General features: G+C 60.2%; 102 protein-coding genes and 4 pseudogenes (2 of these 106 cut by a window edge). 59 read left to right on the plus strand and 47 right to left on the minus strand.

Annotated elements, in window-relative coordinates; all coding sequences use genetic code 11:
- The 3 genes in view from gatB to gatC are tightly spaced (at most 16 nt apart) and all read right to left on the minus strand, a layout consistent with a single transcriptional unit that may run on beyond the window.
- Positions 1-1,308 carry the 5' portion of an Asp-tRNA(Asn)/Glu-tRNA(Gln) amidotransferase subunit GatB gene (gene gatB, locus AB4N73_RS25825; protein WP_016771702.1) on the minus strand. It extends 138 nt beyond the left edge of the window, so the window shows 1,308 of its 1,446 coding nt (coding positions 1-1,308); its start codon is at positions 1,306-1,308; its stop codon lies off the left edge, out of view.
- Positions 1,309-1,318: 10 nt separating this feature from the next.
- A complete protein-coding gene (gene gatA / locus AB4N73_RS25830; protein ID WP_041477968.1) occupies positions 1,319-2,770 on the minus strand; it encodes an Asp-tRNA(Asn)/Glu-tRNA(Gln) amidotransferase subunit GatA in 1,452 nt (483 codons plus the stop codon).
- A 16-nt stretch (positions 2,771-2,786) separates the two neighbouring features.
- Complete coding sequence (gene gatC, locus AB4N73_RS25835) at positions 2,787-3,074, minus strand: Asp-tRNA(Asn)/Glu-tRNA(Gln) amidotransferase subunit GatC (RefSeq protein ID WP_024011606.1); 288 nt, start codon at positions 3,072-3,074, stop codon at positions 2,787-2,789.
- Positions 3,075-3,285: 211 nt separating this feature from the next.
- On the opposite strand from gatC, the gene mreB reads away from it, so the two are divergent.
- From mreB to AB4N73_RS25865, 6 genes are all read left to right on the plus strand, one after another.
- Positions 3,286-4,323 carry a rod shape-determining protein MreB gene (gene mreB / locus AB4N73_RS25840; RefSeq protein WP_002555108.1) on the plus strand — a complete coding sequence of 346 codons (1,038 nt, stop codon included), beginning with the start codon at positions 3,286-3,288 and terminating at the stop codon, positions 4,321-4,323.
- A 140-nt stretch (positions 4,324-4,463) separates the two neighbouring features.
- On the plus strand, positions 4,464-5,567 hold the full coding sequence (mreC, locus tag AB4N73_RS25845) for a rod shape-determining protein MreC (protein ID WP_076565845.1): 1,104 nt from the start codon (positions 4,464-4,466) through the stop codon (positions 5,565-5,567).
- Positions 5,567-6,058, plus strand: a complete 492-nt coding sequence (gene mreD / locus AB4N73_RS25850) for a rod shape-determining protein MreD (protein ID WP_024011608.1) — start codon at positions 5,567-5,569, stop codon at positions 6,056-6,058. Before mreC ends, mreD begins: the two co-directional genes overlap by 1 nt.
- A gap of 37 nt (positions 6,059-6,095) precedes the next feature.
- Complete coding sequence (locus tag AB4N73_RS25855; protein WP_073473801.1) at positions 6,096-6,692, plus strand: Maf family protein; 597 nt, start codon at positions 6,096-6,098, stop codon at positions 6,690-6,692.
- Positions 6,693-6,750: 58 nt separating this feature from the next.
- A complete protein-coding gene (rng, locus tag AB4N73_RS25860) occupies positions 6,751-8,208 on the plus strand; it encodes a ribonuclease G (protein WP_016771696.1) in 1,458 nt (485 codons plus the stop codon).
- A gap of 75 nt (positions 8,209-8,283) precedes the next feature.
- The gene (locus tag AB4N73_RS25865; protein ID WP_460142724.1) at positions 8,284-12,087 is read left to right on the plus strand and encodes a YhdP family protein; all 3,804 of its coding nucleotides are present in this window, start codon (positions 8,284-8,286) and stop codon (positions 12,085-12,087) included.
- Positions 12,088-12,124: 37 nt separating this feature from the next.
- Here AB4N73_RS25865 and AB4N73_RS25870 read toward each other — a convergent pair whose 3' ends face one another.
- Positions 12,125-13,096 (minus strand): IS110 family RNA-guided transposase, encoded by a 972-nt coding sequence (locus AB4N73_RS25870; RefSeq protein ID WP_056786210.1) that lies wholly within the window; start codon positions 13,094-13,096, stop codon positions 12,125-12,127.
- A gap of 347 nt (positions 13,097-13,443) precedes the next feature.
- Between AB4N73_RS25870 and AB4N73_RS25875 the strand changes: the two genes are divergently transcribed.
- Both AB4N73_RS25875 and tldD read left to right on the plus strand, forming a co-directional pair.
- Complete coding sequence (locus AB4N73_RS25875) at positions 13,444-14,304, plus strand: carbon-nitrogen hydrolase family protein (RefSeq protein WP_056782936.1); 861 nt, start codon at positions 13,444-13,446, stop codon at positions 14,302-14,304.
- Positions 14,305-14,308: 4 nt separating this feature from the next.
- Complete coding sequence (gene tldD, locus AB4N73_RS25880; RefSeq protein WP_460142725.1) at positions 14,309-15,751, plus strand: metalloprotease TldD; 1,443 nt, start codon at positions 14,309-14,311, stop codon at positions 15,749-15,751.
- A 51-nt stretch (positions 15,752-15,802) separates the two neighbouring features.
- On the opposite strand, the gene yjgA is transcribed toward tldD, so the two are convergent.
- Positions 15,803-16,327, minus strand: a complete 525-nt coding sequence (gene yjgA / locus AB4N73_RS25885) for a ribosome biogenesis factor YjgA (RefSeq protein ID WP_016771692.1) — start codon at positions 16,325-16,327, stop codon at positions 15,803-15,805.
- A 108-nt stretch (positions 16,328-16,435) separates the two neighbouring features.
- Here yjgA and pmbA point away from each other — a divergent pair, with 108 nt between their 5' ends.
- From pmbA to AB4N73_RS25910, 5 genes and pseudogenes are all read left to right on the plus strand, one after another.
- Entirely contained in the window at positions 16,436-17,782 is a 1,347-nt protein-coding gene (gene pmbA, locus AB4N73_RS25890; RefSeq protein ID WP_024011613.1) for a metalloprotease PmbA, read from the plus strand.
- 252 nt (positions 17,783-18,034) lie between these two features.
- Positions 18,035-18,115: pseudogene (locus AB4N73_RS25895) on the plus strand (FagA protein); the annotation flags it as partial.
- 137 nt (positions 18,116-18,252) lie between these two features.
- Complete coding sequence (locus AB4N73_RS25900; RefSeq protein WP_042608764.1) at positions 18,253-18,693, plus strand: hypothetical protein; 441 nt, start codon at positions 18,253-18,255, stop codon at positions 18,691-18,693.
- Between the two features lies 1 nt (position 18,694).
- Positions 18,695-19,306: a superoxide dismutase gene (locus AB4N73_RS25905; protein WP_133334726.1), complete on the plus strand. Its 612-nt coding sequence runs from the start codon at positions 18,695-18,697 to the stop codon at positions 19,304-19,306.
- Positions 19,307-19,335: 29 nt separating this feature from the next.
- Entirely contained in the window at positions 19,336-20,229 is an 894-nt protein-coding gene (locus tag AB4N73_RS25910; RefSeq protein ID WP_460142726.1) for a ZIP family metal transporter, read from the plus strand.
- Between the two features lie 34 nt (positions 20,230-20,263).
- Here the strand turns inward: AB4N73_RS25910 and AB4N73_RS25915 are convergent, their stop codons facing one another.
- The 10 genes from AB4N73_RS25915 to AB4N73_RS25960 all read right to left on the minus strand — a co-directional run bounded on the left by AB4N73_RS25915 (position 20,264) and on the right by AB4N73_RS25960 (position 27,266).
- Positions 20,264-20,539, minus strand: a complete 276-nt coding sequence (locus AB4N73_RS25915) for an HPr family phosphocarrier protein (RefSeq protein WP_016771685.1) — start codon at positions 20,537-20,539, stop codon at positions 20,264-20,266.
- A 15-nt stretch (positions 20,540-20,554) separates the two neighbouring features.
- The gene (gene rapZ / locus AB4N73_RS25920) at positions 20,555-21,412 is read right to left on the minus strand and encodes an RNase adapter RapZ (protein ID WP_041477977.1); all 858 of its coding nucleotides are present in this window, start codon (positions 21,410-21,412) and stop codon (positions 20,555-20,557) included.
- 2 nt (positions 21,413-21,414) lie between these two features.
- On the minus strand, positions 21,415-21,879 hold the full coding sequence (gene ptsN / locus AB4N73_RS25925) for a PTS IIA-like nitrogen regulatory protein PtsN (protein WP_041477978.1): 465 nt from the start codon (positions 21,877-21,879) through the stop codon (positions 21,415-21,417).
- An 11-nt stretch (positions 21,880-21,890) separates the two neighbouring features.
- Complete coding sequence (gene hpf, locus AB4N73_RS25930; RefSeq protein ID WP_007912419.1) at positions 21,891-22,199, minus strand: ribosome hibernation-promoting factor, HPF/YfiA family; 309 nt, start codon at positions 22,197-22,199, stop codon at positions 21,891-21,893.
- A gap of 73 nt (positions 22,200-22,272) precedes the next feature.
- Positions 22,273-23,763: an RNA polymerase factor sigma-54 gene (locus AB4N73_RS25935; protein ID WP_041477979.1), complete on the minus strand. Its 1,491-nt coding sequence runs from the start codon at positions 23,761-23,763 to the stop codon at positions 22,273-22,275.
- A gap of 166 nt (positions 23,764-23,929) precedes the next feature.
- Positions 23,930-24,655, minus strand: a complete 726-nt coding sequence (gene lptB, locus AB4N73_RS25940) for an LPS export ABC transporter ATP-binding protein (protein WP_024011621.1) — start codon at positions 24,653-24,655, stop codon at positions 23,930-23,932.
- Positions 24,655-25,200, minus strand: a complete 546-nt coding sequence (lptA, locus tag AB4N73_RS25945) for a lipopolysaccharide transport periplasmic protein LptA (protein WP_016771679.1) — start codon at positions 25,198-25,200, stop codon at positions 24,655-24,657. Before lptA ends, lptB begins: the two co-directional genes overlap by 1 nt.
- Positions 25,187-25,759, minus strand: a complete 573-nt coding sequence (lptC, locus tag AB4N73_RS25950) for an LPS export ABC transporter periplasmic protein LptC (protein WP_024011622.1) — start codon at positions 25,757-25,759, stop codon at positions 25,187-25,189. Before lptC ends, lptA begins: the two co-directional genes overlap by 14 nt.
- Before the next feature lie 8 nt (positions 25,760-25,767).
- The gene (locus AB4N73_RS25955) at positions 25,768-26,292 is read right to left on the minus strand and encodes a KdsC family phosphatase (protein WP_016771677.1); all 525 of its coding nucleotides are present in this window, start codon (positions 26,290-26,292) and stop codon (positions 25,768-25,770) included.
- Complete coding sequence (locus AB4N73_RS25960; RefSeq protein ID WP_024011623.1) at positions 26,292-27,266, minus strand: KpsF/GutQ family sugar-phosphate isomerase; 975 nt, start codon at positions 27,264-27,266, stop codon at positions 26,292-26,294. Before AB4N73_RS25960 ends, AB4N73_RS25955 begins: the two co-directional genes overlap by 1 nt.
- Before the next feature lie 272 nt (positions 27,267-27,538).
- Between AB4N73_RS25960 and AB4N73_RS25965 the strand changes: the two genes are divergently transcribed.
- From AB4N73_RS25965 to hisC, 10 genes are all read left to right on the plus strand, one after another.
- Positions 27,539-28,348 (plus strand): ATP-binding cassette domain-containing protein, encoded by an 810-nt coding sequence (locus AB4N73_RS25965; protein WP_056782943.1) that lies wholly within the window; start codon positions 27,539-27,541, stop codon positions 28,346-28,348.
- Positions 28,348-29,145, plus strand: coding sequence for a lipid asymmetry maintenance ABC transporter permease subunit MlaE (mlaE, locus tag AB4N73_RS25970; RefSeq protein ID WP_016771674.1), 798 nt, complete (start codon positions 28,348-28,350; stop codon positions 29,143-29,145). Before AB4N73_RS25965 ends, mlaE begins: the two co-directional genes overlap by 1 nt.
- A complete protein-coding gene (gene mlaD, locus AB4N73_RS25975; protein WP_016771673.1) occupies positions 29,145-29,612 on the plus strand; it encodes an outer membrane lipid asymmetry maintenance protein MlaD in 468 nt (155 codons plus the stop codon). The genes mlaE and mlaD overlap by 1 nt, the downstream gene beginning before the upstream one ends.
- Before the next feature lie 11 nt (positions 29,613-29,623).
- Entirely contained in the window at positions 29,624-30,277 is a 654-nt protein-coding gene (locus AB4N73_RS25980; RefSeq protein ID WP_056782946.1) for an MlaC/ttg2D family ABC transporter substrate-binding protein, read from the plus strand.
- Positions 30,274-30,579 carry an STAS domain-containing protein gene (locus AB4N73_RS25985; RefSeq protein ID WP_056782947.1) on the plus strand — a complete coding sequence of 102 codons (306 nt, stop codon included), beginning with the start codon at positions 30,274-30,276 and terminating at the stop codon, positions 30,577-30,579. Before AB4N73_RS25980 ends, AB4N73_RS25985 begins: the two co-directional genes overlap by 4 nt.
- Before the next feature lie 115 nt (positions 30,580-30,694).
- A complete protein-coding gene (locus AB4N73_RS25990) occupies positions 30,695-30,934 on the plus strand; it encodes a BolA family protein (protein ID WP_016771670.1) in 240 nt (79 codons plus the stop codon).
- A 22-nt stretch (positions 30,935-30,956) separates the two neighbouring features.
- Positions 30,957-32,222 carry a UDP-N-acetylglucosamine 1-carboxyvinyltransferase gene (gene murA, locus AB4N73_RS25995; RefSeq protein ID WP_016771669.1) on the plus strand — a complete coding sequence of 422 codons (1,266 nt, stop codon included), beginning with the start codon at positions 30,957-30,959 and terminating at the stop codon, positions 32,220-32,222.
- Between the two features lie 128 nt (positions 32,223-32,350).
- Positions 32,351-32,986: an ATP phosphoribosyltransferase gene (hisG, locus tag AB4N73_RS26000; protein WP_095180378.1), complete on the plus strand. Its 636-nt coding sequence runs from the start codon at positions 32,351-32,353 to the stop codon at positions 32,984-32,986.
- A gap of 126 nt (positions 32,987-33,112) precedes the next feature.
- A complete protein-coding gene (gene hisD / locus AB4N73_RS26005; protein WP_460142727.1) occupies positions 33,113-34,450 on the plus strand; it encodes a histidinol dehydrogenase in 1,338 nt (445 codons plus the stop codon).
- A 3-nt stretch (positions 34,451-34,453) separates the two neighbouring features.
- Positions 34,454-35,506, plus strand: a complete 1,053-nt coding sequence (hisC, locus tag AB4N73_RS26010) for a histidinol-phosphate transaminase (RefSeq protein WP_457264356.1) — start codon at positions 34,454-34,456, stop codon at positions 35,504-35,506.
- A gap of 978 nt (positions 35,507-36,484) precedes the next feature.
- Here the strand turns inward: hisC and AB4N73_RS26015 are convergent.
- From AB4N73_RS26015 to algW, 3 genes are all read right to left on the minus strand, one after another.
- Entirely contained in the window at positions 36,485-37,204 is a 720-nt protein-coding gene (locus AB4N73_RS26015; protein WP_460142728.1) for a DUF4198 domain-containing protein, read from the minus strand.
- Between the two features lie 12 nt (positions 37,205-37,216).
- A complete protein-coding gene (locus AB4N73_RS26020; protein ID WP_460142729.1) occupies positions 37,217-39,322 on the minus strand; it encodes a TonB-dependent siderophore receptor in 2,106 nt (701 codons plus the stop codon).
- An 88-nt stretch (positions 39,323-39,410) separates the two neighbouring features.
- Positions 39,411-40,568, minus strand: a complete 1,158-nt coding sequence (gene algW, locus AB4N73_RS26025; RefSeq protein ID WP_016770590.1) for a Do family serine endopeptidase AlgW — start codon at positions 40,566-40,568, stop codon at positions 39,411-39,413.
- Between the two features lie 104 nt (positions 40,569-40,672).
- Here algW and AB4N73_RS26030 point away from each other — a divergent pair, with 104 nt between their 5' ends.
- The 3 genes from AB4N73_RS26030 (at position 40,673) to cysN (ending at position 44,506) form a co-directional block, all read left to right on the plus strand.
- The gene (locus AB4N73_RS26030) at positions 40,673-41,431 is read left to right on the plus strand and encodes a Nif3-like dinuclear metal center hexameric protein (RefSeq protein ID WP_024011629.1); all 759 of its coding nucleotides are present in this window, start codon (positions 40,673-40,675) and stop codon (positions 41,429-41,431) included.
- 249 nt (positions 41,432-41,680) lie between these two features.
- On the plus strand, positions 41,681-42,598 hold the full coding sequence (gene cysD, locus AB4N73_RS26035; RefSeq protein WP_016771664.1) for a sulfate adenylyltransferase subunit CysD: 918 nt from the start codon (positions 41,681-41,683) through the stop codon (positions 42,596-42,598).
- A 9-nt stretch (positions 42,599-42,607) separates the two neighbouring features.
- Complete coding sequence (gene cysN, locus AB4N73_RS26040) at positions 42,608-44,506, plus strand: sulfate adenylyltransferase subunit CysN (protein WP_323621674.1); 1,899 nt, start codon at positions 42,608-42,610, stop codon at positions 44,504-44,506.
- 269 nt (positions 44,507-44,775) lie between these two features.
- Here the strand turns inward: cysN and AB4N73_RS26045 are convergent, their stop codons facing one another.
- Genes AB4N73_RS26045 through AB4N73_RS26055 form a run of 3 tightly spaced genes read right to left on the minus strand, consistent with a single transcriptional unit; the run spans position 44,776 to position 48,159 of the window.
- A complete protein-coding gene (locus AB4N73_RS26045) occupies positions 44,776-45,681 on the minus strand; it encodes an acyltransferase (RefSeq protein ID WP_056782964.1) in 906 nt (301 codons plus the stop codon).
- Positions 45,682-47,781 (minus strand): phosphate acetyltransferase, encoded by a 2,100-nt coding sequence (pta, locus tag AB4N73_RS26050; RefSeq protein WP_460142730.1) that lies wholly within the window; start codon positions 47,779-47,781, stop codon positions 45,682-45,684.
- Between the two features lie 51 nt (positions 47,782-47,832).
- Positions 47,833-48,159, minus strand: coding sequence for a DUF3565 domain-containing protein (locus AB4N73_RS26055; protein ID WP_082530248.1), 327 nt, complete (start codon positions 48,157-48,159; stop codon positions 47,833-47,835).
- On the opposite strand from AB4N73_RS26055, the gene AB4N73_RS26060 reads away from it, so the two are divergent.
- The 3 genes from AB4N73_RS26060 (at position 48,128) to AB4N73_RS26070 (ending at position 50,535) form a co-directional block, all read left to right on the plus strand.
- Positions 48,128-48,613 (plus strand): FKBP-type peptidyl-prolyl cis-trans isomerase, encoded by a 486-nt coding sequence (locus AB4N73_RS26060; RefSeq protein ID WP_056782966.1) that lies wholly within the window; start codon positions 48,128-48,130, stop codon positions 48,611-48,613. The two genes, AB4N73_RS26055 and AB4N73_RS26060, sit on opposite strands and share 32 nt — an antisense overlap.
- 123 nt (positions 48,614-48,736) lie before the next feature.
- Positions 48,737-49,219, plus strand: a complete 483-nt coding sequence (locus tag AB4N73_RS26065) for a glutathione peroxidase (protein ID WP_236169716.1) — start codon at positions 48,737-48,739, stop codon at positions 49,217-49,219.
- A 212-nt stretch (positions 49,220-49,431) separates the two neighbouring features.
- Entirely contained in the window at positions 49,432-50,535 is a 1,104-nt protein-coding gene (locus tag AB4N73_RS26070; RefSeq protein WP_460142731.1) for an NADH:flavin oxidoreductase, read from the plus strand.
- Between the two features lie 127 nt (positions 50,536-50,662).
- Here the strand turns inward: AB4N73_RS26070 and AB4N73_RS26075 are convergent, their stop codons facing one another.
- Positions 50,663-51,862, minus strand: coding sequence for a glycosyltransferase family 4 protein (locus AB4N73_RS26075; protein ID WP_095180386.1), 1,200 nt, complete (start codon positions 51,860-51,862; stop codon positions 50,663-50,665).
- A gap of 40 nt (positions 51,863-51,902) precedes the next feature.
- A complete protein-coding gene (gene cysZ, locus AB4N73_RS26080; RefSeq protein WP_038861129.1) occupies positions 51,903-52,655 on the minus strand; it encodes a sulfate transporter CysZ in 753 nt (250 codons plus the stop codon).
- A 312-nt stretch (positions 52,656-52,967) separates the two neighbouring features.
- Between cysZ and trxB the strand changes: the two genes are divergently transcribed.
- Complete coding sequence (trxB, locus tag AB4N73_RS26085; RefSeq protein ID WP_016771656.1) at positions 52,968-53,930, plus strand: thioredoxin-disulfide reductase; 963 nt, start codon at positions 52,968-52,970, stop codon at positions 53,928-53,930.
- 190 nt (positions 53,931-54,120) lie between these two features.
- Here the strand turns inward: trxB and AB4N73_RS26090 are convergent, their stop codons facing one another.
- The 5 genes from AB4N73_RS26090 to AB4N73_RS26110 form a co-directional block, all read right to left on the minus strand.
- Entirely contained in the window at positions 54,121-54,459 is a 339-nt protein-coding gene (locus AB4N73_RS26090; protein ID WP_460142732.1) for a HopJ type III effector protein, read from the minus strand.
- Positions 54,452-54,748: a DUF1244 domain-containing protein gene (locus AB4N73_RS26095; protein ID WP_039759325.1), complete on the minus strand. Its 297-nt coding sequence runs from the start codon at positions 54,746-54,748 to the stop codon at positions 54,452-54,454. The genes AB4N73_RS26090 and AB4N73_RS26095 overlap by 8 nt, the downstream gene beginning before the upstream one ends.
- Before the next feature lie 97 nt (positions 54,749-54,845).
- The gene (gene folX / locus AB4N73_RS26100; protein WP_016771653.1) at positions 54,846-55,217 is read right to left on the minus strand and encodes a dihydroneopterin triphosphate 2'-epimerase; all 372 of its coding nucleotides are present in this window, start codon (positions 55,215-55,217) and stop codon (positions 54,846-54,848) included.
- A 72-nt stretch (positions 55,218-55,289) separates the two neighbouring features.
- Complete coding sequence (folM, locus tag AB4N73_RS26105) at positions 55,290-56,000, minus strand: dihydromonapterin reductase (RefSeq protein WP_353188443.1); 711 nt, start codon at positions 55,998-56,000, stop codon at positions 55,290-55,292.
- A gap of 58 nt (positions 56,001-56,058) precedes the next feature.
- Positions 56,059-56,628 carry an antibiotic biosynthesis monooxygenase gene (locus AB4N73_RS26110; RefSeq protein ID WP_041477999.1) on the minus strand — a complete coding sequence of 190 codons (570 nt, stop codon included), beginning with the start codon at positions 56,626-56,628 and terminating at the stop codon, positions 56,059-56,061.
- Between the two features lie 211 nt (positions 56,629-56,839).
- Between AB4N73_RS26110 and AB4N73_RS26115 the strand changes: the two genes are divergently transcribed.
- Positions 56,840-57,799, plus strand: coding sequence for a MerR family transcriptional regulator (locus AB4N73_RS26115; protein ID WP_095180389.1), 960 nt, complete (start codon positions 56,840-56,842; stop codon positions 57,797-57,799).
- A 3-nt stretch (positions 57,800-57,802) separates the two neighbouring features.
- Here the strand turns inward: AB4N73_RS26115 and AB4N73_RS26120 are convergent, their stop codons facing one another.
- Together AB4N73_RS26120 and AB4N73_RS26125 are read right to left on the minus strand one after the other, a co-directional pair.
- Complete coding sequence (locus AB4N73_RS26120; RefSeq protein WP_024011639.1) at positions 57,803-58,408, minus strand: hypothetical protein; 606 nt, start codon at positions 58,406-58,408, stop codon at positions 57,803-57,805.
- 54 nt (positions 58,409-58,462) lie between these two features.
- On the minus strand, positions 58,463-58,939 hold the full coding sequence (locus AB4N73_RS26125; protein WP_236169714.1) for a PAS domain-containing protein: 477 nt from the start codon (positions 58,937-58,939) through the stop codon (positions 58,463-58,465).
- Between the two features lie 153 nt (positions 58,940-59,092).
- On the opposite strand from AB4N73_RS26125, the gene AB4N73_RS26130 reads away from it, so the two are divergent.
- From AB4N73_RS26130 to AB4N73_RS26145, 4 genes are all read left to right on the plus strand, one after another.
- The gene (locus AB4N73_RS26130; protein WP_236169713.1) at positions 59,093-59,548 is read left to right on the plus strand and encodes a flavodoxin; all 456 of its coding nucleotides are present in this window, start codon (positions 59,093-59,095) and stop codon (positions 59,546-59,548) included.
- 175 nt (positions 59,549-59,723) lie between these two features.
- Positions 59,724-60,506 carry a class II aldolase/adducin family protein gene (locus AB4N73_RS26135; protein WP_041478002.1) on the plus strand — a complete coding sequence of 261 codons (783 nt, stop codon included), beginning with the start codon at positions 59,724-59,726 and terminating at the stop codon, positions 60,504-60,506.
- On the plus strand, positions 60,506-61,408 hold the full coding sequence (locus AB4N73_RS26140) for an alpha/beta fold hydrolase (protein WP_236169712.1): 903 nt from the start codon (positions 60,506-60,508) through the stop codon (positions 61,406-61,408). The genes AB4N73_RS26135 and AB4N73_RS26140 overlap by 1 nt, the downstream gene beginning before the upstream one ends.
- Before the next feature lie 152 nt (positions 61,409-61,560).
- Entirely contained in the window at positions 61,561-62,472 is a 912-nt protein-coding gene (locus AB4N73_RS26145; RefSeq protein ID WP_460142733.1) for an SDR family oxidoreductase, read from the plus strand.
- Positions 62,473-62,728: 256 nt separating this feature from the next.
- Here the strand turns inward: AB4N73_RS26145 and AB4N73_RS26150 are convergent, their stop codons facing one another.
- On the minus strand, positions 62,729-63,865 hold the full coding sequence (locus AB4N73_RS26150; RefSeq protein WP_252887337.1) for an S-type pyocin domain-containing protein: 1,137 nt from the start codon (positions 63,863-63,865) through the stop codon (positions 62,729-62,731).
- Between the two features lie 647 nt (positions 63,866-64,512).
- Here AB4N73_RS26150 and AB4N73_RS26155 point away from each other — a divergent pair.
- The 4 genes from AB4N73_RS26155 (at position 64,513) to AB4N73_RS26170 (ending at position 74,006) form a co-directional block, all read left to right on the plus strand.
- Positions 64,513-66,306, plus strand: a complete 1,794-nt coding sequence (locus AB4N73_RS26155; RefSeq protein WP_315435554.1) for a DUF1302 domain-containing protein — start codon at positions 64,513-64,515, stop codon at positions 66,304-66,306.
- A 23-nt stretch (positions 66,307-66,329) separates the two neighbouring features.
- On the plus strand, positions 66,330-67,697 hold the full coding sequence (locus AB4N73_RS26160; protein WP_039759308.1) for a DUF1329 domain-containing protein: 1,368 nt from the start codon (positions 66,330-66,332) through the stop codon (positions 67,695-67,697).
- Positions 67,698-67,835: 138 nt separating this feature from the next.
- Entirely contained in the window at positions 67,836-70,388 is a 2,553-nt protein-coding gene (locus AB4N73_RS26165; protein ID WP_460142735.1) for a LuxR C-terminal-related transcriptional regulator, read from the plus strand.
- A gap of 153 nt (positions 70,389-70,541) precedes the next feature.
- Entirely contained in the window at positions 70,542-74,006 is a 3,465-nt protein-coding gene (locus AB4N73_RS26170; protein WP_460142736.1) for a dermonecrotic toxin domain-containing protein, read from the plus strand.
- A gap of 26 nt (positions 74,007-74,032) precedes the next feature.
- Here the strand turns inward: AB4N73_RS26170 and AB4N73_RS26175 are convergent, their stop codons facing one another.
- Complete coding sequence (locus AB4N73_RS26175) at positions 74,033-74,812, minus strand: IclR family transcriptional regulator (protein WP_056782991.1); 780 nt, start codon at positions 74,810-74,812, stop codon at positions 74,033-74,035.
- A gap of 163 nt (positions 74,813-74,975) precedes the next feature.
- On the opposite strand from AB4N73_RS26175, the gene hmgA reads away from it, so the two are divergent.
- From hmgA to maiA, 3 genes are read left to right on the plus strand one after another with little or no spacing between them, the layout of a single operon-like run.
- Complete coding sequence (gene hmgA, locus AB4N73_RS26180; protein ID WP_323621681.1) at positions 74,976-76,280, plus strand: homogentisate 1,2-dioxygenase; 1,305 nt, start codon at positions 74,976-74,978, stop codon at positions 76,278-76,280.
- A gap of 3 nt (positions 76,281-76,283) precedes the next feature.
- Complete coding sequence (gene fahA, locus AB4N73_RS26185; protein ID WP_041479662.1) at positions 76,284-77,588, plus strand: fumarylacetoacetase; 1,305 nt, start codon at positions 76,284-76,286, stop codon at positions 77,586-77,588.
- 12 nt (positions 77,589-77,600) lie between these two features.
- On the plus strand, positions 77,601-78,236 hold the full coding sequence (gene maiA / locus AB4N73_RS26190; protein ID WP_056782996.1) for a maleylacetoacetate isomerase: 636 nt from the start codon (positions 77,601-77,603) through the stop codon (positions 78,234-78,236).
- Between the two features lie 139 nt (positions 78,237-78,375).
- Here the strand turns inward: maiA and AB4N73_RS26195 are convergent, their stop codons facing one another.
- Positions 78,376-79,176 carry a transglutaminase family protein gene (locus tag AB4N73_RS26195; RefSeq protein WP_460142737.1) on the minus strand — a complete coding sequence of 267 codons (801 nt, stop codon included), beginning with the start codon at positions 79,174-79,176 and terminating at the stop codon, positions 78,376-78,378.
- Positions 79,177-79,360: 184 nt separating this feature from the next.
- Between AB4N73_RS26195 and AB4N73_RS26200 the strand changes: the two genes are divergently transcribed.
- Together AB4N73_RS26200 and AB4N73_RS26205 are read left to right on the plus strand one after the other, a co-directional pair.
- Positions 79,361-80,380, plus strand: a complete 1,020-nt coding sequence (locus AB4N73_RS26200) for a Glu/Leu/Phe/Val dehydrogenase family protein (RefSeq protein ID WP_041479665.1) — start codon at positions 79,361-79,363, stop codon at positions 80,378-80,380.
- Positions 80,381-80,680: 300 nt separating this feature from the next.
- Positions 80,681-81,676: an IS110 family RNA-guided transposase gene (locus AB4N73_RS26205; protein ID WP_150638880.1), complete on the plus strand. Its 996-nt coding sequence runs from the start codon at positions 80,681-80,683 to the stop codon at positions 81,674-81,676.
- 141 nt (positions 81,677-81,817) lie between these two features.
- Here the strand turns inward: AB4N73_RS26205 and AB4N73_RS26210 are convergent.
- Positions 81,818-82,072: pseudogene (locus tag AB4N73_RS26210) on the minus strand (YebG family protein); the annotation flags it as partial.
- A 347-nt stretch (positions 82,073-82,419) separates the two neighbouring features.
- On the opposite strand from AB4N73_RS26210, the gene AB4N73_RS26215 reads away from it, so the two are divergent.
- On the plus strand, positions 82,420-82,920 hold the full coding sequence (locus AB4N73_RS26215) for a phosphate-starvation-inducible protein PsiE (RefSeq protein WP_039759287.1): 501 nt from the start codon (positions 82,420-82,422) through the stop codon (positions 82,918-82,920).
- Here AB4N73_RS26215 and AB4N73_RS26220 read toward each other — a convergent pair.
- A complete protein-coding gene (locus AB4N73_RS26220; protein ID WP_016771632.1) occupies positions 82,917-83,234 on the minus strand; it encodes a DUF3509 domain-containing protein in 318 nt (105 codons plus the stop codon). The two genes, AB4N73_RS26215 and AB4N73_RS26220, sit on opposite strands and share 4 nt — an antisense overlap.
- Before the next feature lie 263 nt (positions 83,235-83,497).
- On the minus strand, positions 83,498-84,874 hold the full coding sequence (locus tag AB4N73_RS26225; protein WP_460142738.1) for an L-serine ammonia-lyase: 1,377 nt from the start codon (positions 84,872-84,874) through the stop codon (positions 83,498-83,500).
- Between the two features lie 135 nt (positions 84,875-85,009).
- On the opposite strand from AB4N73_RS26225, the gene AB4N73_RS26230 reads away from it, so the two are divergent.
- Positions 85,010-85,957, plus strand: a complete 948-nt coding sequence (locus AB4N73_RS26230) for a LysR substrate-binding domain-containing protein (RefSeq protein WP_016771630.1) — start codon at positions 85,010-85,012, stop codon at positions 85,955-85,957.
- A gap of 200 nt (positions 85,958-86,157) precedes the next feature.
- A complete protein-coding gene (locus tag AB4N73_RS26235; protein ID WP_016771629.1) occupies positions 86,158-86,565 on the plus strand; it encodes an HPF/RaiA family ribosome-associated protein in 408 nt (135 codons plus the stop codon).
- A 681-nt stretch (positions 86,566-87,246) separates the two neighbouring features.
- Here AB4N73_RS26235 and fecA read toward each other — a convergent pair.
- The 3 genes from fecA to AB4N73_RS26250 all read right to left on the minus strand — a co-directional run bounded on the left by fecA (position 87,247) and on the right by AB4N73_RS26250 (position 91,218).
- Positions 87,247-89,580 carry a TonB-dependent Fe(3+) dicitrate receptor FecA gene (gene fecA / locus AB4N73_RS26240; protein ID WP_460142739.1) on the minus strand — a complete coding sequence of 778 codons (2,334 nt, stop codon included), beginning with the start codon at positions 89,578-89,580 and terminating at the stop codon, positions 87,247-87,249.
- Positions 89,581-89,758: 178 nt separating this feature from the next.
- Entirely contained in the window at positions 89,759-90,691 is a 933-nt protein-coding gene (locus tag AB4N73_RS26245; protein ID WP_460142740.1) for a DUF4880 domain-containing protein, read from the minus strand.
- Positions 90,688-91,218 carry a sigma-70 family RNA polymerase sigma factor gene (locus AB4N73_RS26250; protein ID WP_460142741.1) on the minus strand — a complete coding sequence of 177 codons (531 nt, stop codon included), beginning with the start codon at positions 91,216-91,218 and terminating at the stop codon, positions 90,688-90,690. Before AB4N73_RS26250 ends, AB4N73_RS26245 begins: the two co-directional genes overlap by 4 nt.
- 146 nt (positions 91,219-91,364) lie before the next feature.
- Here AB4N73_RS26250 and AB4N73_RS26255 point away from each other — a divergent pair, with 146 nt between their 5' ends.
- The 6 genes and pseudogenes from AB4N73_RS26255 to AB4N73_RS26280 all read left to right on the plus strand — a co-directional run bounded on the left by AB4N73_RS26255 (position 91,365) and on the right by AB4N73_RS26280 (position 97,771).
- A complete protein-coding gene (locus AB4N73_RS26255; RefSeq protein WP_041479671.1) occupies positions 91,365-91,670 on the plus strand; it encodes a DUF3649 domain-containing protein in 306 nt (101 codons plus the stop codon).
- The gene (locus AB4N73_RS26260; protein WP_460142742.1) at positions 91,667-93,250 is read left to right on the plus strand and encodes a PepSY-associated TM helix domain-containing protein; all 1,584 of its coding nucleotides are present in this window, start codon (positions 91,667-91,669) and stop codon (positions 93,248-93,250) included. Before AB4N73_RS26255 ends, AB4N73_RS26260 begins: the two co-directional genes overlap by 4 nt.
- Positions 93,250-93,576, plus strand: coding sequence for a DUF3325 domain-containing protein (locus AB4N73_RS26265; RefSeq protein WP_125927138.1), 327 nt, complete (start codon positions 93,250-93,252; stop codon positions 93,574-93,576). Before AB4N73_RS26260 ends, AB4N73_RS26265 begins: the two co-directional genes overlap by 1 nt.
- A 1-nt stretch (position 93,577) precedes the next feature.
- Positions 93,578-94,144 carry an RNA polymerase sigma factor gene (locus AB4N73_RS26270; protein WP_016771621.1) on the plus strand — a complete coding sequence of 189 codons (567 nt, stop codon included), beginning with the start codon at positions 93,578-93,580 and terminating at the stop codon, positions 94,142-94,144.
- Positions 94,141-95,129 (plus strand): annotated as a pseudogene (locus tag AB4N73_RS26275) (FecR family protein). Before AB4N73_RS26270 ends, AB4N73_RS26275 begins: the two are co-directional and overlap by 4 nt.
- A 212-nt stretch (positions 95,130-95,341) precedes the next feature.
- Positions 95,342-97,771, plus strand: coding sequence for a TonB-dependent siderophore receptor (locus tag AB4N73_RS26280; RefSeq protein WP_460142743.1), 2,430 nt, complete (start codon positions 95,342-95,344; stop codon positions 97,769-97,771).
- Positions 97,772-98,233: 462 nt separating this feature from the next.
- On the opposite strand, the gene AB4N73_RS26285 is transcribed toward AB4N73_RS26280, so the two are convergent.
- Entirely contained in the window at positions 98,234-99,109 is an 876-nt protein-coding gene (locus tag AB4N73_RS26285; protein WP_460142744.1) for a helix-turn-helix domain-containing protein, read from the minus strand.
- A 140-nt stretch (positions 99,110-99,249) separates the two neighbouring features.
- Here AB4N73_RS26285 and AB4N73_RS26290 point away from each other — a divergent pair, with 140 nt between their 5' ends.
- On the plus strand, positions 99,250-100,152 hold the full coding sequence (locus AB4N73_RS26290) for a DMT family transporter (RefSeq protein WP_460059956.1): 903 nt from the start codon (positions 99,250-99,252) through the stop codon (positions 100,150-100,152).
- Positions 100,153-100,170: 18 nt separating this feature from the next.
- On the opposite strand, the gene AB4N73_RS26295 is transcribed toward AB4N73_RS26290, so the two are convergent.
- The 4 genes and pseudogenes from AB4N73_RS26295 to AB4N73_RS26310 all read right to left on the minus strand — a co-directional run bounded on the left by AB4N73_RS26295 (position 100,171) and on the right by AB4N73_RS26310 (position 104,546).
- Complete coding sequence (locus AB4N73_RS26295) at positions 100,171-100,680, minus strand: DUF2165 family protein (protein ID WP_460142745.1); 510 nt, start codon at positions 100,678-100,680, stop codon at positions 100,171-100,173.
- Between the two features lie 140 nt (positions 100,681-100,820).
- Complete coding sequence (locus tag AB4N73_RS26300) at positions 100,821-101,795, minus strand: 2-hydroxyacid dehydrogenase (protein ID WP_095180411.1); 975 nt, start codon at positions 101,793-101,795, stop codon at positions 100,821-100,823.
- A 995-nt stretch (positions 101,796-102,790) separates the two neighbouring features.
- Positions 102,791-103,164 (minus strand): annotated as a pseudogene (locus tag AB4N73_RS26305) (DUF6124 family protein).
- A 413-nt stretch (positions 103,165-103,577) separates the two neighbouring features.
- Positions 103,578-104,546: a LysR family transcriptional regulator gene (locus AB4N73_RS26310; protein WP_024011667.1), complete on the minus strand. Its 969-nt coding sequence runs from the start codon at positions 104,544-104,546 to the stop codon at positions 103,578-103,580.
- 272 nt (positions 104,547-104,818) lie between these two features.
- On the opposite strand from AB4N73_RS26310, the gene AB4N73_RS26315 reads away from it, so the two are divergent.
- The 4 genes from AB4N73_RS26315 (at position 104,819) to AB4N73_RS26330 (ending at position 109,717) form a co-directional block, all read left to right on the plus strand.
- Positions 104,819-106,318, plus strand: a complete 1,500-nt coding sequence (locus tag AB4N73_RS26315; RefSeq protein ID WP_252887354.1) for an efflux transporter outer membrane subunit — start codon at positions 104,819-104,821, stop codon at positions 106,316-106,318.
- 139 nt (positions 106,319-106,457) lie between these two features.
- Positions 106,458-108,650, plus strand: coding sequence for an FUSC family protein (locus tag AB4N73_RS26320; RefSeq protein ID WP_236168113.1), 2,193 nt, complete (start codon positions 106,458-106,460; stop codon positions 108,648-108,650).
- On the plus strand, positions 108,640-108,840 hold the full coding sequence (locus tag AB4N73_RS26325; protein ID WP_016771611.1) for a DUF1656 domain-containing protein: 201 nt from the start codon (positions 108,640-108,642) through the stop codon (positions 108,838-108,840). Before AB4N73_RS26320 ends, AB4N73_RS26325 begins: the two co-directional genes overlap by 11 nt.
- Before the next feature lie 10 nt (positions 108,841-108,850).
- The gene (locus AB4N73_RS26330) at positions 108,851-109,717 is read left to right on the plus strand and encodes an efflux RND transporter periplasmic adaptor subunit (protein WP_460142746.1); all 867 of its coding nucleotides are present in this window, start codon (positions 108,851-108,853) and stop codon (positions 109,715-109,717) included.
- A gap of 45 nt (positions 109,718-109,762) precedes the next feature.
- Here AB4N73_RS26330 and AB4N73_RS26335 read toward each other — a convergent pair whose 3' ends face one another.
- From AB4N73_RS26335 to AB4N73_RS26345, 3 genes are all read right to left on the minus strand, one after another.
- Positions 109,763-111,058, minus strand: coding sequence for a hypothetical protein (locus AB4N73_RS26335; RefSeq protein ID WP_460142747.1), 1,296 nt, complete (start codon positions 111,056-111,058; stop codon positions 109,763-109,765).
- Positions 111,059-111,219: 161 nt separating this feature from the next.
- Positions 111,220-112,044, minus strand: coding sequence for an SDR family oxidoreductase (locus AB4N73_RS26340; RefSeq protein WP_460142748.1), 825 nt, complete (start codon positions 112,042-112,044; stop codon positions 111,220-111,222).
- A gap of 35 nt (positions 112,045-112,079) precedes the next feature.
- Entirely contained in the window at positions 112,080-112,544 is a 465-nt protein-coding gene (locus AB4N73_RS26345) for a multidrug transporter (RefSeq protein ID WP_460142749.1), read from the minus strand.
- A gap of 170 nt (positions 112,545-112,714) precedes the next feature.
- On the opposite strand from AB4N73_RS26345, the gene AB4N73_RS26350 reads away from it, so the two are divergent.
- Positions 112,715-113,174, plus strand: the beginning of a protein-coding gene (locus tag AB4N73_RS26350; protein ID WP_460142750.1) for an RHS repeat domain-containing protein. Its footprint extends 2,288 nt past the window's final position; only the first 460 of its 2,748 coding nucleotides appear in the window; its start codon is at positions 112,715-112,717; its stop codon lies beyond the right edge, outside the window.

Raw genomic sequence — 113,174 nt, forward strand, 5'->3', positions numbered from 1 at the left:
GACCTGTTCGGCGTTGGCCGCGAGCATTTCGTCGAGCACAGCCGAGATCGCGCCGGTGTCGGTGACTTGCTTGAGGCCGCGCTTCTCGATGATCTCGTCAGCACTGCCTTCACCATTGGCCATCGCTTCGAACACTACCTTGGCGATCTTGCCGGAGATGGTGTTGTCCTTGATGCGCTGCAGCATGCCGCCCAGTTGCTCGGCGGAGACTGGCGAGTCTTCGATGTCCAGGCCCTGCTTGTTGAGCAGGCTGCCCAACTCGACCATCACCCAGTTCGCCGCCAGTTTCGCGTCGCCACCGATGGCTGCGACTTTCTCGAAGTAATCCGCCTGTTCACGGCTGGTGGCCAGCACGTTGGCGTCGTAGGCCGACAGACCGAACTGGCTCTGGAAGCGTTCGCGCTTTTGCGGTGGCAGTTCCGGCAGGGTGGCACGCACTTCACCGAGGAACGACTCTTCGATGACCACCGGCAGCAGGTCCGGATCGGGGAAGTAACGGTAGTCGTTGGCTTCCTCTTTCGAACGCATCGGACGGGTCTCGTCCTTGTTCGGATCGTACAGACGGGTCTGCTGGATCACTTTGCCGCCGTCTTCGATCAGCTCGATCTGGCGCTGGATCTCGGAGTTGATCGCTTTCTCGATGAAACGGAACGAGTTGACGTTCTTGATCTCGCAGCGAGTGCCGAACTCGACCTGGCCTTTCGGCCGTACCGAGACGTTGCAGTCGCAACGCAGCGAGCCTTCGGCCATGTTGCCGTCGCAGATGCCCAGGTAACGCACCAGCGCGTGGATCGCCTTGACGTAAGCCACGGCTTCCTTGGCGCTGCGCATGTCCGGTTCGGAAACGATTTCCAGCAGCGGCGTGCCGGCACGGTTCAGGTCGATGCCGGTGGCACCGTTGAATTCTTCGTGCAGGCTCTTGCCGGCGTCTTCTTCCAGGTGCGCACGGGTGATGCCGACGCGTTTGACCGTGCCGTCTTCCAGGGCGATGTCCAGGTGGCCTTTGCCAACGATCGGCAATTCCATCTGGCTGATCTGGTAGCCCTTCGGCAGATCCGGGTAGAAATAGTTTTTCCGGGCGAACACGTTGTGCTGGCCGATCTCGGCGTCAATTGCCAGACCGAACATCACCGCCATGCGCACCGCTTCCTGGTTGAGCACCGGCAGCACGCCGGGCATGCCCAGGTCGATCAGGCTGGCCTGGGTGTTCGGCTCGGAACCGAATGTGGTGGAACTACCGGAAAAGATTTTCGACCGGGTGGTGAGCTGAGTGTGAATCTCCAGCCCGATCACGACTTCCCATTGCATGTGTGTCTCCTCAGAAGCCGGTTGGGGTGCGGGTGTGCCAGTCAGTGTTCAACTGATACTGGTGCGCAACGTTGAGCAAACGGCCTTCCTGGAAGTACGGCGCGAGCAACTGCACGCCCACCGGCAGACCGTCGACAAAACCGGCCGGCATCGACAGGCCCGGCAGGCCGGCGAGGTTGGCGGTGATGGTGTAGACGTCTTCCAGGTATGCAGCGACCGGGTCGCTGTTCTTCGCGCCAAGCTTCCAGGCCGGGTTCGGCGTGGTCGGGCCGAGGATGATGTCGACTTCATTGAAGGCAGCCATGAAATCGTTCTTCACCAGACGACGAATCTTCTGCGCTTTCAGGTAGTAGGCATCGTAGTAACCGGCGGACAGCGCGTAGGCACCGACCATGATCCGGCGCTGTACTTCCGCGCCGAAGCCTTCGCCACGGGAGCGCTTGTACAGGTCGATGAGGTTTTCCGGGTTTTCGCAGCGGTGGCCGAAACGTACGCCGTCGAAACGCGACAGGTTGGAAGACGCTTCTGCCGGGGCGATCACGTAGTACGCAGGAATGGCGTGCTGCATGTTCGGCAGGCTGATTTCCTTGATCACCGCACCGAGCTTCTGCAACTGCTGGATGCTGTTCTGGATCAGCTCGGCGATGCGCGGGTCGAGACCGGCGCTGAAGTATTCCTTCGGCACGCCGATGCGCAGGCCTTGCAGCGAATCGCCCAGGCTGGCGGAGTAATCCGGAACCGGCTCATCGATGCTGGTGGAGTCGTTCGGGTCGAAGCCGGCCATGCCTTGCAGCAGAATCGCGCAGTCTTCGGCCGTGCGTGCCAACGGGCCGCCCTGATCAAGGCTGGAAGCGTAGGCAATCATGCCCCAGCGCGAAACGCGACCGTAGGTCGGCTTCAGGCCGGTGAGGTTGGTGAACGCCGCCGGCTGACGGATCGAGCCGCCGGTGTCAGTGGCCGTGGCCGCTGGCAACAGACGAGCAGCTACTGCCGCAGCCGAGCCACCGGACGAACCGCCCGGCACATGTTCCAGGTTCCACGGGTTTTTCACCGCGCCGTACCAGCTCGACTCGTTGGCCGAACCCATGGCGAATTCGTCCATGTTGGTCTTGCCCAGGGTCACGGCGCCGGCAGCGGCCAGTTTCGCAACGACAGTGGCGTCATACGGGGCTTTGAAGTTGTCGAGCATCTTCGAGCCGCAGCTGGTGCGGATGCCCAGGGTGCAGAACAGGTCCTTGTGGGCGATCGGCGCGCCGAGCAGGGCGCCGCTCTCACCATTGGCCCGGCGTGCATCGGCGGCTTTCGCCTGCTCGATGGCCAGATCCTCGGTGAGGCTGATGAAACTGTTGAGCTGCGGATCGAGCTGGGTAATACGCGCCAGCAGGACTTTGGTCAGCTCTTCGGAGGAAAACTTTTTATCGGCGAGACCGCGGGCGATCTCGGCCAGAGTCATTTGATGCATTGCAGGCTCTTTCCCTTTAGTCGATGACTTTCGGAACCAGATACAGGCCGTTTTCGACCGCTGGTGCGATGGACTGGTAGGCCTCGCGATTATTCGTCTCGGTCACCACGTCGGCGCGCAGGCGCTGACTGGCTTCCAGGGGGTGGGCCAGCGGCTCGATACCGTCGGTATCAACGGCCTGCATTTCGTCGACCAGCCCGAGAATGCTGTTGAGGGCGGAAGTAATGTGCGGAAGATCGGCATCGTTGAGGCCAAGGCAGGCCAGATGCGCGATTTTTTCCACGTCGGAGCGTTCTAGCGCCATCGGGATTCTCCAGTGGAAAACAGAACGGACGGCGTCCGTGTGTTAGATTGTCGGAACACTACCGCACTTCTACGGTCATAAGGCCGCGATTGTGGGGCTTGGTGCACAGAAAAGCGGCCAATTTAACATATTGGCGCCTTGCCCAAAATCCCTGTCGTTGTTAGAGTTTGCCGCACTTTTTTACCCACGCGTTGCCTAGGGTCCCTTTCCCATGTTCAAGAAACTGCGTGGCATGTTTTCCAGCGATCTTTCCATTGACCTGGGCACTGCCAACACCCTTATTTACGTGCGCGAGCGCGGTATCGTCCTGAATGAGCCATCGGTTGTGGCCATTCGGACACACGGTAACCAGAAAAGTGTCGTCGCTGTCGGCACCGAGGCCAAGCGCATGCTCGGCCGTACGCCGGGCAACATTGCTGCCATTCGTCCGATGAAGGACGGCGTGATCGCCGACTTCAGCGTCTGCGAAAAGATGCTGCAGTACTTTATCAACAAGGTTCACGAAAACAGTTTCCTGCAGCCCAGCCCTCGTGTGCTGATCTGCGTTCCATGCAAGTCCACCCAGGTTGAGCGTCGCGCCATCCGTGAATCGGCCCTTGGCGCCGGTGCCCGTGAAGTGTTCCTGATCGAAGAGCCGATGGCTGCTGCGATCGGTGCCGGTCTGCCGGTTGAAGAAGCGCGCGGTTCGATGGTCGTGGACATCGGTGGTGGTACCACTGAGATCGCCCTGATCTCCCTTAACGGTGTGGTTTACGCCGAATCCGTACGTGTCGGCGGCGACCGTTTCGACGAAGCGATCATCACCTACGTGCGTCGCAACTACGGCAGCCTGATCGGTGAATCCACCGCCGAGCGCATCAAGCAGGAAATCGGTACGGCCTACCCGGGCGGCGAAGTACGCGAAGTCGATGTTCGCGGTCGCAACCTGGCCGAAGGCGTTCCACGCGCATTCACCCTGAACTCCAACGAAGTGCTCGAGGCTCTGCAAGAGTCGCTGGCAACCATCGTTCAGGCGGTGAAAAGCGCGCTGGAGCAATCGCCGCCGGAACTGGCTTCCGATATCGCCGAGCGTGGCCTGGTGCTGACCGGTGGTGGCGCGCTGCTGCGTGACCTCGACAAGTTGCTGGCCCAGGAAACCGGTCTGCCGGTGATCGTTGCCGAAGATCCGCTGACTTGCGTTGCTCGCGGCGGTGGCCGTGCGCTGGAAATGATGGATAAGCACACCATGGATCTGCTTTCGAGCGAATAAGCTTCGAATGCAATACGTGGGTGAGCGCACAGGCAGCACTTTGCAGTGCTGCCTGTTGGCGTTTATCTTCTGTCAGTCTTCATCCAGGCCGGTTTGATGCCGTATGAATAAACAGAACATTTGCCTGGGAGGAGCGGCTTATTAAACCGCTTTTCACCAAAGGCCCTTCGTTGGGCGTGCGCCTGTTGGTGCTGGCCGTGCTCGCGGTCGCACTGATGGTGGTCGATGCACGTTTCGACCTGCTCAAGCCCGCGCGCAAGCAAGCGTCGCTGGTGCTCATGGATGCCTACTGGATCACGGACCTGCCCGGCCGCTTGTGGGAAGGGGTCGCCAGTCAGTTCGGCAGCCGCACCGAGCTCGTCGCCGAAAACGAAAAACTCAAGACCGAAAACCTGCTGTTGCAGGGACGCATGCAAAAGCTCGCGGCCCTGACCGAGCAGAACGTTCGGCTGCGCGAGTTGCTCAATTCCTCCGCACTGGTCAATGAAAAGGTCGAAGTGGCCGAGTTGATCGGCATGGACCCCAACCCCTTCACCCATCGCATCATCATCAACAAAGGTGAGCGCGACGGCGTGGTGCTCGGTCAACCGGTGCTCGATGCGCGCGGGCTGATGGGCCAGGTGGTTGAATTGATGCCGTACACCTCGCGGGTCCTGCTGCTGACCGACACCACCCATAGCATTCCCGTGCAGGTGAACCGTAACGGTCTGCGCGCGATTGCCAGTGGCACCGGCAACCCTGAGCGCCTGGAATTGCGTCATGTCGCCGACACGGCGGACATCAAAGAGGGCGACCTGCTGGTCAGCTCCGGCCTCGGCCAGCGATTCCCCGCTGGTTATCCGGTGGCCACGGTCAAGGAAGTCATCCACGATTCCGGCCAACCGTTTGCCATTGTCCGCGCCGTGCCGACTGCCGCCCTGAACCGCAGCCGCTATCTGCTGCTGGTGTTCAGCGACAGCCGCACTGCCGAGGAACGCGCCAATGACGCGGCCCAGGCGCAGGAACAGCTTGATGCCCACGGCGGCGGCCCGATGTTGCCGGCCAGCGTGCCGAAACCGTTGATCATGCCTGCCACGCCGTCGACCGCTACAGCAGCGCCGGCCGCTGAAGCAGCGGCGCCTGCCACCACGCCTGCCAAGCCTGCCGCGAGCAAACCGCCCGCTGCCGCTCCGGCCGCGGCCAAACCGCCCGCCGCGAGCAAACCACCGGCGAAACCGCCAGCGACTACCGGGGGACGAGAATAATGGTCGGCGCGAAAAAATCCGGAAACGGCTGGATGATCTGGTTGACGTTCTTCGTCGGCATCCTGCTCAGCGTTTCACCGTTGCCGATCTTCATGGAAATCCTTCGCCCGCTGTGGCTTGCCTTGCTCGTGACTTTTTGGGCGCTGTACATGCCGCACACCGTCGGCATGGTCACCGCCTTCTGTCTGGGACTGGCCGAAGATGTCCTGCAGGGCGACCTGCTCGGGCAGAACGCGCTGATCCTGACCCTGATTACTTTCCTCGTGTTGTCGTTGCAGCAGCGCCTGCGCATGTTCCCGATGTGGCAGCAGTGCCTGGTGATCCTCGTGATCTTCGGCCTCGCACAGTTGGCGCAACTGTGGCTCAGCGCTCTGACCGGCAACCGTCAGCCAACCCTGGCGCTGGTCTTGCCGGCGCTGGTCAGTGCCTTGCTCTGGCCGTGGGTCAGCTTCGCCCTTCGCGGGATGTGCCGACGCTACAGAATCTATTGAGCCGGTGAAGCAGGGCACTGAACAGGGAGATGTTTTGATGAAACTGCTTTACCTCGCCTCCGGCTCACCGCGTCGCCGTGAATTGCTCACGCAGATCGGCGTGCAGTTCTCCGCCATCAGCGCGGACATCGACGAAACCCCGCTTCCTGAAGAATCCCCTTCGGCCTATGTCGAACGCCTTGCGCGTGGCAAGGCTGAGGCCGGTCGCCGTTCGGTCGTCTCTGATCAGCCGTTCTGCGTGCTTGGCGCCGACACCGCAGTGGTGCTCGACGGCAAAATACTTGGCAAACCGGTGGACGAAGCCGACGCATGCGCCATGCTGATGATGTTGTCCGGCAACGAACACGAAGTGCTGACCGCCATCGCCGTGCTTGAAGGTGAGCGCTGCGAGTCGCGGGTGGTGCGCAGTCGGGTACGTTTCCGCAGCATCAGCCGCGATGAGGCCGGCGCCTACTGGGCCAGTGGCGAACCGCGCGACAAGGCCGGCGGCTATGGCATTCAGGGCCTGGGTGCGGTGTTTGTCGCCGGGCTCGAAGGCAGCTACTCGGCGGTGGTCGGCTTGCCGTTGTGCGAAACCTGCGAGGTGTTGGGCCATTTCGGCATACCCTGTTGGCAAAACCTGAACACGCCCTGAGCGTCGTACGAATCCAGATGCGGCCACTATCGTGAACATGCCTGAACGAGATCCTGCCATGAGTGAAGAGATTCTGATCAACATCACGCCGATGGAATCGCGCGTGGCGGTGGTCGAAAACGGTGTGCTGCAAGAAGTCCACGTCGAGCGCACGCAGAAACGCGGGATCGTCGGCAACATCTATAAAGGCAAGATCGTTCGTGTCCTGCCGGGCATGCAGGCGGCATTTGTTGACATTGGCCTTGATCGTGCGGCTTTCATTCACGCCGCCGAAATCTCCCTGCGTGAAGGCCCGGCGGTGGAAAGCATCAGTTCGCTGGTGCACGAAGGCCAAAGTCTGGTGGTGCAAGTCACCAAAGACCCGATCGGCTCCAAAGGTGCACGCCTGACCACACAACTGTCGATTCCTTCGCGTTATCTGGTGTACATGCCGCGAACCGCCCACGTCGGCATTTCCCTGAAGATCGAAGACGAAGCCGAGCGCGAGCGTCTCAAGCAGGTGGTCAGCGATTGCGTGGCCAAAGAAGGCATCAAGGAGGCCGGCGGCTTCATTCTGCGCACAGCCGCTGAAGGTGCCGGGGCTGATGAAATCCTCATGGACATCCGCTACCTGCGGCGCCTCTGGGACCAGATCAACGAGCAGATCAAGACCATCGCCGCGCCGAGCGTGATCTACGAAGACCTCGGCCTGGCCCTGCGTACCCTGCGTGACCTGGTCAATCCGAAGATCGAGAAGATCCGCATCGATTCCCGGGAAACCTTCCAGAAAACCACGCAGTTCGTCGCCGAACTGATGCCGGAAATCGCCGATCGTCTGGAACACTATCCGGGCGAGCGGCCGATCTTCGATCTGTACGGTGTCGAAGACGAAATCCAGCGCGCGCTGGAGCGCAAGGTGCCGTTGAAGTCTGGCGGCTATCTGGTGATCGATCCGGCGGAAGCCATGACCACCATTGACGTCAACACCGGGGCGTTCGTCGGTCATCGCAACCTCGAAGAAACCATTTTCAAGACCAATCTCGAAGCGGCCACGGCGATTGCCCGGCAGATGCGCCTGCGCAACCTCGGCGGGATCATCATCATCGACTTCATCGACATGGAAGATGAAGAGCACCAGCGTCAGGTCCTGCGCACTCTGGAAAAACAGCTGGAGCGCGACCACGCCAAGACCAACATCATCGGCATCACCGAATTGGGCCTGGTGCAGATGACCCGCAAGCGCACCCGCGAAAGCCTTGAGCAGGTGCTGTGCGAACCGTGCAGCAGTTGTCAGGGACGCGGCAAGCTGAAGACCGCCGAAACCATCTGTTACGAGATCTTCCGCGAGATTCTGCGCGAGGCCCGCGCTTATCAGGCCGAGGGTTACCGGGTGCTGGCCAACCAGAAGGTGGTCGATCGTCTGCTCGATGAAGAGTCCGGTAACGTCGCCGAGCTTGAAGGCTTCATCGGTCGCACCATACGCTTCCAGGTGGAAACCATGTATTCCCAGGAACAATATGACGTGGTGCTGCTCTGAAACCCTGCATCACCCTTCATTCAACGCGGCTGGCCTCAGCTTTTCGCAGTTTTTTTGCCATGGGAGCCAACTGACATGGAGCGTCTGACACGCATTCTGGCCGCACTCACCCGCTGGGGGCTGGGCCTGTGCGCGTTGGTTCTGGTGTTGATGGCGTTGTACGTCAGCCTCGGCCGCGAGCTGACGCCACTGGTGGCCGAATACCGCGCCGACATCGAAGACAAGGCCAGCGCCGCCCTCGGCATGCCCTTGCAGATCGGTGAGCTGGAAGGCAACTGGAGCGGTTTCGCGCCGATCCTGCTGGCCCATGACGTGATGGTCGGCGACGGCGCCAACGCGCTGCGCCTCGACCGCGTACGGGTAGTGCCGGATATGTGGGGCAGCTTGCTCGCCCGCGAAGTCCGTCTCGCGCATATCGAACTCAACGGTTTGAAGATCAGCCTCAAGGAAGCCGAAGACGGTACCTGGGCGCTGGAAGGGCTGCCGGTGCAGAAGGATCAGCCGTTCGATGCGGCGCAACTGTTCCAGCGCTCGCAGATGATCAGGCAATTGTCGGTGCTCGACAGCCAGGTGACCCTGCAACCGCTCGATCACCCGCCCATGACGCTCACCTATGTCGGCCTCAATCTGCGTACCGGCGCCAGCCGCCAGCGTCTCGACGCGCGTCTGACCTTGCCCGATGGCCAGCCTGTCGCGCTGAGCCTGCGCAGCCAGCTGCGTCCCGATCAATGGCAGAACAGCGCCATCGAGGGTTATGCCAGCCTGCCGCAGAGCGACTGGTCGAAATGGCTTCCCGAGCGCCTGACCCAGCAATGGAATTTTTCCGAGATCAAGGCCGGCGGCGAACTCTGGGTCGATTGGTCCGAAGGCGCTTTGCAAAGCGCCGCGTTGCGCCTGAATGCGCCGCAAGTGACCGGTGCCTACGCCGAGCGCAAGCCGATCCAGATCAACAATCTGGCGCTCAACGCCTATTACCGCAACACAGCCGAAGGGGTGAAAGTCACCCTCGATTCACTGGCGATGAGCTTCGGCGACACCCGCTGGGAATCCCATGTGCAGGTGCAGCAGACTCGCGCCAGCGCCAAGGCTGAAGAGCTCTGGCATCTGCAGGCCGATCGCCTCGATCTGACCCCGATCACGCCGCTGCTCAATGCGCTGGGGCCGTTGCCACAAAGCTTCGCCACAGTGGTCGAGCGTTTGAAGGTAACCGGCGGCCTGCGTAATGTGCTGCTGGACTTCCGCCCGACCGCCACCGATGGCAACAAATTCGGCTTTGCCGCCAACCTCGATAATGTCGGTTTCGATGCCTACCACGGCGCTCCGGCGGCGCGCAATGTCAGTGGCAGCCTGAGTGGCAACCTCGACGGCGGCGAGTTGCGCCTCGACAGCAAGGATTTCGTCCTGCACCTCGATCCGATTTTCGCCAAGCCATGGCAATACCTGCAGGCCAATGCGCGGCTGACCTGGAAGCTCGACAAGGATGGCTTCACCCTGATTGCGCCATACCTCAAGGTATTGGGCGAGGAGGGCAAGATTGCCGGTGATTTCCTCATTCGCCTGCACTTTGACCATAGCCAGGAAGACTACATGGACCTGCGCGTCGGCCTGGTTGATGGCGACGGTCGCTACACCGCGAAATACCTGCCGGCGGTGTTGAGCCCGGCGCTTGATGAGTGGCTGCGCACAGCGATCCTCAAAGGCGCAGTGGACCAGGGCTTCTTCCAGTATCAGGGCTCGCTGAGCAAGAACGCTGGCGAGGCTGATCGCAGCATCAGCCTGTTCTTCAAAGTGCACGACGCCGAGCTGGCGTTTCAGCCGGGCTGGCCGCATGTGAGCAAAGTCAGCGGCGATGTGTTCATCGAAGACAGCGGCGTGCGCATCTGGGCCAGCAAAGGCCAGTTGCTCGACACCCAAGTCAGCGATGTCTTCGTCAATATTCCTCATGTACCGGCCGGGCAGAACTCGCATTTGTTCCTGGATGGCGCATTTGCCGGTGGCCTGGGCGACGGCTTGAAGATTCTTCAGGATGCGCCGATCGGCACTGGTGAGACCTTTGCTGGTTGGGAGGGTGCGGGTGATCTGAATGGCAAGCTCAAGCTGGATATTCCGCTGGCCAAGGGCGAGCAGCCGAAAATCCTCGTCGATTTCAAAACCGCCAACGCGCGGCTGAAACTGGCCGAACCGAAGCTCGAACTGAGCCAGCTCAAGGGCGATTTCCGCTTCGACAGCAATAAGGGCCTCAGCGGCCAGAACATCTCTGCACGGGCCTTCGACAAACCGGTCACTGCGCAGATATTCGCCGACGGCAGCCCCAATCAGATCAAGACTCGCGTCGCCGCATCTGGACAGGTTGAAGTCAAAAAGCTCACCGACTGGCTGGGCGTGACCCAGCCGTTGCCGGTGTCCGGGACGATTCCGTATCAGTTGCAGCTGAATCTTTCCGGGGCCGACAGCCAGTTGTTGGTCAGCTCCAGCCTCAAAGGCGTGGCGGTGGATCTGCCGGCGCCGTTCGGCATGACCGCCGATGTCGGGCGCGACACAGTGTTTCGCATGACCCTGCAAGGGCAGGAGCGGCGTTACTGGTTCAATTACGATCAACTGGCCAATTTCACTTTTGCTGCGCCGCCGAGCAATTTCGCCGACGGCCGTGGCGAACTGTTTCTCGGCGCTGGCGAAGCGGTGTTGCCGGGCGCCAAGGGCCTGCGCATTCGCGGGGTGCTGTCGGAACTGGACGTCGCGCCGTGGCAGGATCTGGCCAGCAAGTACGCTGGCGGGGATCCGGGCGGCAGCGCCAAGCAACTGCTGAGCAGTGCTGACATCAAGGTCGGCAAATTGACCGCGTTCGGCACCACGCTGGATCAGGCTTCGGTGCAGATCAATCGCAAGCCAGGCGCGTGGAACCTGGCGCTCGACAGCCAACAGGCCAAGGGCAGCGCCAGCCTGCCGGACGCCAACGGCGTGCCGATTGCGGTGAATCTGCAATACGTGAAACTGCCGGCGCCGGACCCGGCGGTGCAGGCTGACGAGAACGCGCCTGATCCATTGGCGTCGGTCGACCCGACGAAAATCCCGGCGCTGGATATCACCCTCAATCAGTTGTTCCTCGGCCCCGATCTGGTCGGTGGCTGGTCGCTGAAAGTGCGGCCGACTGCCAAAGGCATCGCGCTGAACAACCTCGACATGGGCCTCAAGGGTATCCTGCTGCAAGGCAACGGCGGCTGGGAAGGCGCGCCGGGGGCGACCAGCAGTTGGTACAAGGGCCGCATTGGCGGCAAGAATCTGGCCGACGTGCTCAAAGGCTGGGGCTTCGCGCCGAGCGTGACCAGCGAAGAATTCCATATGGATGTCGACGGCCGTTGGCCGGGCTCGCCGGCGTGGCTGGCGACCAAGCGCTTCTCCGGCACCCTCGATGCCTCGCTGAACAAAGGCCAGTTCGTTGAAGTGGAAGGCGGTGCTCAGGCGCTGCGGGTGTTCGGCCTGCTCAACTTCAACTCGATCGGCCGGCGCCTGCGTCTGGACTTCTCCGACCTGTTCGGCAAAGGCCTGAGCTACGACCGGGTCAAAGGTTTGCTGGTGGCGAACAATGGTGTCTACGTGACACGTGAGCCGATTCGCCTGACCGGGCCTTCGAGCAATCTGGAATTGGACGGCACGCTGGATCTGGTCGGTGACAAGGTCGATGCGAAATTGCTGGTGACACTGCCGGTGACCAACAACCTGCCGATCGCCGCGCTGCTCGTCGGCGCACCGGCGGTCGGCGGCGCGCTGTTCCTCATCGACAAGCTGATCGGCGACCGCGTCGCGCGCTTCGCCAGCGTCAAGTACACCGTCAAAGGCCCATGGAAAGAGCCGAAAATCACCTTCGACAAGCCTTTTTAACTAGCAGACACTACCCCTGTAGATACCGTCTTGAGCCTCACCGGGCAAGCGCAAGTTTCGGGTCATATGGCAGTCCTGACTTGAGCACTCCGTAAACGAAGTGCAGCAGCTTGCGCATTGCTGCGCAGATGATCTGCTTGGGGGCCTTGCCATTGGCTTCCAGGCGTTCTTTCATCGCCTTGATCGCCTTATTGTGTTTCAGCGCCACCATGCCAGGCATGTAAAGGCCTGCACGCAGCCGTGCTGACCCTACTCTTGAGATCAGGGTGTGACCTTTGAGCTTTCCTGATTCCTGCAGCTTTGGATTGAGCCCTGCAGCAGCGACCAGTTGGCGAGGATCACTGTATTTGCGCAAGTCACCCAGTTCGGCGAGCAATCGTTCAAGCGTTTTTTGTCCGATGCCGTCGATGGTTACGATGAGATCCCGCATCTGACGCATATCCGGGTCGTCATCGATGTGTTTTTTGATCGCCTTATGCGTTTCTACGATCTCTTTTTCGATATGGCGCAGAACGGAGTTGATCGAGTCTTTGACCTTTTCGTCGGAAACGTCCAGACGATTAAGCTCCATTTGTTCCATTTCCTGAAGGTCATCCAGGCGGCGCACCATTGCTTTTAACTGGCGGTATTTCAGCGGCTCAGGCGCCCATGGGTGAAGTTTTTGATCCTTTTCCCGGGCAAAGTCGGCGATCAGTTTGGCATCGCTTTTATCGGTCTTGATGCGGCGCAGTTCGCTGTCAGCGTACGCTTTGGTCGTAGCCGGGTTCACGACGCAGACCCGGAAGCCTTTGTTGTAAACGAATTCCGCGAGCTCCAAGTGGTAGACGCTGGTGGCTTCCATCACGATCAGGGCCGAACGCTCGGCGTTTTTTTCTAGCCACGCCTCAAACTCTTTAAAGCCCTTTGGATCGTTGGCCAGCTTGGCCTTGGTTTTGTGCTTGCCGTTGGGCTGGTGTGTAGCGATATCAAAGGTGTTCTTTGCGATGTCGACGCCAACGAAACCGGACATGATCGTTTCTCCACTTGTTCCCTGTTGCGATCATCACGTCACTCTGTCCAACCTTGCGAATGCGGGCTCTCGCCGCAGGCGGGCCCAAGATACCGTGCGAACTGTACGAGTGAGTGTGGAGGGCTGGAGCACGATCTACGTCACAGGCAAAAAGCCTAAGGAGCTGCGCGGCTTCCAAGTCCCTCCCTCGATGATCAGTCGAGAACTATCGCTCCTGACGGAGCGTTAGTCGAGATACAAGGAGCTGCCGAAGGCTGCGATCTTTTGATCTGGCTCTTAAAAAAAATCAACAGATCGCAGCCTTCGCCAGCTCCTACACAGTCATATGCAAATCCCGAGGAGCGGCCATGTCTTTAGCGGTGATTCAAATGGTCAGCCAGAGCGACGTGCCGGCCAATCTGGCCCAGGCCCGGCGCCTGCTTGAACAGGCCGCCGCCGGCGGGGCGAAACTCGCGGTGCTGCCGGAAAACTTCGCCGCCATGGGCCGTCGCGACGTCGCCGATATCGGCCGCGCCGAGGCCTTGGGCGAAGGGCCGATCCTGCCATGGTTGAAACAGACCGCCCGCGACCTCACCTTATGGATAGTCGCCGGCACGTTGCCGTTGCCACCGTTGGGTCAACCCACGGCCAAAGCCAATGCCTGCTCATTGCTGATCAACGAGCACGGCGAGGTGGTCGCGCGCTATGACAAGCTGCATCTGTTCGATGTCGATGTCGCCGACAATCGCGGCCGGTACCGTGAATCCGATGACTATGCTTATGGCGGTAATGTAGTGGTGGCGGATACGCCGGTGGGGCGAGTCGGTCTGAGCGTGTGTTACGACTTGCGTTTCCCGGAGCTGTACAGTGAATTGCGTGCCGCCGGTGCCGAATTGATTACTGCACCGTCGGCGTTTACGGCCGTGACCGGCGCCGCGCACTGGGATGTACTGATCCGCGCGCGGGCCATCGAAACACAGTGTTATATCCTGGCGGCCGCGCAGGGCGGCAGCCATCCCGGACCGCGTGAAACCTTCGGGCATGCGGCGATTGTCGACCCGTGGGGGCGCGTACTGGCCCAACAGGATCAAGGCGAGGCGGTGTTGCTGGCCGCCCGCGACAGCGATGAACAAGCGTCCATCCGGGCGCGCATGCCGGTGACGCGTCATCGGCGGTTTTTCTCGCAGGGCGCCCAGCGGCCTGCTTCAGAACACGAATTTAAGGCGTAAACCTATGAGCGAGTTGTTGTCCTCAGTCAGTGATCACCTGTTGGCACCCGGCGGTGTCACGATCGAGAGCCTGCAAGGCGTGCTCGGCGATCTGGCCGGACCGGGCATCGATGCCGCCGACCTGTATTTCCAGGGCCAGATTTCCGAGTCATGGGCGTTGGAAGACGGCATCGTCAAGGAAGGCAGCTTCAACCTCGATCAGGGTGTCGGCGTGCGTGCACAGTCCGGTGAGAAGACCGGTTTTGCCTACAGCAACGCGATCACCCTCGAGGCCCTCGGCGCAGCGGCCCGCGCCGCGCGTTCGATCTCCCGTGCCGGACAGAACGGCACCGTGCAGGCATTCACCAGCCAGGACGTCGCGCAGCTGTACGCGCCGGATAACCCGCTGGAAGTGCTCAGCCGCGCGGAAAAAGTCGAGTTGCTCAAACGCATCGACGTCGCCACCCGCGCACTCGATCCACGGATTCAGCAGGTCAGCGTGAGCATGGCCGGGGTCTGGGAGCGGATTCTGGTGGCCTCCACCGACGGTGGCCTGGCCGCCGACGTGCGACCGCTGGTGCGCTTCAATGTCAGCGTCATCGTTGAGCAGAACGGCCGGCGCGAACGCGGCGGGCATGGCGGCGGCGGGCGTACCGATTACCGCTACTTCCTCGCCGAAGACCGCGCCATGGGTTATGCCCGCGAAGCGCTGCGCCAGGCACTGGTCAACCTTGAAGCAATTCCAGCGCCGGCCGGTACCTTGCCGGTGGTGCTGGGTTCCGGCTGGTCCGGGGTGCTGCTGCACGAAGCGGTCGGTCACGGTCTGGAAGGCGATTTCAACCGCAAGGGCAGCTCGGCCTATAGCGGGCGCATGGGCGAAATGGTTGCCTCCAAGCTTTGCACCATCGTCGATGACGGCACCTTGAGCGGTCGTCGCGGTTCGCTGAGCGTCGATGACGAAGGCACACCAACCGAGTGCACCACGCTGATCGAAAACGGCGTGCTCCAGGGCTACATGCAAGACAAGCTCAATGCGCGGCTGATGGGCGTGGCGCGCACCGGTAACGGTCGTCGCGAATCCTATGCGCATCTGCCGATGCCACGCATGACCAACACCTACATGCTCGGTGGCGAAAGTGATCCGGCGGAAATCATCGCTTCGGTGAAGAAGGGCATCTACTGCGCCAACCTCGGCGGCGGTCAGGTCGATATCACCAGCGGCAAGTTCGTGTTCTCGACGAGCGAGGCTTATCTGATCGAGGACGGCAAGATCACCGCACCGGTCAAAGGCGCGACATTGATCGGCAACGGCCCCGAGGCGATGAGCCGGGTGTCGATGGTTGGTAACGATCTGGCGCTGGATAGCGGTGTGGGTACGTGCGGTAAGGATGGGCAGTCGGTGCCGGTGGGTGTCGGCCAGCCAACGCTGAAAATCGATGCGATTACCGTGGGTGGCACGGGCGCATAAGAACGGTGGGGCTTTCGGGTGGCGCGCAGGACGGCCACCCGGTGGCGATTTTCAACGCAGGCCGCGTTGAGTCTCGTCCAGCTCCCGAATGTATTTGAAGATCTTGCGGCTCGAAGCAGGTGGTTTGTTTTGCGCAACCTCATGCTGGGCCTGACGGATCAGGGAACGCAATTGCTGGCGATCGGCGTCCGGGTACTCGATGACGAATTTCTCCAGCACGGCGTCATCGCCCGCGATCAGGCGGTCACGCCAGCGTTCCAGATTATGGAAACGCTCGTTGTACTGGCGAGTGGAGGCATCGAGTTGATCGAGCAGAGTCAGAATCGCGTCAGTGTCCTGGTCGCGCATCAGTTTGCCGATGAACTGCAAATGCCGTTTACGCGCGATGTTCGCGGTGTGCTTGGGCGCATCGGCCAATGCCCGGCGCAAAGCGTCGGTCAACGGCAGTTTGGCGACCAGATCAGGCTTGAGTGTGGTCAGGCGCTCGCCGAGGTCAACCAGCGCATGCAACTCGCGTTTGACCTGAGATTTGCTTTTTTCTCCCGTATCGAGGGAGTCGTCGTAAGAATCAACCATGGTGGCAGTCCGCAAAGAAACGCCGCCATGATAACCAGTCGGGGGCCGCTTGTCCGGCCCGGTCGCTCGATGACCCCAGCCGAAAGCAGAATTTGAGTGGAGATGAGCATGAGTGCAGTTCAAAGCGTCGGCCCGCAGGCATTGCCGGCACTGCAAGAACAGGTCGAGCAGATCATCGCCGAAGCCAAGCGCCAGGGCGCCAGCGCCTGTGAAGTCGCGGTGTCGCTGGAGCAGGGGCTGTCGACCTCGGTGCGTCAGCGCGAGGTCGAAACCGTTGAATTCAATCGTGATCAGGGTTTTGGCATCACCCTGTACGTCGGCCAGCGCAAAGGCTCGGCCAGCACCTCGGCCACCGGGCCGGAGGCGATTCGTGAAACCGTCGCTGCAGCACTCGCGATCGCCAAACACACCTCCGAGGACGAAGCCTCGGGTCTGGCCGATGCGGCGCTGATGGCCAGGGATGTGCAGGATTTCGACCTGTTCCACGAATGGGACATCACCCCGGAACAGGCCATTGAGAAGGCTTTGCTCTGCGAGGCAGCCGCGTTCGATGCCGATGCGCGGATCAAGAACGCCGACGGCACCACCCTCAGCACCCATCAGGGCTGCCGGGTTTATGGCAACAGCCACGGTTTCATCGGCGGTTACGCGTCGACCCGGCACAGCCTGAGTTGCGTGATGATCGCCGAAGCTGACGGGCAGATGCAGCGCGATTACTGGTATGACGTCAATCGCCAGGGCAGTCTGCTCGCCGATCCGGTGAGCATCGGCCAGCGTGCCGCGCAACGGGCGGCGAGCCGTCTGGGCGCGCGGCCGGTGCCGACATGCGAGGTGCCGGTGCTGTTTTCCGCCGAACTGGCGGGCGGTCTGTTCGGCAGCTTCCTCTCGGCAGTATCCGGCGGCAGCCTGTATCGCAAATCGTCGTTTCTGGAAGGCACACTGGGGCAGAAGCTGTTCCCGGAATGGCTGACCATTGATGAGCGTCCGCATCTGATGCGTGCCATGGGCAGTGCTTCCTACGACGGTGATGGCCTGGCGACTTACGCGAAACCGTTTGTCGAAAAGGGCGAGTTGGTCTCCTACATCCTCGGCACCTATTCCGGACGGAAACTGGGCATGCCGAGCACCGCCAACGCGGGCGGGGTGCACAACCTGTTCGTCACCCATGGCGACGAGGATCAGGCAGCACTGCTCAAGCGCATGGGCCGGGGATTGCTGGTCACCGAGTTGATGGGCCATGGCCTGAACATGGTCACCGGTGACTATTCGCGCGGCGCTGCGGGCTTCTGGGTGGAAAACGGCGAGATCCAGTTCGCCGTGCAGGAAGTGACCATCGCCGGCAACATGCGTGACATGTTCAAGCAGATTGTCGCGGTGGGTAATGATCTGGAACTGCGCAGCAACATTCGCACCGGGTCTGTGTTGATCGAGCGGATGACTGTCGCCGGCAGCTAAGCCGCGAATCCGCCAACAAAAAAAGGCGCGCGATCCGTTGTGGATGGCGCGCCTTTTTTATTCGCTTCGCACAAATCCCCTGTGGGAGCGAGCCTGCTCGCGAAAGCGGTGGATCAGTTGCAAATGTGCTGGCTGACACGGCGCATTCGCGAGCAGGCTCGCTCCCACAAATGAACAGCGCAAACTCGAACGCTTGTTTTGGTTCTCATTATCATCTAATAATAAATCTCATTTCCGGACGAGTCACGGATCATGAGTTCTGCCTTGCACGAGCAGCCTTACCTCGAAAGCCGGCGCTGGATGAGTCGCCAGATCCGTTGCGCGCTAACGCCTGCAAGGAAGGCTGTGCGGTGATCGACGTCGCCCTGGAACACACCCGCCTGTCGCGCAGCCAGCTGAAAGAGTTGCTCAACCCCGAGAAACTCACCGCCGGCGGCGTGTAAACCCCGCAACCGCTTTGGAGGCTCATCATGGAGCACTGGAAACGCACGATCGAACGGGCCAATCGCTGCTTCATGCTGGGCGAACTGATCGACGCCCGCGAGGCTTACCTGCAAGCCCTGGCCCTGGCGCAAGTGTTGTTCGAACGCTGGGCGGATGCCGACGAAGCGGTAGCGGCCTGCGTCGTCTCACATCACAACCTGGCTGACCTGCATCTGCGCCTGAACCAACCGGAGGAGAGCGCCGAATATCTCTGTGCCATCCATCAACGTTTGTTGCAGACCATGCAGGACGAGCGCTTGCGTCCGGCCCTGCGTGAGGCGGCGCTGCGCCAGAGCAGCAAGACCTATGTCGAACTGTTGAACTTCATCAGCGAGCACGGCGAATACCCACGCACCCAGCGCCTGCTGCATCCGGACACCGGCAATGCCCGCCGCGCCTCAACTTCTCATCAGTATGGAGTCCATTGAAATGGCTTTTACCTTGCCTGCCTTGCCTTACGCCTACGATGCCCTCGAGCCGCACATCGATGCGCAGACCATGGAAATCCATTACACCAAGCATCACCAGACCTACATCAACAACCTCAACGCCGCCGTGGAAGGCACCGAGTTCGCCGAGTGGCCGGTGGAAAAACTCGTCGCCAGCGTGCAGCAACTGCCGGAAAAACTTCGCGCGGCGGTGATCAATCAGGGCGGCGGCCACGCCAACCATTCGCTGTTCTGGGAAGTGATGGTGCCCAACGGTGGCGGCAAGCCCGACGGCGCGCTGGCCAAGGCCATCGACGAGCAACTGGGCGGACTCGACAGTTTCAAGGAAGCGTTCACCAAAGCCGCGCTGACCCGTTTTGGCAGCGGCTGGGCGTGGCTGAGCGTGACACCGGAGAAAAAACTGGTCGTGGAAAGCAGCGGCAACCAGGACAGCCCGTTGATGAACGGCAACACCCCGATCCTTGGCCTCGATGTCTGGGAGCACGCTTACTACCTGCGTTACCAGAACCGTCGCCCGGAATACATCAACGCGTTCTACAACGTGATCAACTGGCCGGAAGTTGCTGCGCGCTATCAGGCCGCACTGGTTTAAGCCTTCAATAAAAACAATCAGGGCTGACTATGGGCACGGAAACACTGGCGATTGGCAGTGGGCGCATGTTTCGTTACGCGGTGGGTTCGCTGTTGCTGTTGGCGGGTATGACTTTACTGGTCGCCCACGCTTTGCAATGGCTGAATCTGGAACCGAGGCTGTTACGTGCCTTGCAGGGCGGTGCCATCTGCGCCTTGGGCACGGCGCTTGGCGCGGTGCCGGTGCTGGTGATCCGGCGCATGCCACAGGCACTCAGCGATACCTTGCTGGGATTTGGTGCCGGGGTGATGCTGGCGGCGACGGCGTTTTCGTTGATCGTGCCGGGCATAGCTGCAGCTGAGAGCCTTGGCCTGACGCCGTGGGCCGCCAGTGGCCTGATCTGCTTTGGCATCCTGCTCGGTGCGTTCGGTCTGTATCTGGTGGATCGGCGCATTTGCGGTGCCTCGCCGGAGATGCTCGTCGGCACGCTGGAGCATCCGGTGATTCCACCGCGAATCTGGCTGTTCGTGTTCGCCATCATCGCGCACAACATTCCGGAAGGCATGGCGGTTGGCGTATCTGCCGGAGGCGGGATGGCGGACGCCGACAGTCTGGCGATGGGCATTGCGTTGCAGGATGTGCCGGAAGGACTGGTGATTGCTCTGGTGCTGGCCGGGGCGGGAATGTCGCGGGTCAGAGCGTTTCTGATCGGCGCGGCGTCGGGGCTGGTCGAACCGATATTTGCGCTGCTGTGTGCGTGGCTCGTGAGTCTGGCTCAGGTGCTGTTACCGTTGGGGCTGGCACTGGCGGCGGGGGCGATGTTGCTGGTGGTGACCCACGAAGTAATCCCGGAATCGCGCCGTCATGGGCATGACAAGCTGGCCAGTCTGGGCCTTCTGCTCGGGTTTTGTCTGATGATGGTGATGGATACGGCGTTGGGGTGAATGGAGGCGAGGAACAGTGTCCCCGCCTCAAGGATTATTCACCTTCGTCGAAATACCTTTCGATCAGATCGACCAATGCGTCCATGGCTTCCTGAGCCTGTTCGCCTTCGGTGCTTAAATGGATCTTGGTGCCTTTACCCGCCGCGAGCATCATCATAGCCATGATGCTCTTGCCGTCGACAGTCGTTTCAGGTGTGCGTCCCACTCGGATCGTGCAGTCTGGATACTGACCCGCCACGCCGACAAATTTGGCCGATGCCCGGGCATGCAGGCCCAGCTTATTGATGATTTCGATTTCACGAGCAGGCATCGCGGTGTAAATCCTTTAGGTGAGGTCGCGGTGGCGAACCTGGACGTTCTTCAGGGTTTTCTGCAGGGCCTGACCCAGACGTTCGGTCAGGTAGACGGAGCGGTGATGCCCGCCGGTGCAGCCAATGGCAATGGTGACGTAGGCGCGGTTGCTGGCGGCGAAGCGTGGCAGCCACTTGTTCAGGTAGGCGTAGATGTCCTGATACATTTCTTCGACATCCGGCTGCTGCGCCAGGTACTCGGCCACCGGTGCATCAAGGCCCGACTGAGCGCGCAGCTCCGGTTTCCAGTACGGATTGGGCAGGCAGCGCACGTCGAACACCAGGTCGGCGTCGACCGGCATGCCGCGCTTGAAGCCGAACGACTCGACCAGAAACGCCGTACCGGGCTCCGGTTGATTCAACAGGCGCAACTTGATGGTGTCGCGCAGTTGATACAGATTCAGACTGGTGGTGTTGATCTTCAGGTCGGCCAGATCGGCGATCGGACCGAGCAGGGCGGTTTCGTCGTGAATCGCCTCGGCCAGTGAGCGATTGGCGTTGCTCAGCGGGTGACGACGACGGGTCTCGGAAAAACGCTTGAGCAGGGTTTCTTCATCGGCGTCCAGGTACAGCACATCGCACTTGATATGCTTGGCACGCACGTCTTCGAGCAACTCAGGGAAACGTGACAGATGGCTGGGCAGGTTGCGCGCATCGATCGACACGGCGACCAGCGGCTGCGCCAGTTCCGTGTGAATCAGCGCCCGCTCGGCCAGTTCCGGCAGCAAACCGGCCGGCAGATTGTCGATGCAGTAGTAGCCGTTGTCCTCAAGGACATTCAGGGCGGTACTTTTACCCGAGCCCGAACGGCCACTGACAATGATCAAACGCATGATTAGTGCCCGTTCTGCTCGTCCAGTACGACCTGGTACAAGGCTTCATTGCTCGGAGCGCTGCGTAGCTTGTCGCGCACTTCCTTGCGGTCGAGCATGCTGGCGATCTGGCGCAACAACTCCAGATGCGCGTCGGTTGCGGCTTCCGGGACCAGCAATACGAACAACAGGTCCACCGGAGCGCCGTCGATGGCGTCGAAATCGATCGGGGCTTCGAGGTGCAGCAGGGCGCTCACTGGCCCCGCGCAGCCCTTGAGGCGGCAGTGGGGAATGGCGATGCCGTTGCCAAAACCGGTGGAGCCGAGTTTTTCACGGGCGATCAGCGCCTCGAAGACATCCTGCATCGCCAGATCCGGCACTTCGCGGTGGATCAGGTTGGCAATCTGTTCGAGGGCTTTTTTCTTGCTGCCGCCCGGCGCGTTCACTTGGGAACGGCCGGGGGTCAGGATGGTTTCAAGTCGGATCATGGATAGGGGTGTTAACGACCGGTCGCGCCCTGGAGGAGGCTCTGGGTCTTTTCCTTATGCTTTTTGAGTTGGCGATCCAGCTTGTCGGTAAGTGAGTCGATCGCAGCGTACATGTCGGTATCTTCTGCGTTGGCGACCACTTCACTGCCGGGAATATGCAAGGTGGCTTCGATCTTCTGTTTCAGCTTTTCGACGCACATCGTGACCTGCACGTTGGTGATCTTGTCGAAATGTCGCTCCAGTCGCTGGAGTTTTTCCTCGATGTAGGAACGCAGAGGTTGGGTCACTTCCAGTTGGTGTCCACTGATGTTGACTTGCATACAGCTTCTCCTTCGTTGCCAGTGCATAAAGCGGCAGGCCGAAAAGCCTGCCACTGGAACGCTGTAACGTGGCTTACATCAACCGCTTGCGTTCGCTCGAAGGCGCGATTCCGAGGGATTCGCGGTACTTGGCGACGGTGCGGCGAGCCACCTGAATGCCTTGTGCCTCCAGTAAACCAGCGATCTTGCTGTCACTCAACGGCTTTTTCTGATTTTCCGCAGCGACCAGTTTCTTGATGATCGCGCGGATCGCCGTGGACGAGCATTCGCCGCCTTCGGAGGTGCTGACGTGGCTGGAGAAAAAGTATTTCAGCTCATAAATACCGCGCGGGGTATGCATGAATTTTTGTGTGGTCACCCGGGAAATCGTCGATTCGTGCATGCCGACCGCTTCGGCGATGTCATGCAATACCAACGGCTTCATTGCTTCGTCGCCGTACTCGAGGAAGCCGCGCTGATGTTCGACGATCTGCGTGGCCACTTTCATCAGGGTTTCGTTGCGGCTCTGCAGGCTCTTGATGAACCAGCGGGCCTCCTGCAACTGGTTGCGCATGAAAGTGTTGTCGGCGCTGGTGTCGGCACGCTTCACAAAACCGGCGTACTGGGCGTTGACGCGCAGGCGAGGCACCGATTCCTGGTTCAGCTCGACCAGCCAGCGCTCGTTGTCCTTGCGCACGATCACGTCGGGAATGACGTATTCGGCTTCGGTCGACTCGATCTGTGAGCCGGGACGCGGATTGAGGCTCTGCACCAGTTCGATGACCTGGCGCAGCTCGTCTTCCTTGAGCTTCATGCGCCGCATCAACTGGCTGTAATCGCGGCTGCCGAGCAGGTCGATGTAATCGGCGACAAGCCGTTTGGCCTCGGTCAGCCACGGCGTCTTCGCGGGCAGCTGGCGCAATTGCAGCAGCAGGCATTCGCTGAGGTTGCGGGCGCCGATACCAGCGGGCTCGAATTGCTGGATGCGATGCAGGACGGCTTCGATTTCGTCGAGCTCGATGTCCAGTTCCGGATCGAACGCTTCAAGAATTTCTTCGAGTGTTTCGTCCAGATAGCCCTGATTGTTGATGCAGTCGATCAGGGTCACGGCGATCAGGCGATCGGTGTCGGACATCGGCGCCAGGTTCAGTTGCCAGAGCAGATGACTCTGCAGGCTCTCGCCGGCCGACGTGCGAGTGGTGAAATCCCACTCATCGTCATCGCTGCTCGGCAGGCTGCTGGCGCTGGTCTGGTAGACGTCTTCCCAGGCAGTATCCACTGGCAGTTCGTTGGGGATGCGCTCGTTCCAATCGCCATCCTCGAGGTTATCCACCGTCGGGGCGGTTTCCTGGTAGGAGGGTTCCTGGATTTCGGCGGGCTTCTGTTCGGCGTTGTCGGCCAGCGGATCGGCGTTGTCGAAGTCGTCGCCTTCTTCCTGGCGCTCGAGCATCGGATTGGATTCCAGAGCCTCCTGGATCTCCTGTTGCAGGTCCAGGGTCGACAATTGGAGCAGGCGGATGGCCTGTTGCAGCTGCGGTGTCATCGTCAGCTGCTGGCCCATTCTCAAGACTAGCGATGGTTTCATGGCAGGGGCTTAACACCTTATTCGCCGGCGCTTTGCGCCATCCACTACAGGGCGCCGAAGCGCCAAACTTAAGCAAATTATATGCCTGAAACTGAAGTGTTTGCCTAGAGCGCTGTAACAATTAAAGCGGATAAATGCGCCTTGAATCGATACAGCGCTGTCGCGCTTACAGGCGGAACTCGTGACCCAGATACACTTCCTTGACCAGATCGTTGGCCAGGATGGTCTCGGCATCGCCTTCAGCGATCAGTTGACCGTCGTTGACGATGTAAGCGGTTTCGCAAATATCCAGCGTCTCACGCACGTTGTGGTCGGTGATCAGCACGCCGATGCCCTTGGCCTTGAGGTGATGGATGATCTGCTTGATGTCGCCGACCGAGATCGGGTCGACACCGGCGAACGGTTCGTCGAGCAGTATGAATTTCGGTGCCGTCGCCAGGGCGCGAGCGATTTCCACCCGGCGGCGTTCACCACCGGACAGGCTCATGCCGAGGTTGTCGCGGATGTGGCTGATGTGGAATTCCTGCAGCAGGCTTTCCAGCTCCTTGCGACGACCGGCCTTGTCCAGCTCCGGGCGGGTCTCGAGGATCGCCATGATGTTGTCGGCGACCGACAGTTTACGGAAGATCGACGCTTCTTGCGGCAGATAGCCGATACCGGCCTTGGCGCGGCCGTGCATCGGCTGGTGGCTGACGTCCAGATCATCGATCAGCACACGGCCCTGATCAGCCTGCACCAAGCCGACGATCATGTAGAAGCACGTCGTCTTGCCGGCGCCGTTCGGGCCGAGCAAGCCGACGATCTGCCCGCTGTCGATCGACAGGCTGACGTCACGCACGACCTGGCGGCTTTTATAGGCCTTGGCCAGGTGCTGAGCTTTCAGAGTTGCCATTACTGGGATTTCTCTTCGGTTTTCTTCTTCGGCTGGATCACCATGTCGATGCGCGGACGCGATTCGGTGACCTTACTGCCTGTGGCGCGACCGGCGCTGGCCAGCTTCTTCACGGTGTCGTAGACGATTTTTTCGCCCTGGGTGACGTTGTTATCCTTGTCGATAACCTTGGCCTTGTCGATCAGCACCACCCGGTTCTGCTGGGCGTGGTATTGAATCGTCACGCCGTAGCCCTTGACCGGGTTGGCGTCGCCCTGGGTCTGCAACTGCTCGAAGTAAGCCAGGTTGCCTACCGAGGTCACCACGTCGATGTCGCCATTGGGCGCGCGCGTCATGGTCACGGTGTTGCCTTTAACGATCATCGAGCCCTGGGTAATGATCACGTCACCTTTATAGGTGGCGATGCCATTCTTGTCGTCCAGTTGGGCGTCGTCGGCCTGAATGCGGATAGGCTGCTGCTGATCGTTCGGCAGGGACCAGGCGCTCGCGCTTCCCAGTGCTGCGCCCAGACTGAGCAAAATAGGGAGGGTTTTAACGAGCCTCATACTGTCCTCTTACGTTCGATTGCAGGTGTATCCTGCTGTCCTTCAGGTACGCTTTCATTCCGACGCCAGTCGATACGCCGCCAGCGCCCTCGATTCTAACGGGTTGCGCGGTCTGCGCATATTCTTGCTGCGGGAACACGGTCATGCGGGTGCTGGTGATCAGGGTGCCGCGCTGTTTCTCATCGGTGCGCTGTACGCGGACCGAATCGATCAATTCAACTTCGGTGCCGCCCGAATTCACTTCGCCGCGCTCGCTGGTCACGTGCCACGGGAAGTCGGTGCCGCGGTACATGTTCAAATCAGGCTTGGTTACCAGAGTGACATCGGTGGCCTTGACGTGCTCGGCCTTGTCGGAGGTCATCTCGTACTGCACCTTGCCGTCGGGCAGGTACTGAATGGTGTGCGTGTTGGTCGCGTACCAGTCGATCGGATTCTCGGCGGCCGAGACCGGCGGCTTGTCGAGGAAGCGCTCCGGGCTGATGTTCCAGTAGCCCACCGCAGCGAAAATCGCCGCGATGCAGCCGAACAGCAGGAAATTGCGAAACTTTTTGCTAAACATGGTCAGGCTCACAGGTACGCGGCGTTGGCCGCTTCGAGGCGGCCCTGGGCGCGCAGGATCAATTCGCAGAATTCGCGGGCGGCACCTTCGCCGCCACGGGCGCGGGTAACGCCGTGGGCGTGTTCGCGGACGAAATCGGCAGCGTTGGCCACCGCCATGCCCAGCCCTACACGGCGGATCACCGGCAAGTCTGGCAGATCGTCACCGAGATAGGCGACTTCTTCATAGCTTAGGCCCAGTTGCGCGAGCAGACCGTCGAGTACCACCAGTTTGTCCTCGCGCCCCTGAAACAGGTGCGGGATGCCGAGGTTCTTAGCGCGTCGCTCGACCACCGGGGTCTTGCGGCCACTGATGATCGCCGTTTGTACGCCGGCATTCATCAGCATCTTGATGCCCTGGCCGTCGAGGGTGTTGAAGGTCTTGAACTCGCTGCCGTCTTCGAGGAAGTACAGGCGCCCGTCGGTGAGCACACCGTCGACGTCGAACACAGCCAGTTTGATTGCTTTGCCACGTTGCAGCAGATCGTTGCTCATTACATGACTCCTGCGCGCAGCAGATCGGAGAGGTTGAAGGCGCCGATCGGGCGATCCTCCTCGTCGACGACTACCAGGGCGTTGATTCGATGGTCTTCCATGATTTTCAGGGCTTCGGCGGCGAGCATGTCGGGCCGGGCGGTCTTGCCGTGTGCAGTCATCACCTGGTCGATGGTGGCGCTGCGGATGTCGATGGCGCGATCCAGCGTGCGGCGCAAATCACCGTCGGTGAAGATCCCGGCGAGCTTGCCATCGGCCTCAATAATAGCGGTCATGCCCAGACCCTTGCGGGTCATTTCCATCAGCGCGTCCTTGAGCAGGGTACCGCGTTGTACCTGCGGCAGCTCCTGTCCGGCGTGCATGACGTTTTCGACTTTCAGCAGCAGGCGACGGCCAAGGGCACCGCCCGGATGCGAGAACGCGAAATCTTCAGCGGTGAAACCACGCGCTTCCAGCAGGGCCACGGCCAGGGCGTCGCCCATGACCAGCGCGGCCGTGGTCGAAGAGGTCGGTGCCAGATTCAGCGGGCAGGCTTCGTGCTCGACATGCACATTGAGATTGACCTCGGCAGCCTTCGCCAATGGCGACTGTGGATTGCCGGTGACGCTGATCAGCTGGATACCCAGGCGTTTGATCAATGGCAGCAGCGTTACGATTTCGTTGGTCGAGCCGGAGTTCGACAGGGCCAGAATCACATCGTCGCGGGTGATCATGCCCATGTCGCCGTGGCTGGCTTCGGCCGGATGCACAAAAAACGCCGGAGTGCCGGTGCTGGCCAGGGTGGCGGCGATCTTGTTGCCGATGTGCCCGGATTTGCCCATGCCGACTACGACCACACGGCCCTTGCTGGCCAGAATCATCTCGCAAGCGCGTACGAAATCGGCGTCGATATGGGCCATCAAGCCTTGGACGGCTTCCACTTCGAGGCGGATGGTGCGTTGTGCCGATTGAATCAGGTCGCGGGTTTTGCTCATGTCAGAATCGTATGGGCCGATGAAAAGGCGGCGATTATAGCGGGTATGTGGCAAAGCCTCACGCAAGTTCGACGTGCTTTGTCATTACTGGTTACCAAAACCCTCTGAAAGTCGCTCAGGCCCTCTTCAGTCGGCGATCTTGGCCGGGTTCTCGCTTGGGCGCTCAGCCTTTGCAGTGATATAGTTCGCCGCCAGTTCGGCCTGCCCGGGATGCAGGTGTTTCCGAGGAAAGTCTGGCATCCCAGTGAGAGGCTGCATCGCAAGGAGTTTAGATGAGTGCCGATAACGCCTACGCGGTCGAGCTGAAGGGAGTCTCCTTCAAGCGCGGTGCGCGGAGCATTTTCAATAACGTCGATATCCGCATCCCGCGCGGCAAGGTCACCGGCATCATGGGGCCTTCCGGCTGCGGCAAGACCACGCTGCTGCGCCTGATGGGCGCGCAGTTGCGGCCGTCCGGCGGCGAAGTCTGGGTCAACGGGCAGAATCTGCCGACGCTGTCGCGCAGTGATCTGTTCGATGCGCGCAAGCACATGGGCGTGCTGTTTCAGAGCGGTGCGCTGTTCACCGACCTCGATGTGTTCGAGAACGTGGCCTTTCCGCTGCGGGTGCACACGCAACTGCCGGAAGACATGATTCGCGACATCGTCCTGCTGAAATTGCAGGCCGTGGGGCTGCGTGGCGCCATCGACCTGATGCCGGACGAACTGTCCGGCGGCATGAAGCGCCGCGTGGCGCTGGCCCGGGCGATTGCCCTCGATCCGCAGATTCTCATGTACGACGAGCCCTTCGTGGGCCAGGACCCGATCGCCATGGGCGTGCTGGTGCGCCTGATCCGCCTGCTCAACGATGCACTGGGAATCACCAGCATCGTGGTCTCGCACGACCTGGCGGAAACCGCGAGCATTGCCGACTACATCTATGTCGTGGGCGATGGTCAGGTGCTGGGGCAGGGCACGCCGGATGAGCTGATGAATTCGGATGACCCGCGTATCCGCCAGTTCATGACCGGTGATCCCGATGGCCCGGTGCCGTATCACTTTCCAGCGACGGATTACCGCGCAGATCTTCTGGGGAAGCGTTGATGCGCAGAATTTCATTGATGGAACGCGTGCGTCGGTTCGGCGAATCGGCGATCGACGCGGTCGCGGTGTTTGGTCGGGCGACCCTGTTCCTGTTTCACGCCCTGCTGGGCCGTGGCGGTATCAGCGGTGGTTTTGGCCTGTTGGTCAAGCAGCTGCATTCGGTCGGCGTCATGTCGCTGGTGATCATCGTGGTCTCCGGCATTTTCATCGGCATGGTCCTGGCGCTGCAGGGCTTCAGCATTCTTTCCAGCTATGGTTCAGAGCAGGCTGTAGGGCAGATGGTCGCCCTGACGCTGCTGCGTGAACTGGGGCCGGTGGTCACGGCGTTGCTGTTTGCCGGGCGGGCCGGTTCGGCGTTGACCGCCGAAATCGGCAACATGAAATCCACCGAGCAGCTGTCCAGCCTGGAAATGATCGGTGTCGATCCGCTCAAGTACATCATTGCCCCGCGCCTGTGGGCCGGCTTCATTTCCCTGCCGGTGCTGGCGATGATTTTCAGCGTCGTCGGCATCTGGGGCGGTTCGTGGGTGGCGGTCGACTGGCTGGGCGTCTACGAAGGCTCGTACTGGGCGAACATGCAGAACAGCGTCAACTTCACCAGTGATGTGCTCAATGGCGTGATCAAGAGTGTCGTTTTCGCCTTTGTCGTGACCTGGATCGCCGTATTCCAAGGCTATGACTGTGAACCCACTTCCGAGGGAATCAGTCGTGCCACCACCAAGACCGTGGTGTTTGCCTCGCTGGCAGTGCTCGGTCTGGACTTTATTCTGACCGCTTTGATGTTTGGAGATTTCTGATGCAAAACCGCACCCTGGAAATCGGTGTCGGCCTGTTCCTGCTGGCAGGGATCCTGGCTTTGCTGCTGCTCGCCTTGCGCGTCAGCGGCCTGTCTCCGACTTCGTCCACCGACACTTACAAGTTGTATGCGTATTTCGACAATATCGCCGGTCTGACGGTCAGAGCCAAAGTGACCATGGCCGGTGTGACCATCGGCAAGGTCACCGCAATCGATCTGGATCGCGACAGCTTCACCGGTCGGGTCACGCTGCAAGTGGATAAAAAGGTCGACAACCTGCCGGTCGATTCGACTGCATCTATCCTCACCGCGGGTCTGCTGGGCGAGAAATACATCGGTATCAGCGTCGGCGGTGAAGACACCCAGTTGAAAGACGGTGGAACCATCCACGACACGCAGTCGTCACTGGTACTGGAAGACCTGATCGGTAAATTCCTGCTCAATACCGTTAGCAAAGACGCCAAATGAGGAGCTTTTGAATGATCTCTATCTTGCGACGTGGCCTGTTGGTGTTGCTCGCGGCCCTGCCGTTGATGGCTAACGCTGCACCGGGGCAATCGGCTCATGACCTGATTCAGGACACCACGAACCGGATGCTTGCCGACTTGCAGGCAAACAAAGAGAAGTACAAGCAGGATCCGCAGGATTTCTATGCGGCGCTCAACAACATTGTGGGGCCGGTGGTGGATGCCGAGGGCATCTCCAAAAGCATCATGACCGTGAAGTATTCGCGCAAGGCCACGCCTGAGCAGATGCAGCGCTTTCAGGAAAACTTCAAGCGCGGTCTGTTCCAGTTCTATGGCAACGCTCTGCTGGAATACAACAACCAGGGCATCACGGTTGACCCGGCCAAAGACGAATCGGGCGACCGCACCAGCGTCAACATGACCGTCAAGGGCAGCAATGGCGCGATCTATCCGGTGCAGTACACGCTTGAGAAGATCAGCGGCGAGTGGAAACTGCGCAACGTGATCATCAACGGCATCAACATCGGCAAGCTGTTCCGTGACCAGTTCGCCGACGCCATGCAACGCAATGGCAACGATCTGGACAAGACCATCGATGGCTGGGCCGGTGAAGTGGCCAAGGCCAAGCAGGAAACCGACAAAGCCGCCGCGAAGCCAGCGCAATGAGTGAGGCGGCAGTTCGCATGAGTGATGTCGACGAGCTGGTGCTCAGCGGCGTGCTGGATTACCGCACCGGGCCTGAGCTGCGCAAGGAAGGGCAGGCGCTGATCAAGTCGAGCAAGGCGTCCGCGCTGGTCATCGATTGTTCGGCGGTGCAGAAGTCCAGCAGCGTCGGCCTGTCGTTGCTGCTGTGCTTCATGCGCGATGCCCAGGCGGCCGGCAAGGCCGTCAGCATCCGTGCGATGCCTGAAGACATGCGCGAAATCGCTCAGGTCAGTGAACTGACCGAGCTGTTGGCGCAACCCTGAACCATCATCTATAAAGAAGCCCCCCGTCAGAGTCCTGCGTTGCGGGGTTCGCAGGCGCGGGGCTTTTTTGTATGATGTCCGACCCGTGCGCACAGGGCGCCGATTGAGGTTGAGCATGCAGGCCGTAGAAGTGAAGAGCTTCCTTGAAGGAAAGCTGCCAGGAACGCTGGTAGAAGTTGAGGGCGAAGGCTGCAACTTCCAGCTGAACGTGATTAGCGATGAACTGGCGGCGTTGAGCCCGGTGAAGCGTCAGCAGCAGGTCTATGCCCATTTGAACCCATGGATCACCGATGGCAGCATCCATGCGGTCACTATGAAATTTTTCAGCCGCGCGGCCTGGGCCGAGCGCACCTGAGCCCTAGGGCGTCGAGATACTAATGGATAAATTGATTATTACCGGTGGCGCTCGTCTTGATGGCGAGATCCGCATTTCCGGCGCGAAGAACTCCGCCCTGCCGATTCTGGCCGCGACCTTGCTGTGCGATGGCCCGGTCACCGTTGGCAACCTGCCGCACCTGCACGACATCACCACCATGATCGAGCTGTTCGGGCGCATGGGCATTGAGCCGGTAATCGACGAGAAGCTCAGCGTCGAAATCGACCCGCGCACCATCAAGACCCTGATCGCGCCGTACGAACTGGTGAAAACCATGCGTGCGTCGATCCTTGTGCTCGGCCCGATGGTCGCGCGTTTCGGTGAAGCCGAAGTCGCACTGCCCGGCGGTTGCGCCATCGGTTCGCGTCCGGTCGACCTGCACATCCGCGGTCTGGAAGCCATGGGCGCGGTCATCGACGTCGAAGGCGGCTACATCAAGGCCAAGGCACCTGAAGGTGGTTTGCGCGGCGCGCACTTCTTCTTCGACACCGTCAGCGTGACCGGTACCGAGAACATCATGATGGCCGCTGCACTGGCCAAAGGCCGCAGCGTGTTGCAGAACGCCGCGCGCGAGCCTGAAGTAGTCGACTTGGCGAACTTCCTCAATGCCATGGGCGCCAAGGTTTCCGGCGCTGGCACCGACACCATCACAATTGATGGCGTCGAGCGTCTGGGTTCGGCTTTCTACAAAGTCATGCCTGACCGTATCGAAACCGGCACCTATCTGGTCGCTGCTGCCGTGACCGGTGGCCGCGTCAAGGTCAAGGACACCGATCCGACCATTCTCGAAGCGGTGCTGGAAAAGCTGCGTGAAGCCGGTGCGGAAATCACCTGCGGTGAAGACTGGATCGAGCTGAACATGCACGGCAAACGCCCGAAGGCGGTCAACGTGCGCACCGCGCCGTACCCGGCGTTCCCGACCGACATGCAGGCCCAGTTCATCTCGCTCAACGCCATTGCCGAAGGTACTGGTGCGGTGATCGAGACAATCTTCGAAAACCGTTTCATGCACGTGTACGAGCTGCACCGCATGGGCGCGCATATCCAGGTTGAAGGCAACACTGCCATCGTCACCGGTATCGAGAAGCTCAAGGGCGCGCCAGTCATGGCCACCGACCTGCGCGCATCGGCCAGTCTGGTGATCTCGGCGCTGGTTGCCGAAGGCGACACGCTGATCGACCGCATCTACCACATAGACCGTGGTTACGAGTGCATCGAAGAAAAACTGCAAATGCTGGGTGCCAAGATCCGTCGCGTTCCGGGCTGATCGCCGCATCGGGACACAGGGACGTGTCCACTGAATTCGTTTCGAGTCGAGGGTGTACGCACCCTCGATGTGTGTCCGGCGCCGATTGCGACCGGGCATGAGTACCTTGATAAGGACTGACGTTTCCCATGTTGACCATCGCACTGTCCAAGGGCCGCATCCTTGACGACACTCTGCCGCTTCTCGCTGAAGCGGGCATCGTGCCGACCGAGAATCCGGACAAGAGCCGCAAGCTGATCATTCCCACGACCCAGGACGACGTGCGTCTGCTGATCGTGCGTGCCACCGACGTGCCGACCTATGTCGAGCATGGCGCGGCCGACCTCGGCGTCGCCGGTAAGGACGTGCTGATGGAATACAGCGGCCAGGGCCTGTACGAGCCGCTGGACCTGCAGATCGCCCAGTGCAAGCTGATGACCGCCGGCAAGATCGGCGCGGTCGAGCCCAAGGGCCGTCTGCGCGTGGCGACCAAGTTCGTCAACGTTGCCAAGCGTTATTACGCCGAGCAGGGCCGTCAGGTCGACATCATCAAGCTGTATGGCTCGATGGAACTGGCGCCGCTGATCGGGCTGGCCGACAAGATCATCGACGTGGTCGACACCGGCAACACCTTGCGCGCCAACGGCCTGGAGCCACAGGAACTGATCGCCACGATCAGCTCGCGTCTGGTCGTCAACAAGGCTTCAATGAAAATGCAGCACGCCCGAATCCAAGCGTTGATCGACACCCTGCGCAACGCAGTGGAATCGCGACACCGCGGCTGATCTACCAGCGCGGCCCGAGGCCGCGCCGTCTATCCGCCTCATAGCCAGAATTCTCAGGTGCCCAAGCGGATCGAATGCTAGTTTCGGGCGCCTGAGTTTTTTGCCAATTCCTATGAGGCTCTCGCTATGACCGCACCGACTGCAATTCGCCGACTCAACGCTGCTGACCCGGATTTCGCGCATCATCTGGATCATCTGCTGAGCTGGGAAAGTGTGTCTGATGACTCGGTCAATCAGCGCGTGCTGGACATCATCAAGGCTGTGCGCGAGCGCGGTGACGCGGCGCTGGTCGAGTTCACCCAGAAGTTCGACGGTCTTGAAGTCGCCTCGATGGCCGACCTGATCCTGCCGCGCGAGCGTCTCGAACTGGCCCTGACCCGCATCACCGTGCCGCAACGCGAGGCCTTGGAAAAAGCCGCCGCCCGCGTGCGCAGCTATCACGAAAAACAGAAGCAGGATTCCTGGAGCTACACCGAGGCTGACGGCACGGTGCTCGGCCAGAAAGTCACGCCACTGGATCGTGCCGGCCTGTACGTGCCAGGTGGCAAGGCTTCGTATCCGTCGTCGGTATTGATGAACGCGATTCCGGCGAAGGTGGCCGGCGTGACCGAAGTGGTCATGGTCGTGCCGACCCCGCGCGGTGAAATCAACGAGCTGGTGCTGGCCGCTGCCTGCATCGCCGGTGTCGACCGCGTGTTCACCATCGGCGGCGCGCAAGCGGTTGCCGCACTGGCGTACGGCACCGAAAGCGTGCCGCGTGTCGACAAGGTTGTCGGCCCGGGCAATATCTATGTCGCCACGGCCAAGCGCCATGTGTTCGGCCAGGTCGGCATCGACATGATCGCCGGCCCTTCGGAAATTCTTGTGGTGTGCGACGGCCAGACAGATCCGGACTGGATTGCCATGGACCTGTTCTCCCAGGCCGAGCACGACGAAGACGCGCAAGCGATTCTGGTCAGCCCCGACGCCGAGTTCCTCGACAAGGTCGCCGCGAGCATCGATAAATTGCTGCCGACCATGGACCGCGCGACCATCATCGAAACTTCGATCAATGGCCGTGGTGCGCTGATCCAGGTCACTGACATGGCCCAGGCCATCGAAGTCGCCAACCGTATCGCCCCGGAACACCTGGAGTTGTCGGTCGCTGATCCACAAGCCTGGCTGCCGCAGATCCGCCACGCCGGTGCGATCTTCATGGGCCGCCACACTTCCGAAGCGTTGGGCGATTACTGCGCCGGTCCGAACCACGTGTTGCCGACTTCCGGCACCGCGCGGTTCTCCTCGCCGCTGGGCGTCTACGACTTCCAGAAGCGCTCGTCGATCATCTTTTGCTCCGAGGCCGGCGCTTCCGAGCTGGGCAAAACTGCATCGGTACTGGCCCATGGCGAATCGCTGAGCGCCCACGCGCGAAGCGCCGAATACCGCATCAAAGACCAAGACTTTCTGAAAGGGCAGGGGAACTGAGCGATGAGTAAATTCTGGAGCCCGTTCGTCAAGGATCTGGTGCCCTACGTGCCGGGGGAACAGCCGAAGCTGACCAAACTGGTCAAGCTCAATACCAACGAAAATCCGTATGGCCCGTCGCCAAAAGCGCTGGCGGCGATGCAAGCCGAGCTCAACGACAACCTGCGCCTGTACCCGGACCCGAACAGTGATCTGCTGAAAAACGCCGTGGCCGAATATTACGGCGTGCAAACCAGTCAGGTGTTCCTTGGCAACGGTTCGGACGAAGTGCTCGCGCACATCTTCCACGGTCTGCTGCAACACGATCAGCCGCTGCTGTTCCCGGACATCAGCTACAGCTTCTATCCGGTCTACTGCGGTCTGTACGGCATTGAATTCGATGCGGTGCCGCTGGATGCGCAATTCCAGATCAACCCGGCCGACTACGCCAAACCGAATGGCGGGATCATTTTCCCCAACCCGAACGCCCCGACCGGATGCCTGCTGGCGCTGGACGCCGTCGAGCAAATCCTCAAGGCCAGTCCAGATTCGGTTGTAGTCGTGGATGAGGCGTACATCGACTTCGGTGGCGAGACGGCGATCAATCTGGTGGATCGCTATCCGAACCTGCTGGTGACGCAGACGCTGTCCAAGTCACGCTCGCTGGCCGGCCTGCGTGTCGGTCTGGCGGTAGGGCACCCGGATCTGATCGAGGCGTTGGAGCGGATCAAGAACAGCTTCAACTCCTATCCACTGGATCGTCTGGCGATTGTCGGCGCGGCGGCGGCTTTCGAAGATCGCGAGTATTTCGACAAGACCTGTCGTCAGGTGATCGAGAGCCGCGAATGGGTGGTGGCGCAGTTGCAGGCTAAAGGCTTTGAAGTGCTGCCGTCGGCGGCCAACTTCATCTTCGCTCGCCACCCGCAGCATGATGCGGCGGGCATGGCGGCCAAGCTGCGCGAGCAGGGCGTGATCGTGCGGCACTTCAAGCAGGAACGGATTGCGCAGTTCTTGCGGATATCGGTGGGTACGCCGGAGCAGAATCAGGCGTTGATCGACGGCCTTGGCGACCTCTAAAAGCAAAAGCCCCTCACCCTAGCCCTCTCCCAGAGGGGAGAGGGGACTGAATGGGGAATATTGCAGAGGTTCACCGACTTGAACGATTTGTATTGAATCCATAATCAACTCGGTTTTCAGGTCGATGTATCCCGCAAGACAACTCGGTCGGCCCCCTCTCCCAGAGGGAGAGGGGACTGAACGGGGAATATTGCAGAGGTTCACCGACTTGAACGATTTGTATTGAATCCATAATCAACTCGGTCTTTCAGGTCGATGTATCCCGCAAGACAACTCGGTCGGCCCCCTCTCCCAGAGGGAGAGGGGACTGAATGGGGAATATTGCAGAGGTTCACCGACTTGAACGATTTGTATTGAATCCATAATCAACTCGGTCTTTCAGGTCGATGTATCCCGCAAGACAACTCGGTCGGCCCCCTCTCCCAGAGTGAGAGGGGACTGAATGGGAATATTGCAGAGGTTCACCGACTTGAACGATTTGTATTGAATCCATAATCAACTCGGTCTTTCAGGTCGATGTATCCCGCAAGACAACTCGGTCGGCCCCCTCTCCCAGAGGGAGAGGGGACTGAACGGGGAATATTGCAGAGGTTCACCGACTTGAACGATTTGTATTGAATCCATAATCAACTCGGTCTTTCAGGTCGATGTATCCCGCAAGACAACTCGGTCGGCCCCCTCTCCCAGAGGGAGAGGGGACTGAATGGGGAATATTGCAGAGGTTCACCGACTTGAACGATTTGTATTGAATCCATAATCAACTCGGTCTTTCAGGTCGATGTATCCCGCAAGACAACTCGGTCGGCCCCCTCTCCCAGAGGGAGAGGGGGCTGAATGGGGAATATTGCAGAGGTTCACCGACTTGAACGATTTGTATTGAATCCATAATCAACTCGGTCTTTCAGGTCGATGTATCCCGCAAGACAACTCGGTCGGCTCCCTCTCCCGCCGGGAGAGGGCTGGGGTGAGGGTGTGCTTTTATTCGTGATGCGGCTCGCCAAGGAACGTCAGTGAACTGAACAACCCACGACTGTCCACATCCACACTGTCCTTCACCGGCACTTCAACCTGCGCCGCAATCACATTCAACCCTTCATTACGCACCAGCACCTGCGCACGCCCGTCCTTGTCGGTCTCGGTGCTCAGGGTGTTTGGCGCGCTGCGATAGTCGCCATATAACTTCACACCTGCCGCCGGTTTGCCATCGAGCAGCACCCGCACCGGTAACGATTTGCCCGGCCCGACCGTCAGCGGATCGACCTCCGGCAGGATCAGCAGTTTGATCTGGTCCAGTTTCGGCAATTTCGCCCCCGGCTGATAGATCGCCAGGCTGTACTTGAAGGTCTGCGTGGCCTCGGTGGCGCCGGGCACTTTGCTGCGTCCTTCGTTGATCCACTTCTTGTCCGCCGTCTGCGACCACATGCCATTATTCAGCGCCACGGCCATCAGCGCCGGCGGCTTCAATGGTTTCAAACGGGCATGATCGGCCAGGCGCTCGACGCTGACCGGGATCATTTTGCCGCTTGCGTCATAAGCCCAGGCACCGCTGACTTTTTGTGCCTTGAAGGCGTTGTCTTCGGCGCCGTGACCGTAGACCACTTCGATGTTGCCGCGTCGTTCCTCTGTCCACAGGCCGTGGGCCGACACTTGCCCGGTGAAGAGCGCAGCGATGAGCAGAAGGGATTTGCCGTAGTGCATGGTGACGTCCTTTTACAGGTTGAGTGTCAGGCTGACGGTGAAATTGCGTGGCTCGCCGGGGTTGACCCAGTAGTTGCTGTAGGAGCGCTCGTAATATTTCTCGTCGAAGACGTTGTTCAGGTTGAGGCCGACCGTTACGTTGTCGCTGGCCTTGTAGTGCGCGAGCAAGTCGACGGTCTGGTAGGCCGGCAATTCGAAGTCGCTGCCGGATTCGCCCGAGCGATCGCCGACGTAGGTGAACGCTGCGCCGACGTCTGAACCGCGCAGACGGCCATCCTGAAATTCATAAACACCCAGCAGACTGCCGCTGCGTTTGGCCACGCCGAGGATGCGGCTGCCTGTGGCAATGGTCGCGTCGCCCTTGGTCATCTCGGCGTCGATGTAGGCGAAGGCGCCGATGACCCGCACCGCGTCGGTCACCTGGCCGCTCACTTGCCAATCGAAGCCCTGACTGCGCGCCTTGCCCATGGCGCGGCTGGTGTCGGTGCCCGGATCGAGGGCGAGAACGTTTTCCTTGTCGATGTGGAAGAAGGCGAGGGTGCTGCTCACACGCTCATCGAACAGCTCGTTCTTGATTCCCACTTCATAACCGACGCCTTCTTCCGGGTCGAAGGATTTGCCGGAAGCATCCAGGCCGTTGTTCGGTTTGAACGAGGTCGAGGCGTTGGCGAACAGGCCGGTGTTCGGCGTGAGCTGATAGAGCAGGCCGGCGCGTTGAGTCAGCGCGTCGTGGCGTTGCTGACTTTTGGCGTTGCGGCTGTGATCGTCGATGCGCTGATCGAAGTGCTCGAAGCGCGCGCCGAGCATGCCGCGCAGCTTGTCGGTGAAGATGATCTGGTCCTGCAGATTCAGCGCATGACTTTCGACGTGTTCGAAGAAGTCGGTGCCCGAGCGTGCGCCGTTGGGTTTCGGCTGGCCGTAGACCGGCTTATAGATGTCGATGGCGTAGGGGCCGCCAGCAATGGTGGTGACGCGTTCGTCCTTGCGGTAATTCTCGTACTCGGTGCCGATCAGCAATTCATGCTGCCACGGCCCGAGGTCGAACAGACCGCGCAGTTCCAGTTGGGTGATGCTGTCGTGCCAACTCGTGTCGCGTTCGCGCAAGCGGCGGTTGACCGTATGGCCGTCGGCGTTCAGCGCGCGTTGTTCCGTGGCGTCGCCCCAGAGCTTGCCTTCCTTGTAGTGGCTGGCCAGACGCAGTTTCCAGCTGTCGTTCAGATGGTGTTCAAGAGTGGCCTGGAGCAGGTTGTTGTGGTTGTCGATGTTGCCGTCGTTGGGCTCGCCCAAGAACGTCGAGCGCGAAACGCCGCTCCATTTGTTGTTCGGCGCCACAACGCCACGATCGAACGTCGAGTTGTGACGGACGATTTCGCTCTCCACCAGCAGCGATGTGTCCGGGCTCAACTGCCAACTGATCGAGGGCGCAACGAATACCCTCTGGCTGTCGACGTGGTCGCGAAAGCTGTTGTTGTCTTCTACGGCGAGATTGATGCGCGAGAGCACATCGCCCTGATCATCGAGGGGCGTGTTGACGTCCAGCGCGGTGCGATAGCGGTCCCAACTGCCAGCGCTGGTTTGCACAGTGGTGAACGCTTCCGGCTGCGGTTTCTTGGTGACGATGTTCACCGTACCGCCGGGATCGCCCCGGCCGTACAGGCTGGCGGCCGGGCCTTTGAGCACTTCGATGCGCTCGATGTTGGCCGCATCTGGCGTGCTCGGGTAGCCGCGATTGGCGCTGAAACCGTCCTTGTAGAACTCGGACGTGGTGAAGCCGCGCACGCTGTATTCGTACAGGGTCAGGCCGCCGAAGTTGTTCTGCTTCGATACGCCGCCAGCAAAATCCAGCGCACGTTCGACGCTGCTGCTGCCCAGATCCGAGAGCACGCTGGCCGGGACCACGCTGATGGCTTGTGGGATATCGCGAATCGCCGTGTCGGTTTTGGTCGCACTGGCCGAGCGGGTCGCGCGATAACCGCTGACCGGGCCGGTGGGTGATTCGTAGTCGGAGGTGACGCTGATGGCTTCCAGCTCAACGGGCTGCGGCTCATCGGCGGAGGCGGGATCGCAGAGCAAACCCAGAGTCAGGCCCAACAGTGAGGCCTTTTTGCGAGACGACATGTTATGTTGTTCCAATTGCTAGAATTGAAACAATATAACATGCCCGTTGAGAATGTCTGCTATTCGCGCCGTTGGCGCGAAAACATTTTTACTCTTCTTTTTCTTTCACCGGTGCCGGTGGTGGACGCAGGCCGATTTCAGCCGTCAGCTTCAGTTCCTTGCCGTTGCGCATGACCTGAATTGTCACCTTGTCGGTCGGTTTGATCCGCGCCACCTGGTTCATCGAGCGGCGACCATCGCCGGCGGGCTCGCCATCGATGCTCAGAATCACATCGCCCAGTTGCAGGCCGGCTTTCTGCGCCGGGCCGTCACGGAAGATTCCGGCGACGACAATCCCAGGACGCCCGGACAAGCCAAACGACTCCGCCAGTTCCTGAGTCAGCGGTTGCACTTCGATGCCCAGCCAGCCACGAATCACCTGGCCGTGCTCGATGATCGACTTCATCACTTCCATCGCCAGTTTCACCGGAATGGCAAATCCGATGCCTTGCGAGCCGCCGGACTTGGAAAAGATCGCCGTGTTGATTCCGGTGAGGTTGCCGTTGGCGTCGACCAGCGCACCGCCGGAGTTGCCCGGGTTGATCGCCGCATCGGTCTGGATGAAGTCTTCGTAGTTGTTCAGGCCCAACTGATTGCGGCCGGTGGCGCTGATGATGCCCATGGTCACGGTCTGACCGACGCCGAACGGGTTGCCGATGGCGAGCGCGACGTCACCGATGCGAATGCTGTCGGAGCGGCCGACGGTGATTGCCGGGAGGTTTTTCAGGTCGATCTTCAGGACAGCCAGGTCAGTCTCAGGATCGCTGCCAATCACCCGTGCGAGTGTTTCGCGACCGTCCTTCAATGCCACGACAATCTGGTCGGCGCCGCTGGTGACGTGGTTGTTGGTGAGGATGTAGCCTTCCGGGCTCATGATCACCCCGGAACCGAGGCTCGATTCCATGCGCTTCTGTTTCGGCGAGTTGTCACCGAAGAAACGGCGGAACTGCGGATCCTCGAACAAGGGATGCGCCGGTTTGTTGATGACCTTGGTGGTGTACAGGTTGACCACCGACGGCGCGGCGATGCCCACCGCATCCGCATAGGACACCGGCCCCTGTTGCACGATCGTGGTCTGTGGCGCCTGTTGCAGATTGACATCGAGGCTCGGCAGCCCGACCCACTCGGGGTAACGCTGAATAATCAACAGAGCGATAAGCACACCGGCCAACAGCGGCCAGCCAAAAAAACGCAGCGCCTTGAGCATTAAGCACGTTCCTGGAAAGGTTGCAGGCGAGGTCAGACCGCCCATAATGTCGCGCATTATACGAGGCCGCGCGCGCCTCTGAACGGGATATTTAGGAGTCTTTCATGGCCGTTGCCCTCAGCACCCTCGTCGAAGAAGCCGACCGTTACCTGGGCAGTGCGAAAATTGCCGATTATTGCCCCAACGGATTACAGGTCGAAGGCCGCCCGCAGGTGATGCGCATCGTCAGTGGCGTCACCGCCAGCCAGGCGTTGCTCGATGCCGCCGTCGAGGCCGAGGCCGACCTGATCCTGGTCCACCACGGGTATTTCTGGAAAGGCGAAAACCCCTGCGTCACCGGCATGAAACAGCGCCGCTTGAAAACCTTGCTCAAGCACGACATCAGTCTGCTCGCTTATCACCTGCCGCTGGATCTGCACCCGGACGTTGGCAACAACGTGCAACTGGCGCGTCAGCTCGACATCACTGTTGAAGGGCCGTTGGACCCGAGCAACCCGAAAGTCGTCGGGCTGGTCGGTTCGCTGAATGAGCCGATGACTGCGCGGGATTTCGCGCGCAAGGTGCAAGAAGTCATGGGCCGCGAGCCGCTGCTGATCGAAGGCAGCGGCATGATCCGCCGCGTCGGCTGGTGCACTGGCGGCGGCCAGGGTTATATCGATCAGGGCGTGGCGGCGGGGGTCGATCTGTTCATCAGTGGCGAGGCCTCCGAGCAGACTTTCCACAGTGCCAGGGAAAACGACATCAGCTTCATTGCCGCCGGCCATCACGCCACCGAACGCTATGGCGTGCAGGCGCTGGGCGAGTATCTGGCGAAGCGCTTTGCCCTTGAGCACATCTTCATCGATTGCCCCAACCCGATCTGAGCTCACCGCAAACTCCTGTGGGAGCGAGCCTGCTCGCGAAGGCGTCAGACCTTCAATACAAAGGTGCCTGACACTCCGCCTTCGCGAGCAGGCTCGCTCCCACGTTCGGCCCTGACGGCCGAACTGGTGGGCATATTCATATACCCTTTCGATCTAGTTGGCGTCCTGATTAGAAGAGGTCGCTGTGCTAGGATTCCTCGCTCGAACACGGCCCGCTGGCCGTTCATAAGAAAGCTTTCGTGAGTAGCCATGGTCGACAAACTGACGCATCTGAAACAGCTGGAGGCGGAAAGCATCCACATCATCCGCGAGGTGGCCGCCGAGTTCGATAACCCGGTGATGCTGTACTCCATCGGTAAAGACTCCGCCGTGATGCTGCACCTGGCACGCAAGGCGTTCTTCCCGGGCAAACTGCCGTTTCCGGTGATGCACGTCGACACCCGCTGGAAATTCCAGGAAATGTACAAGTTCCGCGACAAGATGGTCGAAGACTTGGGCCTGGACCTGATTACCCACATCAACCCCGATGGCGTGGCGCAGAACATCAACCCGTTCACCCACGGCAGCGCCAAGCACACCGACATCATGAAAACCGAAGGCCTGAAACAGGCACTCGACAAGCATGGTTTCGACGCAGCGTTCGGCGGCGCCCGTCGCGATGAAGAGAAATCCCGCGCCAAAGAGCGCGTGTACTCGTTCCGTGACAGCAAGCACCGCTGGGACCCGAAAAACCAGCGTCCGGAGCTGTGGAACGTCTACAACGGCAAGGTCAACAAGGGCGAATCCATTCGTGTGTTCCCGTTGTCGAACTGGACCGAGCTGGACATCTGGCAGTACATCTATCTCGAAGGCATTCCGATTGTGCCCCTGTACTTCGCCGCCGAACGCGAAGTGATCGAGAAGAACGGCACGCTGATCATGATCGACGACGAGCGCATCCTCGAGCACCTGTCCGATGAAGACAAAGCGCGCATCGTGAAAAAGAAAGTGCGGTTCCGCACCCTTGGCTGCTACCCGTTGACGGGCGCGGTGGAGTCCGAGGCCGAAAGCCTGACGGACATCATTCAGGAAATGCTCCTGACGCGAACTTCCGAGCGCCAGGGCCGGGTCATCGACCACGATGGCGCAGGCTCGATGGAAGACAAAAAACGTCAAGGCTATTTCTAAGGGGCTGTCATGTCGCATGTTTCTGATTTGATCAGCGAGGACATCCTCGCCTACCTGGGCCAGCACGAACGTAAAGAGCTGCTGCGCTTTTTGACCTGCGGTAACGTCGATGACGGCAAGAGCACCCTGATCGGGCGCCTGCTGCACGACTCGAAGATGATCTACGAAGATCACCTCGAAGCGATCACCCGCGATTCGAAGAAAGTCGGCACCACCGGTGACGACATCGACCTGGCATTGCTGGTCGACGGTCTGCAGGCCGAGCGTGAGCAGGGCATCACCATTGATGTCGCTTACCGCTATTTCTCCACCGCCAAGCGCAAATTCATCATCGCCGACACCCCCGGCCATGAGCAGTACACCCGCAACATGGCCACCGGTGCGTCCACCTGTGACCTGGCGATCATTCTGGTCGACGCCCGTTACGGCGTGCAGACCCAGACCCGTCGTCACAGCTTCATTGCTTCGTTGCTGGGCATCAAACACATCGTCGTTGCCATCAACAAGATGGACTTGAAGGACTTCAACGAAGGCGTGTTCGAGTCGATCAAGGCCGACTACCTGAAGTTCGCCGAAGGCTTGAAGATGAAGCCGACCAGCATGCACTTCGTGCCGATGTCTGCCCTTAAAGGCGACAACGTGGTGAACAAGTCCGAGCGCTCGCCGTGGTACACCGGCCAGTCGCTGATGGAAATTCTCGAGACAGTGGAAGTGGCGGGCGATCGCAACTTCACCGATCTGCGTTTCCCGGTGCAGTACGTCAACCGTCCGAACCTGAATTTCCGTGGTTTCGCCGGCACCCTGGCCAGCGGCATCGTGCACAAGGGCGACGAAGTCGTGGTGCTGCCGTCGGGCAAGAGCAGCCGGGTGAAATCCATCGTCACCTTCGAAGGTGAACTGGAGCACGCAGGTCCCGGTCAGGCGGTAACCCTGACCATGGAAGACGAAATCGATATCTCCCGTGGCGACCTGTTGGTGCATGCCGACAACGTGCCGCCGGTCACCGACAGCTTCGAAGCGATGCTGGTGTGGATGGCTGAAGAGCCGATGCTGCCGGGCAAGAAATACGACATCAAACGCGCCACCAGTTACGTGCCGGGCTCCATCGCCAGCATCGTCAACAAGGTCGACGTGAACACATTGGAAGAAGGCCCGGCGAGCGCGTTGCAGCTCAACGAAATCGGCAAGGTAAAGATCGCGCTCGACGCGCCGATCGCCCTCGACGGTTACGAAAGCAACCGCACCACCGGCGCGTTCATCGTCATCGATCGCCTGACCAACGGCACCGTTGGCGCCGGCATGATCGTCGCTCAGCCAGTGGCCCATGGCACCGCCACCCACCACGGCAAACTGGCCCACGTGGCGACCGAAGAACGTGCCCAGCGCTTCGGCCAGCAACCGGCCACCGTGCTGTTCAGCGGCCTGTCCGGCGCGGGTAAAAGCACCCTGGCGTATGCGGTCGAGCGCAAGCTGTTCGACATGGGCCGCGCGGTGTTTGTACTGGATGGCCAGAACCTGCGTCATGACTTGAACAAAGGTCTGCCACAGGATCGCGCCGGGCGTACCGAGAACTGGCGTCGAGCCGCCCACGTGGCGCGTCAGTTCAACGAAGCGGGGCTGCTGACCCTGGCCGCGTTCGTCGCGCCAAGTGCCGAAGGTCGCGAGCAGGCCAAGGAACTGATCGGCAAGGATCGCTTGCTGACGGTCTACGTGCAGGCCTCGCCGACCGTGTGCGCCGAGCGTGATCCGCAAGGGCTGTACGCTGCTGGCGGCGACAATATCCCGGGCGAATCCTTCCCGTACGACGTGCCGCTCAACGCCGACCTGGTGATCGACACGCAGTCGCTGAGTCTGGAAGAAAGCGTCAAGCAAGTGCTGGAGCTGTTGCGGCAGCGTGGCGCGATTTAAGCGTTAGCCATCAATGAAAAGCCCGCCGGTGAGTGATCATCGGCGGGCTTTTTAGTGTTGGGTGATCCTTCCCACGCTCCGCGTGGGAATGCCTCATTGGACGCTCCGCGTCCGCTTCGGCAGGGACGCGGAGCGTCCCGGGCTGCATTCCCACGCGGAGCGTGGGAACGATCAACTGTGGAGCGAGCCTGCTCGCGAAAGCTTTATCTCATTCAACATCTTTGCAAGCTGATCCACCGCTTTCGCGAGCAGGCTCGCTCCCACAGGGGTCAGTGTTTGGGTGGATATTCGCGGTGCATCTGCTCCAGCAACGCATCCTTGTCCAGCCACAGCTGATTGATCCAGCCCTGGAACTGCAATCTATACTCGCCGTCCTGGTCGTAGTTCTTGCCGATGAATGCCGGCGGGATTTTGATTTCCTCAAAATGCACCACCACATCGCGCACATTGCCGCAGAGCAAATCCCAGAACCCTGGACGCCCCGCTGGATAATGAATCGTCACGTTGACGATCGACTCCAGCTGTTCGCCCATCGCATCCAGCACAAAGGCGATCCCGCCGGCCTTGGGCTTGAGCAGGTACTTGAACGGTGACTGCTGCTGCGCATGCTTGCCTTCGGTGAAGCGTGTGCCTTCGACGAAGTTGAAAATCCCCACCGGGTTATGGCGGAATTTCGCGCAGGTCTTGCGCGTGGTTTCCAGGTCCTTGCCTTTCTTCTCCGGGTGTTTTTCCAGGTACGCCTTGGAGTAGCGCTTCATGAACGGAAAGCCCAGCGCCCACCAGGCCAGCCCGATTACCGGGACCCAGATCAGCTCCTGCTTGAGGAAAAACTTCAGCGGTTGAATCTTGCGGTTGAGCACGTATTGCAGCACCAGAATATCCACCCAGCTCTGGTGGTTGCTGGTGATCAGGTACGAGTGCTGATAGTCGAGGCCTTGCAGGCCGCTGACGTGCCAGCGGGTGCGCCGTACCAGATTCATCCAGCCCTTGTTGTTGCTGATCCACGCCTCGTGGGTGTGGCTCATCAGCCAACCGGCAATGCGCTGGGTAAAGGCAAACGGCAGGGCCTTGACCAGCGCCACACAGAACAGAAACGAGCACAGCAGAATCGTGTTGAGCGCCAACAGCAGCGAGGCGATCACGCCGCGCACGGGGGCGGGTAGAAAATCCAGCATTTACACATCCATAGGTCGGTTGGCGGCTTGAATCGCGGTGAGCGCGATGGTGTAGACGATGTCATCGACTTGCGCGCCGCGCGGCAGGTCGTTCACCGGTTTGCGCAGGCCTTGCAGCATCGGCCCGAGGCTGAGGCAATCGGCGCTGCGCTGCACGGCTTTGTGCGTAGTGTTGCCGGTGTTCAGATCGGGGAACACAAACACCGTGGCGCGCCCGGCGACCTGACTGTTCGGCGCCAGTTGCCGGGCGACGTCGGCGTTGGCGGCGGCGTCGTACTGCAACGGGCCGTCGATCAGCAGCGAGTTTTGTTGCTCATGAGCCAGCAGAGTCGCCTCGCGGACTTTCTCGACTTCTTCACCGCGGGCCGATTCGCCGCTGGAATAGCTGATCATCGCCACCCGTGGAGTGATACCGAATGCGGCCGCCGAGTCAGCGCTTTGCAGGGCGATTTCGGCCAGTTCTGCGGCGCTCGGGTGCGGGTTCATCACGCAGTCGCCGTAGACCAGCACTTCTTCCGGGAACAGCATGAAGAACACCGACGACACCAGCGTGCAGCCCGGTGCGGTCTTGATCAATTGCAAGGCCGGGCGGATGGTGTTGGCGGTGGTGTTGATCACACCCGAAACCAGGCCGTCGACCTCATCCAGCGCAAGCATCATGGTGCCGATCACCACGGTGTCTTCCAGTTGCTGCTCGGCCATCGGTGCGTTGAGGCTTTTGCTCTTGCGCAGGGCGACCATCGGCTCGACGTAACGCTCGCGGATGCGGTCCGGGTCAAGGATTTCCAGACCCGGCGGCAGCACGATACCTTGCGCGCGGGCGACCGCTTCGACGTCTTCGGGCTTGGCCAACAGCACGCAGCGGGCGATCCCGCGTTCCTGACAGATCGCCGCCGCTTGCACGGTGAACGGCTCGCTGCCTTCGGGCAAGACGATGCGCTTGTTCGCCGCTTGCGCTCGCTGGATCAATTGATAGCGGAACACTGCCGGCGACAGGCGCATCTCCCGAGGCGTACCGCAGCGCTGATGCAGCCAGTTGGCGTCGAGGTGGCTGGCGACGAAATCGGTGATGATCTCCGCGCGCTCGCGGTCATCGATCGGGATTTCCTTGTTCAGGCCATTGAGCAGATTGGCGGTGTCGTAGGAGCCGGTGCTCACCGACAACACCGGCAGACCGGCCTGCAACGCGCCCCGGCACAGGTCCATGATGCGCGGGTCGGGCAGGGTGTCACTGGTCAGCAACAGGCCGGCCAGCGGCACGCCGTTGATCGCTGCGAGGCTGACGGCGAGGATGATGTCGTCGCGATCGCCCGGCGTCACCACCAGCACGCCGGGCTTGAGCAGCTCGACGGTGTTGCGCATGGTTCGTGCGCAAATGATGATTTTGCTCATGCGCCGGGTTTCGTAGTCGCCCGCGTTGAGCACTTGCGCGCCCATCAGGTCGGCGACGTCGCGGGTGCGTGGCGCATTGAGTTCCGGCTGAAACGGGATGCAGCCAAGCAAGCGGAAATCACCGCTGCGCAGCAACGGCGAATGCTCCTTCAGACGCGTGGCGAAGGCGTCCATGCTCTCGTCGGTCTTGACCTTGTTGAGGATCACCCCGAGGACTTTCGGATCTTTCGGGCCACCGAACAATTGAGCCTGAAGCTCGACACGGCCAGAAAGCTCGGCGAGCACTTCGTTTTCCGGCGCCGAGACCAGAATCACCTCGGCATCCAGACTCTTGGCCAGGTGCAGATTGACCCGCGCGGCGTAACTGGCGCTGCGGGTCGGCACCATGCCTTCGACCACCAGCACGTCTTTGCCAACCGCCGCTTGTTGATACAGGGCGATGATTTCTTCGAGCAGTTCGTCGAGCTGACCGTCGCCGAGCATGCGTTCGACGTGCGCAAGACCCAACGGTTGTGGCGGTTTCAGGCCATGGGTGCGCGCCACCAGTTCGGTGGAACGTTCAGGGCCGGTGTCGCCCGGATGTGGCTGGGCGATCGGTTTGAAGAAGCCGACTTTGAGCCCGGCGCGTTCAAGTGTGCGCACCAGCCCGAGGCTGATGGAGGTCAGACCCACGCCAAAATCGGTGGGGGCGATAAAAAAAGTTTGCATGGGAATTCTCTATGCAAGGGTGTCAGCCTATGTCTGGCCGACTACCGAAATTCAGTCGCCAAGGTTATCGCTAACCGAGCCTTGTGCACACCAACCGCAGGCAAAGGGTTGACCTGTTTTTTCAATACGTTGCGCCGGATCCAGGACCCAGGCGCGGGTTTGCCACGGCGGCTGGTGGCGCAGGTGCTGGGTGTGGCCACAGGAAAGCTCGACCACCCAATGGCCATCTTCGTCCTGATGAAAGCCGGTGATGGTCGAAACCCGTTTGTCCGGGTTGTGGTCGCTTTCACGCGATTGCTTCGCTAAACTTGGCCTTTCTATATTCTTATGCAAAAGGTCTCGCCCCATGCTGATCGCCGCCAATAAGGCTGTCTCCATCGACTATACCCTGACCAACGACGCTGGTGAGGTCATCGACAGCTCCGCCGGCGGCGCTCCGCTGGTTTACCTGCAAGGTGCAGGCAACATCATCCCGGGCCTGGAAAAAGCCCTGGAAGGCAAAGCTGTCGGCGACGAGCTGGAAGTGGCCGTTGAGCCGGAAGATGCTTACGGCGAATACGCCGCCGAGCTGGTCAGCACCCTGAGCCGCAGCATGTTCGAAGGCGTTGACGAGCTGGAAGTCGGCATGCAGTTCCACGCTTCGGCGCCGGACGGCCAGATGCAGATCGTCACCATTCGTGACCTGGACGGCGACGACGTCACCGTTGATGGCAACCACCCTCTGGCCGGTCAGCGCCTGAACTTCAAGGTGAAGATCGTTGATATCCGTGACGCCAGCCAGGAAGAAATCGCTCATGGTCACGTCCATGGCGAAGGTGGCCATCACCACTGATTTTCTGCGCTAAGCTTCGAGTACTGGAGAGGCGCCTGTGGGCGCCTTTTTAGTCCGCGGCTGTCCTTGGTGGCCTCGCCAAGTGGCTGTTTCGAGTAGAACACGAGAATCCTGGAGTTCGGCATGAGTGCTTTTCACGACCTTAAGTTGACCGGCCTGGATGGTCAGGAGCTACCGCTGGCGCCGTTCAAGGGCCAAGTCGTGCTGGTGGTCAACGTGGCCTCCAAATGCGGCTTGACCCCCCAGTACGCGGCACTGGAAAACCTCTACCAGCAATACAAGGCCAAAGGCTTCACTGTGCTGGGCCTGCCGTGCAACCAGTTTGCCGGTCAAGAGCCAGGCTCGGAAAAGGAAATCCAGGAATTCTGCAGCCTCAACTATGGCGTGACGTTCCCGTTGGCGAGCAAACTCGAAGTCAACGGCCACGAACGGCATCAGTTGTATCGCCTGCTGGCGGGCGAGGGCGCCGAGTTTCCCGGCGACATCACCTGGAATTTCGAGAAGTTTCTGCTCGGCAAGGACGGCCGGGTGCTGGCGCGGTTCTCGCCGCGCACGGCGCCGGATGATCCGACGATCGTGCATGCGATTGAAAAAGCGCTGAGCTGAAAAGTAGCATCAAAAGATCGCAGCCTTCGGCAGCTCCTACAGGGGGACCACAAATCCTGTGTAGGAGCTGCCGAAGGCTGCGATCTTTTGCTTTTCAATCTTTTGATCCTTAATCACCAAAATCAATAATGCTGTTCAGAGCTCTCGAGTCTCAATATTATCGGCGTCATATCGATTCATGCCTGTCGCCAATGTTTTCGTGGAGCCTCTCGATGCCCGTTAAAGCCCTGTTCAAACCGTTCCATCTCGGTGCCCTCGAACTGCCGACCCGCGTGGTCATGGCGCCAATGACCCGCTCGTTCTCCCCGGGCGGCGTGCCGAATTCCAAAGTCATCGAGTACTACCGTCGTCGTGCGGCCGCTGGGGTTGGTCTGATCATCACCGAAGGCACCACGGTCGGCCACGTCGCGTCCAATGGCTATCCAAACGTGCCGCAGTTTTTCGGTGACGCGCCGCTGGCCGGCTGGAAAAAAGTTGTCGACGCCGTGCACGCCGAGGGCGGCAAGATCGTCCCGCAACTGTGGCATGTCGGCAGCGTACGCCGCCTCGGCACCGAGCCGGATGCCAGCGTGCCGGGCTACGGTCCGTCGGAAAAACTCAAGGACGGTCAGGTCGTGGTACACGGCATGACCAAGCAGGACATCCAGGACGTGATCGCTGCGTTTGCCCAGGCTGCCAAAGATGCGCAAAGCATCGGCATGGACGGTGTGGAAATCCATGGCGCCCACGGCTATCTGATCGACCAGTTCTTCTGGGAAGGCAGCAATCAGCGCAGCGATGAATACGGTGGCAGCCTGGCCAACCGTTCGCGTTTTGCCATCGAATTGATTCAAGCAGTACGCGCGGCTGTCGGTGAGGGTTTCCCGATCATCTTCCGCTTCTCGCAATGGAAGCAGCAGGATTACACCGCGCGTCTGGTACAAACACCCGAAGCGCTGAGCGAGTTTCTCAAGCCGCTGTCTGACGCTGGCGTGGACATTTTCCACTGCTCGACCCGACGCTTCTGGGAGCCGGAGTTCGACGGCTCGGATCTGAACCTCGCTGGCTGGACCCGCAAGCTGACCGGCAAACCGACCATCACCGTGGGCAGCGTCGGCCTGGACGGCGAGTTCCTGCAGTTCATGGTCAACACCGACAAGGTCGCGCAACCGGCCAGCCTGGAAAATCTGCTGGAGCGTCTGGACAAAGAAGAGTTCGACCTGGTAGCAGTGGGCCGCGCGCTGCTGGTCGATCCGGACTGGGCGCAGAAAGTCCGTGAAGGACGTGAGCAGGATATTCTGCCGTTCAGTCGTGAGGCGTTGATGACCTTGGTTTAAGCAGCGCCAGTTCGACCTTTTCGCGAGCAGGCTCGCTCCCACCCTCTACTGCATTTCATATGACGGAATGCGGTGTCCATGTGGGAGCGAGCCTGCTCGCGAACGCTGTTTATATGTCGACGCAAATCTATGGTTGTGTCTGCGCCCCAGGCACCACCAACTCCCCCGCACAAGCCCCCCGCAAATACCCCTCGAATTGCTCGATAATCGCCGCCCAGCCCTGGCGACTGCCATGCTGCCGCGCATTCAGCCGCACACAACGCAACCGTTCATCTTCCTCCAGCAACCACGCCGCCGCTTCGCAAAACGCCTGCTCATCGCCGGGCATTGCCGAAACGCCGTTGTAGCCATGGCGAATATGCTGCGCCGCCGCTGCCTGGTCATAAGCAATAACGCCAAGTCCCGAAGCCAGGGCTTCCAGCACCACATTGCCGAAAGTTTCGGTGAGGCTGGGAAATACAAACAGATCCCCTGAGGCATAGTGCGCCGCCAGTACTTCACCCCGCTGCGCGCCGCAGAAGATCGCTTCCGGCAATTCTTTTTCCAGCGCCGAACGCTGCGGGCCGTCACCGACCACGATCAACTTCAGATGGCGCTGTGGATAAGTCTCACACAGGGTTTCAAAGCAGCGTTTGAGCAGGCCCAGATTTTTCTCCGGGGCGAGCCTTCCTACGTGGATGACCGCGATATCCGTGTCAGAGAGCCCCCATTGCTCACGCAACGCGCTCTGACGTTTGCTCGGATGAAACAACTGGCTGTCCACACCCCGCGACAACAACGCCAGCCGCTCGAAATGCCGCCGCTCCAACTCCAAGCGCTGACTGGCGCTCGGCACCAAAGTCATTGCCGAACGATTGTGAAACCAGCGCAGGTAGTGGGTAAGCATCCGCGTCAGCAGACCGAGGCCGTACTGGCTTGTGTATTGCTGGAAGTTGGTGTGAAAGCCGCTCACCACCGCAATCCCCAGGCGCCGTGCGGCACGCAGTGCCGACAATCCCAGCGGGCCTTCCGTGGCGATGTACAGCACATCGGGGCGCTGGCGTTTCCAGCGCCGCAGCAGTTTATGCATCGACGACTGGCCCCATTGCAGCCCCGGATAGCCCGGCAGCGGCCATCCGCGACACAGCAACAGTGCATCGTCTTCGCTGCGTTGTGGATCACCGGCCTGGCGCGGGCGCACCAGCTCCACCTGATGCCCTCGTGCGCGCAAACCCTCGCACAAGCGGCCAAGGGTATTGGCCACGCCGTTGATTTCCGGTGGGAAGGTTTCGCTGATGAGGGTGATATGTAGAGCTGTCGTCATGACCTCAGTGTCGGCTGAGGCCATGTCGAGCTTGTTACGGTCGGATGATGGATTTGTGACGCGGTCAGTGCTGTATCACCAGATTTTCGGCACCACGTTCACGCACCCAGAACAACGTCGCCCCGGCTACCGCCGCCGGCATCATCAGGATGTTGACCACCGGAATCAGCAACACCAGATAGACGATCCCGCCAAAACTCATGCTCTGCCAGCGCTTCTGCCGCAGCCAGGCGAGCATCTCGTTCCAGCCGAGTTTGTGGTTGTCCGCCGGGTAGTCGATGTACTGGATGGCCATCATCCACACGCCGAACAGCAGCCATAACGGCGCGGCGACGATATTTACCACCGGGATGAACGAAAGGATGAACAGGCCAATGGCGCGCGGCAGGAAGTAGCCGAGCTTGCGCATTTCCCGGGAGAGGGTGCGCGGGATCATCGCGATCAGTTCGCCCCAGCTGAACGCCGGGAAATCATCGGTGCCGCGCACCACCACTTCAACTTTTTCCGCGAGGAAACCGTTGAACGGTGCGGCAATGATGTTGGCGAGCATGGTGAAGGTGAAAAACACCATCAAGGCCACGAGGACCACGAACAGCGGCCACAGGATATAGCTGAGGAAACTCAGCCATTCAGGCAACGAGGGCATCAGCGTGTCGACCCACAGGCTGAACTGGTGGCCGGCCAGATAGATCAATCCGACGAACAGCACCAGGTTGATAGCCAGCGGCAACAACACGAATAGGCGCAGGCCAGGGCTCAGGACCAGTTTGAGGCCTTCGCGCAGGTATTGCGGGCCTGACAGAACAGGGGCGGGCATAAGGTGCTCCGAAGCAAGGGAAAACGCGCCGACGTTACCGGCTTTGCCACAGCGGCGAAAGCGCGGCAGAGCAATCGACATTCACTGTAACAAAGAGGTCTATCTCGTCAGCGTCTCGGCATAGAGACCACCTATGAGCTGGATTGTTAAACCGTATTTCCTTAATCTTGCCCCCCTCGATACGCTGCACCCAACTTTTTACAGGACTGTCGAGTTCAAGCCTTCCCCAAGGTGTCCACGGTCCTTTTTTATTCCGCCGGCCGTCCGGCGTCCGCGCCAGATTTTTCATGGCCGGCCAACAGGAGCAGATTCATGTCTGAAGTCCGTCATTCGCGAGTGATCATTCTCGGTTCCGGCCCCGCCGGTTACAGCGCTGCGGTCTACGCGGCCCGCGCCAACCTCAAGCCACTGCTGATCACCGGCATGCAGGCCGGCGGTCAACTGACCACCACCACCGAAGTCGACAACTGGCCGGGTGATGTTCATGGCCTGACCGGTCCGGTGTTGATGGAGCGCATGCGCGAGCACGCCGAGCGGTTCGAGACCGAGATCGTCTTCGATCACATCAACGCCGTGGACTTCGCTGCCAAGCCGTACACCCTGACCGGCGACAGCGCCGTCTATACCTGCGATGCGCTGATCATCGCCACCGGTGCCAGCGCCCGTTACCTGGGCCTGCCGTCGGAAGAAGCGTTCATGGGCAAAGGCGTGTCGGCCTGCGCGACCTGCGACGGTTTCTTCTACCGCAACAAGCCGGTCGCCGTGGTTGGCGGTGGCAACACCGCTGTCGAAGAAGCGCTGTACCTGGCCAACATCGCCAGCACCGTGACCCTGATCCACCGTCGCGAAACCTTCCGCGCCGAGAAGATCCTGATCGACAAGCTCAACGCTCGTGTGGCTGAAGGCAAGATCATTCTCAAGTTGAACGCCAACCTGGACGAAGTCCTCGGCGACAACATGGGCGTGACCGGTGCGCGTCTGCGCAACAACGATGGCAGCTTCGACGAGATCAAAGTCGACGGCGTGTTCATCGCCATCGGCCACACCCCGAACACTTCGCTGTTCGAAGGCCAGTTGACGCTGAAAGACGGTTACCTGGTTGTGCAGGGCGGCCGTGAAGGCAATGCGACGGCCACTAGCGTCGAAGGCATCTTCGCTGCCGGTGACGTGGCTGACCACGTTTACCGTCAGGCCATCACCTCGGCCGGCGCCGGTTGCATGGCGGCACTGGACACCGAGCGTTACCTGGACGGCTTGCAGAACGCCACGTTCTAAGACCGCAGGGCATAAAAAAAACCGGCCAGATTGGCCGGTTTTTTTGTGCCCGAGATTCGCAGTCGCCACGCATCCAGTGTGGGAGCGAGCCTGCTCGCGAAGCGGTGTATCAGTCGACATCTTCGATGAATGTCAGTCCGTCTTCGCGAGCAGGCTCGCTCCCACAGGTGTTATGTGTGGCTGTTGGGGATCAGCGGCGGGTCAGGGGTTGTGCGCTGAATTCAACCCCGGCCAGGCCGTGCTTGATCAACGCGCGGATATTGCCGTGATCGCTGCCCTCAGGCGTCGCCAGCACCGAACGGTAATGCTCGCCGAACGCCAGCAGCGCTTCTTCATCGCTCAAGCCTTCCAGCAGTGCCAGACCCAGGGTCTTGCACGAGCCTTCATTCTGGCCGGCAGCGTTTTCCACGCCGCGGTTGTTGAACGCTTGAGGCTGGTAGTCGTAACCGGCGGCGATGAACGCCAGGGTGTCGGCGAAAACATGCTCGCCACTCTTGAAGCTGGCGCGCAGGGTGTTCAGATCAGTCATTGGGTTTTCCTTTGGCAAACGCTGCTTGCTGCTCGGCGCTGGCTTCTTGCTGGTATTGGGCTTTCCACTCGGCGTAGGGCATGCCGTACACCACTTCGCGGGCGTCATCGAGGCTGACCTCGATCTGACGTTGGTCGGCTTCGGCCTTGTACCATTTCGACAGGCAGTTGCGGCAGAACCCGGCGAGGTTCATCAGGTCGATGTTCTGCACGTCCTTGCGGCTGTCGAGGTGGGCGACCAGTCGGCGAAAGGCGGCGGCTTCGAGTTCCAGGCGTTGTTGCTCGGTCATAAGGGTCTCTTCGAGACAGCTTCAAGCGGCAAGCTACAAGCTGCAAGATTGAATTGTGGGGGGCGTTAGATTAACGCTTACGGCTTGAAGCTTGAAGCTAGCGGCTCGCTGCGAGCGTAATCGATACCGATTCGGCGAAGCGCAGCGCGTGGGGCTTGTCGACTTCGACTTCGGCGTACAGCACCGATGCATTGGTCATCACCAGGTCGAGCAATTCCTGAGTCAGGCGTTCGAGCAGCGCGAAGCGGTTGCCTTCGACGTGGGCGATGATTGCCTTGGTGATGGTGCGGTAATTCAGCGCGTGATCGATGTCGTTGTCACGCACCGCTTCCTGCGCCGCGTACAGAATGGTCAGGTTGATCAGCACATCCTGCTTGTTGAGGATTTCGTCCTCGTTGATGCCGATAAAGGTGCGCAGGCGCAGATCCTTGACCCGGATGCGCGCCATTCCCGGTTGAAGTTGTGGCATTGATTTGCTCCGTCCAGTCTATTGCAGGCGTTCTGGTGGATCTTACTCGACTCGCGGCCGAAGCGGGACGGCCTATTTGACGTGCCGTCCACCGTTGACGGTCAGGGTCGTGCCGGTGACATAGGGATTGTCGAGCAGATAGCGCAGGCTCTGGTAGATCACCTCGCTGCCCGGCTCGATGCCCAACGCGGACTTGGCCAGCGCCTTGCTGCGGTAAGCCGCGTCATCGTCGGGGTTGAACAATAACAGCGCGGGGGCGATGCCGTTGACCTTGATGGCGGGCGCAAAGCGCGCGGCAAACGACAGGGTCAGACTGTCGAGCCCGGCTTTGCTGGCGCAATAACCGATGTGCTTGCTGCTGCCTTTGCGAGTGACGTCGTCGCTGATGTGGATGATGTCGGCAGGTGTCGAGCGTTGCAGCAACCCGGCGCAGTGCAGGTTGATCAGGTAAGGCGCGAGCATGTGAATGTTGAACATGCGATTGAAGGCTTGTGCTTCGCTGCCTTGGGTTTCCGCCAGCCATTCGGAGGCGTTGTGCACAATCGCGCGCAAAGTGTCGGTGTGCGCTTTCAGTGAATCAATGAAGGCCAGTATTCCTGCCTCACTGGAAAAATCCGCGAACAGCGCTGTCGCGCCAAGATCGCGAAGGGCCTGTACGCCCGGTCGCTCGGTGCGGTAAGTGAAAATCAGCGGGTGGCCATCCTCGATCAAGCGCTGCGCGCAGTGCAAACCGACACGCTGGCCGGCGCCGGTGATGAGGATCGGGGCTGCGGAATCTGGCATGGGCGGCTCGCATCGCGGTGGAAGCGAAAACTATAACAGGCTCGCCGCCCGCTGCGGATCAGCGATTCTGCGCCGACGGTGCGCCAGCCAATGGCCTCGTCGGCGTGCTGTTCAACCAGTTCGCCAGCAGACGCGTCGACAACGGGATGAAGAAATACACCATCAGCGGCGTCAGGCACGCCGTGCCGATCAAGATGCGCGGCAACAGGCTCAGCTCAGCGAGCAGCGGGCCGAGGGCAAAGTTGAATATCAGCGACACCGGAAAAAACGCCAGCCAGATCGCCACGGCCTGTTTCCAGCGCGGCGGGCGTTGGCCGGCAGCACCAAACCAGCCTTCAATGCCGCTGACCCGGTGCTCTTTGGGATGTTCGAAAAGATCGCTGCCACGATTCAGCCAGGCGGTACGCGACGCCGAGTATTCCCACGCGTGCAGGGTCTGCTCATCGACAAATCGGAAGATAATCTGGAATTCGTTGTCACCGGGCGGTGGCGCGAGGACGCCGGAGCCGAGGTAGCCGGGGAAGTCGGTGGCCAGTTGCTCGCCTTCGCGCAACCAGGCGATAAGATCGTGATAACGGCCATCAGCGACGCGACGCGCTACCATTAGCGTGACGGGGGAAGTAGACATTTTGTATCTCCGTATTTCGAGTGCGTCGCTCCGGGTAAGAGCTTCGCCTGACGCAGGCCGGGGTAGAGACCTGCGCTTTGCAGCAAGCAAGGATTATTCCTGATTTTGTCGATTAAACCAGCCACATTCGTCGTAGATCACTACTTGAAGGTTTCCAGTCCATCATGTTTAAAATGGGATCCAATGAACCGACATGGAAGTTGACCGCCAGATGCCTGTAATCACGGACCCTCGCCCGGCTTCGACAGCACTCGGCACGATCGAGCGCGAAGAGCTGTTTCCCATCCGCGAAGTGGCGCGCCTGACTGGCGTCAACCCGGTGACCCTGCGTGCCTGGGAGCGCCGTTACGGACTCATCCAGCCGACGCGCACCGAAAGCGGGCATCGTTTGTATTCCATGAACGATATCGAGCGCGTGCGCAGCATTGTCGACTGGATCGATCGCGGCGTGGCCGTGAGCAAAGTCGGCAAGATCCTGGCGAAAACAGAGCCTCTGAAGGTGCTGGCAAACTTCATCCCCGATGACCATGTGCAGGCCGATTACAAGCAATGGCAGGAGCAGGTTCAGCAGGCGGTCAGTGCGTTCGACGATCAGCAGCTGGATCGCGTCTACGGGCAGATTTTCTCGTCGTACGCGCTGCCGGTGGTGTTCGAAGCCATTCTGATGCCGTTGTGGCGTCAACTGCTGCAGCGCCAGGACGCTTTCGGGCAAACCAGCGAATGGTTGTTTCTCGACGGATTTCTCAGGGTGCGTGTACTGCAGCGCATTGTCATGTTGCGTGGTGCGCAACCGCGCCGGGTGATTGTCAGCGCGCTCGCGGGGCAGTGCAGAGAGCTTGAGTTGCTGGTCGCGGCGCTGTTTCTCAGCGGCAACGATTCTGGCGTGCGGGTGCTGACCACGGGCCAGCCGTTCGATGAATTGACGCTGGTCTGCGAAAAGGTCAAGCCTGACGCACTTGTACTGTTTTCCAATCATGCCCCCGGTCCAGAGCTGCCCCGGCGCCTGAATCGTCTGGCACTGAGCCTCGATTGCCAATTGATGTTGGCCGGCGATGCCTCGGAACTGGCCGAAGACAGTCTGGCCGGTTCATCCGTTGCATGTCTGGGGAATGAGGGCGCAACGATGCGTCAACGCATGAAGCAATTCATGGCAGGCAAGCTGGATACCTGAGACTCAGGCGTGCAGGGCGGGGTGGGTCAGGCGATGCTGTTGAAGGATGAACTGGCGCAGGCGCTCGGTCTCGTCGGCATCGGTCTGGCTCAGTTCGTAAGCGAAGAAACCTTGCTCGGTTTCACGCTCGAAATGGCCGCGCAACGAGATGCGCTCATAACCGGAAGGGCTGAACCACAGGGCGAAATGTTTCGGTGGTTTGGTCTTGTTGCGCACTTCCAGCAACACACCTTTGTGCGACACCTCGTGCACCCACAGCGTGCCGGGCTGGCCTTTGGCGTTTTCCAATGCCACCGGCTCCTCGAGTACGAGACGCCATGGGCGCACCATCGGCCCGTCTTCGTAGATGCTCGGCACCCCGAGACGCAGATGCAGTGCGTGGAACTCGTCTTCCACCAGATGCAGCGGGAAGGTCATCTGCTGATTTTCGAAGTTGGCCTGGATCGTCACCTGCTCGTGAGCAGCCAGACGTGTCAGCAGGTCACGGATCTGCGAACCACCATTAACCAGCAGACTCGACGTTGCATCCCGCACGTTCAGTTGCGGGTTGTGCTGCATTGTCTGGATGAAATCCAGCTCGTCCTGGGTGAGGAGGGCGTCGCGCTGCATGGCTAACTCGAAGTGAATAGTTACAAAGTCATTGGTGATTGTAGTTAATGACCGTCAGTTCGCGGTTTTGTTTGCGCCGTTCGTCGCTTTGAGTGCCGCCAGCTCGCTTTGCAGCGCCGCCACTTGTGCTTCCAGCTGTGCAACGCGCTGCTGCGCCTTGACCTGAAGCGTTACATCCTTCTGCACGCCGATGAAATAAGTCTGCCCGTCCTCGGCATTCTTTACCGTCGACAATGACAATTCGTTCCAGAACGGCGTGCCATCCTTGCGGTAGTTGCGCAGAACCTCACGACACGAGCCGCCTTCGCGCAATGTGTCGCGAATCGGTTGCAGACTGAGTTGATCACGGTCCCCAGCCTGGAGGAAACGACAGTCCTGATAAAGGATCTCTTCGCTGCTATAACCGGTCATGCGCTCAAAGGCGGGGTTGACGTAGATAAGAATGTTATCTCGATCACCTTCCTTTTCGGCGACGACGATTCCTTCGTTTGAAGCATTGATCACCATTTGCAGCAGACGGGCGTTGATCATCCGAGAATCCCTTCCGTTATGTCAGTGGCAGGCATTCTAGAAGAAAGCCGCGGACTGTCTATAGGCCATCCGCTTGCATTGAGAGCCAATCGCAACTTCGCAGCATGGGCTGTTACTATCGCGGCTCTTTTTTTCAGTTCCAGGATCAGATTGATGAAAGTCGCCATCCTCTCAGGTTCAGTCTACGGCACCGCCGAAGAAGTCGCCCGCCACGCTCAGGACCTGCTGAAAGCCGCCGGCTTTGAAACCTTCTACAACTCGCGGGCCGCGCTGGCCGATATTCAGGCGTTCGCTCCTGAGGCTCTTTTGGCCGTCACTTCGACCACTGGCATGGGCGAGCTGCCGGACAACCTGCAACCGTTGTATTCGATGCTGCGCGATCAGTTGCCTGCTTCGTTGCGGGGCCTGCCCGGCGCGGTGATTGCCCTCGGTGATGCCAGCTATGGCGACACCTTCTGCGGCGGTGGCGAGCAGATGCGCGAACTGTTTGCCGAACTGGGCGTAAACGAGGTTCAGGAAATGTTGCGCATCGACGCCAGCGAAAGCGTCACGCCGGAAACCGATGCCGAGCCGTGGCTGGCGCAGTTGATCGAAGCGCTCAAGGGCTGATTGCGGGCAATAATCGCTGCACCTTATAAGCGTTGTTGCATTGCAACGGATCCAGGCTGTTTGCCCGGCTGACTCGTTCAGTCATCAAGCTGGCTGCCAATGCAACTACGCGATGCCCTGCGCCTGACTAGACTGCTGACACGAGCAGAACAAGAAGAACGCAGAGGTGCATACAGTGAGCGTAGCCCCCGTCCAATCGTCGCCGAATGTCAAAGATCAGGTCAGCGCTGCCGAGTGGCAGACCCGCGTTGATCTTGCCGCCTGTTACCGTCTGGTGGCGCTGCACGGCTGGGACGATCTGATCTTCACGCATATCTCGGCCAAGGTGCCCGGCACCGAAGATTTCCTGATCAACCCGTTTGGCCTGATGTTCCACGAGATTACCGCCTCAAGCCTGGTGAAAGTCGATCAGGCCGGCAACAAACTCATGGACAGCCCCTACGAAATCAACCCCGCCGGCTATACCATTCACAGCGCCGTCCACGAGGTGCGCCACGATGTGGTTTGTGTGCTGCATACGCACACCGCGTCAGGCGTTGCGGTGTCGGCGCAAAGGCAGGGGGTGTTGCCGATCAGTCAACAGTCGTTGTTCGTGTTGTCGAGCCTGGCCTATCACGCCTACGAGGGCGTGGCCCTGAATCATGAAGAAAAGGCGCGCCTGCAAGCCGATCTCGGCGACAACAGTTTCCTCATGCTGCACAACCACGGTCTGCTCACCTGCGGCGGGACTATCGCCGACACTTTTCTGATGATGTTCACTTTCCAGCGGGCCTGCGACATTCAGGTCATGGCGCAGACTGGAGGGACCGAACTGATCGCCATCGAACCGCAGATTCTCGCCGGCGCCAAAGCGATGATTGCCGGCGTCACCAAGAGCGCGCAGGGCATGGGCGGCGCGCTGGCGTGGCCGGCGCTGCTGCGCAAACTCGACCTGCAGGATCCGGGGTATAAATTCTAATGCCACTTGCCGAGATTCCTTTGTGTGTCTGGCGCAAGCGCAGCCGGACTTTTGTCTTTCGTGGCCAGTCGATCCGCTACTGGACAGTCGGGCAGGGTGAACCGTTGCTGTTGATTCACGGTTTCCCCACCGCCAGTTGGGATTGGCATTACCTGTGGCAGCCACTGGCCCAGCGTTATCAGGTGATCGCCTGCGATATGCTCGGTTTCGGCGATTCGGCAAAACCGCGCAATCACACCTACAGCCTGCTGGAACAGGCCGATCTGCAACAGGCACTGCTCGCCCATCTGCAGGTTGAACAAGCGGTGCATATTCTTGCCCACGACTATGGCGACAGCGTCGCTCAGGAACTGCTCGCGCGGCACTACGAAAAGCGCATCGAAGTCGCCAGTTGCGTGTTCCTCAACGGCGGGCTGTTTCCGGAAACCCATCGTCCGCTGCTGATGCAGAAACTGCTGCTCAGTCCGATTGGCTGGCTGCTTGGTCGCGCATTCAGTCGTGAGGCGTTGGTCAAAGGTTTCCGGCAGATCTTCGGCCCGCAGACCCAGCCAAGTGAAAGCGAGCTGGATGATTACTGGAGTCTGGTCGACAGCAACCACGGCCCGCGCATCCTGCATAAATTGATCACTTACATTCCCGAGCGCCGGGTGCAACGTGAGCGCTGGGTGACGGCCATGCAGCAGGGTGACATTCCCTTGCGGGTGATCGACGGCGCATTTGACCCGATCTCCGGCGTGCACATGGTCGAGCGATATCGCGAACTGATCCCTGATGCAGACACCGTGCTCTTACCCGGCATCGGCCACTATCCGCAAACCGAGGCGCCGGTGCTGGTACTCAAGCACTATCTGGCGTTCCGCGATCGTCTGGTATTGCCTCCGCGCAAAGTGGCGTACTCCTGATTTTCGCCGAGAGCACGGGCTCTCGGCGTCCTGACACTCGATCATCCCTCAGCCTTATCGCGCACCATTCAGCCGCAGCCGTGTTCGTTGTGACCCAAAGCGCCGTGCCTGACACTCGGGGCAATATCCCTTGGCCTGCTGGAGTTGCCGCGATGAATGAACCTGTGCGTTTCGAAGATAAAGTCGTGATAGTGACCGGCGCCGGTGGCGGCCTCGGTCGTGCGCATGCGCTGCTGTTCGCCGGGCAGGGCGCCAAAGTGCTGGTCAACGATCTCGGTGGCTCGACGCAGGGCGAGGGCGCCAACGCTTCGGCTGCCGACCGCGTAGTGGCGCAAATCCGCGAGGCCGGCGGTATTGCCGAAGCCAACCACGACTCGGTGACTGACGGCGACAAACTGGTACAGAACGCCCTTGATGCCTTCGGCCGCGTCGACGTCGTAGTCAACAATGCCGGGATCCTGCGCGACAAGTCGTTTCACAAGATGGACGACGCCGACTGGGATCTGGTCTATCGCGTCCACGTCGAAGGCGCCTACAAGGTTACCCGTGCCGCCTGGCCGCATCTGCGCGAGCAAAACTACGGTCGCGTGATTTTCACTGCGTCGACTTCAGGCATCTATGGCAATTTCGGTCAGTCCAACTACGGCATGGCCAAACTCGGGCTTTACGGGTTGACCCGAACGCTGGCGATCGAAGGGCGCAAGAACAACATTCTGGTCAACGCCATCGCCCCGACCGGCGGCACGCGCATGACCGAGGGCCTGATCCCGCCGCAAGTATTCGAGCAATTGAAGCCGGAACTGGTCAGCCCGCTGGTGGTGTATCTGGCCAGCGAGCAATGCCAGGAAACGTCCGGCCTGTTCGAGGTCGGCGGCGGCTGGATGGGCAAGGTGCGCTGGGAACGCAGCCTCGGTGCCGGCTTCGATCCGCGCGAGGGGTTCTCGCCAGAGGATGTGGCGGCGCACTGGCAGCAGATTTGTGATTTCGAAGGCGCGGCGCATCCGAAGGACAATATTGAAGCATTGAAGGAAATGATGGCGAATTTGCAGAAGTATTCGATTTGAAGGTAACGAAGCCACCAGCCTTCGCGGCTGGTGGCTCCAGTTTTCAAATGTATCTTTGTTCTGTCATGAACTTGGGCGGCTGCCAGTTAGGTCCTTTGATAGCTAGGCCCTTTTTACCCCTCCAGCAAAATCCCGGCAGCGGAGAGCCGAGCGTACGATGCTTCCAAGGTCCCATACTCGTTGATCAGGTCTCGATTGTGGCGTCTGATCATCATGTCCAGATGTGGCGTTGCCTGAAGTAACGCGAACACAGTGACTATGTCATTTCATCTCCAGTCTCGTCTGGGTTGAAACCACGCCCGCTGTGCTTTCCCTTTTCGGTTGCTCCCTCATAAGGACTGCTGAACACCACATAAAGCGGCTCTATCCCCGAATCGGCTGGAAAAACGATGATGAATCGATCCCAGCGTTCGACCAGGATCGGGTTCAGATCCAGCCGCCCTTCAATCGGAACAACGGAAGCGCCGGAATAGGCGGGCGAACCGGTATCCGCTATTGGCAAGGCGGTCGATTGGTCACCCGGTGTGTTAGCGGGTGTCCAGGTCAGCAAGTCGGTGGGCGAGTCCGATAGCGCGATCTTGTATAAGTCGTTGACCAGATCGTATGCGGCATTGAGAACCAGCACACTTGAGCGAATATGGAAGTCATCGCTCATAGCGACGAACACTTGCGTGCCAGCCCCGAGTCGCCTGACCCCTAGCCCGACCTGCATCTCCAAAGTGCCCTGCCGGTCTGCGATTTCACGCAGCGACTCGGCCGGCTCGGACGACAACTCGGCCAGTCGAACGCTCATGGCGAAGCGTTCGCCGTTGCCCAGAGGTGACGGCATCAACAGCGCTGCGAATCCCATCAGTACCGGACTGCCGAGCAGCGCCGTGCCCGTCGCTGTCAGGGTCGCTTTTGCCGTACGTAACGCATTGAGTATTCCCGCCGAGGTGGCCGGGCTGAGCGGGACGGCTGTCGAAGCGAAAGAAACGGCCGGGCCGTTGCGGGCCACTGCTCCATAAGCCGGAAAGACATGCTTGCGTTCCTCCTGTAACCGAGCCTGTTCTGCCGCATTGGCCAGCGCCGCTGCTTCAGCTTTGGCTTGTGCCTCGGCCTGGGCGATTTTCAACGCAGCCAGCCGCTCTTTCTCCCGAGCTTCAGCCTCAGCATTCAGGCGCGCGGTCTCAGCCGCCAGTCGAGCCTGTTCGGTATCCCGACGCTGTTTCTCCGCCAACGCGGCCAGACGCGCCTGTTCGCGTACGCGGATTTCTTCCTGCTCCCGGCGCACCCCTTCGGCAATGTCACGCTGGCGCGGATCCAGTTCTAACGGTGGAGGCTTTGGCATATTCATATCCTTTTGAATGTGCGTTTTCACTCGCTCGAAAGTGCGCACGGGTGGCGATGACATCCGTGTCACCAGCGAATGGTTGAGGTGTTTCAAGTTACATCAGAGTGGCGGTAATCAAATCCGAGAAGCCCGTCGGTAACAGGGCGTTATGTCGAAAGGGTTTTCGCGGGTTTTCATCGATGCAGAGGGAATTCGTCCGAGCTTCGAAGAAATGTCTGACGCGCTGATCGGAAGCGCTCCCGAACCGCTAACCAGCCTTTTTAAACGCCCATAAAAAAGGCCGCTGCAAACGCAGCGGCCAAGGTAAGACGTTGGATCAAGGAGCTACAAATCAACGTCAGTGAACAGCGGGGCGGTAAACCGAAAACATCGATTTATCCAGAATCTGTAGCCAGTCGCTCGCGATTCAGCGTGGCGAGCTTGGCGCTTTGCGGCGTGTGCCGAGGAAAGCGCGCTCAGAATAAGGTCTCAAGCCTGTAGGAAAAATACCGATTCCAGACATGCACTGTTACGGGGCGCGCAACAGTGGCGTGCGCATGGATGGCGCTGATGACGCGCTATCCAGCCAGTCCATGAACCGCCCCAAGCCCCGCCGTACAAGGTTATTCATCCTTTCGAGCGACAACGCAAATACCTCCTTGGTGCGCTTATCGACCGCTTCACCCGGCAGTAGGGTGGGGCCTTCTGTCACTCACCGGGGAAGACGCATGACAAAAACAACAATGCGCGCCATCTTCACACCGCAGGCGCTGGCCGCTGCGGTGGCTCTGGGTTGCTGCGCCCAGGCGCAAGCGGTCGCCTTCACCATCGGCGAAATCGAAGGCACCTTCGACTCGTCACTTTCGGTCGGCGCGAGCTGGGGCCTGCGCGATGCCGACAACTCGCTGGTCGGCACGGTCAATGGCGGCAGCGGACAATCGTCCACCGGTGATGACGGGCGCCTGAATTTCAAGAAGGGCGAAACCTTTTCGAAGATCTTCAAGGGCATCCATGACCTCGAACTGAAGTACGGCGATACCGGCGTGTTCGTGCGGGGCAAATACTGGTACGACTTCGAACTCAAGGACGAAGACCGCGAGTTCAAACAGATCAGCGACAGCGGCCGCAAGGAAGGCGCCAAGTCTTCCGGCGCGCAGATCCTCGATGCCTTCGTCTATCACAACTACGCCATCGCCGATTTGCCGGGCACCGTGCGGGCCGGCAAGCAGGTGGTGAGCTGGGGCGAAAGTACCTTCATCGGCAACTCGATCAACAGCATCAACCCGGTTGACGTCTCGGCATTCCGCCGTCCCGGTGCCGAGATCAAGGAAGGCTTGATTCCGGTGAACATGCTGTTTGGCTCGCAGAGCCTGACCGACAAACTCTCGGTCGAAGGCTTCTACCAACTGGAGTGGGACCAGACCGTTCTCGACAACTGCGGCACGTTCTTCGGCGTCGACGTGGCGGCGGACGGTTGCAACAACGGCTACACCGTCGGCAGCCCAGCGGTGGCGCCACTGGTGCCGCTGACCACCGCGTTCGGCCAAGGCATCCAGGTCACCCGCGAGGGCGTGGTGATCCCCCGTGGCGGCGATCGTGATGCGCGCGATTCCGGGCAGTGGGGCACGGCGCTGCGCTGGCTCGGCGACGACACCGAGTACGGCCTCTACTTCATGAACTACCACAGCCGTACGCCGACGGTCGGCACCACCACGGCGGGGCTGTCGACACTGGCGGCGTTGCCAGGCATGGTCGGCATTGCGAACGGCCTTGCGCCCGGCAGCGGTGCGGGGCTGGCGCAGAGCGTGATGCTCGGGCGCGGTCAGTATTACCTCGAATATCCGGAAGACATTCGCCTGTACGGCGCGAGTTTCTCCACCACCCTGCCCACCGGCACCGCATGGACCGGCGAGATCAGCTACCGGCCGAACGCGCCGGTGCAGGTCAACACCAACGATCTCACCCTGGCGCTGGTCAACCCGATTGCCGGCGGCACCGCATCGCCACTCGCCACTTCGCCGGGTGCCGACAACAAAGGCTACCGGCGCAAGGAAGTCACGCAAATCCAAAGCACCCTCACGCACTTCTTCGATCAGGTGCTCGGCGCCGAACGCCTGACCGTGGTCGGCGAAGCAGCGGTGGTGCATGTCGGTGGTCTGGAGTCACGCAGTGAGCTGCGTTATGGCCGTGATTCGGTCTACGGCCAGTACGGTTTCGGCGGCGACACCGACGGTTTCGTCACCTCGACCTCGTGGGGCTATCGCGCCCGGGCGATTCTCGATTACGCCAACGTCATCGGCGGGATCAACCTCAAGCCCAACCTGTCGTGGTCGCACGACGTCGCCGGTTACGGCCCCAACGGACTGTTCAACGAAGGTGCGAAAGCCATCAGCTTCGGCGTCGATGCCGACTACCGCAACACCTACACCGCGAGCCTGAGTTACACCGACTTTTTCGGTGGCGACTACAACGTCCTCGAAGACCGTGACTTCGTGGCCCTGAGCTTCGGCGTGAACTTCTGATCTGCCCGAGAAGGATGACTGCAATGCGCAAAACGATTCTGCAATGTGGCGTGCTGGCCTTGAGTCTGCTGGCCGCCAACGTGATGGCGGCGGTGTCGCCGGATGAAGCGAACAAGCTCGGCACCAGCCTGACCCCGCTCGGCGCCGAGAAGGCCGGCAATGCGGACGGTTCGATTCCGGCCTGGACCGGCGGCATCCCGAAAAACGCCGGTGCGGTGGACAGCAAGGGCTTCCTCGCCGACCCGTTTGCCAACGAAAAACCGCTGTTCACCATCACCGCCGCGAACGTCGAGCAGTACAAAAGCAAGCTCTCCGATGGCCAGGTGGCGATGTTCAAACGCTACCCGGAAACCTACAAGATCCCGGTTTACCCGACCCACCGCACCGTGGGGGCGCCGGCGGAAATCTATGAGTCGGCCAAGCGCAGCGCGCTGAACGTCAACGCAATCAACGATGGCAACGGCCTGGCCAATTTCACCGGCAACCGCTACTACGCCTTCCCGATTCCGAAAAACGGCGTCGAAGTGCTGTGGAACCACATCACCCGCTACCACGGCGGCAATCTGCGGCGGATCATCACTCAGGTCACACCGCAGACCAACGGCAGTTACACGCCGATCCGCTTCGAAGAAGAGATCGCAGTGCCGCAACTGATGAAAGACATCGACCCGGAAAAAGCCGCCAACGTGCTGACCTTCTTCAAGCAATCGGTGACCGCCCCGGCGCGGCTGGCCGGTAACGTGCTGCTGGTGCACGAAACTCTCGATCAGGTGAAGGAACCGCGTCTGGCGTGGATCTACAACGCCGGTCAGCGCCGGGTCCGGCGCGCACCGCAAGTGGCCTATGACGGCCCGGGTACAGCGGCCGATGGCCTGAGGACTTCCGACAACTTCGACATGTTCTCCGGTGCTCCGGATCGCTATGACTGGAAACTGGTCGGCAAGAAGGAAATGTACATTCCCTACAACAGCTACAAGCTCGACTCGCCGAAGCTCAAGTACGACGACATCGTCAAGGCCGGGCACATCAATCAGGACCTGACCCGTTACGAACTGCACCGCGTCTGGGAAGTGATCGGCACGGTGAAACCGAACGAGCGGCACATCTACGCCAAGCGCCACATGTACATCGACGAGGACAGCTGGCAAGTGGCACTGGCCGATCACTACGACGGTCGCGGGCAACTGTGGCGCGTTGCCGAAGGTCACGCCCAGTACTACTACGATCATCAGGCTCAGGCTTACACGCTGGAAGCGCTCTACGACATCATTGCCGGCCGCTACATTGCGTTGGGCATGAAGAACGAAGAGAAGCACAGCTTCGAATTCGGTTTTGAAGCCAAGGCTGCCGATTACACACCTTCGGCCCTGCGCGCCGAGGGCGTGCGCTAACGGCTCTGCTGTACCGCTGGACAAAAGGCGACCGCACGGTCGCCTTTTTTATGGCCATCAATCAGCGTGCTGAATACTCGTCAACAAGGGCGCGGGAGAGGGCTAGGGTGAGCGCACAACGATAAGAAGGCTCACCCGATGACCGCCATGACCCCGTGCCTGGATCGACCCGGATTTTTGCCCAGGCTTTCTTCGCATCATCAACCTCGCAGCCGTTTGAGCGCACCTTTGCTGACATCGAACGCACGGGTCAGGCTGTTGTGCGCGCCCGCAGGCAGCGGCAAAACCGCACTGCTCACCGAATGTCTTCTTCAGGTGCGCGCGGAGTGCGAGGCAATCTGGCTGCCGCTGGCGGGAGCGACGCTCAGCAGCGAAGAATTTTGCCTGCGTCTGACGCGGGCGCTCGGGCTGGTCGAAGGCCTTGACGATACGCAGCTGATGGCGGAACTGGCCCATTGGTCGAGGCCGACGTCGCTGTTTATCGACGATTACAGTCGGCTGCCGGATCCGGCTGTGGATGCTCTGCTGGATCGCTTGCTGGCGGTCAGCAGCCCGGCGCTCACCTGGTGGATCAGCACTCGCCGCCGGCCGCAGTGCAACTGGCCGCGCCTGTTGCTCGATGACGAACTCTACGAATTCGAGAGTGCCAGCCTGGCGCTGACTCACGATGAAGTTGTATCGGTGTTGCACCATTTGCCGCTTGACCAGGCGGACCGCGTCGCCACCCGTATCATCCAGCGTACTGGCGGTTGGTGCGCGGGGGCGCGCATGGCGCTCCTGCAGAAATGCGACTGGTCGCAAAACCCGCAGCCGCAGCAGCGTGTCGACACTCTGCTCGATTATCTGCAGCATGAACTGTTCAGCAACCTGACGCCGGAGCAGGACGAGGCATGGCGTGTGCTGGCTCACCTGCCACGGTTCAATGCGCCGCTATGCGAGCATTTGTTCGGCGCCGGCGAAGGCGCGCGGCTGCTGCACGATCTGCAGGTGTTGGGCTGCTTTATCGAGCCATGGCAGCAATCCGCTGACTGGCTCCAGGTGTTCCGCCCGCTGTCGCGAATCATCCAGGAGTCGCATTGGCCGTGTGCGCGTTCCTGGCACCGGCGCGCCTGTCAGTGGTTCAGCGCGACGCAGGATTGGCGAGCGGCGTTCGAGCAAGCGTTGTTGGCCGAGGAATACGAAACTGCCGTCAGCCTGTTGCAGCATTTCGGCTTCGAAGACTTGTTCGAAGACCAGACCGTCGTCCTGCTGTTGCGTTTGCACGAGCAGCAAAGCCAGCAGCTGACCCTGATGACACCACAGCTGATCGTGCTGGTCACGGGCGCCTTATTGTTTGCCGGCCGGTTCGAACAGGCCGGGCAATGCCTGGCTCATCTCGGCCGCTTCATGCCGCAGCCGACAGCGCAACTGGAGCAGCAACTGCTGGCCCGCTGGCAGGCGCAACAGGGATGGCTGTTTCACCTGCAAGGGCAAATGGAGCCGGCACGCGCCTGCTTTCAGGAGGCTTTGTCTGCGCTGGCTGAAGAGGCCTGGCAGGCGCGTCTGATGTGCCTGTCGGGACTGACCCAGCAGGCGTTACTGTGCGGCGAGCTGGATCAGGCCCATTCCCTCAACCGCGAGGCGCTGTGCCTGGCGCGGGCTCAGGGCTCCTTGCCGTTCGAAGGCTTGCTTGAGCTTGACCATGCGCAATGGCTCGAGCAGCGGGGCGCGCCTTTGCGTGCCGAAAGCCTGCTGGTGGAGATCGAGCACTTGCTGCGCCAACGCGCCACACTGCCCGTGCCGCTGCTCGGCCGGATTGCCCTGCGGCGTGGACGACTGGCGCTGTGCATGGGCCTTGAAGCGCAGGCTGCGCAGTTGTTCAGCGAAGGCCTTGAAGATTGCCTGCGCAGTGCAGACAAACGAGTCTTGTATGGCTATTTGGGGCAGGCTCAACTGGCCGGCAATCGCGGCGATTATGCCTGCGCTTTCGAACGCCTGCGCGAGGCCGAAAGGGTCATGCAGCAGCGGCAGATTCCCGATACGGTCTATCGCGGTGTTGTGTTGCAGGTGAGCAGCCAGTTCTGGTTGCAGCAGGGCCGACCGCATCTTGCGCAAGAAGCGTTGAGCCGACTGTTACGGCATTACCGGGGACCTTCGGCGTTGCAGGCGCCACCCGCGACGTTCGAACTGATTATTCGCATCGAATACCTGCTGGCCTGCGCGAATGCGCAATCGGTCCCGGACGAAAGCGCTCTGTCAACCATTGAGCGATTGTTGAAGCGCGCTCAGGCCAAAGGCATGTTGGCGGCGGAAACGGAATTGTTGCTGGCCTTCGCCCAGTTGGCCGAGGCGCACGGTGACACGGTGGCGGCGCAGCAAGCGTTCCAGCGAGCCGCAACGCTGGCGCAGCGTTGCCGATTGCAGCAAGCCGTGCGCGAGTGGGAATTACGCCGAGGTAGCCTCACTGGGGCTGGCAAGGAGGTCTCTGCCTGGCCACGGGATAACGATGAACAGGCGCCTGGCCTCAGTCGGCGCGAACGGGAAGTGCTGATGTTGATTGCTCAAGGGGCTTCTAATCAGCAAGTTGCCGAACAACTGTTTATTTCATTACATACAGTAAAAACCCATGCGAGAAGGATTAACGGTAAGTTGGGTGTAGAACGCAGAACCCAGGCTGTGGCGAAAGCCAAGTTGATGGGGATACTGGTTTAGTTTTGTAAATTTCAGTAGCACAACATGGTGTTCGTTGTTGGGTGGCATGTTTTGTAATTTGTTCGAGCTTCATGTCGGCTGAAAAAGAAACTACCTTGCAATTATCGGCGGTGGCTGCACTTGCAGCTCTGGATAATCAAGTAAGGAAAGTTTGTGGCCAAGTTATATAAAAGTTTGATGCGTGGTTCTTTCGGTGAGCAGGTTACCTGGCCGGAAGAGTGGGAAAAGGCAACACAGGCTAAAACAGATCTGTTCAAGATCATCGACGCCATGCCGAGCGTGCTGGATATTCTGCGCAGCATGCTTGAGGGTGAATTGAAGCGTCTGGGCAAAACAGTTGATATCGACAAGGTCTATATCAATACGGATCCTGCTTTCCCTGCCGATGAAAATCGGCCATCAGGCACTCTTTGGGAGGTGACGGTTCATTGTCTGAATAACCATATAAGTCCTGCCTATATTATGGGTGGTGATGGGGTTTTTGTTCTGCCGGATACGTTCAGTGAGCAATTCAAAGTCAAGGTGCTCAATACCATTGTTGTTGAAGATCTGATCGCTGCTGTAACTGCCGGACTGGAAAAAACATTGCGAGCCGAGATCGCAAAGTTCTGGGCTGCGCCAGCGAAACCCGTCCATGCCGACAATGCACCGCTGTCGAACAAACAGGCTTTCATCAAGGCCTATGCTGTGGTCACCGGTGCAGAGCTGTCGCTGTCGGTCATGGCCAACAATTTCGATGCCCGATTGGGCGAGCGATTCGCTCATCTGCTGGAAGCAGATGCCGGTCGCGCAGCGTTTGAAGTCAACCTGCAACCGGCACAGGATTATCTTCTGGTGCGCCAGCCCTGTTTCGTTCTGGACAACGCCGAGCGTGCGGTCGCAGAGATGCAACTGGTCAACGAGTCGACTTCCTATCTGCTGCACACGCCGGAAAACGGCTTCGAGTTCTTTGAAAGAAATACCGATTTGCACAGCAAACTTCAGCAGAGACTTTCCCTGCGTAGCGAGCAGATCAGTTACCCGAAAGCCACGCAAAGTCCTCATGTCTTTTGTGTCGACACTCACCTCAAAGGTCAGCTTGAAAATGTTTCATCCTTGATCAGGGGCCGGGAACAACTGGAAAAACCACTGATCTCCATGCTTCAAGAGAATCAACGCCTGCATGTGCTGCGTTACGGCATCGACACCCGCTTTTATCTGCTTTGGGCAGCACTGAAGCGCACCGACTGGCCGCTTTGGCTGCATGCCGCTGGTAGCGATGTTCAACAACGTTATAGCGAGCTTGAAGAATCCAAAGACCAGTATGAGGCTGCATATTCGAGCGCGTTCGATACGTGTTTTTCTTTCAAGGACTATGTGCTGCGCACGTTCTCCGCATGGGCGCAGAGGGCCTTTGACGAACGCCTGGATCCTGAAGCGATCAGTGTCCATAGCTCGTACACTTTGCAGATTGCCGGACGGACCATCGAGCAGGAAGAAACCCGGACGCTGACGGAGTTTCTTGTTTTCGGTCTGCACGACAATGGTTACAAAGCGACTCTGACCATCATCGGCGCTCCCGACGGAAGTCGGCTGACGGCAGTAGCGCTCGAGCAGTGGCTGGAAAATCGTAATCTGCGCCTGGAGTTTACCGGCAGTCTTGCATACTCGCCGTCGGTTGCTTGGCAGGAGGCCTATCGCAACTATCTCTTCAGCCAGATGGAGTTTGCAGTTTTTGTAGCTCGCCAGTCCGGGAAGCTGGATTCCACCGATGCGAACATCATCGCGCGAGCCATGGCCAACGACCCTGCGGTGACTATTCAGGGCTTGAAAATCAGGCTGCAAGTCCCAGCATTGAAAGATGTTCTGATGATTTCGGCCAAAGAATACGCACCGTCGCTGATGTTGGTCAAAACAGCTGACGGGCAATTCGAACTGCAGAAATTTTCCGATATCTACGCGGCGAACCGCTGGCTGGAGTCGGCATTGTCGGCGGATCGTGAATACGCCGCATTGATGATTCATCCCGACTACCTGCACGAGGCGGGTGAGTTGCTTGGCAGCGCTGGTACTCAACTGAGCTACCGCTACACGCTTGATAGCCGGCCGGTCGATCTTTATCTGAACGCCAAGGCACCTTTGGCGGACTACGTAAATGTCGCCTACCGAGCCGAAGTTGCGCTGCACAAGGCCATTGCACCGGCAGCTTATCGGGCGCTTGGCATTGAGGGGCGCAAGCGCTATTCGCGTCTGACAACCGAACTCAAGGCGCTGTCCACGGTTGATGCACGAGACAATGGTTTTCCGACATTCGAGCAGTTCACCTATGACGCGGTGAAAGCCCAGATAGAAGACCTGTTGCGTTCGCGCGGCAGCAACATTTCGGTCAATCCCGACCAGATCATTATTCAGACCGAAGAGTTTCGTAAGAGCGTTACCGACGTCTTGCTTGAGGGACTCGCTTTCGAAGCGGATCATCCGGCCTATGAAACCAAGTACAGCCCCAAATATTACTTGGTGAATGGACATCCCCTCGTTGAAACACTGGATATCCGGGATTTGTCTTCGCTATCGAAAACCTTCCGCCCTGGTGACCGATACAGCGCGATGCTGGAAGAGCAATATCTGAACAAGGCTCATCCTGATTACGCTTTCAAGCGCGCGGTACACGCCCGGAAAATCCGCTGTGAGATGTATCGCAATGCGTTTGCCGATTTCACCAACGGCAGATTATCGACAGAGTCTTTCTCTGCTGTCCAAGGGGTCATCGATAACCTGAAAGAGAGTGGCGGTTATCAGTCGGTAGGGACCAGCACCGCCGAAGGTGATATCGGGCTGTACAAATTCAATATTGGCGCGCTGGGTCTGACGACTCCTGGGGACCGCGCGGTTGGCGGCGTTTATATTTTTCGACTGAAGTTGTCGTCAGGTTTCTTCGACTTGCTCTATACGCCTGACGCACCGGATCAAGTCAACTTCCGACCGATCGCTGAGTTCATTCCTTCGATTCGTTTTCGAAAAGGCCCATTCAGGAGCTATTACAGCGAGCGGATACTGCTGGTTGACCAGAAAGTGACCAATGACTACTTCGATAATCTGGTCGCAACGGTTGATACCCGACCGGTCATTCGCACACAGCAGCGTTCGTTACTGCCCGATCTGTTCACTTTCCATGACGAGCGAGTGCGCCGTGTATTGAGTGACATCGACGAACGGACCACCAGTCTCAACGAAATAATCGCCAGTGTGGTTTATGAAAATCTGTTGAAGGCCGCAAACATTGTCAGCCTGCTGGTGCCACCCGTAGGCACTGTGGTGGTGGCTGTGCAGGTGATGAAAAGCATCTACGACGCGTCGCAGTCGCACCGGCGCGGTGATTATTCCGCCGCGCTGGGGCATGTGCAGGATGTATTGAGCGGACTGCTGACATTGGGTCAGGCTGCAGCGGCGGGGGCGCCGGCTAAAGAACTTACCCGTGCGCAACGCTCGTTTCTCAGTCTGTTTGAAGACGCCCGCACGGTCGCGGAGCTGGTTACGTATTACACCGGCCATGAAGACCCCGCCGATGAACTGATCGGGTTCTTCAAGTCACTGATGCAAGAGGCTGAGTCTGCATTAAGCAAGACCACGGTTCGCTGAGCCGTTTCGAGCGCTCATAGTCTGATTTATCTTTCGTAACCCATGCGCCAACTCACGGCCCGGGTCGCAGCCAACAACCGCTGCGCCGCCGGGCCGTTTTCGTCGGCGTGGAACAGTGAGGTCGGGCCGACGATGGTCAGCACCGCAGCGATCTGGCCGACCGCGTTGAACACTGGCGCAGAAAGCGCATCCACACCCGGCATCAACAAACCATGCACGTGATGCAGACCGCGTTCGCGGATCTGTTCACACAGCGCTGCATAGGCTTTTTCGTCCTTGAGGGGATGCTTCTCGACAGCGATCTCCTGCTCGCGCAATTCATCGGTTTCCCGGTGCGGCAGGTAAGCGCTGAACACCAGCCCGGTGGACGAGCTGAGCAGCGGCAGCACCGAACCCAACTGCGTCACCACCGTCACCGCGCGCACCGCCGGTTCAATGTGCACGACGGTTGCGCCCTGATTGCCCCACACCGCGAGAAAGCAGGTTTCGTTGAGTTCATCGCGCAGCTCGGACAGCGGCAGGGCGGCAACTTTCAGCACGTCCATGCTGTTGAGCGCGGCCAGGCCCACGCGCAGTGCTTCGCGACCGAGGCCGTAATGGTTGGTGGCGGTGTTCTGTTCGGCAAATCCGGAGGCTATCAACGCCTGCAAATAGCGATGCACCTTGCTTGCCGGCATCTGCACATGTTCGGCCAGACGCGACAGCGAAGTCGACGGTGACAACTCGGCCAAAGCCTTGAGGATGTCGGTGCCGACTTCGGCGGAGCGGACTTTCTGTTTGCCGTTGCTGTCGCTGGTTTTTTCCATGGGGCTGGCGGTTCCGGTTCGAATGGGCGTCTTTATAGCTTGACGCTGGATAGCGAGCAAATTACGTTATGCGTAATCAGATTACGATAATAACAACCCCGGCGTGCCGAGAACTCTGAGCCAGAGCGATGGGCCACTGCCGACTCCCTGTTCAGGAGGCTCCATGAACCCCGATTCAACCGCGCAGGACCTGGTTTACCAGTCCGGCTTCGGCAACGAATTCAGCACTGAAGCGTTGCCCGGCGCGCTGCCCGTTGGCCAGAATTCCCCGCAGAAAGCCCCGTACGGCCTGTATACCGAGCTGTTCTCCGGCACCGCGTTCACCATGCCGCGCAGCGAAGCGCGGCGCACCTGGATGTACCGGATTCAGCCGTCGGCCAACCACCCGGCGTTCGTCAAACTGGAACGGCAACTGGCCGGCGGACCTTTGGGTGAAGTGACGCCCAATCGCCTGCGCTGGAATCCACTGGAGCTGCCGACCGAGCCAACGGATTTCATCGATGGTCTGGTCAGCATGGCGGCCAATGCTGGCGCCGAAAAACCTTCCGGCATCAGCATTTATAACTACACCGCCAACCGTTCAATGGAGCGTGTGTTCTTTAACGCCGATGGGGAAATGCTGCTGGTGCCGCAACTCGGTCGCCTGCGTATCGCCACCGAACTGGGCGTACTCGAAGTGGCGCCGCTGGAAATCGTCGTTCTGCCGCGTGGCCTGAAATTTCGCGTCGAACTGCTCGATCCACAGGCTCGCGGCTACCTCGCCGAGAACCACGGCGCGCCGCTGCGCCTGCCGGATCTGGGGCCGATCGGCAGCAACGGTCTGGCCAATCCACGGGATTTCCTCACCCCGGTCGCTGCCTACGAAAACCTGCAGCAACCGACTACTTTGGTGCAGAAATTCCTTGGCCAGTTGTGGGCCACCGAACTCAATCACTCACCGCTCAATGTGGTCGCCTGGCACGGCAACAACGTGCCGTACAAATACGACCTGCGCCGTTTCAACACCATCGGCACGGTGAGTTTCGATCACCCTGATCCTTCAATTTTCACTGTACTGACCTCGCCGACCAGCGTGCACGGTCTGGCCAACCTCGATTTCGTGATCTTCCCGCCGCGCTGGATGGTCGCCGAAAACACCTTCCGGCCACCGTGGTTCCATCGCAACCTGATGAACGAATTCATGGGCCTGATCCAGGGCGAATACGACGCCAAGGCCGAAGGCTTCGTGCCCGGCGGCGCGTCGCTGCACAGCTGCATGAGCGCCCACGGCCCGGACGGCGAAACCTGCACCAGGGCGATCAACGCCGAGCTTGCACCTGCAAAAATCGATAACACCATGGCCTTCATGTTCGAGACCAGCCAGGTGCTTCGTCCAAGTCGTTTCGCCCTCGAATGCCCACAGTTGCAACCCAGTTACGACGCTTGCTGGGCGACGCTGCCCGCCACGTTCGACCCGACCCGGAGATAACCCATGACACAGAATTCCATCCCCCGCAGTTGGGTCGCTTCGGCCAACGGTCACAGCGATTTCCCCTTGCAGAATCTGCCGCTGGGCGTGTTCAGCCTGGACGGTTCGGCGCCTCGCGCGGGCGTAGCGATCGGCGAGCACATTTTCGATTTGCAGGTGGCGCTTGAGGCCGGTCTGTTCGACGGTGTCGCACGCAGTGCGGTGGAAGCCATGCACGGCGGGCAGTTGAACGCGTTCTTTGAACTTGGCCGTGAGGCGCGGGTTGCCCTGCGCGAACGCCTGATCGAACTGTTCAGTGAAGGCAGCACCCTGCGTGGCAACATCGAAGCGCAAGGCGCGAAACTCTTGCCGTTGGCTGCCGATTGCCAGATGCACCTGCCGGCACGGATCAGCGATTACACCGACTTCTACGTCGGCATCGAGCACGCGCAGAACGTCGGCAAACTGTTCCGCCCGGATAACCCGCTGCTGCCGAACTACAAGCACGTGCCGATCGGTTACCACGGTCGCGCTTCCACGGTGCGAGCGTCCGGCACCGACGTGCGCCGGCCGAAAGGCCAGACGCTGCCGGCCGGCCAGACCGAACCGGTATTCGGTCCATGCGCGCGTCTGGATTACGAACTGGAACTGGGTATCTGGATCGGCCAGGGCAATGAGATGGGCGAGCCGATTGCCATCGGTGACGCTGCCGAGCACATCGCCGGTTTCTGCCTGCTCAACGACTGGTCGGCGCGGGATATCCAGGCTTGGGAATACCAGCCACTCGGCCCATTCCTGTCGAAGAGTTTCATCACCAGCGTCTCGCCGTGGGTGGTGACGGCTGAAGCACTGGAACCATTCCGCACGGCGCAACCGGCCCGCCCTGAAGGTGATCCGCAGCCGCTGCCGTATCTGCTCGACAAGCGCGATCAGGATGGCGGCGCCTTCGACATCGAGCTGGAAGTGCTGTTGCGTACCGAAACCATGCGCGAGCAGAACCTGCCCGCCCATCGTTTAACCCTGAGCAACACCCGCTACATGTACTGGACCGTCGCGCAAATGGTTGCGCATCACAGCGTCAACGGTTGCCAGTTGCAGGCCGGCGATCTGTTCGGTTCGGGCACTTTGTCCGGGCCGGAAAACGGTCAGTTCGGCAGCCTGCTGGAGATCACTGAGGGCGGTAAGAAACCGATCGAACTGGCTTCTGGCGAAGTGCGCAAATTCCTTGAGGACGGTGACGAAATCATCCTGCGTGCCCGCTGCGCCCGCGACGGTTTTGCCTCGATCGGCTTCGGCGAATGTCGCGGCACCGTGATCGCTGCGCGCTGACAGGAGCGGCTTATGGATCTCTATGGCTATTACCGTTCCACTTCATCGTACCGGGTGCGGATTGCGCTGGCGTTGAAGGGCCTCGATTACCAGGCGTTGCCGGTCAACCTGATCGCACCGTCGGGCGGTGAACATCGGCAACCGGCGTATCTGGCGCTCAATCCGCAGGGCCGGGTGCCGACCTTGCGCACCGATGATGGTGCGCTGCTGATTCAATCGCCGGCGATCATCGAGTATCTGGAAGAGCGTTATCCACAGGTGCCGTTGCTGCCGGATGATCTGCTGGCGCGCGCGCAGGTGCGCGGTGTCGCGGCGGTGATCGGCTGCGACGTGCACCCGCTGCACAACGTCAGCGTGCTCAATCGCCTGCGCCAGGCGGGGCAGAATGAGGCGCAAGTGGTGGAGTGGATCAGCCATTGGATCAGCCAAGGGCTGGCGACGGTGGAGCAGTTGATCGGCGACAGCGGTTTCTGTTTTGGCGAATGGCCGTGCGTGGCAGATGTGTATCTGATTCCGCAGTTGTATGCGGCTGAGCGGTTCAACGTCAGCCTGGAGGCGTATCCGAAAATTTGCCGTGTGGCTGCGTTGGCGGCTGAACATCCGGCGTTTATCAAGGCGCATCCTGCCAATCAACCAGACACCCCGTAATTCCTGTGGGAGCGAGCCTGCTCGCGAAGACGGAGTGTCAGTGGCCTTTCATTCAGCTGACACACCGCTTTCGCGAGCAGGCTCGCTCCCACACAGGTTTGTGTGGGCCTCAAGGATGGTGGCAGCCTGCGGAAGGTAGTTAATGCACGACGGAGTTGGGCGGCAGATGGCCGAGGCGTTCGGTCAGGCGCAGGCGCTGGATAGGGTCTTCGCTGAGCAATAACGCATGCTCCAGATCGAAGCGTTCAGCGTTCGGGCAATCCAGCCGTTGATACAGACTGGCCCGGGCCATGTAATCGGAGGCCTTCGCATCGCCCAGTTCGAGCACTCGTTCTGCGTCGATCAGCGCGGCGATGTGATCGTCGTGGGTCAGGTGCAATTGGCGCAGGTTGCGTGACAGACGTTGCAGCATCTGCACCGGCGTTGCGCTCAGCAAATGTTCGGCGCTGAGCTGCATGTTCGGCCCGTATTGGCGTTGCAGTTCTCGGCAGTCATTGGGATACAGTCGCCGCCCGCCGCAAGGATCGAGCAAGTGGTCGGCGCCGGGTACCCGCAGCAGAAAATGTCCGGGGAAGTTGACCCCGACCAGAGGAATCTCCAACCCACGCGCCAATTCCAGTGCGATCAACGCCAATGCCAACGGCTGACCGCGTTGGGTGTGCAACACGCGATGCAGCAGCGCCGCCTGCGGGCGCAGCGGCAGGAAATCATCCTGCGCGAAACCGAGATCGACCATGCGTCGCAACAGCGGTTGCGCCAGTTCGCTGACCGGCAGCATCGGCAGCCCATAGCTGACGCGTAGTTGCAGATCCTTGAAGGTGCGCAACCATGCCTCGGGCTCGAGGGTTTTGTCGTGCTCGGCACTTATCCACAGCGCAGCTTCCAGCAGGGCCGGCGGTGAACGATGCAGGCATTCGAAAAAGCGTTGGCGCGCACTCATCTGAATCTCCCTCCAATGCCTCGTTTTAGCCCCGTCCGGGTTGTTCGTCCAGTGCCGGGCTCACTGAGCGCGAGTTATAGCGGCGCAGCATTGTCCGCTCGGCGGCTCATGCCGGTGTGCGCCAGCAATTTTCAGGGGCAAGCCTATACTGGCGTTCTACAAGAAGTGATTCGGGAGCCTGTCGATGTTCGCTCTCATGCAAAGCACTCGCCTGGAATCGCTGCACCTGAGCGTGGACCCGGCCACCGGGTTGAAGGCGGTCATTGCCATTCATAACAGCCATCTGGGGCCAGCCCTGGGTGGGTGCCGTTACCTTGCCTATCCCAACGACGAATCTGCGGTCGAGGACGCCATTCGCCTGGCGCAAAACATGAGCTACAAAGCGGCGCTCGCCGGCCTCGCGCAAGGTGGCGGGGTGGCGGTGATCGTGCGCCCGGCCCATGTCGAGAATCGCGCCGCGTTGTTCGAGGCTTTCGGACGTTGCATCGAGCAACTCGACGGCCGCTATATCACCGCCATCGACAGCGGTACGTCAGTGGCGGACATGGACTGCATTGCCCAGCAGACCCGCCACGTTACCAGCACCACTTCGGCAGGCGACCCGGCGCCGCATGCGGCCATGGGCGTGTTCGCCGGCATACGCGCCACGGCGATGGCGCGCCTGGGCAGCGACAACCTCGAAGGTCTGCGCGTTGCCATCCAGGGGCTTGGCAATGTCGGTTTTGCGCTGGCCGAGCAACTGCACGCGGCAGGCGCCGAGTTGCTCGTCAGTGACATCGACCACGGCAAGGTGCAACTGGCGATGGAGCAGCTCAATGCTCACCCGATCGCCAACGACGCATTGCTCAGCACGCCGTGCGACATTCTCGCGCCGTGCGGGTTGGGCGGTGTGCTCAACAGTCACAGCGTTTCACAGCTGCGCTGCTCGGCGGTGGCCGGTTCGGCGAACAATCAACTTTCCCATCTGGATGTGGCGGATCAACTGGAACGGCGCGGGATTCTTTATGCGCCGGATTATGTGATCAATGCCGGCGGGCTGATTTACGTATCGCTTAAACATCGCGGTGAGGAGTTGCCGACGATTACGGCGCATCTGTCGAAAATCAGTTCGCGGCTGACCGAAGTCTTCGCCCATGCTCAGGCGGAAAAACGTTCGCCGGCGCGGGTGGCGGATGAGTTGGCCGAAAAGGTTTTGTATCGCTGAAAGCAAAAGATCGCAGCCTTCGGCAGCTCCTTGTATGTTCCCCACACACCAGCATGAATGAGATCTAAGCTCGCTGGTGCGACATACGAAGATGTGTTTCTGGGGGAGACCGATCGCTCCTTAAGGCAGGACTTGCTCCTGACCTTGTATGTAGAGAGGTCCCCCCGCCTCATTGCCCACCACGAAGAGTATCGAGAAGCCGACGAGTCGGACTTCGCATTACAAGGTTGCAGTGGCATGAAGTTCGAGGTCAGGGGAACCAGGAAGCATTTTTAACTCAGTTCTCTTGGAGTTGAAAGCATGAACATGCACGTCGGTTTGGATGTGGGATCTCGCACTACAGCGATGGGCTGGCGCAATGGCGGCCGTTTTGCAGGTCAGTGCAATATCGACCAGACACCGGCGGGGCGCAAAGCTGCTGTCGGCAAGTTACTTGAGCTCAAGCCTATATCTGTGGTGATGGAAGCCACCGGAATCTACTACCTGGACTTGGCCATGGAGCTCGCTGCGGCGGGTTTGCCAGTCTCGGTTATCAATCCGAAGAGTTTTCACAACTTTGCAAAGCTGATGCTGAAAAACAGCAAAACGGACGCAATCGATGCCCAGTTATTAGCTGAGTACGGCGAACGCATGAGCCCAAGGTTGTGGACGCCGCCCACTTCAATACAGCTTGAGCTACGCGCTATCGGTCGCCACATCAATCGTTTGACGGGTCATCGCACCCGCGCCAAAAACGAGCTGCATGCACTAAAAGCCACTCAAACAACTCTTCTGATGCTGATTGAAGACGAAGAAGAAGCCATCAACGCCTTTGACAAACGAATCGAGCGTTTCCGACTCGCTGGTCGGGCACTGATCGACAACTGCCCAACGTTGAGCGCCCAGTTCGCCCACATGATCGCCGCCCCTGGCATGGGTGAGATCTCAGTATTTGCGGCGCTGGCTGAACTGACGACCTTACCGGTAACGCTCAAGTCAGCGCAGGTCAGCCGCCATGCCGGACTCGATGTCCGACTCACGCAATCAGGCACCAGCATTGATAAACCCGGCCGGATAAGTAAGGGCGGCAATGCCTATTTGCGATCAGCGATGTACATGCCTGCGCTGACCGCCATACGTTGCGACCCAAATGTGAAAGCGTTTTACGAAGCCTTGGTGGCTCGAGGAAAGAGGAAGATGCAGGCTATTGTCGCAGTCATGCGCAAATACCTGACCGGACTATGGGCCTGCATGCGGGCAGGCGAAGACTTCAGTACAGCCAAGCTTTTTAGCGATAAACACACCCAAAAAGCTTGACCGTGAACAGAGTATCTACATTCCGAGTGCAGGAGCTGCCGAAGGCTGCGATCTTTCTAATTACTTCGGCGCTTTCGCTGGTTTGGCTGGCTTCGCCGGCGCCTCATCAGGTTCTGCCGCTTCAGCTTTTTCGACAGGCTCGGCCGGCGCATTGATCAGCTCCGACAGCGCATCGGGCTGGCTCTTGAACGCTCTGGCGAACACATCGCGATTCTTCGCCATGTAGATCCCGGCTTCTTCCACTTGCTGTTCAGTCAGGGACGGAACGGCTTTTTGCAGCACATCGGCCAGATATTCGGCCAGTTCGAGCATTTTGTCATGACGATCAGCTTCGGCTTTATCCATGAACAAGCGCTCCAGATCTCGGCTGCTGCGGTATACCACTTCGACGGCCATTCACCACCTCACATGCCTTCACATTAAGTTGTCTTGACGACTACTGTATCCATATACAGCGAAAAGGATAAGCGAATCCCTGCGCCATGGGTAGTGGCTTTTCAATGTAGACCGGATTTGGGGTTTGTCAGGGGTACGGTGTGGCTGCTATTCGCGAGCAGGCTCGCTCCCACGGGGATTGTGCAAAGCCGCGAGCCTGCGACCAAACGCCACGGCGCGGGATTTGCGGCGGATCGCCATGATGCGTGGCCCTGAACCTGCATGAAAACCGTTGCTACAAGGCGCGCGCGCAAAACCGTCACGTGCGATACGCATCATCCGCCCGAAACGGGCTAAGGAAACTCATCGTGAAAATAAATTGGGCCGAGAAACTGCGGCGTAACGTGCATCAACTGGCCGAGTCCCTGGGCAACCTGTTCGTCGAAACCTTTCACTATCTGGCGCTGTTCGCCATCGGTGCGGTGACAGCGTGGGCGGCGGTGATGGAGTTTCTCGGGATGCTCGAAGTCGGGCACATCAAGATCGATGACATTCTGTTGCTGTTCATCTATCTGGAACTGGGCGCGATGGTCGGGATTTATTTCAAGACCAACCACATGCCGGTGCGCTTCCTGATCTACGTGGCGATCACTGCGCTGACGCGCCTGCTGATCTCCAACGTCTCGCACCACAACCCGCCGGACATGGGCATTATCTACCTGTGCGGCGGCATTCTGCTGCTGGCGTTTGCGATCCTGGTGGTGCGTTACGCTTCGTCGCAATTCCCCTCAGTGAAGATCGAGAACCCGCAGCGCAAGCTCGGCACGGGCTCCAGCGAACATCCTGAAGTGGAGAAGGGCGAGCTTTAAAGGCCCGCCGCCTGGCCCGGCTGGCCCTTGACGCGTGGCGGTGGCGGGGTCAGCCCGGCGCCGCTGGTCATGGCTTCGAGAATCGACATGGCGCTGTGGCCCTGTTCGATGGCGATGCCGAACTGGATGCTTTGCACCAGCCTCTTCAAACGCTCGGGATCGTTGCGCTGTTCGGCGCTGATCATGCGCTTGGCCACGATGCGCCCCGCGTTGGACAGCGTCAGCATGATGCTGCCGTCCAGGCCCTGAATGCTCAGATTGATCTGATAGTCCGGCGCGAAAGCATCGGTAATGATCTGAAATGGGTTGTCCATGATGCGTCACCGCCTGATTGAACGTGCAGTTGTTGACCGGCCATGATCTGATTTGGTTCGCAACACCAGACCACTGGCATCTCGTTCGCTGAGGTTTGCAATGTCCGTTTGCCTCAAGGGTGATGTAGCAAGGCGCATGCCGGAAAAATTGTCGAACAATAAACACGGCGAAAAAAACGGCGAGCCTCGGGGCTCGCCGTTTTTTGTGGCGCGTTTTCAGGGCAGGAATGAGCGGATGATCGCTGACAGTGCAGTCAGGCCGATCAGCACTCCACCCAGTTCACCGCCAGCCCGCCCCGCGAGGTTTCCTTGTACTTGTCGTGCATGTCGGCGCCGGTGTCGCGCATGGTGCGGATCACCCGGTCGAGGGAAATGAAGTGATTGCCGTCGCCGCGCAGGGCCATTTGCGTGGCGTTGATCGCCTTCACCGCCGCGATGGCATTGCGCTCGATGCACGGCACTTGCACCAGGCCACCGACCGGATCGCAGGTCAGGCCGAGGTTGTGTTCCAGGCCGATTTCGGCAGCGTTCTCCAGTTGCTCCGGTGTCGCGCCGAGGACGTCGGCGAGGCCGGCGGCGGCCATTGCGCAAGCTGAACCGACTTCGCCCTGACAGCCGACCTCGGCACCGGAGATGGAGGCGTTTTTCTTGCACAAAATGCCCACGGCGGCTGCACCGAGAAAGAACGCGACGACGTCATCGTCAGACGCGTCCGGATTGAATTTCATGTAGTAGTGCAGAACGGCCGGAATGATGCCGGCGGCGCCATTGGTCGGCGCGGTGACCATGCGCCCACCGGCCGCGTTTTCTTCGTTGACGGCAAGGGCGAACAGGTTGACCCATTCCATTGCCGACAGGGTCGAACTGATCACATTCGGTTTGCCGATTTCCAGCAGGCTGCGATGCAGTTTCGCCGCGCGGCGCGGTACTTTCAGACCGCCGGGCAGGATGCCTTCGTGGCGCAAACCTTGTTCGACGCACTCGCGCATCACTGACCAGATGTGCAGCAGGCCTTGGCGAATCTCGGCATCGCTGCGCCAGGCGCGTTCGTTGGCCATCATCAGTTCGGACACGCGCAGATTGTGCTTTTTGCACAAAGCGAGCAGTTCGGCGGCGCTGGAAAAATCGTAGGGCAACACCACGTCGCTGGCTGGCGCCACGCCAGACTCGGCTTCAGCCGCTTCGACGATGAAACCGCCGCCCACCGAGTAATAGGTTTGCGTGAGCAGCTCGGCGCTTTCGCCAAATGCGCTCAGCGACATGGCGTTGGGGTGGTAGGGCAAGCTCTCGTCGAGCAGCAGCAGATCGCTCTGCCAGTCAAACGCAATCGAGCGTTGACCGGCGAGGGACAATTGCCCGGTTTCGCGCAGTTGCTGAATGCGTGGATCGATGGTCGAAGGATCGATGCTGTCCGGCCACTCGCCCATCAGGCCCATGACCGTCGCGCGATCGGTGGCATGGCCAACGCCGGTCGCAGACAGTGAGCCGTACAGACGAAGTTCCACCCGTCGCACGTCATAGAGCAGATGTTGGTCGATCAGGGCCTGGGCAAACGTCGCCGCTGCACGCATCGGACCGACGGTATGGGAACTGGACGGGCCGATGCCCACTTTGAATAGATCGAAAACACTGATAGCCATGCTAAACCCTTACAAGCAATGGAGTAGGAATCGCTGCCATTTTTTGTCGGACAAGCGCAATGTCGGCGATACTGCCTGCCTCGGTTCGAGGTGACCAACGAAACCTCCTAAGACAGCCTTTAGCAGGACTAAACAATGAGTCGTCAATTGCATGCCCAGACCTACGTCTGGCTGCAGGTATTTGCCTGTGCCGCGCGGCACCTGTCGTTCACCCGTTGTGCCGAAGAACTGCACATCACCCCGGGCGCGGTCAGCCAGCAGATCCGCCAATTGGAAGAACGCCTGGGCTTTCGCCTGTTTCATCGGCGCGCGCGGGGCGTTGAGTTGAGTGCACAGGGGCAGCGGCTGGCGATTACCGTCAACGAAGCCTATGGCAGCATTGATGCGGAATTGCGCCGGCTGGACGCCGGGATGATCAGCGGGACTCTGCGGTTGCGTTCGATCCCGTCGTTTCTTGGCAAGTGGCTGACTCCGCGCCTGCCGCGCTTGCAGCAACGCTTTCCGGATATCCAGTTGCGCCTGGTGGCCGAGGACAGCAGCGTGCCGTTGCACGAAGGCGATTTCGATCTGGCGATCGACCTCAACGATGGCAGCTACCCCGGATTGTTATCCACAGCCTTGCTCGACGAGCAGATATTTCCGGTGTGCGCGCCGAGCCTGCTGCGCGGGCGACCGCCGTTGCACGGGCCGGCGGATCTGGTGCATTTCCCGTTGCTGCACGACATCACCGCCTGGCGTGGCAGTTACGAATACGCGGAATGGGAGTTTTACTTGAACGCGATCGGCTTCGAAGGCGCCGATGTGCGGCGCGGCCACACGTTCAATCGCAATCACTTGACCATCGAAGCGGCGATTGCTGGTATGGGCGTGGCGATTGCCCGGCGCACGTTGCTCAACGATGAGCTGGAGCGCGGCACTTTGATCGTGCCGTTCGGCTTGTCGGTGCCCAACCATAAACGCTACGTGCTGCTATATGCGCCGGGGGCGTTGAGCCATCCGGGCGTGCGCGCTGTGCATGACTGGCTGGTGGAGGAGGCGGGGATTTTTCGCAGTCTGCACCCGCTGAATGAGCAACAGATGTGAGCAGATTTTTCTGCGGTGCGGGTCGACCCAACTCCCGACATTAACAGCGCCCAGCTCGGTTGTCCGGCTTTTTTTGCGAATGAATATTTTTCTTTTTTCAGGGGTTGAAATGTTCGTCGCTCGGGCCGATTGTTGTAACCAGGAGGTCAGGAAATTCAACTCAAGGCCTCCAGCGAGCTAGCTGAAATAAGGGATGAACTATGCAAATCCAAGTCAACAGCGATAACCATATTCAAAGCAGTAAGCGACTGGAGGAGTGGGTACGTACAACTATTGAGAGCACGCTCGACCGTTATGAAGAAGACCTGACCCGTGTCGAAGTCCACCTGAGCGACGAGAACGGCGAGAAACCAGGTCCCCATGACTTGCGCTGCCAACTGGAAGCGCGGCCAAAAGGCCACCAACCGATTTCCGTGACCCATAAAGCCGATTCGCTGGAACAGGCGATCGACGGTGCTGCCGAGAAACTCGAGCACAAACTGGATCATCTGTTCGGCAAACTGCGAGGTAAACCACGCGCCGCTGTAGTGCCATTTACCGGCAAAGCCAACGACAAGCTCTTGGCGGAAGAATTTGACGAGAACGAACAGGCAGCGATCAACAGTTGATGCGCTGATTTCACAAGTAACCAAAGGAGAACGGGCCTGCTGATGCAGGCCCGTTTTTTGTTTGTGGTGTTGGTGATTGCTCGCAGGGTTTAAGACCGTAGCCCCTCACCCCAGCCCTCTCCCGAGGGAGAGGGAGCCGATTCCGGTTGTTTTCAGGTCCAGCGTTCGGCTCGATATTGCAGGCGAGCGTAAATCGTAAATACACCTCGGTCAGTCCCTCACCCTCTGGGGGAAGGGGCCGATTCCGGTTGTTTTCAAGTCCAGCGTTCGGCTCGATATTGCAGGCGAGCGTAAGCGTAAATACACCTCGGTCAGTCCCTCACCCTCTGGGAGAGGGGGCCGATCCCGGTTGTTTTCAAGTCCAGCGTTCGGCTCGATATTGCAGGCGAGCGTAAATCGTAAATACACCTCGGTCAGTCCCTCACCCTCTGGGAGAGGGAGCCGATCCCGGTTGTTTTCAGGTCCAGCGTTCGGCTCGATATTGCAGGCGAGCGTAAATCGTAAATACACCTCGGTCAGTCCCTCACCCTCTGGGAGAGGGGGCCGATCCCGGTTGTTTTCAAGTCCAGCGTTCGGCTCGATATTGCAGGCGAGCGTAAATCGTAAATACACCTCGGTCAGTCCCCTCTCCCTTTGGGAGAGGGTTAGGGTGAGGGGCTTTTGATCTTCGATGGGGTGGGGTCAGAACGCCACCGACGTCTGCACATAAACCGTCCGCGACTCTCCCACGTACTTGCCCTTGTTGTTGTCATCGAACGAGCGTGTGAAGTACTGCGTGTTGAAGATGTTCTTCACGCCCACCGCCACATTCAAATCCGACAGTTGCGGTCCGAAGTCATACCCGGCGCGGCTGCTGAACAGCATGTAACCGGGGATCTTGCCGGTGCTGCCATCGGCACTTTCCTTCGAGGTGTTGGCGTTGTCGGCAAACTGGTCGCTCTGGAAGCTGCTGTCCAGATTCAGCTTCCATGGCCCTTCGGTATAACCGACGCCAATCGTGCCTTTGTGCTTGGAGGAAAAAGGCACGCGATTGCCTTTGTTTGGCCCGTCTTCGCGAATGGTCGCATCGACATAGGCATAACTGGCGTAGACATCGAAACCGGCCAGCGCCGGACTCAAGTCATCGAGCGCGTAATTGACGCTGGTCTCGATGCCCTGATGGCGGGTTTCGCCGCGAGCGATCACCGAGTCGTTGGTCTGGTTGCTTTCGTACTGGTTGTCGAAGTTGATCAGGAATGCGCCGATTTCCGCGCGCAGGGCACCGTTGTCATAGCGCGTGCCGAGTTCCCAGGTGCGGGCTTTTTCCGGCTTCACTTCGCCGCTGCTGACCCGGTTGGGCATCTGGCTGTATTGCACGCTGCCGAACGAGCCTTCGGTATTGGCATACAGGTTCCAGCTGTCGGTGAGGTGATAAAGCACGTTCAGCGCCGGCAGCGCGGTGTTGTAGTCGCCCTTGTATTTGACGTTGGTCAGGTTGTTGGTCTGTTGCGACTCGATCATCTCGTAGCGCACGCCCGGGGTGATGGTCCATTTGCCGATGTCGATGCGGTCATCGACGAAGAACGCATTGGCCTCGGTGCCACCGCGAGTGTCACGGTCGTTGCGGCTGCTGGTGGTCGGGTATTCGTTGGCGCTGATCGGCGTGCGATAGCGCAGTTCGTGGCCGGCCTCATTGATGTAGCGGTAGCCGACGCCGACTTCGTGGCTGCTCGGACCCAGGTCGAAGCCTTGGGCGAAACGGGTTTCCAGACCACGCACCCAATACTCGCGAGGCGACAGCGAAAGAAACGTGCCCTGATCCAGATAACCGCTGCGCAGGGTTTTGGTGAAGAAGGTGTTGGCGGTGAATTCTCGGCGATCTTGCTGATAGCGATAGCCGAAGTTGAACATCGTGCGGCGCCCCCAGAACTGGTCTTTCGGTCGCGTCGACTGATACGGATCGGCATCGTAATCGGCGACATTGAGACCGCCGGGCATGTCGGCCTTGCCCTCGTAATACTGGGCCATGGCGTTGAAGCTGTTGGCGTCGTCGAGCTGGTACTTGCCCTTGAGGATCAGGTCGTCGATCTCGGTATCGCTGTGTTCACGCCAGTCACCGCCACGGGTGCCGGAGTACAACAGCGCACCACCGAGGCCGTTGGCGTTGGTGCCGCCGGCCAGCAGATTGGCGCTGGTCTTGAAACCGTCGTGGCTCGACGATGGGCTGGTTTCAGTCTGCAAACCTCCCTTGACCGTTGGCTCGTTGGGAATCGCCCGGGTCACGAAGTTGACCACGCCGCCGACGTTCTGCGGGCCGTAACGCACCGCGCCGCCGCCACGCACCACGTCCACGGCATCCATGTTGCCCATGCTGATCGGCGCGAACGAAAGCTGCGGCTGACCATACGGCGCGAACGGCACCGGGATGCCATCCATCAATACTGTCGAGCGTGCGGCCAGGCGTGGATTCAAACCGCGAATGCCGAAATTCAGCGCCATGTCGTGGCTGCCGGTGCCGTTGTTCTCCGGCGCGTTCACACCGGGGATGCGGTTGAGTACGTCGCGGGCCTGGGTCGCGCCTTGGCGTTCGAACTCTTCGCGGCGGATCACATCACGCGCCCCGGGGTGTTCGAAGACATTGATCTGCGCCGCATCGCCGAGCCAGTCGCCGACTACGGTCGAGGTGCCCAGCTCCAGCGCCGCGTCAGCCAGCGGTTGCAGGCTGAAGGCGTTGTCACCCTCGGCGCGGGCTTGCAGGCCGGTGCCTTCGAGCAAGGCATCGAGGCCTTGTTGCGCGGTGTAATTGCCTTCCAGACCCCCGCTTTGTACGCCGCTGGTGACTTGCGAACCGAAGGAAATCAGCACGCCTGCTTCACGGCCAAACTGGTTCAGCGCGGTTTCCAGCGACGCCGGGGCGATGTGATAAACCTTGGTCTCGGCGCCCAGCGCAGCGGGCAGGGCGGTGAAACTCAGGCTGGCGCCGAGCAGAAGATTGCGCAGGCTGCGGGCCAGTGGCGTAAGGCGGGTGGGCTGCATGTGGATGATCCTGAGAAGGTGGAATCAAGGGGGCTTTCCTTCTCTGTCACGCCAGATCTGAAAAACGGCTCATTTATTTTTTCAGAATCAAAAGATCGCAGCCTTCGGCAGCTCCTACAGAAAAAATGCATTCCAAATGTAGGAGCTGCCGAAGGCTGCGATCTTTTGATCTTGCTTTCTAAACCCGCGCTTCGACGCTCACCCAATAACGGGTAAAGCGCTTCACTCTGACCGGCAGACTGATCTGCAACAGGTCGAGAATCCGCTCGCTGTCATCCAGTGGATACGTCCCGGAAATCAGCAGATCGGCAACCTGACTGTCGCACCGCAGCTGCCCGCGCCGGTAGCGGCCAAGCTCTTCGAGGAAATCGCCGAGGCGCATATGGGCGGCGACCAGCATGCCGTCGGTCCATGCACCGCTGTTGGCGTCCAGCGGTTTAGCCTCGCTGACCGAGCTGGCAGTAAAACTCAACTGCCGCGCGATCGGCAGCAGCAGGGGCGCGCGCTGGTTGGCGATGAGTTCGACTCGTCCTTCGAACAGGGCGATCTGCGTGCGATCAACAAACTGCCGCACATTGAGGCGCGCACTTTGGGTTTTCAGCACACCGTGTGCCGTACGTATTTCGAACGGATTTGCAGCGCTCAACAGCATTTCGCCCTCGAGCAGACGAATCAACCGCTGCGCACCATCAACATCAACCGAGCTGGCGGTATTGAGCTGCAACGAATCGGCACCGCCCAGGCCGATCTTGCGCCGCTGGCCCATCGGCGTGCGGTAATCGGCGAGCAGCGACGGCAGTGGCGTGTGCTCGCGCATGCCCCAGGTCGCCGCTGAGCCGGCACCGAGAATCAGCAACATTTTCAGCGCCTGACGGCGGCTGCCGGACTTCGGTCCGTTCAACGCGGCGTGGGCCAATGGCGACGACACGCCGCGCAAGCGCTGGTTGACCCGTTGCATGTGTTCCCACGCTCGGCGGTGTTCGCTGTGTGCATCCAGCCATTGTTGCCAGGCCTGCTGCTGGCGCGGGGTCAGCGTGCCCTGCTGCATTTCCAGCAACCAGTGCACCGCCTGTTCGGCGACTTGCGCGGAGAAATCCGGCGTGCGATTCACAGGGCGAAATAGCAGCGCATGGCCGCTTTGTTCAAATGGCGTTTGACCGTGGCCACCGAGATGCCCAGTTCTGCGGCGATCTGTGGATAAGTCAGACCATCGACCTGCGCGAGCAGAAAGGCGCGTTTGACCTGGCGCGGCAAACCGTCGAGCAACTCATCGAGTTCGATCAACGTCTGCAGGATGATCGCTTTGTGCTCTTCCGAAGGCGCGACCATTTCAGGCATCTGCGCCAGTGTCTCGATGTAGGCGCGTTCCACATCCTGGCGCCGGTAATGGTTGAACAGTACGCGCTTGGCCAGCGTAGTGAGAAAGGCGCGCGGTTCGATGATCACCGGTGGTTCGCGGGCGGTCAGCACTTTGATGAACGTGTCCTGGGCCAGATCCGCCGCACTGTCCGGGCAGCCGAGCTTGCGCCGCAGCCAGCCGGTGAGCCAACTGTGGTGGGCGTTGTAGAGCGATTCGACGGGATGGGCGGGCGGCAACCAAATGACTCCGGACGCAAAACTTGCGTAGAGAACGTGCATTAGAGAACAAGAACGGTTCGCATTGTAGAGGCTGGCGACAGTGTCCGGCAATCAGATGCTTTTGCGTATGAGAATATTTATCATTAATATTGCTCGCCTGTAGATTCGGCTTGTCGGCCGAACGTTTTTCGTTTCAGGGTCGAAACATGAAAGGCAAACTCGCCACCCTTCCCATGTCCTATCGTCTGGCCGTCACTTCGCGGGTATTGGCGGCGATTTTCGGCGGCTATCTGGTCGCGGCGCTGGCCAGCGTCACCCTGACGTTGTGGCTGCCGCTGAACCGCGCCGAAGCCGTGGTCACCGGCATGACCGTGTCCTTTCTGGTCTATCTGGTCGCGGTGCTCTGGTGCTTTGCCTGCCGCAGCGCGTGGTCGGCGTGGGTCGGCCTGCTGGTGCCGAGCGTGATTCTCGCCACCGTTTCCGGCGCCGCACGCGGACTGGGGCTGGCATGAAAGAGGGTTTGCGTCAGTCGATGGCCTGGCTTCACACCTGGGCCGGGCTGGTGTTCGGCTGGTTGCTGTTCGCGATTTTCCTCACCGGCACGCTCGCTTATTTCAAAGATGAAATCAGCCACTGGATGCAGCCGGAAATCGCTGCGCATTCGCTCGACAGCGAAGCGAGCCTGGCGCTGGCGCAAGATTATCTGCAACAACACGCCGCCGGTGCCTCGCGCTGGCTGATCGATTTGCCCGATGCCCGCGACCCGGGTCTGACCGTGCGCTGGCAGCAGGCGCCGGGCAAACCCGGCGAGCGCGGCCGCTTCGAATCCCGAACCCTCGACGCTCAGACCGGGGCCGAAGTACAGGGCCGCGAAAGCATGGGCGGCGAGTTCTTTTACCGTTTCCACTTCCAGTTGCAGATGCCTTATCCGTGGGGGCGCTGGCTGGCGACTCTCGCTGCGATGGTGATGTTCGTCGCGTTGATCAGCGGCATCATCACCCACAAGAAAATCTTCAAGGACTTCTTCACCTTCCGCCCGCGCAAGGGCCAGCGTTCCTGGCTCGACGGGCATAACGCCGTGGGCGTGCTGGTGCTGCCGTTTCACTTGATGATCACCTACAGCAGCCTGGTGATTTTTATGTCGATGGTCATGCCGGCGAGCATCGTCGCCTCTTACGGCAGCGACGTGCGCAAGTTCTACGACGAAGTCTTTCCCGCCTCGAAGACCCCCGAGCGCGCCGATATCGCCGCGCCGCTGACCGCCATGGCGCCGCTACTGGCCAAGGCCAGCGAGCAGTGGTCGGGCGGCCATACCGCGCGCCTGTCGGTGAGCAACCCGGGCGATGCCAGCGCCACGGTGGTGCTGTCCCGCGCGGGCGATCGGGTGGTGCATGATTTCGGTCGGGCGGTGACCTTCAATGGCGTCACCGGGCAGCTTCTGAGCAGTACCCCCGATCAACCCATGGCGATGGCGGTGGGTGGCGCGTTCTACGGTTTGCACATGGGCCATTTCGCCGGGCCGCTGTTGCGCTGGCTGTATTTCATTTGCGGACTGGCCGGCACGGCGATGATTGGCACCGGGCTGGTGATCTGGCTCGGCAAGCGGCAGCTCAAGCACATGAAAAGCGCGGCGCTGCCGTTCGAATTGCGCCTGGTCGAGGTGCTGAATATCGCCAGCATGGCCGGCCTGGTATCGGCGGTGGCGGTGTTCTTTCTGGCCAATCGACTGTTGCCGGTGAGTCTGGCGGGGCGGGCCGATTGGGAAGTGAATGCGTTTTTTATTGCCTGGGGGCTTAGCCTGTTGCACGCGGTATTGCGTCCGGGGCGCAAGGCGTGTATCGAACAGCTGACGCTCGGCGCTGCGCTGTTTATCGCGGTGCCGCTGATCAATGCGCTGACCACACCGTGGAATCTTGGCGCGACCCTGATGCAGCGCGACTGGGCACTGGCCGGATTTGATCTGACTTGTCTGGCGACGGGGCTTTTCCTCGGCTGGGCTGCGCGCAAGATGCAGCGTACGGGCGACCGCGTCAGCGTTCGCAAAGCAAGTTCTTCGCCTCGCTCGAACACAGTTGAACAGGGGGCCAACTGATGCTGCTGGCCCTGTTGCTCACCTATGCCGGCTTCACCGCGTTGTGCCTGTCGATGCCACGCCATCATGCCGAGTTGCTCGGCGCCAAACCGTCGACGCGCCGCCGTCAGGGTCTGGCGTTGGCGGGATGGTTGTTGCTGGCGCTTTCACTGTGGGCGGCGGTGGCGGCCGGTGGCTGGAGTTTCGGTCTGGTCGACTGGTTCGCGGTGCTGATGCTCAGTGCTTTGGCACTGGTGCTGTTGCTGCCGTATCGCCCGCGTCTGGCCATGGCACTGGCCGGGTTGAGCCTGCTGGCGAGCCCGGTCGCCGCATGGGCGCAGTGCTGAAGTGCTGATCGGTCTGCCGCCGGAATCGCGTGACGATGAAGCGCGTGGCGCGCGTGCGCATTTTCTTCAGGTGTTTCTGTCACAGCGTGCGCAAATGGAAGCGCTGGTGAACCGGCGCGTCGGTTGTCGGGCGACGGCGGCGGATCTGGTCCAGGATCTGTTTTTGCGCTTCTGGCGTCGGCCGCTGGTCCAGGTCGAAGAGCTCAGCACTTATCTGCTGCGCTGCGCCGGCAACATCGCCATCGATCATTTGCGCAGCGAAGGCACGCGCACGCGGGTCAACGAAGGCTGGCAGCCGGACGAACCCGACAGCCATGGCAGCGAACCCCAGGCCGCCCTCGAAGCCGGCAACGATCTGCGCCATGTCGAAGCCGCGTTGCGCGCCTTGCCCGAGCGTACCCGGCAGATCTTTCTGCTCAATCGCATTCACGGGCGCAAGTACGCCGAGATCGCCAAGGCCATGGGCCTGTCCCAAAGTGCCGTGGAAAAACATATGATGCGCGCCCTCGAGGCCTGCAAGGCCAGCCTGCGCGACCCCGCGCCACGCCTGCCAGGGAAAGCACCGTGAAGCCATCCGATCCGATCACACCGACGCCGGCCCAGGAGCAGGCCGCGCTGGCCTGGCTGAGCCTGTTGCACGACCGCCCGAGCACTGGCGATCAACTGACCTTCAGCCAATGGCTGCGCGCCGATCCGGCCCATGCCGAAGCGTACGCGCAGGCGCAGGTGATCTGGGAACTTAGCGAAAGCCCCGCGCGCACGCTGGCCGAGGAAGATACGCTTGCGCTGCAAGGTTATCTGCAGGCGATGCACGCCCCGCGTCGTTCGCCGATGTTGCGTTGGTCTGGAGCGCTGGCGCTGGCCGCGTGTCTGCTGTTGATGGTCAGCCTTGGCACAGGGTGGCAGGCGCAGCGCTGGCTCGACGATCTGCGCGCCGATCATGTCTCGGCACCTGGGAAATCCGCACGGTGACTCTGGCCGATCAGTCGCAAGTGACACTGGATGCCGACAGTGCGATTGCTGTGGATTTCAGTCATGGCCAGCGCCGCGTGAAATTGATCAGAGGTGCTGCTTACTTCAGCGTCACTCACACTGGCGATCCGTTTGTGGTGGCGGCGGAGCAGGGCGAGGCGCGGGTGCTGGGCACCCAGTTCGAAGTGCGCCGGCAACTCCATGGCGCGCAAGTGACGGTATTGTCCGGGCGTGTCGCGGTGACGGCCGATGAGCATGGCCAACAGCAGATTCTCACGGCCGGCCAGCAAGTTGCCTACGCCGACGGCACTGCGGAAAAACTGCATCCCGTGGACAGTGAAGCGCAACTGGCCTGGCGTCAGGGTTGGCTGACCTACTACAAGACCACGCTGGCCGATGTCGTCGAGGATCTGCGCCGCTATTACCCGGGGCGGATTGTGCTGCTCAACGATGATCTGGCGGCGCGCAAGGTCAGCGGCAGTTTCCCGAGCAAGGATCCGCAGGCGGTGCTCAATTCGCTGCAAGGGGTACTGGGATTTGAGCAGCATCGGGTGTTGGGGCAGCTGATTATTTTGCGCTGAGGCTGCCGGCCTCTTCGCGAGCAGGCTCGCTCCCACAGGGTACGCATTCCAAAGGTGGGAGCGAGCCTGCTCGCGAAGGCGTCAGCCCAGGCAACAAATCCCCCGCAAAATATTTTCAAATTAAAGGTGAGGTAACCCCGAGCCCCATCCGTGTAGTGACTGAAACTGCGAGCCATTCGCATCCGTTGCGGTTCTACACAGGTCATTGAGCAATGAAGTCCAGGGCAAAATCCGGTTCGGTCAAACAGTGGTTGGGCATGTCGGCGTTGAGTTTTTCCGCGTTGGCATTGCTGCCGATGAGTATCGCGCTGGCGGCAGAAGCGGTGAGCAATCAGGCGCAACAGCAATTCAATTTTGCCCTCGCCGCGAAACCGTTGCCGCAAGCCCTGAGCGACTTCAGCCGCGTGACCGGGCAAAGCGTGGTCTACACCGATGAAGCGCCGTACGGCCTCAATGCTCCGGCAGTCAACGGCCAGATGAGCGCCGAACAGGCCCTGCAACGTCTGCTCGGCAATTCCGGCCTGAGCTTTCGCCGCACCGACAGTCATACCCTGGCGCTGGAGCCGTTGCCGACCGCAGGCGCGCTTAATCTCGGCGCCACCACCATCACGTCCACGCGCGACGAATCGATGAGCTATCAGCCGCCGGAAACCAGTTCGGTGATGCGTTCATCGGCGTCGCTGCAAGAAATTCCACAGACGGTCAATGTCATCCCGGCGCAGGTCATTCGCGATCAGGCGCCGCGCAATCTCGATGACGCGCTGGCCAATGTCAGCGGCATCACCCAGGGCAACACCTTGGGCAGTACGCAGGACTCGGTGATGACTCGCGGCTTCGGCGACAACCGCAACGGCTCGATCATGCGCGACGGCATGCCGCTGGTGCAGGGCCGTGGCATGAACGCGACCGTGGATCGCGTCGAAGTGCTCAAAGGCCCGGCCTCGTTGCTCTACGGGATTCAGGATCCGGGTGGCGTGGTCAACCTGGTCAGCAAGAAGCCGGAACTGACCCAGTACAATGCCGTGACCGTGCGCGGTTCGAGCTACGGTGACGGCAAGAACGGCAGCGGTGGCGCATTTGACAGCACCGGTGCGCTGGGCGATTCCGGCTTCGCCTATCGCATGGTCGTCGATCACGAAGACGAAGATTACTGGCGCAACTTCGGCACCCACCGCGAGACGCTGATCGCACCGTCGCTGGCCTGGTACGGCGAGCGCACCAAGCTGTTGTTCGCCTACGAGCACCGCGAGTTTCTCACCCCCTTCGACCGTGGCACGCTGATCGATCCGCGCACCAACCATCCGCTGGATATCTCGCGCAAGCAGCGTCTCGATGAGCCGTTCAACGACATGGAAGGGCGCTCGGATCTGTACCATTTCGAAGCCGACCACGAACTCAACGACGACTGGAAAGCCCACTTCGGCTACAGCTGGAACCGCGAAACCTACGATGCCAGCCAAGTGCGCGTGACTGCGATCGACACCAACAAAGGCACACTGACCCGCAGCATGGACGGCACCCAGAATGCGATCAGCACCGATCGTTTCACCACCGCCAGCCTCGAAGGCAAGGTGAATGTACTGGGCATGCAGCATGATCTGGTGTTCGGCGTCGATGACGAGTACCGCAAGATCTACCGCGAAGATCTGATCCGGCAGAAAAGCCTGAGCACCTTCAGCTATCTCAATCCGGTCTATGGTCGCGAAGTGATGGGCACTACGGTGAGTGCGCCCGACAGCGCGCAGACCGATAAGCTGCGTAGCGATTCGCTGTTCCTGCAGGATTCGATTCACCTCAACGAGCAGTGGATTCTGGTCGCTGGTGGACGTTTTCAGGAGTACGACCAGTACGCCGGCAAAGGCGTGCCGTTCAAGGCCAACACCGACAGTAATGGCCAGAAGTGGGTACCGCGCGCCGGTCTTGTGTATCGCTACACCGACGCGCTGTCGTTCTACGGCAGCTACACCGAATCCTTCAAACCCAACTCGACCATCGCCCCGCTGAGCGGCAGCAGCACCGTGCTCGACGGCAGCATCGCGCCGGAAGAAGCCAAGTCGTGGGAGCTGGGTGCGCGGCTGGATATGCCGGGCAGCATCACCGGCAATATCGCGCTGTTCGACATCAAGAAACGCAACGTGCTGGTGGCCAACTCCGAAGGTCCGACAACGATTTACAGTGCGGCGGGCGAGGTGCGTTCACGCGGGTTGGAAGTCGACCTGAGCGGGCAACTCAGCGAGCACTGGAACCTCATCGGCAGCTATGCCTACACCGATGCCGAAGTCACCGAAGACCCGGAATACAAAGGCAAACGCCTGCAAAACGTAGCGAAGAATTCCGGCTCGCTGTCGGCGGTGTATGACTTCGGCAATGTGTTTGGCGGCGACCAACTGCGTGTCGGGGCGGGGGCGCGATATGTCGGCGAGCGTGCCGGCAACGCGGTGAATGATTTTGACCTGCCGAGCTATACCGTGGCGGATGCGTTTGCCACTTACGACACCACGGTTGAGGGGCAGAAGGTCAAGTTTCAGTTGAACGTGAAGAACCTGTTCGACCGCACTTATTACACCTCTTCGGCGAGCCGCTTCTTTGTGTCGATGGGGGATTCGCGGCAGGTTTCGCTTTCCAGCACGCTGGAGTTTTGAGGCAAGATCAAAAGCCCCTCACCCTAGCCCTCTCCCGGAGGGAGAGGGGACTGACCGTGGGATATTCCAGAGGTACACCGACTTGAACGTGTTGCTTTGAATCCATAATCGATTCGGTGTTTCAGGTCGACGTACAGTGCAAGACAACTCGGTCGGCCCCCTCTCCCTCTGGGAGAGGGCGCTGACCGTGGGATATTCCAGAGGTACACCGACTTGAACGTGTTGCTTTGAATCCATAATCGATTCGGTGTTTCAGGTCGACGTACAGTGCAAGACAACTCGGTCAGCCCCCTCTCCCTCTGGGAGAGGGGGCTGACCGTGGGATATTCCAGAGGTACACCGACTTGAATGTGTTGCTTTGAATCCATAATCGATTCGGTGTTTCAGGTCGACGTACAGTGCAAGACAACTCGGTCGGCCCCCTCTCCCTCTGGGAGAGGGCTGGGGTGAGGGGAAAAGGGCTCAACGCAAAAACGCCTGCCGATACTCGCCCGGCGTCCCACCCAAAACCTGCTTGAACCGATTAGTAAAATGACTCGCACTGGCAAACCCGCACGCCAGCGCAATCTCGCCCAAGGGCAACGTCGTCCCGCGCAACAATTCCCGCGCCCGGCTCAAGCGCCGCGCCAGCACATATTGATGCGGCGGCAGGCCGAAGCTCAGGCGAAACATCCGCGCAAAGTGATATTCCGACAGCGCACACAGCCCGGCCAGTTGCCCGAGGCTGATCGGCTCAGCCAACTGGTTGTCGATGAACTCCACCAGTTGTCGGCGCTGATGTGGCGCCAGTCCGCCCTTCGAGCGCAAGCCCTGTCGCGCGCCGACCTGGCTGAGCAGCGTGTGGCTGATCAATTCATGGGCGAGGCTGCTGGTCAGCAAGCGCTCGGCCGGCTCTTGCCAGTTCAGGTTCAGCAACTGCCGAAAGCGCTGCGCCTGCTGCGGATCTTCAAGAAAAGTCTGTTCGCGTAATTGCATCTCGCGCGGTTCGCGATCGAGCAAAGTCACGCAACCGAGGGCGAATTGTTCGGCGCTGAAATACAGGTGCGCCAAGCGGATGTCGCCATTGATCACCCAGCCCGATTCGTGATCAGCTGGCAGGATGCACAGCTTGTCCGGCCCGCCCTTGCGGCTCGGCTGGCCACGACGGAATGTGCCGGTGCCGCCGGCGACGTAGCACGAAAGTGTGTGATGACTTGGCGCTTCGTATTCCTGGGCATCGTGGTGGTTGGTCCACAAAGCCGCAGACATGCCGTCACCGAGCTCGGCGCTGTGCACAAGGCGTGCATTCGGCGAGCGGTTGAGGGCTTGAAAGACTTGCAGGGTATCGATAGCAGCCATGTTCTGTTCTCTCCAACGCCTTGCATCCTACTCCGTAGACGCCGCCCTGCCAGCCTGCCGCCAGACAAAAGCGCAAGATTGTGCAAGCGTCGAAGGCTGCCCGAGGCAGACACTCAAGGCCTGTTTAAGGAGTGTTGGCCATGAACCTGTCGTTGTACCTGCTGACCGTGCTGATCTGGGGCACCACCTGGATTGCCTTGAAATGGCAATTGGGCGTGGTTGAAATCCCGGTGTCGATTGTCTATCGCTTCGGCCTCGCCGCGTTCGTGTTGTTTGCGTTGTTGCTGCTCAGCCGGCGCCTGCAACCGATGAACCGCCGAGGCCATTTGATCTGCGTGGCCCAAGGGCTCTGTCTGTTCTGCGTGAACTTCATGTGCTTTCTGACGGCCAGCCAGTGGATACCCAGTGGTCTGGTGGCGGTGGTGTTTTCTACGGCAACGTTGTGGAACGCGCTGAATGCGCGGGTGTTCTTCGGCCAGCGCATTGCCCGCAATGTGTTGATGGGCGGTGCGCTGGGGCTGTTCGGTCTGGGGCTGTTGTTCTGGCCGGAACTGGCCGGGCATCAGGCCAGTCCGCAAACCCTGCTGGGGCTGGGTCTGGCGTTGTGTGGCACCTTGTGTTTTTCAGCGGGGAATATGCTTTCGAGCCTGCAACAGAAGGCCGGCCTCAGACCGCTGACCACCAACGCCTGGGGCATGGCCTACGGCGCGGCGATGCTGACGGTGTGGTGTCTGTTCAACGGCATACCCTTCACCATGGACTGGTCGCCGCGATATGTCGGTGCGCTGTTGTATCTAGTGATTCCCGGCTCGGTGATCGGCTTCACCGCGTACCTGACGCTGGTCGGGCGCATGGGCCCGGAGCGGGCGGCTTACTGCACGGTGCTGTTCCCGGTGGTGGCGTTGAACGTGTCGGCGTTTGCCGAAGGTTATCAATGGACCGCACCGGCGCTGGTCGGGCTGGTGTTGGTGATGTTGGGCAACGTGCTGGTGTTTCGTAAACCGAAAGTACTGTTGTCTGCGGGTCAAGGGAAGTTGGCTTGATGAAACGAGCGCTGATACTCAGCGCTCAACTTTTAAAGTGATGTAGATCATTACCGGGAAGATGAAGTCGACAATATGCCTTGCCCAGTCCTTGGCATTCCAGGATTGCGAAGTGTCCATGTCGAACCACTCGACGCCGACCGTTTGCAGGCATACGTAGTAGATGAAGATGGCGACCAATATGCCCATGATTGAAAACTTCTTGGCTTCATGGAATGCCGCTGGCGATGCATCGATGTAGCGATACAACTGGTAAGTACCGATCAGGCAAAGCACGGTATAGGTGACTTCCATAGTGATGATGAACCAGTAGATCCGGTGATGGATCATCGGCGAATCGATCGCGCGGTACATGATGTTTTCGCTGGCGTTGGTGGTGTCCATGCTCAGGATATGTGCAACGTAAGTGTAGTTGGACTCATAGTCAGTGAAGTTATGGATCATCACCAGCAGGCCAAAGAAACTTATATAAGCCATCAAGATGACTTTGCTGTAACGAATGAGTTTGTCGGTGGTCAGGTTGTTCACGAGGTTGGCTCTCCATGGCAATTAATCAATAAGTTGATAAGTTGCGAGAGCTTATATTGCTGTTACTTGGTCTGGCGTTTTTGTTCGGTTGCAAGTTATGTAAGGTGAAGGCCGGCGCAATGTTGCGCCGGCCCTTTTTTTCAGCCGCGCCAGACTTGCGGGTTGACCAGATCCTGTGGCCGTTCGCCGAGCAGGGCGCTGCGCAGGTTGGCCAGGGCGCGGTTGGCCATGGCTTCGCGGGTCTCGGTGGTGGCCGAGCCGATGTGCGGCAGGGTCACGGCGTTTTTCAACTGGAACAGCGGCGATTCGGCCAGCGGTTCTTTTTCGTAGACGTCCAGCCCGGCGCCGCGGATGCGATTGTTTTGCAGGGCTTCGATCAGTGCCGGTTCGTCGACCACCGGGCCGCGCGAGATGTTGACCAGGATAGCGCTCGGCTTCATCAGCGCCAGTTCGCGATGGCTGATCAGGTGGCGGGTCTTGTCGCTCAACGGCACTACCAGGCAGACAAAATCGGCTTCGGCCAGCAGTTCATCGAGGCTGCGGAACTGCGCGCCGAGTTCCTGTTCCAGTTCGGTCTTGCGGCTGTTGCCGCTGTAGATGATCGGCATGTTGAAGCCGAAGCGCCCGCGCCGGGCGACAGCGGCGCCGATGTTGCCCATGCCGACGATGCCGAGGGTCTTGCCGTGCACATCACTACCAAACAGCGGGGCGCCGACGCTGGCCTGCCATTGCCCGGCCTTGGTCCAGGCGTCGAGTTCGGCGACGCGGCGGGCGCTGCTCATGATCAGGGCGAAGGCGAGGTCGGCGGTGCTTTCGGTGAGCACGTCGGGGGTGTTGGTGAGCATGATCCCGCGTTCGTTGAAGTAGTCGAGGTCGTAGTTGTCGTAGCCGACCGAGACGCTCGAGACCACTTCGAGTTTTGTTGCGCTTTGCAGTTGTGCGCGGCCGAGTTTGCGGCCGACGCCGATGAGGCCGTGGGCGTGGGGCAGGGCTTCGTTGAACTGGGCGTTGATATCACCGGTCTTGGGGTTGGGGACGATGACGTCGAATTCTTCTTGCAGGCGTTCGATCATGGGCGGGGTGATGCGGCTGAAGGCCAGGACTGTTTTTTTCATTGGGCTTGGGCTCGTCGGGGCTTGATTGCAAGCACGCTAACATTTTCTCGCTCGGGTTGTCTTGGCGGCCTCTGGGCCGGCCATGCCTTGGGTTTGTCTGGTGTGAATATCCGAAGGTTTCGGGGCGGCGGCTGGCGGTTTCGCCTGACGGCGACTTACTTTTTTACAAGCGCCTAAAAAAGTAAGCAAAAAACGCTAGCTCCTGCGTTCGGCCCTCGCAGGCTCGGGTTCCTTCGCTGCGGGATCGATCCGGGCGCAGCGGCTCCGGTTTGCTTAGCTGCACCTACACTCGCTGTGTACGACTGCGTCGTACGGTCGCTGCGCTCCCACGCCCGGATCAATCCCTCCACTCAGCCTTCCGACGTCGCCGGCGGATCAAGATCAAGAGCACTCGAGCTTGCGCTCATTGTTGAGTGGGGCGGCTGCGCCGCGGGCAGCTGCGCCGCGGGCAGCTGCGCTGCTTTGCTTTTGCTTTTGTGGGAGCGAGCCTGCTCGCGATGGCGGCCTGACAGCCGACCTGTTTCTCGCTGATGTACTCGATTCAAACTGTGGGAGCTGGCTTGCCAGCGAAGGCGGCCTGACAGCCGACCTGTTTCTCGCTGATGTACTCGATTCAAACTGTGGGAGCGAGCCTGCTCGCGAAAGCGTCTCCACTGCCAACCCATCTCTGCCAGATTCACCCCGTCCCTGTGGGAGCTGGCTTGCCAGCGAAGGCGGCCTGACAGCCGACTCATATCTCGCTGATGTACACGATCCAGAATTGTGGGAGCGAGCCTGCTCGCGAAGGCGTCTCCACTGCCAACCCATCTCTGCCAGATTCACCCTGTCCCTGTGGGAGCTGGCTTGCCAGCGAAGGCGGCCTGACAGCCGACTCATATCTTGCTGACGTATACGATCCAAACTGTGGGAGCGAGCCTGCTCGCGAAAGCGGTTTATCTGACACCTCGAATGTTGAATGTGCCGAAGCCCTCGCGGTCGGGCTCGCTCCCGGGAGGTCAGCTGCGTGACGGGAGCTGATGGATTTCGTAGTTATCCAGCACGCGGTTCACCGCCAGTTCCGCCAGCATGATCACCTGCTGGATGGCCAATATCGTGTGCCGTTGTGGGCTGTCGACGTGGGCGGCGATGTCGCTGCTCATGATGCTGGCCGAGGCGAGGGATTCGCAGGCGTGGGCCAGAGGCTTTCGTTGTCCTGGTCCGGGGCGACCTGGAACATGGTGCTGGGCTTGTGGTTTTGCTGCGCGCTGGCGGACGGTTTGAGGTAGTGATCCAGCGCACGCTCGGCGGCGTCGTGGAGTTTCGTTGAGTCGGGGGATTGGTAGGGTGAGGTGCTTGCGGATTCGGGGGGATTGGGTGTGGGTTTGAACATGGCGAAGATCCTTTTGGATTTATGGAGCTGCCATTTTTCGTTTTCCAGGCGAAAGGGGTGGCAGCTGTACGCGGACTGGAAAAACCGGCAAAGGATCAAACCCGGCAGACCCGAAGGTCTCCCACGTACAGCCGCCATAACTGAATACCGGCGCTGAAAGAGCGCGGCATTATGTCATGCGCTGTGATCCTGCGGGTTTTCCAGACCCGGTCGCTGATTCGTCAGCAACCGCCAAATCCTAGCCAGCGCACTTCCGACGGACAACCTGCAAAACCTGTCGGAAACTTCCCCGTAAACACCGCGATGTAGGAGCTGTCGTAGGCTGCGATTTTTTGATTTTTAAACAGCAAGATCCAAAGATCGCAGCCTCGTTGCACTCGTCAGCTCCTACACGAAGTCAGCGGTGTTTAAAGTCAGGTGGCGACGCGCGCGCCAGCCAGACTCCCGCTCAACTCATACGCGACCAATTCCGCCTGATGCGCCGCCAATATCTCCGGCAACGACCCACGCAAGTACTCCACCCAGGTTTTGATCTTGGCATCCAGGTACTGCCGCGACGGGTAGATCGCGTAGAGGTTGAGTTCCTGCGAGCGGTAGTTCGGCATCACGCGCACCAGGGTGCCGTTGCGCAGGCCTTCGATGGCGGCGTAGACCGGCAGCACGCCGACGCCCATGCCGCTGGTGATGGCGGTTTTCATGGCGTCGGCGGAGTTCACCAGGAATGGTGAGCTGTTGATGGTGACCGTTTCCTGGCCGTCCGGGCCGTCGAAGGCCCATTTCTCCAGGGGGATCACCGGGCTGACCAGGCGCAGGCAGGCGTGGTTGAGCAGGTCGCTGGGTTTCTGTGCGGCGCCGTTGGCTTTCACGTACGCCGGCGAGGCGCAGACGATGCTGTAGGTGATGCCCAGGCGCTGCGAAACGAAGCCCGAGTCTGGCAGTTCGCTGGCCAGCACGATGGACACGTCGTAGCCCTCGTCGAGCAGGTCCGGCACGCGGTTGGCCAGGGTCAGGTCGAACGTCACGTCGGGGTGGGTCTTGCGGTAGCGGGCGATGGCGTCGATGACGAAGTGCTGACCGATGCCGGTCATAGTGTGCACTTTCAGCTGGCCGGCCGGGCGCGCGTGGGCGTCGCTGGCTTCCGCTTCGGCTTCTTCGACGTAGGCGAGGATCTGTTCGCAGCGCAGCAGGTAGCGCTTGCCGGCCTCGGTCAGGGCGATGCGCCGGGTTGTGCGATTGAGCAGACGGGTTTGCAGATGGGCTTCGAGGTTGGAGACCGCGCGCGAGACGTTGGCGGTGGTGGTGTCCAGTTGCACGGCGGCGGCGGTGAAGCTGCCCGCTTCGGCAACACAACTGAAGGCGCGCATGTTTTGCAAAGTGTCCATGGGGTGCTCTCAAGGGAGATGGCAAATTGTGACACGAAGTTTCAGGGGCTGAGACCCCCGACCAAGGGATTATCTCGTTAACCGTAACAAAGATTCACAGAAATCCCAGCTTATCGCCGCAGAGGCAGCTCCATAGAATTGCGCCGATTCCTGTAGGAGCTGCCGAAGGCTGCGATCTTTTGATGTTGTCTTTAAAAAGATCAAAAGATCGCAGCCTTCGGCAGCTCCTACACAAGTCCCTCGATTGATCCCTTTCTCAGGAATTCGCAGCTGTGCCGCGTCGCATCAACAGAGCGCTTTTGCCGCTCAGTGTTCTGGCTTTAACCCTGGCTCTCGGCGGCTGCATCTCTACCCAAGGCATTGCCCCTCACGGCGAGGCACTCGCGGCCGATTCACTGGCCACCGACGCGGCCATTGCCGAGGCCGCCAAAGACGCCCACTGGCCCAGCGCCCAATGGTGGCAGGCGTTTGGTGATGCGCAACTTAATCGCTGGATCGACCTCGCCGTGCAAGGCAGCCCGAGCATGGCCATGGCCGCTGCGCGGGTGCGTCAGGCCAAGGCCATGGCCGGTGTTGCCGAAGCGGCCGAGGCGTTGCAGATCAATGGCGAGTCGACCCTCAAGCGACACAACTGGCCGACCGATCAGTTCTACGGCCCCGGCGAACTGGCCAATACCACCACATGGGACAACAACGCCGCGCTCGGCTTCAGCTACGCCCTCGACCTCTGGGGCCGCGAGCGCAATGCCAGTGAACGCGCGGTGGATCTGGCCCATGTGAGCGTGGCCGAGGCGCGACTGGCGCAGCTGGAACTGCAGAGCAATCTGGTCCGCGCCTACATCGAGTTGTCGCTGCATTACGCCCAGCGCGACATCGTCGCGGCGACGCTCCAGCAGCAACAGCAGATTCTCGATCTGGCGCAGAAACGCCTCAGCGGCGGTATCGGCACGCATTTCGAAGTCAGCCAGGCCGAAGCGCCGCTGCCGGAAACCCATCGCCAACTCGATGCGCTGGACGAGGAAATCGCCCTTAGCCGCAACCAGATTGCAGCGCTGGCCGGTAAAGGCCCGGGCGCTGCGGCGCAACTGCAGCGGCCGACGCTGTCCCTCGCGGCGCCGTTGAAATTGCCCTCGGCATTGCCTGCCGAACTGCTCGGGCAGCGTCCGGACGTGGTCGCCAGTCGTTGGCAAGTGGCGGCGCAGGCGCGTGGCATTGATGTTGCCCACGGCGGTTTCTACCCCAACGTCGATCTGGTCGGCAGCCTCGGCTACATGGCCACGGGCGGCGGCGCGCTGGAGTTTCTGACCGGCAAGAAACTCAACTACAACGTCGGCCCGGCGATCTCGTTGCCGATCTTCGACGGCGGTCGACTGCGTGGCGAATTGGGCGAAGCGGCGGCCGGTTATGACATCGCCGTGGCGCACTACAACCAGACCCTGATCAACGCGCTGAAGAACATTTCCGATCAGTTGATCCGCCGCGAGTCGATGGACAAGCAGCAGGACTTCGCTGCCGAGTCCGTTGCCGCAGCTCAGAAGACCTACGACATCGCGATGATCGCCTATCAACGCGGCCTCACCGATTACCTCAATGTGCTGAATGCGCAGACCTTGCTGTTCAAGCAACAGCAGGTTCAGCAGCAAGTGCAGGCCGCGCGATTGAGTGCGCATGCTGAGCTGGTGACTGCCTTGGGGGGAGGCCTCGGTGCGGGTAATGACGTGCCGACAGCCGAGCAGACCCAGGCCCCGGAAACCCCGGCGCTCCTGCGTTGAACACAGCATCCATTGTGGGAGCGAGCCTGCTCGCGAAGGGTGCGTATCAGTCAATGAACATGTTGCCTGAGACTGCGCTTTCGCGAGCAGGCTCGCTCCCACAGGTTTCGAGTCCGCATTGCATGCCTGAGTATTTTCAATGACGTCCTTGCCCGCCCCCCTGCGCTGGCTCCATTCCCTGGAATGGCGTCGCGGTTTTTTCGACTGGGCACGCAGCGATGGCGTGACCTGGGTGTATATCTTCAAGGTGTTGCTCGCCGCGTTTCTCACGCTATGGCTGGCGATGCGTCTGGAATTGCCGCAACCGCGCACGGCGATGATCACGGTGTTTATCGTCATGCAGCCGCAGAGCGGCCAGGTGTTCGCCAAGAGTTTCTATCGCTTGCTCGGCACACTGGCCGGGTCGGCGATGATGGTCACGCTGATCGCTTTGTTCGCGCAGAACACGGAGCTGTTTCTCGGCTCGCTGGCGATCTGGGTCGGCATCTGCTCAGCCGGTGCCGCACGTTGCCGCAACTTTCGCGCGTATGGTTTTGTCCTTGCCGGTTACACCGCAGCGATGGTCGGTCTGCCGGCGCTGGCCCATCCCGACGGCGCCTTTATGGCGGCAGTGTGGCGGGTGCTGGAGATCTCGCTGGGCATTCTCTGTTCGACGCTGATCAGCGCGGCGATCCTGCCGCAGACCGCCAGTGCGGCGATGCGCAACGCCTTGTATCAGCGCTTCGGTGTGTTCGCGCTCTTCGTCACCGACGGCTTGCGCGGGCGCAGCAAAGCCGAAGCGTTCGAAGCCAGCAACGTGCGCTTCATTGCTGAAGCCGTCGGCCTGGAAGGGCTGCGCAGCGTGACCGTGTTCGAAGACCCGCACATGCGCCGGCGCAACGGTCGTCTGAGTCGTTTGAACAGCGAGTTCATGGGCATCACCACGCGCTTCAACGCCTTGCATCAATTGCTCGAACGCCTGCACGGCAATGGCGAAGAGCACGTCGTGGCAGCGATCAAACCGGGCTTGCAGGACCTCGCCGAAGTGCTCGACGGCTTCAGCGGTCGCGCGCTGACCAGCCCGGATGCGGCACGTTTGGCGACCGCGTTGGCCACCTACAAGGAAGGTCTGCCGGCTCGTGTCCGAGCGTTGCGCGGAATCTTTCAGGACACTGCTCCGAGCGAAGCCGAACAACTGGATTTTCACACCGCCTACGAATTGCTCTACCGCTTCGTCGATGACCTGCACAGCTATGCGCAGACCCACGCGTCGCTGGGCGAGCATCGTCACGAACGCGAACGCTGGGACGAGCCGTTCACCCCGCAAACCAACTGGTGGGCGGCGGCCGCTTCGGGGATCCGCGCCTCGTTCATTCTGCTTGTGCTGGGCAGTTACTGGGTCGCCACCGCGTGGCCGAGCGGGGCGACCATGACCCTGATCGCCGCCGCCACCGTCGGTCTTTCCGCCGCCACACCGAACCCGAAACGCATGGCTTTTCAAATGGCCTGCGGGACTTTTCTCGGCGCGCTGATCGGCTTCGTCGAGATGTTTTTCATCTTCCCGTGGATCGACGGTTTCCCCTTGCTCTGCGTGATGCTCGCGCCGGTGATCGTGCTCGGTTCGTTCCTCGCCTCGCGGCCGCAATACGCCGGGGTCGGACTGGGCCTGCTGATTTTTTTCAGCACTGGTTCAGTGCCGGACAATCTCACGATCTACAACCCCTACACCTTCATCAACGACTACATCGCCATGGTCATGGGCATGCTCGTGTGTGCTGCGGCGGGGGCGATTATTCTGCCGCCGAACAGTCGCTGGCTGTGGCAGCGCCTGGAGCAGGATCTGCGCGGGCAAGTGGTCTATGCGATCAGTGGAAAACTCAAAGGCCTGGCCTCGAGTTTCGAGAGCCGCACCCGCGATCTGCTGCATCAGGCCTATGGCCTCGCGGCAGGGCAACCGAAGGTGCAGAAGAGTCTGCTGCGCTGGATGTTCGTGGTGCTGGAAGTCGGCCACGCGATCATCGAGTTGCGCAAGGAGCAGGCGATCCTGCCGGTGCACCCGGCGTATGCCGAATCGCAGCCGTGGCGTCAGGCAATCCGCGTGATGGGGCGTGCGCTGGTGCGCCTGTTTCTGCAGCCGAACGCAAGCAATCTCGAACGCGCACTGGTCGCGGTCGATCACGCCATCAGCCGCGTCGCCGCCACCGATGAGCCGTTCGCGCCGCACTTCGATACCTCCGCGTTGCGCCGGGTGAAAAGCTATCTGCACTTTATTCGCACCTCGTTGCTCGACCCGCAATCACCCCTGGCCGAATTCGCTCCCGCCAGGCCCGAAGGACTTGCCCATGCCTCGTGAAATCGCCTTCCACGGCGTGTACATGCCGACCATGACCCTGATGTTTTTCATTGCTGCGGGATTGGCCTGGGCAGTTGACCGCTTCCTCTCGGGGTTCGACCTGTACCGCTTTTTCTGGCACCCGGCGCTGCTGCGCCTGAGCCTGTTTACCTGTCTGTTCGGCGCCATGGCGCTGACTGTCTACCGTTGAGAACATCTTGATGAAAAAGTTTTTCAGCCTGCTCGCGACCCTGCTGGTGCTGGCCCTGGCGCTGTGGATTGGCCGCACGTTGTGGGAGCACTACATGAACACGCCGTGGACCCGCGATGGCCGCGTTCGCGCCGACATCATCAACGTTGCCGCCGACGTCACCGGCGAAGTGGTCGAAGTGCCGGTGCGTGACAACCAACTGGTGAAAAAGGGCGATCTGCTGATGCGCATCGACCCCGAGCACTACCGCATTGCGGTCAAGCAGGCGCAGTCACTGGTCGCTTCGCGCAAGTCGACCTGGGAAATGCGCAAGGTCAACGCCCATCGCCGCGCCGACCTCGACAATCTGGTGATCTCTAAAGAGAACCGCGACGACGCCAGCAACATCGCCGACGCCGCACTGGCTGATTACCAACACGCCCAGGCGCAACTGGAAGCCGCCGAACTCAACCTCAAACGCACCGAAGTGCGTGCGGCGGTGGACGGTTACGTGACCAACCTCAATGTGCATCGCGGCGATTACGCACGCATCGGCGAGGCGAAGATGGCCGTGGTCGACATGAATTCATTTTGGGTTTACGGCTTTTTCGAAGAAACCAAGTTGCCGCACGTCAAAATCGGTGACCGAGCCGACATGCAATTGATGAGCGGCGAAGTGCTCAAGGGTCATGTCGAAAGCATTTCGCGCGGGATCTACGACCGCGACAACCCGGAAAGCCGCGAACTGATTGCCGACGTGAACCCGACGTTCAACTGGGTCCGCCTGGCGCAGCGTGTGCCGGTGCGGATTCACATTGATGAGGTGCCAGAGGGCGTGTTGCTGGCGGCGGGGATTACTTGCACGGTAGTGGTGAAGCAGGACCTGGCAGACATGTGATCGACGGCGTCGCCCCTGAACCGGGCGACGCGGTGATGCTTCCAGCTACTGGGAAATGTTGTAGCGATACAGACAACCCAGAGGGTTTTCTGGATTGATGTTGAGGGCAACAATCAATTTGCCTGGGGCCTGCTGATAATGAAGCCTGGAGAGCGAGTCGGTGGTCTCCTCGCGATGGATGACGCCACCCGCGTCTGAAAAATCGGAGTTGTAGCCGCCGCTCCGGGTTTTCACACAGGCAATATAATTGCCCTTCTCGTCTCCACCAGAAACTACGATGTTATCAGCGAAAGGAACATGGTCCGCCCAGTTGACTCGCCTGTCGCTGCCGAGAGCTGGTGGGAGTGGCATGACATTCGGATTGCCGAAAACGTCAAAATCGGGCTTACCTTTTTCATCGAAGGCGAACAACATGCCGTATCGCTCACTGACACCGCTGCCCATGTTGGTGTAGCCAGATGCCGTAAATCTATCAGGGGCTCGCTGTCTCACAGTATTGAGTTCGGCACCCATGGAGTTGTACCGGACTACCACAACCCCGGGTCTTTCCGGGAGGCCGAAATTCTCATGGGGTGCGCCACTGTCTGAATTCAACATCACGAGGAGACCGTCCGTGTTCACGTCCGGCTCGTATTTTTCGTAGCCTGCAAATAACAAGAGTCCATTGTCGAGCACGCAACCGTCGCTGAGTGAAGTCGATGCAAGCGGCATCCCGTGATTAATTTCAACTCGGCCATCTGTGCCGAATGCCTTCACGGGTGCGCCTTGCGCATCGAATTTGTAAAGGTGCGCCCTGAGCACGTCAGGCGTGTGGTAATCAACGCCGACAATAACGCTGCCATCGGGTAGCGCGAAGACGAATGCCGGGCCTTTTTTCGTAAGCCGTTGTGTGTTTGGGGGATCGATGATGACTTGGCCATTCTCGCCAAAGCTGCTCACTCGATTGCCTTTGCTGTCAAGGCAGAGAATCGCAGCGCTAACCTCGTTCGATTGCTCATTGGCTGTGCTGCCTGCCATGAACAGCCGCCCATCGGCACCTTCTGCAATCGGCCCGCCAGAGGCCTGCTCATTGGCCAGGAACGAACCCGTGACACGCCCTGCGACCCCAAACGCCAGGTCTACGGCACCCAAGTGGTTCAGCTTGGAAATGAAGAAGACGCCGTTGTCGAAGGTACTGGTGACCAGCAACGATTTATCGCGCAGCAGCGTCGACCCCGTGAGGGGCCGGGACTTCGTCGGGTCGTCCTGGAATATATCGTCAAGTTGAAGTTTGCCTTGGCCGCTTCCCCATGTAGCGTCGATTGTCGCCCTGATGTTCGCGGCCTTCTTTGCAATTGCCATATACGTCCCTGCGCGGTTGTCGGGAGTTCGGTTTACTCGCCGGGCGCTAACGCTGTCTTAACACTATTCACCTGGCTTGAACTCACGATAGGCCTTCGCTTAGAGGGCGCCTACTGTCAACTCTGACAGGTCTGGCTACCGATGGTCGCAACGACTGGGGATCAGAGCTTTGCGCGCAACCCGAAGCGCTTCATCAACGTCGATTCCAGCAAACCCTTCGGCAACAACACCGCCAACAACGGCAACGCCCGGCTGCCGTTGCCGATGCGAACCAGCCGTGGCGGCTTGCTCTGCCGCACCGCTTTCAACAGCTCAGCCGCAAACTCACTGGCCGGTGTTGGCTTGTCCTGCGATGCCTTGGCCCGTGCCCGAATGCCTTCACGCAGGGGAAACCACGGCGATTGCTCGTTGATCAACTGCTCGGCTTCATGTCCGGCATTCTTCGCAAAACTCGATTCGATCGCACCGGGCTGGACTTCCATCACACGGATGCCAAACGGTGCCAGCTCCATGCGCAACGCGTCGCTAAGCGCATGCACCGCCGCTTTCGACGCGCAGTAGGCGCCGGCAAATGGTGTGACCAGCACACCCGACACACTGCCGATATTCACTACCAGCCCCTTGGCCGGACGCAGCAGCGGAAACAACGCGCGGGTGACGCCGACAATCGAAAATACGTTGGTTTCGAACTGGCGCTGCATCGCTTGTACGCCGCCGTCGAGCAGCGGCCCCATCGCGCCGTAACCGGCGTTGTTGATCAGTACATCAAGACTGCCGTGTTGCTGGCGGAGGCGCTCGGCGAGTTGTTCCAGCGCGGCGCCATCGTTGACGTCCAGCTCGACAGCGGTGAAACCGGCAGCGCTCAGCGCGCTGACATCTTCAGCCTTGCGCGCACTGGCCCAGACTTCGTAGCCGGCGGCTTTGAACGCGTCGGCAAGGGCGCGGCCGATGCCGCTGGAACAACCGGTAACCAACGCAACGGGCATGGCGCATTCCTTGTGCAAACAGTCGGGGGAGGGGATCAGTCGGAGAAACTACCTTGCAAATGCTCGGCGCGTAACTCCAGGGTTTGCGGACGATAGCCGGGGCGCAGCGGCGGCAGTGGCAAGCAGTCTTCCCAGGTCGCGCCGGCCTGCAATTCGCCGGGGCCACGATAGCGTGGGGCAGTGTATTGATTGTCGGCCAGGTTGACCGTATCGCCCGGCGCATAAGCGGCGATGCGCCAGCGCAGCTCGGTCAGCGGCACATTGTTGCCATTGTTCATTTTCAATTGCAGCGGACGGTCGGCCGGGCATTGCTCGGGAGCGTAGGCAATGCGCAGTTCCAGGCGCGCCAGTTGCTTGATCTCGCGGTTGTCCAGCCACACCACCCACATGGCCACGAAACCCAGGCCAATCGCAGCGGCTACCGAAACCGGCAAGGCCTTGGCCGGGTAGCGCAGCAGCAGGATCAACCAGGTAATGACCAGCAGGATGCCGATGAACATGCGTGAGCGCTCCGTGGGTGAGTGAGCCCCATCCTACCGAAGGCTTGGCGCAATGGGTATTCGGGACGAGTTTGTGCGCACCGTTGGTCGGGACTGTAATTTCTGACAGTAGGAATGCGGTTCCGCGCTTGCTCTCATGAGCCAAGGGCACACTGGGACGTTGACGCACTATGGGCATCCACAGCAATACGCCAACGCTTGCCGTGAACGATCCGCGCGGGTTGGCCATCCTCAACGTCAACTACTGGCGCGCCGATGCGGCGCTGGCAAGCGAGCCCCGGATCGAGCGGACGTTGCGCGACAACGCCGGCCGTGCAGTCAAACAATGGGATGCGCGATTGTGGGCGTTGCAGGCGAATGATCCACAAGCGCCCGCCAGCCTCACCACTGTCCATGCCTTGAACGATATCGCGCTGCGCTCGGACAGTACCGATGCGGGAGTCCAGATCCAGTTGCCGGGTTTGGCCGGCCAGACGTTGTGCAACTGGGACAGCCGTGGCACATGCCGCGAAATTGCATACGATGACTTGTTGCGACCTGTCGCGGTGTTCGAGGAAGGCACCGGCGTACCTCGCCGTTGTTCCGAGCGCCTTGCCTATGGCCGCCCCGGCGCGGGCGATCCGCTGCGCA

The organism is Pseudomonas sp. S3_B08 (assembly GCF_054667725.1).

What these genes read in the sequence shown, in the direction of transcription:
- gatA (WP_041477968.1), bottom strand. Translation starts at nt 2,770, where the DNA reads ATGCATCAAATGACTCTGGCCGAGATCGCCCGCGGTCTCGCCGATAAA.
- gatC (WP_024011606.1), bottom strand. Translation starts at nt 3,074, where the DNA reads ATGGCGCTAGAACGCTCCGACGTGGAAAAAATCGCGCATCTGGCCTGC.
- mreB (WP_002555108.1), top strand. Translation starts at nt 3,286, where the DNA reads ATGTTCAAGAAACTGCGTGGCATGTTTTCCAGCGATCTTTCCATTGAC.
- mreD (WP_024011608.1), top strand. Translation starts at nt 5,567, where the DNA reads ATGGTCGGCGCGAAAAAATCCGGAAACGGCTGGATGATCTGGTTGACG.
- AB4N73_RS25855 (WP_073473801.1), top strand. Translation starts at nt 6,096, where the DNA reads ATGAAACTGCTTTACCTCGCCTCCGGCTCACCGCGTCGCCGTGAATTG.
- rng (WP_016771696.1), top strand. Translation starts at nt 6,751, where the DNA reads ATGAGTGAAGAGATTCTGATCAACATCACGCCGATGGAATCGCGCGTG.
- AB4N73_RS25865 (WP_460142724.1), top strand. Translation starts at nt 8,284, where the DNA reads ATGGAGCGTCTGACACGCATTCTGGCCGCACTCACCCGCTGGGGGCTG.
- AB4N73_RS25870 (WP_056786210.1), bottom strand. Translation starts at nt 13,096, where the DNA reads ATGTCCGGTTTCGTTGGCGTCGACATCGCAAAGAACACCTTTGATATC.
- AB4N73_RS25875 (WP_056782936.1), top strand. Translation starts at nt 13,444, where the DNA reads ATGTCTTTAGCGGTGATTCAAATGGTCAGCCAGAGCGACGTGCCGGCC.
- tldD (WP_460142725.1), top strand. Translation starts at nt 14,309, where the DNA reads ATGAGCGAGTTGTTGTCCTCAGTCAGTGATCACCTGTTGGCACCCGGC.
- yjgA (WP_016771692.1), bottom strand. Translation starts at nt 16,327, where the DNA reads ATGGTTGATTCTTACGACGACTCCCTCGATACGGGAGAAAAAAGCAAA.
- pmbA (WP_024011613.1), top strand. Translation starts at nt 16,436, where the DNA reads ATGAGTGCAGTTCAAAGCGTCGGCCCGCAGGCATTGCCGGCACTGCAA.
- AB4N73_RS25900 (WP_042608764.1), top strand. Translation starts at nt 18,253, where the DNA reads ATGGAGCACTGGAAACGCACGATCGAACGGGCCAATCGCTGCTTCATG.
- AB4N73_RS25905 (WP_133334726.1), top strand. Translation starts at nt 18,695, where the DNA reads ATGGCTTTTACCTTGCCTGCCTTGCCTTACGCCTACGATGCCCTCGAG.
- AB4N73_RS25910 (WP_460142726.1), top strand. Translation starts at nt 19,336, where the DNA reads ATGGGCACGGAAACACTGGCGATTGGCAGTGGGCGCATGTTTCGTTAC.
- AB4N73_RS25915 (WP_016771685.1), bottom strand. Translation starts at nt 20,539, where the DNA reads ATGCCTGCTCGTGAAATCGAAATCATCAATAAGCTGGGCCTGCATGCC.
- rapZ (WP_041477977.1), bottom strand. Translation starts at nt 21,412, where the DNA reads ATGCGTTTGATCATTGTCAGTGGCCGTTCGGGCTCGGGTAAAAGTACC.
- ptsN (WP_041477978.1), bottom strand. Translation starts at nt 21,879, where the DNA reads ATGATCCGACTTGAAACCATCCTGACCCCCGGCCGTTCCCAAGTGAAC.
- hpf (WP_007912419.1), bottom strand. Translation starts at nt 22,199, where the DNA reads ATGCAAGTCAACATCAGTGGACACCAACTGGAAGTGACCCAACCTCTG.
- AB4N73_RS25935 (WP_041477979.1), bottom strand. Translation starts at nt 23,763, where the DNA reads ATGAAACCATCGCTAGTCTTGAGAATGGGCCAGCAGCTGACGATGACA.
- lptB (WP_024011621.1), bottom strand. Translation starts at nt 24,655, where the DNA reads ATGGCAACTCTGAAAGCTCAGCACCTGGCCAAGGCCTATAAAAGCCGC.
- lptA (WP_016771679.1), bottom strand. Translation starts at nt 25,200, where the DNA reads ATGAGGCTCGTTAAAACCCTCCCTATTTTGCTCAGTCTGGGCGCAGCA.
- lptC (WP_024011622.1), bottom strand. Translation starts at nt 25,759, where the DNA reads ATGTTTAGCAAAAAGTTTCGCAATTTCCTGCTGTTCGGCTGCATCGCG.
- AB4N73_RS25955 (WP_016771677.1), bottom strand. Translation starts at nt 26,292, where the DNA reads ATGAGCAACGATCTGCTGCAACGTGGCAAAGCAATCAAACTGGCTGTG.
- AB4N73_RS25960 (WP_024011623.1), bottom strand. Translation starts at nt 27,266, where the DNA reads ATGAGCAAAACCCGCGACCTGATTCAATCGGCACAACGCACCATCCGC.
- AB4N73_RS25965 (WP_056782943.1), top strand. Translation starts at nt 27,539, where the DNA reads ATGAGTGCCGATAACGCCTACGCGGTCGAGCTGAAGGGAGTCTCCTTC.
- mlaE (WP_016771674.1), top strand. Translation starts at nt 28,348, where the DNA reads ATGCGCAGAATTTCATTGATGGAACGCGTGCGTCGGTTCGGCGAATCG.
- mlaD (WP_016771673.1), top strand. Translation starts at nt 29,145, where the DNA reads ATGCAAAACCGCACCCTGGAAATCGGTGTCGGCCTGTTCCTGCTGGCA.
- AB4N73_RS25980 (WP_056782946.1), top strand. Translation starts at nt 29,624, where the DNA reads ATGATCTCTATCTTGCGACGTGGCCTGTTGGTGTTGCTCGCGGCCCTG.
- AB4N73_RS25985 (WP_056782947.1), top strand. Translation starts at nt 30,274, where the DNA reads ATGAGTGAGGCGGCAGTTCGCATGAGTGATGTCGACGAGCTGGTGCTC.
- AB4N73_RS25990 (WP_016771670.1), top strand. Translation starts at nt 30,695, where the DNA reads ATGCAGGCCGTAGAAGTGAAGAGCTTCCTTGAAGGAAAGCTGCCAGGA.
- murA (WP_016771669.1), top strand. Translation starts at nt 30,957, where the DNA reads ATGGATAAATTGATTATTACCGGTGGCGCTCGTCTTGATGGCGAGATC.
- hisG (WP_095180378.1), top strand. Translation starts at nt 32,351, where the DNA reads ATGTTGACCATCGCACTGTCCAAGGGCCGCATCCTTGACGACACTCTG.
- hisD (WP_460142727.1), top strand. Translation starts at nt 33,113, where the DNA reads ATGACCGCACCGACTGCAATTCGCCGACTCAACGCTGCTGACCCGGAT.
- hisC (WP_457264356.1), top strand. Translation starts at nt 34,454, where the DNA reads ATGAGTAAATTCTGGAGCCCGTTCGTCAAGGATCTGGTGCCCTACGTG.
- AB4N73_RS26015 (WP_460142728.1), bottom strand. Translation starts at nt 37,204, where the DNA reads ATGCACTACGGCAAATCCCTTCTGCTCATCGCTGCGCTCTTCACCGGG.
- AB4N73_RS26020 (WP_460142729.1), bottom strand. Translation starts at nt 39,322, where the DNA reads ATGTCGTCTCGCAAAAAGGCCTCACTGTTGGGCCTGACTCTGGGTTTG.
- algW (WP_016770590.1), bottom strand. Translation starts at nt 40,568, where the DNA reads ATGCTCAAGGCGCTGCGTTTTTTTGGCTGGCCGCTGTTGGCCGGTGTG.
- AB4N73_RS26030 (WP_024011629.1), top strand. Translation starts at nt 40,673, where the DNA reads ATGGCCGTTGCCCTCAGCACCCTCGTCGAAGAAGCCGACCGTTACCTG.
- cysD (WP_016771664.1), top strand. Translation starts at nt 41,681, where the DNA reads ATGGTCGACAAACTGACGCATCTGAAACAGCTGGAGGCGGAAAGCATC.
- cysN (WP_323621674.1), top strand. Translation starts at nt 42,608, where the DNA reads ATGTCGCATGTTTCTGATTTGATCAGCGAGGACATCCTCGCCTACCTG.
- AB4N73_RS26045 (WP_056782964.1), bottom strand. Translation starts at nt 45,681, where the DNA reads ATGCTGGATTTTCTACCCGCCCCCGTGCGCGGCGTGATCGCCTCGCTG.
- pta (WP_460142730.1), bottom strand. Translation starts at nt 47,781, where the DNA reads ATGCAAACTTTTTTTATCGCCCCCACCGATTTTGGCGTGGGTCTGACC.
- AB4N73_RS26060 (WP_056782966.1), top strand. Translation starts at nt 48,128, where the DNA reads ATGCTGATCGCCGCCAATAAGGCTGTCTCCATCGACTATACCCTGACC.
- AB4N73_RS26055 (WP_082530248.1), bottom strand. Translation starts at nt 48,159, where the DNA reads ATGGAGACAGCCTTATTGGCGGCGATCAGCATGGGGCGAGACCTTTTG.
- AB4N73_RS26065 (WP_236169716.1), top strand. Translation starts at nt 48,737, where the DNA reads ATGAGTGCTTTTCACGACCTTAAGTTGACCGGCCTGGATGGTCAGGAG.
- AB4N73_RS26070 (WP_460142731.1), top strand. Translation starts at nt 49,432, where the DNA reads ATGCCCGTTAAAGCCCTGTTCAAACCGTTCCATCTCGGTGCCCTCGAA.
- AB4N73_RS26075 (WP_095180386.1), bottom strand. Translation starts at nt 51,862, where the DNA reads ATGGCCTCAGCCGACACTGAGGTCATGACGACAGCTCTACATATCACC.
- cysZ (WP_038861129.1), bottom strand. Translation starts at nt 52,655, where the DNA reads ATGCCCGCCCCTGTTCTGTCAGGCCCGCAATACCTGCGCGAAGGCCTC.
- trxB (WP_016771656.1), top strand. Translation starts at nt 52,968, where the DNA reads ATGTCTGAAGTCCGTCATTCGCGAGTGATCATTCTCGGTTCCGGCCCC.
- AB4N73_RS26090 (WP_460142732.1), bottom strand. Translation starts at nt 54,459, where the DNA reads ATGACTGATCTGAACACCCTGCGCGCCAGCTTCAAGAGTGGCGAGCAT.
- AB4N73_RS26095 (WP_039759325.1), bottom strand. Translation starts at nt 54,748, where the DNA reads ATGACCGAGCAACAACGCCTGGAACTCGAAGCCGCCGCCTTTCGCCGA.
- folX (WP_016771653.1), bottom strand. Translation starts at nt 55,217, where the DNA reads ATGCCACAACTTCAACCGGGAATGGCGCGCATCCGGGTCAAGGATCTG.
- folM (WP_353188443.1), bottom strand. Translation starts at nt 56,000, where the DNA reads ATGCCAGATTCCGCAGCCCCGATCCTCATCACCGGCGCCGGCCAGCGT.
- AB4N73_RS26110 (WP_041477999.1), bottom strand. Translation starts at nt 56,628, where the DNA reads ATGTCTACTTCCCCCGTCACGCTAATGGTAGCGCGTCGCGTCGCTGAT.
- AB4N73_RS26115 (WP_095180389.1), top strand. Translation starts at nt 56,840, where the DNA reads ATGCCTGTAATCACGGACCCTCGCCCGGCTTCGACAGCACTCGGCACG.
- AB4N73_RS26120 (WP_024011639.1), bottom strand. Translation starts at nt 58,408, where the DNA reads ATGCAGCGCGACGCCCTCCTCACCCAGGACGAGCTGGATTTCATCCAG.
- AB4N73_RS26125 (WP_236169714.1), bottom strand. Translation starts at nt 58,939, where the DNA reads ATGATCAACGCCCGTCTGCTGCAAATGGTGATCAATGCTTCAAACGAA.
- AB4N73_RS26130 (WP_236169713.1), top strand. Translation starts at nt 59,093, where the DNA reads ATGAAAGTCGCCATCCTCTCAGGTTCAGTCTACGGCACCGCCGAAGAA.
- AB4N73_RS26140 (WP_236169712.1), top strand. Translation starts at nt 60,506, where the DNA reads ATGCCACTTGCCGAGATTCCTTTGTGTGTCTGGCGCAAGCGCAGCCGG.
- AB4N73_RS26145 (WP_460142733.1), top strand. Translation starts at nt 61,561, where the DNA reads ATGAATGAACCTGTGCGTTTCGAAGATAAAGTCGTGATAGTGACCGGC.
- AB4N73_RS26150 (WP_252887337.1), bottom strand. Translation starts at nt 63,865, where the DNA reads ATGTCATCGCCACCCGTGCGCACTTTCGAGCGAGTGAAAACGCACATT.
- AB4N73_RS26155 (WP_315435554.1), top strand. Translation starts at nt 64,513, where the DNA reads ATGACAAAAACAACAATGCGCGCCATCTTCACACCGCAGGCGCTGGCC.
- AB4N73_RS26160 (WP_039759308.1), top strand. Translation starts at nt 66,330, where the DNA reads ATGCGCAAAACGATTCTGCAATGTGGCGTGCTGGCCTTGAGTCTGCTG.
- AB4N73_RS26165 (WP_460142735.1), top strand. Translation starts at nt 67,836, where the DNA reads ATGACCGCCATGACCCCGTGCCTGGATCGACCCGGATTTTTGCCCAGG.
- AB4N73_RS26175 (WP_056782991.1), bottom strand. Translation starts at nt 74,812, where the DNA reads ATGGAAAAAACCAGCGACAGCAACGGCAAACAGAAAGTCCGCTCCGCC.
- hmgA (WP_323621681.1), top strand. Translation starts at nt 74,976, where the DNA reads ATGAACCCCGATTCAACCGCGCAGGACCTGGTTTACCAGTCCGGCTTC.
- fahA (WP_041479662.1), top strand. Translation starts at nt 76,284, where the DNA reads ATGACACAGAATTCCATCCCCCGCAGTTGGGTCGCTTCGGCCAACGGT.
- maiA (WP_056782996.1), top strand. Translation starts at nt 77,601, where the DNA reads ATGGATCTCTATGGCTATTACCGTTCCACTTCATCGTACCGGGTGCGG.
- AB4N73_RS26195 (WP_460142737.1), bottom strand. Translation starts at nt 79,176, where the DNA reads ATGAGTGCGCGCCAACGCTTTTTCGAATGCCTGCATCGTTCACCGCCG.
- AB4N73_RS26200 (WP_041479665.1), top strand. Translation starts at nt 79,361, where the DNA reads ATGTTCGCTCTCATGCAAAGCACTCGCCTGGAATCGCTGCACCTGAGC.
- AB4N73_RS26205 (WP_150638880.1), top strand. Translation starts at nt 80,681, where the DNA reads ATGAACATGCACGTCGGTTTGGATGTGGGATCTCGCACTACAGCGATG.
- AB4N73_RS26220 (WP_016771632.1), bottom strand. Translation starts at nt 83,234, where the DNA reads ATGGACAACCCATTTCAGATCATTACCGATGCTTTCGCGCCGGACTAT.
- AB4N73_RS26225 (WP_460142738.1), bottom strand. Translation starts at nt 84,874, where the DNA reads ATGGCTATCAGTGTTTTCGATCTATTCAAAGTGGGCATCGGCCCGTCC.
- AB4N73_RS26230 (WP_016771630.1), top strand. Translation starts at nt 85,010, where the DNA reads ATGAGTCGTCAATTGCATGCCCAGACCTACGTCTGGCTGCAGGTATTT.
- AB4N73_RS26235 (WP_016771629.1), top strand. Translation starts at nt 86,158, where the DNA reads ATGCAAATCCAAGTCAACAGCGATAACCATATTCAAAGCAGTAAGCGA.
- fecA (WP_460142739.1), bottom strand. Translation starts at nt 89,580, where the DNA reads ATGCAGCCCACCCGCCTTACGCCACTGGCCCGCAGCCTGCGCAATCTT.
- AB4N73_RS26250 (WP_460142741.1), bottom strand. Translation starts at nt 91,218, where the DNA reads ATGCACGTTCTCTACGCAAGTTTTGCGTCCGGAGTCATTTGGTTGCCG.
- AB4N73_RS26255 (WP_041479671.1), top strand. Translation starts at nt 91,365, where the DNA reads ATGAAAGGCAAACTCGCCACCCTTCCCATGTCCTATCGTCTGGCCGTC.
- AB4N73_RS26260 (WP_460142742.1), top strand. Translation starts at nt 91,667, where the DNA reads ATGAAAGAGGGTTTGCGTCAGTCGATGGCCTGGCTTCACACCTGGGCC.
- AB4N73_RS26265 (WP_125927138.1), top strand. Translation starts at nt 93,250, where the DNA reads ATGCTGCTGGCCCTGTTGCTCACCTATGCCGGCTTCACCGCGTTGTGC.
- AB4N73_RS26280 (WP_460142743.1), top strand. Translation starts at nt 95,342, where the DNA reads ATGAAGTCCAGGGCAAAATCCGGTTCGGTCAAACAGTGGTTGGGCATG.
- AB4N73_RS26285 (WP_460142744.1), bottom strand. Translation starts at nt 99,109, where the DNA reads ATGGCTGCTATCGATACCCTGCAAGTCTTTCAAGCCCTCAACCGCTCG.
- AB4N73_RS26290 (WP_460059956.1), top strand. Translation starts at nt 99,250, where the DNA reads ATGAACCTGTCGTTGTACCTGCTGACCGTGCTGATCTGGGGCACCACC.
- AB4N73_RS26300 (WP_095180411.1), bottom strand. Translation starts at nt 101,795, where the DNA reads ATGAAAAAAACAGTCCTGGCCTTCAGCCGCATCACCCCGCCCATGATC.
- AB4N73_RS26310 (WP_024011667.1), bottom strand. Translation starts at nt 104,546, where the DNA reads ATGGACACTTTGCAAAACATGCGCGCCTTCAGTTGTGTTGCCGAAGCG.
- AB4N73_RS26320 (WP_236168113.1), top strand. Translation starts at nt 106,458, where the DNA reads ATGACGTCCTTGCCCGCCCCCCTGCGCTGGCTCCATTCCCTGGAATGG.
- AB4N73_RS26325 (WP_016771611.1), top strand. Translation starts at nt 108,640, where the DNA reads ATGCCTCGTGAAATCGCCTTCCACGGCGTGTACATGCCGACCATGACC.
- AB4N73_RS26330 (WP_460142746.1), top strand. Translation starts at nt 108,851, where the DNA reads ATGAAAAAGTTTTTCAGCCTGCTCGCGACCCTGCTGGTGCTGGCCCTG.
- AB4N73_RS26335 (WP_460142747.1), bottom strand. Translation starts at nt 111,058, where the DNA reads ATGGCAATTGCAAAGAAGGCCGCGAACATCAGGGCGACAATCGACGCT.
- AB4N73_RS26340 (WP_460142748.1), bottom strand. Translation starts at nt 112,044, where the DNA reads ATGCCCGTTGCGTTGGTTACCGGTTGTTCCAGCGGCATCGGCCGCGCC.
- AB4N73_RS26345 (WP_460142749.1), bottom strand. Translation starts at nt 112,544, where the DNA reads ATGTTCATCGGCATCCTGCTGGTCATTACCTGGTTGATCCTGCTGCTG.